This window comes from Planctomycetaceae bacterium, from assembly GCA_041398785.1.
In the GTDB taxonomy this organism is placed as follows: domain Bacteria; phylum Planctomycetota; class Planctomycetia; order Planctomycetales; family Planctomycetaceae; genus JAWKUA01.
Genome location: JAWKUA010000007.1, coordinates 1 through 115,343, shown reverse-complemented (window position 1 = coordinate 115,343; position 115,343 = coordinate 1). Strand labels below are relative to the sequence as shown.

Annotated in this window: 88 protein-coding genes and 1 tRNA gene (1 of these 89 running past the window's edge); 44 read left to right on the top strand and 45 right to left on the bottom strand. The window is 60.3% G+C overall.

The window, feature by feature from the left end:
* Positions 1–2,217, bottom strand: partial view of a serine/threonine-protein kinase gene (locus R3C19_10310; protein ID MEZ6060745.1) — the 5' portion only. The gene continues 570 nt to the left of window position 1, outside the view; only the first 2,217 of its 2,787 coding nucleotides appear in the window; it begins with the start codon at positions 2,215–2,217; its stop codon lies off the left edge, out of view.
* A gap of 236 nt (positions 2,218–2,453) precedes the next feature.
* Positions 2,454–3,161, bottom strand: a complete 708-nt coding sequence (locus R3C19_10305; protein ID MEZ6060744.1) for an ATP-binding protein — start codon at positions 3,159–3,161, stop codon at positions 2,454–2,456.
* 371 nt (positions 3,162–3,532) lie between these two features.
* Between R3C19_10305 and R3C19_10300 the strand changes: the two genes are divergently transcribed.
* The 6 genes from R3C19_10300 (at position 3,533) to R3C19_10275 (ending at position 10,829) form a co-directional block, all read left to right on the top strand.
* Positions 3,533–4,900 (top strand): NADH:flavin oxidoreductase, encoded by a 1,368-nt coding sequence (locus R3C19_10300; GenBank protein ID MEZ6060743.1) that lies wholly within the window; start codon positions 3,533–3,535, stop codon positions 4,898–4,900.
* Positions 4,901–5,159: 259 nt separating this feature from the next.
* The gene (locus tag R3C19_10295) at positions 5,160–5,654 is read left to right on the top strand and encodes a hypothetical protein (GenBank protein ID MEZ6060742.1); all 495 of its coding nucleotides are present in this window, start codon (positions 5,160–5,162) and stop codon (positions 5,652–5,654) included.
* A 354-nt stretch (positions 5,655–6,008) separates the two neighbouring features.
* Positions 6,009–7,760, top strand: a complete 1,752-nt coding sequence (locus R3C19_10290) for a histidine kinase (GenBank protein ID MEZ6060741.1) — start codon at positions 6,009–6,011, stop codon at positions 7,758–7,760.
* Between the two features lie 222 nt (positions 7,761–7,982).
* Positions 7,983–8,633, top strand: coding sequence for a response regulator transcription factor (locus tag R3C19_10285; protein ID MEZ6060740.1), 651 nt, complete (start codon positions 7,983–7,985; stop codon positions 8,631–8,633).
* A gap of 121 nt (positions 8,634–8,754) precedes the next feature.
* Positions 8,755–9,207, top strand: a complete 453-nt coding sequence (locus R3C19_10280; GenBank protein MEZ6060739.1) for a hypothetical protein — start codon at positions 8,755–8,757, stop codon at positions 9,205–9,207.
* On the top strand, positions 9,204–10,829 hold the full coding sequence (locus tag R3C19_10275) for a cytochrome B6 (protein MEZ6060738.1): 1,626 nt from the start codon (positions 9,204–9,206) through the stop codon (positions 10,827–10,829). Before R3C19_10280 ends, R3C19_10275 begins: the two co-directional genes overlap by 4 nt.
* A gap of 184 nt (positions 10,830–11,013) precedes the next feature.
* Here R3C19_10275 and R3C19_10270 read toward each other — a convergent pair whose 3' ends face one another.
* The 4 genes from R3C19_10270 to ruvA all read right to left on the bottom strand — a co-directional run bounded on the left by R3C19_10270 (position 11,014) and on the right by ruvA (position 14,922).
* Complete coding sequence (locus tag R3C19_10270; GenBank protein ID MEZ6060737.1) at positions 11,014–12,072, bottom strand: PfkB family carbohydrate kinase; 1,059 nt, start codon at positions 12,070–12,072, stop codon at positions 11,014–11,016.
* Entirely contained in the window at positions 12,069–13,181 is a 1,113-nt protein-coding gene (locus R3C19_10265; protein ID MEZ6060736.1) for a hypothetical protein, read from the bottom strand. Before R3C19_10265 ends, R3C19_10270 begins: the two co-directional genes overlap by 4 nt.
* A 4-nt stretch (positions 13,182–13,185) precedes the next feature.
* Positions 13,186–14,076, bottom strand: coding sequence for an HAD hydrolase-like protein (locus R3C19_10260; GenBank protein MEZ6060735.1), 891 nt, complete (start codon positions 14,074–14,076; stop codon positions 13,186–13,188).
* 228 nt (positions 14,077–14,304) lie between these two features.
* The gene (gene ruvA / locus R3C19_10255) at positions 14,305–14,922 is read right to left on the bottom strand and encodes a Holliday junction branch migration protein RuvA (GenBank protein ID MEZ6060734.1); all 618 of its coding nucleotides are present in this window, start codon (positions 14,920–14,922) and stop codon (positions 14,305–14,307) included.
* A gap of 151 nt (positions 14,923–15,073) precedes the next feature.
* Here ruvA and R3C19_10250 point away from each other — a divergent pair, with 151 nt between their 5' ends.
* Positions 15,074–17,716 carry a hypothetical protein gene (locus R3C19_10250; protein ID MEZ6060733.1) on the top strand — a complete coding sequence of 881 codons (2,643 nt, stop codon included), beginning with the start codon at positions 15,074–15,076 and terminating at the stop codon, positions 17,714–17,716.
* A 111-nt stretch (positions 17,717–17,827) separates the two neighbouring features.
* On the opposite strand, the gene R3C19_10245 is transcribed toward R3C19_10250, so the two are convergent.
* The 4 genes from R3C19_10245 to R3C19_10230 all read right to left on the bottom strand — a co-directional run bounded on the left by R3C19_10245 (position 17,828) and on the right by R3C19_10230 (position 23,608).
* Positions 17,828–19,279, bottom strand: coding sequence for a serine/threonine-protein kinase (locus tag R3C19_10245; protein ID MEZ6060732.1), 1,452 nt, complete (start codon positions 19,277–19,279; stop codon positions 17,828–17,830).
* A gap of 447 nt (positions 19,280–19,726) precedes the next feature.
* Positions 19,727–20,917 carry an amidohydrolase family protein gene (locus R3C19_10240; GenBank protein ID MEZ6060731.1) on the bottom strand — a complete coding sequence of 397 codons (1,191 nt, stop codon included), beginning with the start codon at positions 20,915–20,917 and terminating at the stop codon, positions 19,727–19,729.
* Positions 20,918–20,956: 39 nt separating this feature from the next.
* Entirely contained in the window at positions 20,957–22,231 is a 1,275-nt protein-coding gene (locus tag R3C19_10235; GenBank protein ID MEZ6060730.1) for a citrate synthase, read from the bottom strand.
* Between the two features lie 117 nt (positions 22,232–22,348).
* Positions 22,349–23,608 (bottom strand): aminotransferase class I/II-fold pyridoxal phosphate-dependent enzyme, encoded by a 1,260-nt coding sequence (locus R3C19_10230; protein ID MEZ6060729.1) that lies wholly within the window; start codon positions 23,606–23,608, stop codon positions 22,349–22,351.
* A 206-nt stretch (positions 23,609–23,814) separates the two neighbouring features.
* Here R3C19_10230 and R3C19_10225 point away from each other — a divergent pair, with 206 nt between their 5' ends.
* Both R3C19_10225 and R3C19_10220 read left to right on the top strand, forming a co-directional pair.
* Positions 23,815–24,558, top strand: coding sequence for a Uma2 family endonuclease (locus R3C19_10225; protein MEZ6060728.1), 744 nt, complete (start codon positions 23,815–23,817; stop codon positions 24,556–24,558).
* Between the two features lie 29 nt (positions 24,559–24,587).
* Entirely contained in the window at positions 24,588–25,085 is a 498-nt protein-coding gene (locus tag R3C19_10220) for a DUF4870 domain-containing protein (protein MEZ6060727.1), read from the top strand.
* A gap of 71 nt (positions 25,086–25,156) precedes the next feature.
* On the opposite strand, the gene ispH is transcribed toward R3C19_10220, so the two are convergent.
* Positions 25,157–26,092, bottom strand: a complete 936-nt coding sequence (gene ispH, locus R3C19_10215) for a 4-hydroxy-3-methylbut-2-enyl diphosphate reductase (protein ID MEZ6060726.1) — start codon at positions 26,090–26,092, stop codon at positions 25,157–25,159.
* A gap of 110 nt (positions 26,093–26,202) precedes the next feature.
* The gene (gene obgE / locus R3C19_10210) at positions 26,203–27,237 is read right to left on the bottom strand and encodes a GTPase ObgE (protein ID MEZ6060725.1); all 1,035 of its coding nucleotides are present in this window, start codon (positions 27,235–27,237) and stop codon (positions 26,203–26,205) included.
* Between the two features lie 252 nt (positions 27,238–27,489).
* Between obgE and R3C19_10205 the strand changes: the two genes are divergently transcribed.
* The 4 genes from R3C19_10205 to R3C19_10190 all read left to right on the top strand — a co-directional run bounded on the left by R3C19_10205 (position 27,490) and on the right by R3C19_10190 (position 30,246).
* Positions 27,490–27,891 (top strand): Rieske (2Fe-2S) protein, encoded by a 402-nt coding sequence (locus R3C19_10205; GenBank protein ID MEZ6060724.1) that lies wholly within the window; start codon positions 27,490–27,492, stop codon positions 27,889–27,891.
* Entirely contained in the window at positions 27,888–29,003 is a 1,116-nt protein-coding gene (locus tag R3C19_10200; GenBank protein ID MEZ6060723.1) for an aminotransferase class V-fold PLP-dependent enzyme, read from the top strand. Before R3C19_10205 ends, R3C19_10200 begins: the two co-directional genes overlap by 4 nt.
* 309 nt (positions 29,004–29,312) lie before the next feature.
* Positions 29,313–29,678 carry a hypothetical protein gene (locus R3C19_10195; protein ID MEZ6060722.1) on the top strand — a complete coding sequence of 122 codons (366 nt, stop codon included), beginning with the start codon at positions 29,313–29,315 and terminating at the stop codon, positions 29,676–29,678.
* Positions 29,679–29,919: 241 nt separating this feature from the next.
* Positions 29,920–30,246, top strand: a complete 327-nt coding sequence (locus R3C19_10190) for a hypothetical protein (GenBank protein MEZ6060721.1) — start codon at positions 29,920–29,922, stop codon at positions 30,244–30,246.
* Between the two features lie 25 nt (positions 30,247–30,271).
* Here R3C19_10190 and R3C19_10185 read toward each other — a convergent pair whose 3' ends face one another.
* From R3C19_10185 to R3C19_10170, 4 genes are all read right to left on the bottom strand, one after another.
* On the bottom strand, positions 30,272–31,897 hold the full coding sequence (locus R3C19_10185) for a prenyltransferase/squalene oxidase repeat-containing protein (GenBank protein ID MEZ6060720.1): 1,626 nt from the start codon (positions 31,895–31,897) through the stop codon (positions 30,272–30,274).
* Positions 31,898–32,354: 457 nt separating this feature from the next.
* Positions 32,355–32,477: a hypothetical protein gene (locus R3C19_10180; GenBank protein ID MEZ6060719.1), complete on the bottom strand. Its 123-nt coding sequence runs from the start codon at positions 32,475–32,477 to the stop codon at positions 32,355–32,357.
* Positions 32,467–33,525 carry an A/G-specific adenine glycosylase gene (gene mutY, locus R3C19_10175; GenBank protein ID MEZ6060718.1) on the bottom strand — a complete coding sequence of 353 codons (1,059 nt, stop codon included), beginning with the start codon at positions 33,523–33,525 and terminating at the stop codon, positions 32,467–32,469. Before mutY ends, R3C19_10180 begins: the two co-directional genes overlap by 11 nt.
* Positions 33,526–33,720: 195 nt before the next feature.
* The gene (locus tag R3C19_10170) at positions 33,721–34,767 is read right to left on the bottom strand and encodes a Gfo/Idh/MocA family oxidoreductase (protein MEZ6060717.1); all 1,047 of its coding nucleotides are present in this window, start codon (positions 34,765–34,767) and stop codon (positions 33,721–33,723) included.
* Positions 34,768–35,159: 392 nt separating this feature from the next.
* Here R3C19_10170 and R3C19_10165 point away from each other — a divergent pair, with 392 nt between their 5' ends.
* From R3C19_10165 to R3C19_10150, 4 genes are all read left to right on the top strand, one after another.
* Positions 35,160–35,363: a carbon storage regulator gene (locus R3C19_10165; protein MEZ6060716.1), complete on the top strand. Its 204-nt coding sequence runs from the start codon at positions 35,160–35,162 to the stop codon at positions 35,361–35,363.
* A 274-nt stretch (positions 35,364–35,637) separates the two neighbouring features.
* Positions 35,638–37,110: a lysine--tRNA ligase gene (gene lysS / locus R3C19_10160; GenBank protein ID MEZ6060715.1), complete on the top strand. Its 1,473-nt coding sequence runs from the start codon at positions 35,638–35,640 to the stop codon at positions 37,108–37,110.
* 374 nt (positions 37,111–37,484) lie between these two features.
* Entirely contained in the window at positions 37,485–39,131 is a 1,647-nt protein-coding gene (locus R3C19_10155) for an ABC transporter permease (GenBank protein MEZ6060714.1), read from the top strand.
* A gap of 86 nt (positions 39,132–39,217) precedes the next feature.
* On the top strand, positions 39,218–39,952 hold the full coding sequence (locus R3C19_10150) for an ABC transporter ATP-binding protein (protein MEZ6060713.1): 735 nt from the start codon (positions 39,218–39,220) through the stop codon (positions 39,950–39,952).
* A gap of 91 nt (positions 39,953–40,043) precedes the next feature.
* Here R3C19_10150 and R3C19_10145 read toward each other — a convergent pair whose 3' ends face one another.
* Positions 40,044–40,535 carry a hypothetical protein gene (locus R3C19_10145; GenBank protein ID MEZ6060712.1) on the bottom strand — a complete coding sequence of 164 codons (492 nt, stop codon included), beginning with the start codon at positions 40,533–40,535 and terminating at the stop codon, positions 40,044–40,046.
* 108 nt (positions 40,536–40,643) lie between these two features.
* Here R3C19_10145 and R3C19_10140 point away from each other — a divergent pair, with 108 nt between their 5' ends.
* Positions 40,644–40,892: a hypothetical protein gene (locus R3C19_10140; GenBank protein MEZ6060711.1), complete on the top strand. Its 249-nt coding sequence runs from the start codon at positions 40,644–40,646 to the stop codon at positions 40,890–40,892.
* Positions 40,885–42,072, top strand: coding sequence for a M24 family metallopeptidase (locus R3C19_10135; GenBank protein ID MEZ6060710.1), 1,188 nt, complete (start codon positions 40,885–40,887; stop codon positions 42,070–42,072). The genes R3C19_10140 and R3C19_10135 overlap by 8 nt, the downstream gene beginning before the upstream one ends.
* 102 nt (positions 42,073–42,174) lie before the next feature.
* Here the strand turns inward: R3C19_10135 and R3C19_10130 are convergent, their stop codons facing one another.
* From R3C19_10130 to R3C19_10095, 8 genes are all read right to left on the bottom strand, one after another.
* Positions 42,175–43,101: a DUF1571 domain-containing protein gene (locus R3C19_10130; GenBank protein MEZ6060709.1), complete on the bottom strand. Its 927-nt coding sequence runs from the start codon at positions 43,099–43,101 to the stop codon at positions 42,175–42,177.
* A 760-nt stretch (positions 43,102–43,861) separates the two neighbouring features.
* Positions 43,862–44,146: a hypothetical protein gene (locus R3C19_10125; GenBank protein ID MEZ6060708.1), complete on the bottom strand. Its 285-nt coding sequence runs from the start codon at positions 44,144–44,146 to the stop codon at positions 43,862–43,864.
* 2,612 nt (positions 44,147–46,758) lie between these two features.
* Positions 46,759–47,112 carry a hypothetical protein gene (locus R3C19_10120; GenBank protein ID MEZ6060707.1) on the bottom strand — a complete coding sequence of 118 codons (354 nt, stop codon included), beginning with the start codon at positions 47,110–47,112 and terminating at the stop codon, positions 46,759–46,761.
* A gap of 163 nt (positions 47,113–47,275) precedes the next feature.
* Positions 47,276–48,220, bottom strand: a complete 945-nt coding sequence (locus R3C19_10115; GenBank protein ID MEZ6060706.1) for a hypothetical protein — start codon at positions 48,218–48,220, stop codon at positions 47,276–47,278.
* 486 nt (positions 48,221–48,706) lie between these two features.
* A complete protein-coding gene (locus tag R3C19_10110) occupies positions 48,707–48,883 on the bottom strand; it encodes a hypothetical protein (protein MEZ6060705.1) in 177 nt (58 codons plus the stop codon).
* Positions 48,884–48,889: 6 nt separating this feature from the next.
* Positions 48,890–49,027, bottom strand: coding sequence for a hypothetical protein (locus R3C19_10105; protein ID MEZ6060704.1), 138 nt, complete (start codon positions 49,025–49,027; stop codon positions 48,890–48,892).
* A 184-nt stretch (positions 49,028–49,211) separates the two neighbouring features.
* Positions 49,212–49,544, bottom strand: a complete 333-nt coding sequence (locus tag R3C19_10100; GenBank protein ID MEZ6060703.1) for a hypothetical protein — start codon at positions 49,542–49,544, stop codon at positions 49,212–49,214.
* Between the two features lie 70 nt (positions 49,545–49,614).
* Positions 49,615–49,869: a hypothetical protein gene (locus R3C19_10095; protein ID MEZ6060702.1), complete on the bottom strand. Its 255-nt coding sequence runs from the start codon at positions 49,867–49,869 to the stop codon at positions 49,615–49,617.
* A gap of 1,129 nt (positions 49,870–50,998) precedes the next feature.
* On the opposite strand from R3C19_10095, the gene R3C19_10090 reads away from it, so the two are divergent.
* The 5 genes from R3C19_10090 to R3C19_10070 all read left to right on the top strand — a co-directional run bounded on the left by R3C19_10090 (position 50,999) and on the right by R3C19_10070 (position 54,355).
* The gene (locus R3C19_10090; protein MEZ6060701.1) at positions 50,999–51,379 is read left to right on the top strand and encodes a hypothetical protein; all 381 of its coding nucleotides are present in this window, start codon (positions 50,999–51,001) and stop codon (positions 51,377–51,379) included.
* Positions 51,380–51,894: 515 nt separating this feature from the next.
* Positions 51,895–52,227, top strand: a complete 333-nt coding sequence (locus R3C19_10085; GenBank protein ID MEZ6060700.1) for a four helix bundle protein — start codon at positions 51,895–51,897, stop codon at positions 52,225–52,227.
* 195 nt (positions 52,228–52,422) lie between these two features.
* Positions 52,423–53,559 carry a Fic family protein gene (locus R3C19_10080; GenBank protein MEZ6060699.1) on the top strand — a complete coding sequence of 379 codons (1,137 nt, stop codon included), beginning with the start codon at positions 52,423–52,425 and terminating at the stop codon, positions 53,557–53,559.
* Complete coding sequence (locus R3C19_10075) at positions 53,556–53,822, top strand: hypothetical protein (GenBank protein MEZ6060698.1); 267 nt, start codon at positions 53,556–53,558, stop codon at positions 53,820–53,822. The genes R3C19_10080 and R3C19_10075 overlap by 4 nt, the downstream gene beginning before the upstream one ends.
* Positions 53,819–54,355: a type I restriction-modification enzyme R subunit C-terminal domain-containing protein gene (locus R3C19_10070; GenBank protein MEZ6060697.1), complete on the top strand. Its 537-nt coding sequence runs from the start codon at positions 53,819–53,821 to the stop codon at positions 54,353–54,355. Before R3C19_10075 ends, R3C19_10070 begins: the two co-directional genes overlap by 4 nt.
* A gap of 230 nt (positions 54,356–54,585) precedes the next feature.
* Here R3C19_10070 and R3C19_10065 read toward each other — a convergent pair.
* A tRNA-Leu gene (locus R3C19_10065) sits at positions 54,586–54,670 on the bottom strand.
* 383 nt (positions 54,671–55,053) lie between these two features.
* On the opposite strand from R3C19_10065, the gene R3C19_10060 reads away from it, so the two are divergent.
* From R3C19_10060 to R3C19_10050, 3 genes are all read left to right on the top strand, one after another.
* Positions 55,054–56,796, top strand: coding sequence for a hypothetical protein (locus tag R3C19_10060; protein ID MEZ6060696.1), 1,743 nt, complete (start codon positions 55,054–55,056; stop codon positions 56,794–56,796).
* Between the two features lie 176 nt (positions 56,797–56,972).
* On the top strand, positions 56,973–58,727 hold the full coding sequence (locus tag R3C19_10055) for a hypothetical protein (GenBank protein MEZ6060695.1): 1,755 nt from the start codon (positions 56,973–56,975) through the stop codon (positions 58,725–58,727).
* A 361-nt stretch (positions 58,728–59,088) separates the two neighbouring features.
* Positions 59,089–60,600, top strand: coding sequence for a hypothetical protein (locus tag R3C19_10050; GenBank protein ID MEZ6060694.1), 1,512 nt, complete (start codon positions 59,089–59,091; stop codon positions 60,598–60,600).
* 32 nt (positions 60,601–60,632) lie between these two features.
* On the opposite strand, the gene R3C19_10045 is transcribed toward R3C19_10050, so the two are convergent.
* The 7 genes from R3C19_10045 to R3C19_10015 all read right to left on the bottom strand — a co-directional run bounded on the left by R3C19_10045 (position 60,633) and on the right by R3C19_10015 (position 70,555).
* Positions 60,633–62,930 (bottom strand): phosphotransferase, encoded by a 2,298-nt coding sequence (locus tag R3C19_10045; protein MEZ6060693.1) that lies wholly within the window; start codon positions 62,928–62,930, stop codon positions 60,633–60,635.
* A 50-nt stretch (positions 62,931–62,980) separates the two neighbouring features.
* Positions 62,981–64,804, bottom strand: coding sequence for an ABC transporter ATP-binding protein (locus R3C19_10040; protein MEZ6060692.1), 1,824 nt, complete (start codon positions 64,802–64,804; stop codon positions 62,981–62,983).
* Positions 64,801–66,027 carry a glycosyltransferase family 4 protein gene (locus tag R3C19_10035; protein ID MEZ6060691.1) on the bottom strand — a complete coding sequence of 409 codons (1,227 nt, stop codon included), beginning with the start codon at positions 66,025–66,027 and terminating at the stop codon, positions 64,801–64,803. Before R3C19_10035 ends, R3C19_10040 begins: the two co-directional genes overlap by 4 nt.
* Entirely contained in the window at positions 66,027–67,331 is a 1,305-nt protein-coding gene (locus tag R3C19_10030) for a glycosyltransferase (GenBank protein MEZ6060690.1), read from the bottom strand. The genes R3C19_10035 and R3C19_10030 overlap by 1 nt, the downstream gene beginning before the upstream one ends.
* 49 nt (positions 67,332–67,380) lie before the next feature.
* Entirely contained in the window at positions 67,381–68,769 is a 1,389-nt protein-coding gene (locus R3C19_10025; protein MEZ6060689.1) for a hypothetical protein, read from the bottom strand.
* A 139-nt stretch (positions 68,770–68,908) separates the two neighbouring features.
* Positions 68,909–69,481, bottom strand: a complete 573-nt coding sequence (locus R3C19_10020) for a HEAT repeat domain-containing protein (GenBank protein MEZ6060688.1) — start codon at positions 69,479–69,481, stop codon at positions 68,909–68,911.
* A gap of 177 nt (positions 69,482–69,658) precedes the next feature.
* On the bottom strand, positions 69,659–70,555 hold the full coding sequence (locus R3C19_10015; GenBank protein MEZ6060687.1) for a DUF1559 domain-containing protein: 897 nt from the start codon (positions 70,553–70,555) through the stop codon (positions 69,659–69,661).
* A 588-nt stretch (positions 70,556–71,143) separates the two neighbouring features.
* On the opposite strand from R3C19_10015, the gene leuC reads away from it, so the two are divergent.
* The 3 genes from leuC (at position 71,144) to R3C19_10000 (ending at position 76,930) form a co-directional block, all read left to right on the top strand.
* Complete coding sequence (gene leuC, locus R3C19_10010) at positions 71,144–72,562, top strand: 3-isopropylmalate dehydratase large subunit (GenBank protein ID MEZ6060686.1); 1,419 nt, start codon at positions 71,144–71,146, stop codon at positions 72,560–72,562.
* Positions 72,563–72,709: 147 nt separating this feature from the next.
* Positions 72,710–73,321, top strand: a complete 612-nt coding sequence (gene leuD / locus R3C19_10005; GenBank protein ID MEZ6060685.1) for a 3-isopropylmalate dehydratase small subunit — start codon at positions 72,710–72,712, stop codon at positions 73,319–73,321.
* Between the two features lie 225 nt (positions 73,322–73,546).
* Complete coding sequence (locus R3C19_10000; GenBank protein MEZ6060684.1) at positions 73,547–76,930, top strand: GEVED domain-containing protein; 3,384 nt, start codon at positions 73,547–73,549, stop codon at positions 76,928–76,930.
* 85 nt (positions 76,931–77,015) lie between these two features.
* On the opposite strand, the gene R3C19_09995 is transcribed toward R3C19_10000, so the two are convergent.
* Both R3C19_09995 and R3C19_09990 read right to left on the bottom strand, forming a co-directional pair.
* Complete coding sequence (locus tag R3C19_09995; GenBank protein MEZ6060683.1) at positions 77,016–78,056, bottom strand: sigma-54 dependent transcriptional regulator; 1,041 nt, start codon at positions 78,054–78,056, stop codon at positions 77,016–77,018.
* 225 nt (positions 78,057–78,281) lie between these two features.
* Positions 78,282–79,379, bottom strand: coding sequence for a hypothetical protein (locus R3C19_09990; GenBank protein MEZ6060682.1), 1,098 nt, complete (start codon positions 79,377–79,379; stop codon positions 78,282–78,284).
* A gap of 264 nt (positions 79,380–79,643) precedes the next feature.
* On the opposite strand from R3C19_09990, the gene R3C19_09985 reads away from it, so the two are divergent.
* Positions 79,644–80,843: a Gfo/Idh/MocA family oxidoreductase gene (locus R3C19_09985; protein ID MEZ6060681.1), complete on the top strand. Its 1,200-nt coding sequence runs from the start codon at positions 79,644–79,646 to the stop codon at positions 80,841–80,843.
* A 181-nt stretch (positions 80,844–81,024) separates the two neighbouring features.
* Here the strand turns inward: R3C19_09985 and R3C19_09980 are convergent, their stop codons facing one another.
* Together R3C19_09980 and R3C19_09975 are read right to left on the bottom strand one after the other, a co-directional pair.
* Positions 81,025–81,351: a zf-TFIIB domain-containing protein gene (locus R3C19_09980; protein ID MEZ6060680.1), complete on the bottom strand. Its 327-nt coding sequence runs from the start codon at positions 81,349–81,351 to the stop codon at positions 81,025–81,027.
* Positions 81,348–82,628, bottom strand: coding sequence for a PQQ-binding-like beta-propeller repeat protein (locus R3C19_09975; GenBank protein MEZ6060679.1), 1,281 nt, complete (start codon positions 82,626–82,628; stop codon positions 81,348–81,350). The genes R3C19_09980 and R3C19_09975 overlap by 4 nt, the downstream gene beginning before the upstream one ends.
* 291 nt (positions 82,629–82,919) lie before the next feature.
* On the opposite strand from R3C19_09975, the gene R3C19_09970 reads away from it, so the two are divergent.
* The 3 genes from R3C19_09970 (at position 82,920) to R3C19_09960 (ending at position 86,343) form a co-directional block, all read left to right on the top strand.
* Positions 82,920–84,194, top strand: a complete 1,275-nt coding sequence (locus R3C19_09970) for a PQQ-binding-like beta-propeller repeat protein (GenBank protein ID MEZ6060678.1) — start codon at positions 82,920–82,922, stop codon at positions 84,192–84,194.
* 109 nt (positions 84,195–84,303) lie between these two features.
* Entirely contained in the window at positions 84,304–85,623 is a 1,320-nt protein-coding gene (locus R3C19_09965; protein MEZ6060677.1) for a DUF1080 domain-containing protein, read from the top strand.
* Positions 85,624–85,725: 102 nt separating this feature from the next.
* Positions 85,726–86,343, top strand: coding sequence for a class I SAM-dependent methyltransferase (locus tag R3C19_09960; protein MEZ6060676.1), 618 nt, complete (start codon positions 85,726–85,728; stop codon positions 86,341–86,343).
* A 112-nt stretch (positions 86,344–86,455) separates the two neighbouring features.
* Here the strand turns inward: R3C19_09960 and metK are convergent, their stop codons facing one another.
* Both metK and R3C19_09950 read right to left on the bottom strand, forming a co-directional pair.
* Positions 86,456–87,595, bottom strand: a complete 1,140-nt coding sequence (metK, locus tag R3C19_09955; GenBank protein MEZ6060675.1) for a methionine adenosyltransferase — start codon at positions 87,593–87,595, stop codon at positions 86,456–86,458.
* Between the two features lie 307 nt (positions 87,596–87,902).
* Positions 87,903–89,555 carry a serine/threonine-protein kinase gene (locus tag R3C19_09950; GenBank protein MEZ6060674.1) on the bottom strand — a complete coding sequence of 551 codons (1,653 nt, stop codon included), beginning with the start codon at positions 89,553–89,555 and terminating at the stop codon, positions 87,903–87,905.
* Positions 89,556–90,034: 479 nt separating this feature from the next.
* Between R3C19_09950 and R3C19_09945 the strand changes: the two genes are divergently transcribed.
* The 4 genes from R3C19_09945 to R3C19_09930 all read left to right on the top strand — a co-directional run bounded on the left by R3C19_09945 (position 90,035) and on the right by R3C19_09930 (position 97,206).
* Positions 90,035–90,460: an FHA domain-containing protein gene (locus tag R3C19_09945; protein MEZ6060673.1), complete on the top strand. Its 426-nt coding sequence runs from the start codon at positions 90,035–90,037 to the stop codon at positions 90,458–90,460.
* Positions 90,461–90,710: 250 nt separating this feature from the next.
* Positions 90,711–91,148 carry a hypothetical protein gene (locus R3C19_09940; protein MEZ6060672.1) on the top strand — a complete coding sequence of 146 codons (438 nt, stop codon included), beginning with the start codon at positions 90,711–90,713 and terminating at the stop codon, positions 91,146–91,148.
* A complete protein-coding gene (locus tag R3C19_09935) occupies positions 91,094–91,579 on the top strand; it encodes a hypothetical protein (protein ID MEZ6060671.1) in 486 nt (161 codons plus the stop codon). Before R3C19_09940 ends, R3C19_09935 begins: the two co-directional genes overlap by 55 nt.
* Positions 91,580–92,136: 557 nt before the next feature.
* A complete protein-coding gene (locus R3C19_09930; protein MEZ6060670.1) occupies positions 92,137–97,206 on the top strand; it encodes a secretin N-terminal domain-containing protein in 5,070 nt (1,689 codons plus the stop codon).
* A 411-nt stretch (positions 97,207–97,617) separates the two neighbouring features.
* Here R3C19_09930 and R3C19_09925 read toward each other — a convergent pair whose 3' ends face one another.
* From R3C19_09925 to R3C19_09905, 5 genes are all read right to left on the bottom strand, one after another.
* Entirely contained in the window at positions 97,618–99,111 is a 1,494-nt protein-coding gene (locus R3C19_09925) for a hypothetical protein (GenBank protein ID MEZ6060669.1), read from the bottom strand.
* A gap of 147 nt (positions 99,112–99,258) precedes the next feature.
* A complete protein-coding gene (aspS, locus tag R3C19_09920) occupies positions 99,259–101,031 on the bottom strand; it encodes an aspartate--tRNA ligase (protein ID MEZ6060668.1) in 1,773 nt (590 codons plus the stop codon).
* 182 nt (positions 101,032–101,213) lie between these two features.
* On the bottom strand, positions 101,214–101,648 hold the full coding sequence (locus R3C19_09915; GenBank protein ID MEZ6060667.1) for an ATP-binding protein: 435 nt from the start codon (positions 101,646–101,648) through the stop codon (positions 101,214–101,216).
* Positions 101,649–101,765: 117 nt separating this feature from the next.
* The gene (locus R3C19_09910) at positions 101,766–102,122 is read right to left on the bottom strand and encodes an STAS domain-containing protein (protein ID MEZ6060666.1); all 357 of its coding nucleotides are present in this window, start codon (positions 102,120–102,122) and stop codon (positions 101,766–101,768) included.
* A gap of 677 nt (positions 102,123–102,799) precedes the next feature.
* Entirely contained in the window at positions 102,800–103,495 is a 696-nt protein-coding gene (locus tag R3C19_09905) for a hypothetical protein (GenBank protein ID MEZ6060665.1), read from the bottom strand.
* A gap of 373 nt (positions 103,496–103,868) precedes the next feature.
* Between R3C19_09905 and R3C19_09900 the strand changes: the two genes are divergently transcribed.
* The 6 genes from R3C19_09900 to R3C19_09875 all read left to right on the top strand — a co-directional run bounded on the left by R3C19_09900 (position 103,869) and on the right by R3C19_09875 (position 113,877).
* Positions 103,869–104,705, top strand: a complete 837-nt coding sequence (locus R3C19_09900; protein MEZ6060664.1) for a hypothetical protein — start codon at positions 103,869–103,871, stop codon at positions 104,703–104,705.
* A 164-nt stretch (positions 104,706–104,869) separates the two neighbouring features.
* Entirely contained in the window at positions 104,870–105,046 is a 177-nt protein-coding gene (locus R3C19_09895) for a hypothetical protein (protein ID MEZ6060663.1), read from the top strand.
* A gap of 139 nt (positions 105,047–105,185) precedes the next feature.
* On the top strand, positions 105,186–107,216 hold the full coding sequence (locus tag R3C19_09890) for a hypothetical protein (GenBank protein ID MEZ6060662.1): 2,031 nt from the start codon (positions 105,186–105,188) through the stop codon (positions 107,214–107,216).
* Between the two features lie 230 nt (positions 107,217–107,446).
* Positions 107,447–108,742: a serine/threonine-protein kinase gene (locus tag R3C19_09885; GenBank protein MEZ6060661.1), complete on the top strand. Its 1,296-nt coding sequence runs from the start codon at positions 107,447–107,449 to the stop codon at positions 108,740–108,742.
* A 20-nt stretch (positions 108,743–108,762) separates the two neighbouring features.
* Positions 108,763–113,049 (top strand): hypothetical protein, encoded by a 4,287-nt coding sequence (locus tag R3C19_09880; protein MEZ6060660.1) that lies wholly within the window; start codon positions 108,763–108,765, stop codon positions 113,047–113,049.
* An 84-nt stretch (positions 113,050–113,133) separates the two neighbouring features.
* A complete protein-coding gene (locus tag R3C19_09875; GenBank protein MEZ6060659.1) occupies positions 113,134–113,877 on the top strand; it encodes a DUF4058 family protein in 744 nt (247 codons plus the stop codon).
* 309 nt (positions 113,878–114,186) lie between these two features.
* On the opposite strand, the gene R3C19_09870 is transcribed toward R3C19_09875, so the two are convergent.
* Positions 114,187–115,182 carry an integron integrase gene (locus tag R3C19_09870; GenBank protein MEZ6060658.1) on the bottom strand — a complete coding sequence of 332 codons (996 nt, stop codon included), beginning with the start codon at positions 115,180–115,182 and terminating at the stop codon, positions 114,187–114,189.
* Positions 115,183–115,343 lie beyond the last annotated feature (161 nt).

Sequence of the window (115,343 nt, the reverse complement as noted above, 5' to 3'; positions counted from 1 at the left end):
CAGGGTAATGCCGATGTTGTGGTGGTCGGGCGGATTCTGTTGCTGTCGAACGTCCAGAACTTCCAGCAGCAATCGTTCCGCTTCGGCCAGGGTTTCTTGATTGAACTGGGGGCCATCCGTGCTTAGCGGCTGAAAGAAGAGCATCCACGCCAGATACGACTTTGCTTCCGCGACAGCGGGATCGGCAGTGCCGAACAGTGCTTCACGCGCGGAAATGATGCTGCGGTAGAGCCGTTCGGCTTCCGAATAGCGGCCTCGATCCCGCGACAAGTGAGCCAGACTGAGTAGGCCCGTGACTGTTGTGGCATCCGCCTCCCCGAGTTCCTGTCGGCGAATGTTGTAGCTATCGTTCAGCCAGCGATCGGCAACGTCCCAGTCGCCGAGGTTTCTGTACGAGTTGCCGATTGCGTCGAGCAAACGAGCCCGCATCAGTGGCTTGTCCTGCATGTACTCATTAACAATGTCGGCGCCGCCGTCCAGCATCCGTCTGGCAAGTCCCTCGTTCGATCTCGCGTCGGATCGCAGGAAGCCGGCATCTTCCAGACCAACGGGATTCGCGGATTCAAAAGTCCGCACCAGGTAATCGCTGAGTTGTCCGGACAGTTTCTCTTCCTTGTCAGCAACTCTGCGGTTGAGGTCGGCGTCAGCGCGAGCGCGTTCGGCACGCATCATTCCCCAGGCCGTTCCGATGATCCCTCCGGCGACGGCCAGCAGAATGATCGCAGACGCCGTAACCGGCAGCCGGTTCCTGCGCAGGAACTTCTGCATGCGGTAAGCAACGCTTGGCGGCCTGGCCTCCACGGCTTCATTGGCCAGAAATCGCTCAACGTCACGAGCCAGTCCGCTTGCGGTTTCGTACCGGCGGTCCCGCTGTTTTTCGAGACATTTCATGACGAGCCAGTCCAGATCACCGCGCAGCAGTCTGGTCAGCCGGCTGGGTTCAATCTTACGGACGGCCGCCAGCGAAGGCAGCGATTCGTCTGCCGAAAGCCTCGTTGACGGTCTTGACGGCTCTTCATCGCGAATCACCCGGATCATCTCGTCCAGCGCCGCGCGCCGTAGCCGACCGGCGGCGATCGGACGCAGACCCGTCAGCAGCTCGTAAAGGATCACACCCAGCGAATAGATATCTGTGCGGGTGTCGACGTCGGTTCCGGAAGAACTCGCCTGCTCCGGCGACATGTATTCCAATGTGCCGACAACGGCACCGAATTGCGAAGTCAGCGACAGATCCGACATCCCGCCGCCGATCGCCTTCGCCAGCCCGAAATCGATGACTTTCAACACGGGGCGACCGTCCTGAAGCGACACCAGGATATTCGAGGGCTTCAGGTCGCGATGTACAATTCCCTTTTGGTGGGCGTGCTGCACGGCATGGCAAATCGTGACGAACAACTCCAGCCGCTCCCGAATACCAAGTCGCTGTTTGTCGCAGAATGTGGTTAGAGGCTGTCCGTCGACAAGCTCCATCACGAAATACGGCCGGCGCTCGTCCGTCAGCCCGCCATCCAGGATTCGTGCGATGCCGGGATGATTCATGACCGCCAGAGCCTGGCGTTCCTGTTCAAAGCGCTGGATGACAGCACGGGAGTCCATTCCCGGTTTGATCAGCTTGACCGCAACGCGACGCCTGACCGGTTCCCGCTGACTTGCGGCCCAAACCTGACCCATCCCGCCCTCGCCCAGCAGTGTTTGCAGCGTGTAGCGGCCGGCTATGGTCTCACCGGCGTGCGCTGAAGGTGACAACGGACTGCCGAGCGCCGCTGGCAGCGTTCTGGTATCCAGCCGACTGCCGCCCCGGCGTTCTTCGTCAGCCGATGCATAGGCGACGTTGATATCGCTGACGGAAGGCAGCCGATCCGGCAGCTTCGTCTGAACTTCGGACGTCAGCGGGATGGAAGATTCGGGACCCGGCGGCTCGGCTGTGGACCACTCATCGTCCAGGACTGCGACGACGATGTCTTGGAAGTCAGCAAACCTCGGCAGATAGTCGGCAACTGTCGGAGTCCGACCGGACTGTCGTCGATGTTCAACTTCCAGACTCAGCAGCAGCCGAAAGACAGTCGCGTGGTCGGGTGATTCGAACCTCTGTAGGAAAGTCCCGATCTCCGGCGAGCCCCCGGCCCGAAGTTCTTCCAGAAAGCGGTCGCCGACAGCCTGAATTCCCCGAAGTGATTCCCCGGAATCATTCTGCTCTTCGCCGTCATGAGGTCCCAACGCCGCGATCCTCAGTCGAAAATCACTCGCTCCGCCCGCCCGGACGAAGAGAAACGCCGATTTTCTCTGAGAGTATCCCGCGCAATGGAACGACGCAATGGGCTGGCGACCACGATCGTCCGCTTCTGCCCGCGCCACCCGGCCGGCGATCCCGGCCTGGCAGAGTCAGTGATCGCTGCGTTGTGTCCGGCCTGCTTCTCCGCTGGTGGCCGGTCGCCGTGCGACGACAAGTGGCGTCAGTTGTGTGCTGCGGCGCACAGTGTGTTGCAGCGTGAGTCTGAGCGGGCGGTCACCGGCTGCGGACAGTATTGCGATTCCGCTCGGCTGGCGGCGTAGAAGGCCATGGTGACGCTGTTGCCGCGGCTGTTGAAGAACAGGTCGTTGGTGAATGCCTTCATCATCACCAGTCCGCGACCGCTGCTTAGCATTGCCAGAGGGTCAGGTGTTTTGTCAAGCAGCCGGCGGGTGTCGAAACCGGCGCCTTCGTCGGTGATGGTCATCCACACGCCGAGCGTGCTGACCAGTTTATGAATTCGGACGACGCGGTCCTTCCAGGGTCCGCGAGCCTGCCGTTCCTGTGCCAGGTCCCAGAACTGCGACGACCCGCCTTCCTTCAGCTTTGAGTCGATTTCCAGGTTGCCGTGAAAGATGGCGTTGGCGAGAGCTTCTTCAACGGCCATGCAGATCTGTGGCTGTGAAATCCGCAGGCTGACATTGATGTCCGGGTCGCATTCCACCAACTGGTCGCGGATCGTTCCAACGATGTGAGTCCTGGTGGGAATCGCGATCGAAACGGCTTTCATTCCCGGTTCGTCCAGCCAGCATTCGCGATACAGGACGGACGCGACCGACAAGTCAGAACCGCACGAATTGCAGGTTGAAACATCTGGCACGGGCACAAATCCCATCGAAAGATCTCCCGCCGAACCGGGAGTGGGCTGCATGGATTTCGAGCAACCTTACCCCGTGTTTTCCCTACTGAAGGATCTGCTTCAGGTACAGCCACCGAATTGCGGGAAACAGTCGGCGGCTGCAAAGGCGCGAAGGATTTTCGGATTCCGCGGGTCGTGCCGGACTGATTGGCACGCCTGCAGACTTTCCGGGATACTCCGGCGACGAACCGGGCCGTTTCGAATCAGCCGTGGAAGAGTCCGGGTGAACACCCGGCTGTACTGCCGCATCGCTGTTTCTTCCGGACGGCCGGGAAGCAGTCGGATTGCCGTGATATCGCTGAGCCTCACATCAAATGTCGTACCCTCGCGTAGCCAGCTTCAGGACAGTTGACGGTTTTCGCTCGCGACTGGCGGAATTGAATTTGACGCTGCCGGTTGACGAACAGTTAGCTGTCGGTGCCGACAGTCCGTTGGCGCAGCCGCTGATCAGCCGTGCCGGTCATGCCGGCAATCGCTTCTGCATCCTGCCCATGGAAGGCTGGGACGGCACCGTCGACGGAAAGCCCACCGAACTGACTCGCCGCCGGTGGAGACGTTTCGGGCTCAGCGGCGCGAAACTGATCTGGGGCGGGGAAGCCGTCGCGATCCGGCATGACGGGCGAGCCAACCCGAACCAACTGCTGATTAACGACGCCAACCTGCACGAAATCGAATCGCTGCGAACTCTGCTGGAAGCGACTCACGCGCAGCATTTCGGCAAGACGGACGATCTTTGTGTCGGACTGCAGCTCACGCATTCCGGCCGGTTTGCGCGGCCCAACGACAAGCGTCTCATGGAGCCGAGAATCGCCTACCGTCATCCGATTCTGGATCGTCGGTTCGGCATCGACAGTGACGACGGGCTGCTGTCGGACGACGACTTGAGGCAACTGATCGATGACTTCGTCGCGGCGTGCGTGCTGGCTCAAAAGGCCGGATTTCGCTGGGTCGACGTGAAGCACTGCCACGGTTATCTGGGACACGAACTGCTGTCGAGTTTCGACCGCGCCGGAAACTTCGGCGGCAGCTTTGAAAACCGGACTCGCTTTCTTCGAGACATCGTCGCGGGAATTCGCAGCGAAGCACCGGGGCTGGAAATCGGCGTGCGAGTCAGCGTGTTCGACTTTATTCCGTTTGAACCCGGAGGCGACGATTCACGAACAGGAATCCCCTCGTCGTCCGGTTCGTATCGACACGCTTTCGGAGGCGACGGGTCCGGGCTGGGAATTGACTTCGATGAACCGTCGAAGTTTCTGTCGCTGCTGGAATCGCTGGACATCGATCTGGTCTGCACAACGTGCGGAAGCCCGTACTACAACCCTCATATTCAGCGACCCGCGATGTTTCCTCCGTCCGACGGTTACCAGCCGCCCGAAGATCCGCTGGTCGGTGTCGATCGTCAGATTTCGGCGACGGCGGAATTGAAGCGGCGTCATCCCGGCCTGATTGTCGTCGGCAGCGGCTACTCGTACCTGCAGGAATGGCTGCCCAACGTCGCTCAGGCAGTGGTCAGGACTGGACTGGCAGATTCCGTCGGACTGGGCCGCATGGTGCTCAGCTATCCGGATCTTCCCGCCGACGTTCTGGCCGGACGAACTCTGACGCGAAAGAAGATCTGCCGCACGTTCAGCGACTGCACGACCGGGCCTCGCAACGGTTTGATATCCGGCTGCTTTCCGCTGGACCCGTTCTACAAGGCTCTTCCGGAACGTCAGCAACTTCAGCAGGCGAAGGGCGAAATGCCGGATTGAACGGTCGCGGTCCGGCGCCGGTAAGCGATGAACAGCCGCTCGGCAGCCGCGCGCAAAGACCGTCATTCTGGCGGACAACGACCGGGCCAACCGGAATCGCCCGATTCTCGTGAAAAATGACAACCGGCGTGAATTCGAAAGCTAAGGTTACAGCGGTTGCGGGTTCCGACCCGGCTCCTCGACTGACCACAGTTTCGACGCTGTCGTTTGGCACCATCCGGCAGGTTGCGCAGTTCCGATCCCGGGAGAAAGACAAGTCATGGGAACGAAGACAGGCTACGTGATCGCGGCCGGGATGATTCTTCTGGGCGTCGTGGGCACCTACAATGCGGTCACGAGTTTTGGCAAGCCGGTTGTCGTCAACAGAGATCTGACAACGACCGGGACGGTTACACACAAGAGTGCCACGGCTCTGGTCCATCGCGTCGGAATCACGCTCGATAAGAGCTTCAAGATGCAATATTCATTCGTTGCCGAAGACGGTAAGACGTACATCGATGATGAGACACTGAGTGAGTCGGAATTCCATTCGGTGGCGGAAGGGCAGGAGATTGAGGTTCGGTACAACTCCCGGCAACCGAGCATCAGTGCATCGCCGTTTGGCCATTACACATCGGTCAACGATTTACCCGATCCCACGCCGACTTCGCGTCTGATCTTTTGCCTCACCGTGCTGCTGTGCGGTATCGCTTTGGTCGTCTTCATGTCGCGTGGTGCTTCCGCGCCGGTTGCCCGACGAGCCATTCCCGCGTGACGTCGTCGGCGTTCTGATTTCGGAAGAACGACTAATCGACCGTCGCGATTGGGTGCCGGCAGATGGCTCAGCGCTGCATTGCACGCGGGGTTGCGGAGGATTTCTCCGGTCGTTCATCCGCCCTGACGTGGACGGGCGCGTCCCTGCCGATTCCGGTGGCGAAATTTGCCAGCCGACGCGAAGGTTTCCGCTCGTGCTACACTGCGGCCCTGGCGTGCGTGACCGGATCATCTTCGCGCGACGCCACTGAACGATCGTCCGAATCGTGCCGCGGTGATCGTCGGTGCTTTCCGGAGTTTTCCGGATCTCGTGCCGGCGAGCCTCATTCCGCACCGCTGGCGGTAGAAGCTGAGCATGAATGATGTGAATGCCAATCGTGTCAGTCGCATTTCGCCGGGGTTTGTTCGACGGCTGGCGACTGCGCTGCTGGCGGCGACGGTCGTGCTGCTGGGAACCGCATGGCTGCTGTATCGGCAGGATCTCGGCCTGCAGCGAATTATCACCGAACGCGAACGTGATGCGGTGCTGGCGATCGAACGGGAGTTCCTGTCGCGGGAATTCCAATCGGTCCGTTCCGATCTGCTGTATCTGGCTCAGCAGGAAGTGCTGCAGCGATTCGTCGCCGGCGACGAGACAGCGCGGGCCACCGTGGAACGCGAACACCTGCACTTCGCTCTGCGAAAGGGAATCTACGATCAGATTCGCTGTCTGGATCCAAACGGCCGAGAAATCACTCGGGTCAATTTCGAAGGCGACGCCGCTCGAATCGTGCCTGTCGCGGAACTGCAGAGCAAGTCGGACCGGTACTACTATCGAGAAGCGCTTTCGCTGAAGGACGGAGAGATCTTCGTTTCGCCGTTCGACCTGAACGTTGAACATGGACGCATTGAAGACCCCGTGAAACCCGTGATTCGCTTTGTCACTCCCGTGTTTGACGCCAGCGGCCGTCAGCGGGGACTGCTGGTGTTGAACTATCTTGGCGAACGACTGCTGGAACACCTTCGCGAAATCTCCGCCGGCTTTGAAGGGGAAGTCGTGCTGTTGAATTCGGACGGCGAGTACCTTCAGGCTCGTCGCCGGGAACATGAATGGGGCTGGCTGCTGGGTCATGACCACAGCTTTCGCACTGACTTTCCCGACGAATGGCAGCGAGTTCGCCAGCCCATACCGGGACACTGGCAGTCCGGCGACGCATTGCTGGCAGCCGCGCGCATCCGTCCGAACGGCCAGGGAACCGCCGCTGCGCCGCGAGACATCGCCGGCGAAGACAATTCGCTGCTGCTGGTGGCGTATGTTTCCCGAAACGTCGCGACCGCTCATTCGGAACTGCTGCTGCGGCAACTGCTGCTGATGTGTGCCGGAGCGATGCTGCTGGTGTTTCCGCTGTCCTGGATCTGGGCTCGATCCGCCGAGCTGCGAGATCGGCAGAAGCGCCTGATCGCCGATTCCGAATCTCGCCTGCGGCAGCTTTCCACGCGATTGCTGGCGGCTCAGGAAACGGAACGAAAACATCTTTCGCGAGACCTGCACGATGAGCTTGGCCAGCAGGTCACGGCAATCAGTCTGGATCTGAAGTCAGCGGCCCGGCAGCAGCTCAGTCCGCAGGTTCAGTCACGATTGCAGCGGGCCATCGAGGAAACCGACTCGCTTTTGAAAAGTCTGCATCGCATCGCGTCGCGCGTGCGGCCCAGCGTGCTGGATGATCTGGGACTGCGTGCCGCCGTCGAATCGCATCTGTCCGAATTTCAGGACCGCACCGGTGTGACGGTCGACGCTGATCTGCAGTTTCATCGCGAAGAAGTTCCGGCAGTCGTCGGAGAAAACACGTATCGAGTTCTGCAGGAAGCTTTGGCCAACATTGCAGAACACGCCCGGACGCATCATGCTGCCGTGAAACTGACCGTCAGCGAAGATTCGCTGCAACTGACAGTCAGCGACGACGGCGCGGGATTCGACGCTGATCAGGCGCGGAAGTCACGCCGACTCGGCCTGCTGGGAATGCAGGAACGAGCGGAACTGCTGGGCGGTCGGTTCCTGCTGAAAACCTCACCCGACAACGGGACAACGATCGACGTGACGATTCCGCTGGAAAACTTCGAAAGATAGGGGCTCACCGACGTGTCTTGATGTGTGGCACTGGCTGTGACAGTGCGCCTGCTCTTCGGAAACCACTGGCCCGGCCAGTGCCACACAAGGCATCATTTCCGTGCTGACAAAGCAGTCGTGGCTCGCTGAGAACTTCACAGCAACGCCGTTCGCGGGACGTGACTCGGCTCGTGTCTGTACGTTTCCGGGGAACCTCGTTGACTGACCGGATCACCTGACCCAATGCCTGCGGAATCCACAATTCGCGTTGTTCTGGCTGACGACCATGCCATGGTCCGGCAGGCTTTGGCGCGGATCCTGGAAGACAGCGGCCGGATCTGCGTCGTCGCTCAGGCCGGCGGCGGTCAGCAGGCCATCGAAGAAGCTCGCGCTTCGCATCCGCATGTGATGGTGCTGGATTATTCGCTGGGCGATCGCGACGCTCCGGGAGTCATTGAACAACTGCTGCGGGAACAGCCGGCCATCCGAATTCTGGTGCTGACCGTTCACGAAAATCTGCACTACGCGGTGAGGATTCTGGAATCGGGAGCCCACGGATATGTGATCAAATCTGCCGCCGTGGAGGAACTCCTGGACGCCATCCGCACGGTTTACAACGGCGGGATTTATGTCTCGCCCGCTGTGTCCTCCGCAGTGCTGGAGTCTTTGCGGCGCCCGAAACGCGAGCGGGTCGGACTGGCGGCGCTGTCACAGCGCGAATTTGATTTTCTGCGTCATCTGGGAGCCGGCAGGAGTCTGCAGGAATGCTCGGAGCAAATGAAAATCAGCACCAGTACGGCGTCGACGTATCGTGCTCGAATTCTGGAAAAACTGAACCTGAAATCGACGCAGGAACTCATCCGCTACGCTTTGGAACACCAGATCGACGGCTGACCCCGCCCGGCTGCACTGTAGGAAATCAGCGACAGGAACTCTGCGCTGCCGTCGACAGACAACGCCCTGGCGGTGCCGGAGAATGACCGGCTGACTCATCTTCCATCCGGATCCCGCAGCCATGAGCGATGCCCGCCAAGGTCGTCAGCAGTCTCTGGCGCCGCTGCGCCTGGCTCTTGGCGCGGTGTACTTTTACTTCGGGCTTCTGAAGTTCTATCCGGACCTGAGCCCCGCGGAACTGCTGGCGACTCAGACGATCATGCGGCTGTCGCTGCATTCCATCGGGCCGCGAACGGTGATGCTGTGGCTGGCTCTGCTTGAATGCACCATAGGCGCTGCGTTGTTGCTGAATGTTCTGGTCCGTCCGGCGCTGTGGCTGTTTCTGATTCACATCGCGGGAACATTCGTGCCGCTGTTTGTGCTGCCGGAATTCATGTTCAAGTTTGTTCCGTTTGCTCCCACGATTGAAGGGGAGTTCATTTTCAAGAACCTTGTCTTCGTCGCCGTCGGCTGGGTTTTGCTCCGACAGGCGCCGCCCCATTCCCAATCAGAAAAACAGGTCACGATTTCATGAAGCAGCATCTTGGCAGGGCCGTGATGGCCATCGTGTTGATCGTTGTCGGCATCGGAGTGCATAAGTCTTACGAGCTTTACCGAGGCAGCGATCTGAGCCGCGTTCCTCAGCGACGACAGACGATTTCGTTTTCTCCCACCGGCTTTGGTGCGCCGGCGGTTGCGGTGCCGATGGTGGCCGACGTCACTGGCGAGACAACAGAACCCGCGAATGCCACCGGCGGCAATTCGGCCGAAAGCGCCGCGGCCGAGCAGGGGGCCGGTCGCGGATTCGTCCCGGCGACAGATTTCACGGAGGACCTGCTGTTGTACCCGACCATCGACAAGGGACTGCGAACGCCGTTTGATTTGCATCGGTACTACGGTCGCGGAGCGACGTCGTTCGCGTCGCCGGTCCTTCCCATGAGATTCGAGCAATGGCTGTCGTTTCATCAGCGTCAAAAGCCCGGACTCATGCAGGATGTCCGGGCCTACATGAGCGGCCGGTACAACTTCAGCGGCGAGGCGATTCCCGGACAGTTCATGTCGGGAGGCAAGCCGGTGATGCAGGGACCGGTTGCGAAACTGCCGGACGGCGTGGCATCGTTTGAGGCTCTGGCGGAACTGCCGCCGGACGAGATTCGTCGTCGCGAACTGTTCCCGTATTCGCCGCTGTCGCATCCGCTGCAGTCGGTGGCTCACATGGTGTTTCCGGAAAACTGGATCAAGGCGCATCCCGAACACCGGCGCATCGACGTGGACATGGATTTTCCTGACACCTATCTGCCGGAATTTCCGCCACCGATGTTTCTGACGACGCACAAGGAACTGGGAGACGTGACCAACGGCCTCGAAGTCACGCTCGACAACTACTATGAAATCTTTGACGGCCTGCTGACTCCGGAACAGATGGAAGGACTGAAGGAACTGCTGCGTCCGTCGCCGACGACCTGGTTCAACCACACCGATCACCGAATCACGGAGACTCCGTCAAAGGGAGTCGCCTGCTTTGACTGCCACGTCAACGGGCACACCAACGGCGCGTTTGAACTCGGCCCGGATTCACGGCCGAATCTGGCTCGTCTGCGAACAGATACACCGACGATGCGCGGCAACTACAACCTGATGCAGCTTTCGTCGAAGCGTTCGATTCGCAGCATGGATCATTTTTCGGAAGTCGAAGAGTATTTCGACGGCGATCCCGGAATGCAGCAGGCGATTGGTCCGCGAGCCGTCAAACGCGAAGTGACCAACCGGATGGGTGACCTAAATGCAATACTGGACTATCCGCCCGCACCGAAACTTGATCCATTGATGAGACTCATTCCGGACAAGGCCACTCCCGCTGAACTGCGCGGAGAAGCGCTGTTTCACGGTAAGGCGCAGTGTTCGAAGTGTCACTACGGCCCGGCGTTTGTCGACGATTACATGCACGATCTGGCCGTCGAACGGTTTCTTGTCTGCCGACCCGAAGGTCCGATCAAGACGTTTCCCCTGCGAGGAATCCGGGATTCTCCGCCGTACCTTCACGACGGTCGCTGCCCGACTCTGCACGACACTGTGGAGTTCTTCAACCTGGTGCTGCAGTTGAACCTGTCCGCGCAGGAAAAGGACGATCTGGTTTCGTACATGCTGTGCCTGTGAGTCAACCGGTCACGCGTTCCCAGCCGTCGCCCGGTTTTTCCAAAACCGGGCCGGGAGCCCGCCAGCGTGCCAACCATCGCGGGGTCTGTCGCCGCAGGGTGCGTGGTACGTTCAGCAGTGCCGAAGCTGACGGCTGGCAGGTTTTGGAAAAACCTGCCGACGGTCGGCAGCCTTTTCGTTCGAATCAATCGGCGTCGTCGAACTGCGCGTGCCACTGTTTCAAACGCGGGATCAATTCGTCAGGGCGAGCGGTTCCTGTCGTCGCCAACTGCTGAATGGTGATGGACGCGACCAGGTTGCCGATCACAGCCGCTTCGACATAGGTTGCTCCGGCGCAGAGCGCCAGCACGCATCCGGCCGTGGCACTGTCACCGGCACCGGTGGTATCTGTTTCTCCGGAAACGCGGACACCCGGCACAGCCGTCCATTCCGGATCACTGACGAACATTCCGTCCGCGCCGCGAGTGATGAACAGCGGAGCTGCCGTTTGCTGACGAAGTTTGCCGACCGCAGCACGAAGTTCGGCGATGTCGACTTTCTGTCCGGGACGCGGGTCTTCGTTGCCCACCGCTTCGAATTCGTTGGGCTTGATGATGACGTTTCGAAACTCGTGGATACGCCGGCGGCTGTCCGCCCAGAAGTGGACTCGCGGGTTTCGGAGCGCCAGATCAGCCAGAGTGTCGCGAACGGTGCCGGTCACGGCTCCGCAGTCGCGGGCTTCCGCCTGATCCAGAATGATGACCGCATCAACCTGCGGCGCGAGTTCCGTCACGGAATCAATGATCGCACGTTCAATCGCTTCGGGAGTTCGCTTCCGGTTCTTGGTATCGATACGCGAATGTTCGCCGGCCAGTCCCGGAATCGTCATGTCACGAGGTTTCAAATACGTCGGCGTAAATCGTTCCGATGTCGCATGCAGATGCCGCGTGGAACAGCGAAGCCGGTCCAGTCCGCGGCGAAGCTCAAAGGCCTCGCCGTCATCGCCGGCAAACCCGATGGCATGCAGCGTGCCGGTTTCCAGCGCCGCAAGATTCGACACAACCGTTCCCGCCGCTCCGGGGTAACAGCGGACCGAAGCCACCTGGTGAGCCGGCTTGCCCGTTTCGACGCTGGGTTCTTCCAGAGCGGGGTCGATATCCAGGTACTTGTCCAGAAAGAAGTCGCCCAGCACCGCCACGCGGCTCGATCGAAACCGCGAAATGATTTCTTCCAGCCGTTCCGTTGTCAGCAGCTTCGAATTCACGGCGAGCGTTCTCCCAGAAGTTGAACGAAGTGCAGCAGCAGGTCGCGGTTATCGGACTGCAGGTATCGCATGGTTCCGCCCATCCGGCTGAACGTCTTGTTGTAGCGAAGATAGTAGGCCGGGTTTTCTTCGGGAGGTTCGCCGCAGCTCCAGTTCCACGTCGATTCCGCAAGATCGCTGACCAGAATGTAGTGGCCGTCGATATGCTCGCCCCGCTGGATCGCCAGGTTCTGAGCCAGCGACAGCGATTTTTCGAACACCATCGGACTCATCACCGCCGATCCAATCGACACGTACACGCCGCCGTCAATCCGGCTGATGCTTTCCGCGAACGCCAGAAAATCGCGTTGCGCCGCTCGGCCCAGTGCCGCGCAGTGATTCATCGGATGATTGTAGATGATGTCGTGGCCGATCATCGGGTGGCTGGTGAACGGAACTCCCATCCGGAATGCCGCCGCCTGAATGCTGTAGGCTTTCCACGGGTGAGCAATCCGCAGGCGTCCCGGCGGCAGCTCAAACTTCTCCACGACGTACAACAGATCCGCGGCCGCCGCGGACCTGAGCGGATCGGTCGCCAAACAGTCAACAACGATGCGCCGCAGTTCATCGGCGCTCGCGATGTTCAGACCTTCCGTTTCAATCATGGCACCAACGGCTTCGCCATAGCCTTTGCCTTCGAAAGCTCCCACATTCAGCGCCAGATTGATGTTGAACCCGGTGTCCTGCCAGTTGCCGAAGCGTCCTTCAGCAACCATCGCCTCGACGTTTTCGCAGCTCTGACCCTGATACGCGAATTCCCAGTCGTGAATGATGCCGGCCCCGTTCGTCGCCAAATGAGTAACCCAGCCGTGTTCGATGAGCCGCCGAAACACGGGAGCCAGGCCGTTCTTGATCGAATGGGCGCCGAACGCCACCACGACCGGCCGGTCATTTGCCCGCGCGGTGCGAATGCGTTCGACGGCTTCTTCGACGACTCGCCGACCGTCGCTTGATAACGGTCGCGGCGCGGCATCGGGAGACACGTGGTCGACGTCAATCGTCTTCTTGTTCTGACGCGCTCGAAGCGGTTCCATGCGAACGGCAAAACGATCCAGTTGCGGGTAAGGCATCGGGCTACTCCTGTTCCTTCCAGAGCCATCCGATCAGCCGTTCGGCATCGCCGTAGTCCGGCACGACCGCATGCGCGCCGGCTGCGATCAGACGTTCGCGTTTCCAGGGATCGGGTTGCCCGCTGCGATTCGCTTCGTCGCTGGCCACGGCGACGGCCGTTCCGCCGGCGTCACGGACATTCTGGATTTCCACATAACCGTCGCCGAAACCCAGCAGAGCCCCGCCGGAGACCCGGTTGTCGGCCAGAATTCGTTCGATGACCTGAGCCTTCGAAAACGCCTGATAGTCATCCTGCGCTCCGTAGACGTGCCGGCCAAAGTACTTGTCAAGCTGCAGCAGTTCGACTTCTTCCCGGACGTATTGTTCGTCCGTCCCGCTGGCCAGATACATCGTGACGCCGCGCTGCTGCAGCCGTTCCAGCAGAGAATCGCTGCCCGGTACCAGCATCTCCCCCGGCGTCGCGTCACCACAACGCAGCCGCTCGCGGCGCGATTCGATCCGGCGCATCAGCCGAGCATGGTACTCGTTCTTGTAGGTAATCGGTTCCAGAGCCGTGCCGCCGCGCTGAGTCACTTCTTCGGCAAGTCTCATCATCTGATAAATCGTCTGCTTGCCGGTCAGCTCCATGACGAACCGGGAACACACGCCGCTCAACACTTCCGGGCTTTCGTCGGTGCCTGTGTCGATCAGGTATTCGACCATCATCGGGACCATGATTTCCGGCCAGCCTTCGCGAATCAGGCTCAGCGTCCCGTCAAAATCGAACAGGACATGCGCGGGAGCATCTTTCGGCAGGAAGCCGCCGATGATTTCGATCGCGCTGTTCGGCAGAAAACAGGTGCTGACATTTGTGTCGTGAACTCGCCGAAAATCGGCTTCGATGTTTTGGGTCATGATTCAATCAGAAAGAAGAGCGATTCGTCAGTACAACGGCGGCAGCGCTCTGCGTGAATGATGCCGCGGATCATTCTGCCTCCCCCCAGCGCAGCGTCCGGGGGAGGTCGCAAGAGCGGAGCGATTTGCGGGAGGGGGCCGGAACCGCGATAAAAAACCCGTTCCTGTCATGCGTAGCAACATCCCATCTCTGTTTCTCAGCCTGCGGCATTCGATCCTGCAGAACACTCAGCCGCGCTGGCTTTGATAGATTTCGGACAGGACGTCTTCCACGGTCTTGAGCTTCTTGCCGCTGCCGCGAACCAGGTCGATCCGCTTGCGGGCATCCTGGGGCGAATGACCGACGCTAAGCAGCGCTTCGTAGGAATCGGCCAGGACGTCGCGATCAGAGCTGTCCGGCACGTCGACGGCAACCATCAGGGCGAACTTGGCCATCTTGCGGCGAAGTTTGGCGACGATGCGTTCGGCGACGGCGGGACCGATGCCCGGCAGTGTGCTGAGAGTTTTGATATCCCGCTCTTCGATCGCTTCCGCCACTTCCTGAACCGGCCGCACCATCGCTCGCAGAGCTTTCTTCGAACCCACTCCGTCGACCGAACAGATCATGTCGAAGAACTCTCGCTCGGCTTCGCTGGCGAATCCGATCATCCGCGGGACCAGCCGGCCCTGCTGCGGGTTGCCGTCCAGATACTCGATCGTCCGCAGGCTGACTTCTTCGTCAAGCCTGCCCTGCAACTGCCGGCGAACCAGATCGGGAACAAGCACTTCGTGTTCAAACCCGCCAATCTTCAGCGTGGCGGCGACGTCGGAAAGATGAACCAGAATTCCGGTAATGCGAGTTATCAATGCGGCAACCTGCTGAGCGTGGGTTGTGAAAAGTCGTGTGCGGCGCGCGGTAACGAAGTCACCGGTCTTGTCAAACTGTGGCCGACGGAACTGTATTTCGCAATTCCGAAACCGGAAGTCATCATTCGTTCCCGGACCGGAGTCCCGGAGCATGACGCACGAACGCGTCCGGCTGTTTCCGGCGCCAAAACACTTTTTCATCCGGCGGCTGACCGCGAAACTCGACTTGCAGTACAGTGATGCCATGAACTGGAGACTGACTTTTTCCGGCCTGCAGTCCGCGGCGTGGACGACGACAGCGGTGATCGCCGCGATCGCTGCCGCGGTGCTGTGCGTTTTTCTGATGAAGTATGAACGCCGGCTGGTGAGTCGCGGCACGGGAATGCTGCTGCTGGGCCTGCGGATGCTGGTGTTGCTGACTCTGCTGTTGACGCTGCTGCAGCCGGTGCTGACAAGAACGTGGGACACGGACTCACGGGGCCGGTTGCTGGTGGCCGTGGATGTGTCGGAAAGCATGGAAACCGCCGATCGGCAGGCCAGCAGGGCGGAAATGCTGCGGTGGGCTCAGGCGCTGGGAATGCTGGGCAACGACGCCACGGATGCCCTGATCGAAAGCTGGATCGCCGCGTTCGAAGAAGGACGGCAGCCGGACTGGGGCGCGTCAACCAACGGAAACGCGGCCGTGGACGGAACTCTCGCAGACGCCCGCCGCGAACACATCAACGGCATCTTTGAAGAACTGCGAAGGATGCCGCGAGTGGAATTTGTCCGGCGTCTGCTGCAGTCCAGGCCGAATGATCTGCTGGAAACGCTGCAGCACGAACAACCGGTGGACCTGCGGGCGTTTGCCGTCGAACAGCAAGCCGTCACAGGCGACCAGCTTCAGCCGCTGCTGGATTCCGACCGAAGCTCACTGGTTCCCGGAGGCACGGACATCGTCAGCGTCCTGACCAGCGCCGTCACCGAAGACAGCGGCGGTCGAGTCAACGGAATCGTAATGTTTACAGACGGACGGCAGACAAAGCTGAATGCTCCGGAAATGGAGGCCAGCCGCCTGGGAACTCTGGGCATTCCGCTGTACAGCGTGCCGGTCGGTTCGATGTATCCGCCGCACGACATTTCGATCGCTTCGATCGACGCGCCGCAGTCCGTGTTTCTGGACGACACCGCTCAGGTACGTTCCACGATCGCCGCGGCCGGGATGTCCGGCCGGCAGCTTACCGTTCGACTGGAACGCGATGGAGTCGCGATCGACCAGCGGCTGATGACTGTGACCGGCGACCAGGTCCACGTCGACTTCAGTATTCCGTCGCAGGAGGTCGGTCAGCACGAATTCGCGATTGCCACGGACGTGCAGGAAGGTGAGCTGCGGGAGGACAACAATTCCCGCAGCTTTGTTGTTTCTGTGGTCGACAACAGAACTCGCGTGTTGCTGGTGGAAGGGGACGCTCGCTGGGAATTTCGATACCTGAAGAATGCTCTGGAACGCGACAAGCGCGTTGAGCTTTCGACGGTGCTGTTTTCTCAACCGTACATTCAGATGCTGAACAGCACGTTTCTGCCCGGTCAGCTTCCACCACCACCCGAACTGGCCGAACAGCTTTCCAACACGGACATTCTGCTGATGGGTGACGTCAACCCGCAGCGAATTTCTGAAGCCGTCTGGCAGGAAATCGAATCGGCGGTTGCCGAAGACGGCATGACGCTGGTCGTCGTTCCCGGTCGCCGTGACATGCCGCATAATTTCAGTTCGGCGATTCTGAACCGTCTGCTGCCGGTGCGCAGTTTTCGTCAGCAGACGGCGGAAGAGATCCGACCGACGCTGCCTGATGCTCCGCAATCTGCCTTTTATCTGAGGACAACGCCGCTGGCGGACGAGCTGGCGATGTTTCAGATGACACCGGAAGGAGCCGGCATTGCTCCGGTGGCGTTTTCACAACTTCCCGGACCGCCGTGGGTCTACATGGCAACGCCGGCTGCCGCCGCGACCGTCTGGGCCGAAGCAATGATCGACGGAGGTCGCACGGCTCGCGAAGATTCCGCCGCAATCATCCACCAATACTATGGATTCGGCCAGGTTGTCTGGATGGGCATCGACAGCACATGGCGCTGGCGTCGCCGAGCGGGAGACACCTGGCATCACCGGTTCTGGGGTCAACTGGTCCGCTGGGCGGCGCGCAACAAATCGGCGGCCGGAAACGACCAGGTTCGCATGACGCTGTCCGAAGTGCTGATCGACGAAACGGAACACATCGACGTTTCGGTCCGCTGGAATCCAAACGTGGCCGATCAACTGCAGGACGCTCAACTGCAGGCGCTGATCGTTCCGCTGGACGCCGCGGGCAATGCCGTCACCGACGAAGCGAACGCCGCTGCCGTGCGGGAAGAGCGGCGCGTGACTCTGGCTCCGGTGGAAGGATCGCCCGAACGGTTTGCCGGTCGCATTTCGCGTCTGCCTGCGGGAGCCTACGAAGTCCGGCTGCAGGTCGAGAGCGACCGACTGAAGCTGACGGAGGACATTCGGACTCAGATCATGGTTCAGCGGCAGCTTTCGACGGAACTGGCGGACATCAGTTGCAATCGCGATCTGCTGCAGTCACTGGCGACGCTTAGCGGCGGCCGCATGCTGGAACCGTGGCAACTCAGCGAACTGCCCGACCTGCTGCGGCCGAACGACGTTACCGAAAGCGCCGTTCAGGAAAAGTCGCTGTGGGATCACTGGCTGCTGCTGGTGGTGTTCTTCGCACTGCTGATGACCGAATGGGTCGTGCGAAAACTGAGCGGACTTCCGTGACGATCCGGAACAGAGCCTGATACTCACAGCGCGACGAGAAACGGCCTGCCCGTCGAGTTCCCGGTTTCCCGACCGCCTGCGCCCTTGCGGACTTGTGCCGACGCGGACGATTCACGAAGGCTTCGTGATGGCGCCGATTTCGTCGAAATGACTGCGAATGTCTCGCAGGGTTACCGGCTGAAACAGCGTCGTTCCCCAGCGAGTGGAAATCAGGGTTCGCTGAACTTCGTCCTGATCTTCCGCGGCGAACACCGCCAGGCACGGCGTCTTCTTCGAACGTCCGTATGCCTGAGCCTGCGGAAAACAGCTCAGCACTGGTTCTTTGTCGAAGTCGGCCAGAAACAGAATTCCGTCCGGCGGATCATTCCCCTTCAGGCGTTCGACGGCGACTTCCGGACTTCGCACAAACGTCGTGTCGAAGTCATGCTTGGCGAAGTAGTCCTTCAGCGCCTTGCAGCGCTTTTTGACTTTGTCGACGACCAGCAGACGGAACGTGCGCGGTTCGCCGGGCGCGAGAGACATGATTTCCGCTGTGTCGCCCTTCCAGGCTCCCATCTGCTTCAGCGCGTGCTTCAGCGCGGCCTTTGCTTCGCCGGCAGTCTGATAGCGGTTGTTGGGATTCACGTCCATCATCTGTGCGATGATGGCCAGCAGGTCAGACGGCAGGTCGGAACGGTACGTGTCCAGCGGCCGGATCATCGTATACCGGCTGAGCTGTTTGCGTTCTTCCCGGTCACGTGTGCGGGGCCAGGGGGATTCGCCGGACAGGACTTCGTAAAAGATGGCACCGGCAAAGAAGATGTCGCTGCGGGGATCGTTGTTGGGAGCGTTCGTGCCGCGTTCCAGCGACGCGTATTCCAGCGCCCGGTGGACGTCATCGCTGGTACCGGCATTCGTCGGGCCATTTGCTCCCGCAAGCCCGAAGTCCACCAGCTTGGCGACACCTCTGCTGCTCATCAACACGTTGGTCAGCTTCAGATCGCGATGCGTGGCTCCCAGTTCCAGTGCGTATTCCAGCCCCGCACAGATTTCGTACATGCACTGAGTGGCTTCGGCCGGCGTCACGGACTGGCGAATCTTGAGAAAGTCGCGCAGGTTTCCGCCTTCAACGAATTCCATTGTGAAGTAGTGGAAGTCTCCCTCGTTTCCGACATCCAGAATGGGCACGATGTTGGGATGCCTGAACCGCTGGCAGATGCGGGCTTCGCGTTCGAAACCGGCAACGGCTTCGGGATCCTTCGCCCAGCGTTCCCGCAGCAGTTTCAGCGCGACGGTTTCGCGGCCATCCAGCGACGACGCGCGATACACGCGAGCGAAACTTCCCGACGCGTTGCGGTACAGCAGCTTGTACCGGCCAAGGACCAGCCCTTCCGTTTCGCCCTTCTGAATCCGCCGGGCCTGCAGGGACGTCAGCAGATGCTGAGTTTCAAGGCGCTCGATAATCTCGGGGACACCATCACCGTTTGTCGACTGCGATTCGACTCTGTTCCAGTCATCCAGCCTGACCAGTTGACTGGTAATCAGGTATCTCTTCAGGGCGTCTTTTGTCTTCAGTTGAGCCATCGAAGAGTGAAGCGTTGGTGATGTATCTTTGGAAAAACAGTGCGCTTATGGCCCGGCCTGAAACGGCACGCGAAAGAATGGCCGGAAGCGGCCCGAAACGATGCGTGACAGGGTAGCGGCGTCAACCGCTCGCCCCATCGTAACACCACTTGCAACTCATTCAACGCCATACTGCGGGTGATCGGGCTTCCCGGCTGATCCTGGCAGTGTTTTCGGCGTTTGACTGCTCGTCGGTTGACAGAAGCTCAGTAGTCCGTTGCACCGTTTGCGGTAGATAACGTTTGTACGGCGGACTTCCCGTCCATCGCCTGGTCATTTTTTTTTCCGTCGCCGGACTGTCATGCAACTCTTCCGGCCGCAGGCCAATTGGGAAAGGGTCGCACGAACGCAGCGAGTTCGAGGGAGTCCCTGGCGCGCTGGCGGGCTGCTGTTCTCCGACCAGTCGTCCTACGGCAGGTTTCCGAACAACAGGTCGCCTTTGACGATTGTGGTGATTGTGTCAAAGTGCGTAGCTGCGCGTCCGGGCACCGACGAACCGCCGACTGATGACTCGATCAGCCGGAACACCGTCAGAGTCGCTTCCGCGCCGGGCGTGATTTCGCCGACCGGTTCACCCATCAGTCGCGACGGGTTTGCGGTCGCCATGTCGATCGCGGTTCCCAGCGGGATGGAGCAGGCGGCCATCATGCCGACGATGCAGTCGCCCGTGGTTGCTCCGGAACCTGCCAGGTACTGACGCTGACCGGCGACGACCAGTCTTCCGTCGTCCAGCACTTCGACGGCGACGTCACCTTCGGCATACGTCCCCGGCGGACATCCGGCGAACCCGGAAACGTCGCACGTCAGAATTGTGTGCGCCGTTGTCTTGCACAATCGCACACAGTTCAGCACCGACGCCGGCACGTGGAACCCGTCAGCGATCACGCTGGCCCACAGTCGTTCGTCAGCGAGCTGTTCCCAAAGATAGTTGGGATGACGAGGCAGCACTCCGTGTGCTCCGTTACCGAAGTGAGTGCTCAGCTTTGCGCCGGCATCGACGGCGGCAGCGATCTGCACGGAAGTTGCCGCGGTATGTCCGAGTGCAACGACAACTCCGCTGTTGACCAGATGCCGGATGAACGGAACGGCGTTTCCGGTTTCCGCGGCCAGTGTCACCAGGCGAATTCGATTTCCGGACGCGGCCTGCAGAGCATCGAATTCGTCGATATCGGCGTCCCGCACATGCTGAAGCGGGTGGGCTCCGCGAGGACCGTCTTCCGCGGAAATGTAGGGTCCTTCCAGGTGGCAGCCCCTGACGCATGCTCGCACGACGTCACTGGTTTCGCAGGCCTGCCGAATCGTTTCGAATCCGTGCTTCAGCGCGTCGAAGGAATTGGTCACCAGCGTCGGGAAATACCCGGCGACGCCGTGCGCCAGCATCGACTGAGTGACCTGTTCGACGTCAGCGGTCGAAAGCTTCGGGCTGCTGAACCAGATTCCGCTATAGCCGTTGATCTGAATATCAAACAGCCCCGGAGCCACGTACGGAAGGTCGTCAGCGGACGAAGTGGCTTCGACCCCGGTGATGCGGCCATCTTCGAAGTGAACCTGTACCGGTTCGCCGGTCGAATAGTGGTTGGCGGAGAACGTGCGGTTCATGGTTCGTATCGGCCGGTCCGAAGTCAGCGATCGGCGGAATCACCTGCGCTGATCCATGGCCACGTAATCGCGGACCTTCGATCCCGTGTAGATCTGGCGCGGACGGTAGATGCGCGAGGACTCGTCCTCACGAAGTTCCTTCCAGTGAGCCAGCCAGCCCGGCAGGCGGCCGATGGCGAACATCACGGTAAACATGTTCGTCGGAATGCCCATCGCCCGGTACAGAATTCCGCTGTAGAAGTCGACGTTGGGATATAGCCGTCGATCGACAAAGTACGGATCTTCCAGAGCGATCTTTTCCAGGTTCTTCGCGATGCCCAGCAGCGGATCTTCGATGCCCAGTTCGTTCAGCACATCGTCGCTCATCTTCTTCAGGATGGTCGCCCGCGGATCGAAGTTCTTGTATACGCGGTGACCGAAGCCCATCAGACGAAAGCCGTCGTCTTTGTCCTTCGCCTTGTCGACGTATTTCTGGTAGTCGCCGCCATCGGCGTGAATCATTTCCAGCATTTCCAGCACGGCCTGATTGGCACCGCCGTGCAGCGGTCCCCACAAAGCACAGATGCCGGCGGAAATCGCGGCAAAGATGTTTGCACGACTGCTGCACACCATGCGGACGGTAGACGTGCTGCAGTTCTGTTCGTGGTCGGCGTGCAGAATCAGCAGCATGTTCATTGCCTTCACCAGCGTCGGATTGACGACGTACTGTTCGGCGGGAACGGCAAACATCATGTGCAGAAAATTCGCGCAGTAGCTCAGGTTGTTCTGCGGATAGATCGTGGGCTGACCGACGGACTTCTTATACGCGTAAGCGGCCAGAGTCCGAACCTTGGCAATCAGGCGGACGATGTTCGTGTCGTGGCTGGAATCTTCGGTTTCCGGGTAATACGTCGACAGTGAGGCCACCATCGCCGACAGAATGGCCATCGGGTGAGCTTTGGTGGGAAATCCTTCGAAGAACTTTTTCATGTCTTCGTGGATCATGCTGTGATACGTCAGTTGAGCGCGAAAGTTCTTCAGTTGCTCAGCACCGGGAAGCTCGCCGTACAGCAGCAGGTAGGACGTTTCGACGAAGTCAGATTTTTCGGCAAGCTGTTCGATGGGATAGCCGCGATACCGCAGGATGCCGTTTTCGCCGTCGATGTACGTGATCGCGCTTTCGCAGGCTCCGGTGCTGGTGAAGCCGGGATCGAGCGTGATGGCACCGGAATTCGCGCGCAGCTTGCTGATGTCCACGCCAACTTCGTCTTCGCTGCCGCGAATAACGGGCAGGTCGTAGGTCTTTCCATTCAGGCTCAGAGTCGCCGTCGTCATCGATTTCTCGCTTCTGTTCTGTCGCGTCTGCAGACCATTTTGCTGCCCTGCCTTTTGAGGGGTCTACGGTATCAAGCAGTCGCTAAAAGTAAACTCAGCCGCTGCTTCCGCCGGATTTCAGGAAAACGGCGTTTCGAGCCGAAACTCAGGGTGCCGTTCCAGCCACGATGCGATTCGATCCTCTCGGCCAAGTGCCAGCGGAATGAAGTCCAGAGCCTGCTGAAGCCGGTCGTCCGGTTCCGCGCAACTGAATCTCAAAAATCCGGCACCGGCGCGGCCGAAGCATTCTCCGCCCAGGCACGCGATTCCGAACTGATCGTCGGCGGCTTCCAGCAGAAACATCGCCAGCCCATGACTGGTGATTTCCAGCCGATTGCAGATTTCCATGACATTGGGAAATACGTAAAACGTGGCGGCGGGGTCGAGCGTCCGGAATCCGTCAATTCGGTTCAGCCCCTCCGTCAGCATTACGACCTTGCGTCGAAATTTCTGCATCGCCGCATCACGTTCCGCCCCGTCGTGTTCCAGAGCCGCTTTCCCGGCAAGCTGCACAAGCGGCGGAGTACACGAAAGCGAGGAATTGATCATCCGGCCAATCACGTCGATGACTCGCGGCGACGAAACGCAGAAGCCCAGTCGCCAGCCGCTCATGCTGTACGATTTGCTGAATGTGTAGGCCGCCACGCACTGGTCGAGCATTCCGGGAATCGCGGCCAGCGAATGATGCCGGCCCTGCCAGACCATGTGGCAATACGGTTCGTCGCTGAACACGGCCACGTCGCGGCCCCGAATCACGTCCGCGATGTCGTGCAGGTCCTGTTCGGTTGTCACACCGCCCGTCGGATTGTGCGGCGAATTCAGAAAGATGGCCTTCGGCGAAGGATCGCTGTTCAGAAAGTCCTCAATATCGGCCGCCTGGGGACGAAATTCTGTTTGCTGCCGAAGCGGCTTGAGCACCGTTCGAGCCGACCGGCGATCGATGTTCGGCTGGTACGTGGGAAAGTGCGGACTGAAAACCAGAACTCCGTCACCCGGATTCAGAAATGCTTCACAGAAGAATTGTTCGAAAATCTTCGCACCGGGCCCGACGGCAACGTTGGCGGCGGTTGCGGGAATCTGAAATTCGCGCTGAACGAACGCCGCGGCGGCTTCACGAAATTCCGGCAGCCCCGGCGACGCGCAGTAGTGCGACACGTGATCGTGAATCGCCTGCACTCCGGTGGCGCGGGCATGGTCGGGAGTCGGAAACGGGCTGTCGCCGATTTCCAGTTCGACAACATCCTTGCCGGCGGCCTTCAATTGCTTCGCCACGGCCAGCACGGAGAATGCCGATTCAACCGTCAGGGACTTTGCGAAATCGCTCAAGATTGCAGTCATCCGGAATCTTCCCCGCAGCGTTCAGACGAAGGCGACGCATTGCAGTCAACAGTGCGATGGGCGTCAATCGTCTGGAGTGTTCCGGAATTCGCGCGTATGATACACGGTTGTCAGCGCGGGATGAGACATCGCGTCGCTCGACCGTAGCCGACAGCAGTTCTGTCTGCAGTGAAAATCGCCTGGAGGCGTTTCACAATGGAAATCCGATGAGCATTGCTTCCACTGACACTGAGATTGAATATCCCGACAGCGACGGACAACCGATTGCGGAAAACACACTGCAGTTCGAGTGGATTACACGTCTGCACGGGAATCTGGAAGTGATCTTCGGCAACGATCCCGACGTATTCGTCGCCGCCGATCTGCTGTGGTATCCGGTCGAGGGCAACAACCAGCTTCGGATCGCTCCGGACGCGATGGTGGTTTTCGGACGGCCAAAGGGACACCGCGGTTCTTACCTGCAGTGGCGAGAAGACGGCATTGCTCCGCAGGTCGTGTTTGAAGTTCTGTCTCCCGGGAATCGTTTAAGCGAAATGATCCGCAAGTTCCAGCACTATGAAGAGCTTGGGGTTGAGGAATACTACGTGATTGATCCGGACCGGCTGAAACTGGAAGGCTGGATCCGCAGTGACGACGAACTCCGGGCGATCGACGAAATGAACGGCTGGACCAGTCCTCGACTTTCCATCCGCTTCGAACGCCGCAGCGACGACATTGTCATTTACCGGCCCGATGGATCACGCTTCCTGACCTTTTCGGAACTCAATGCGGCCACACAGCGAGAACGCGAAGTCGCCCGGCTGGAAGCAGAACGCGCCGATGCTGAGTCCGTGCGCGCTGATGCCGAAGCGGAACGCGCCGATGCTGAGTCCGTACGCGCCGATGCCGAAGCGGCTCGTGCTGAGCGACTGGCGGCACGGCTCCGCGAACTCGGTGAGAATCCCGATTAACCACCCGACACTGCCGGGGAGAAACACGCATGCCTCTTGCCGAAGAAATTGCCAGGCTCGATCATCTGCGCGAGACCGGCGCGTTGTCAGAACAGGAATTTCAGGAAGCGAAAGCTCGCGTTCTGCACGGCGACGTTTCGCCGGGCCACAGCGGCCTGATCAACGGCATGGCACCGAATACCTGGTGCATGCTGATGCACCTGTCCCAACTGCTGAACTTCGTGGCTCCCAGCGCCGGCCTGGTTGCTCCCATCGTGATGTGGGCAGTCAGCAAGGATAAGCTGCCGGAAGCGGACCGCCACGGCAAGGTGATCTTCAACTGGATGATCAGCAGTCTGATCTACGCACTGGTCAGCGGCCTGTTGTTATTTGTGCTGATTGGCTTTCCCATGCTGCTGGCTGTCGCCGCGCTGGCGATCATTTTCCCGATCATCGGGGCAATCAAGGCCAACGAAGGAATTGTCTGGCACTATCCGCTGACGATTCGATTCATGGACCCGGACAGCCAATTTCGCACCAGCCTGTGATACGCAACCCGGCAGCCTTTTGTCTGACGCGTGCGTGCGGACAGACGGCGCGTCACGCGGCGGAAGGTTCGTCAGTCCGAACCGAGTTGCAGCAGTTCCCTGGGCAGGTTGAAGTGAACATGCTCATCGCGCAGGGTTTCTTCGGACAGCGTTGCGGCAAAGTTCGTTTTCAGGAATTCAATGCATTCCTGAACGACAACTTCCGGTGCGCTGGCGCCGGCGGTGATGACGACGGTTTCCACTTCTTCAAACCAGTCGTGATGCAGTTCGGAGGCTCCGTCGATCAGGTATGACGGAACACCCTGGCTGGCTCCGATTTCCATCAGGCGACGGCTGTTGCTGCTGTTCTGGCTGCCCAGCACGATCAGCACATCGGCGCGGCCGACCAGAGTCCGGACGGCGTCCTGCCGGTTCGTCGTGGCGTAGCAGATGTCTTCCTTTTTCGGCGATTCAATGTGCGGGTAGCGAGCCTTCAGGGCCGCGATGACTTCGCCGGCTTCTGAGACACTAAGCGTCGTCTGTGTCAGGTAGGCCAGCCGGTCGGTGTCCGAAAACGGCAGCGCTGCGACATCGGCAGCCGTTTCCACCAGCGTGATACTTTCCGGAGCTTCCCCCATCGTGCCGATCACTTCGTCGTGTCCTTCATGGCCGATCAGGATGATGTTGTAGCCGCCGCGCGCGTATCGGATGGCTTCCAGATGAACCTTCGTCACCAGCGGGCATGTCGCGTCAACTGTCTGCAGCCGTCGCTCCTTCGCGATGCGCCGAATCTCCGGCGATACTCCGTGAGCGCTGAACAGCAGAATGGACCCGTGCGGTACTTCTTCCAGAGAATCCACAAACGTCACACCCTGCCTGGTAAACCGGTCCACGACGTACTTGTTGTGGACGATTTCGTGATAGACAAAGATGCCGGAACCGACGCGGCGGATCGCTTCATCCAGACATTCGATGGCCATATTGACGCCGGCACAAAAGCCGCGAGGACTGGCAAGCAGAATCTTCATGAGATGATGTCGCTGGAATCCTTCAGTATCGCGAGGTTCTTCCGCGCGGAACGTGCAACCGTCGCGAAAGGAACGCGCGGCACGGATCGACGGTGTCTGCCGGTAGTTCGCTAATCCGGAATGGCAGAGATTTCCGACGTCTCCGCGTCTTCCGGCTCCAGTTCCTCCAACCGCTGTACGATCAGTCGGTTTAACTCGGCCAGGCCTTTTCCCGTCACGGACGAAATCAGCAGCACTTCGCGACCGGACGTTTCGCGCAGAAGTTCGGCGCAGGTCTCTGCGTCGGGCAGTTCGGCTTTGGTGACGCACAGAATCTCCGGCCGATGTGCCAGTGACGGGTTGTACTTTTCCAGTTCTTCGCGAATTTGAGCGTAGTTGTCCAGCGGATCGGACTGGTCCATCGGAGCCGGTTCGACCATGTGGACCAGCAGCCGAGTGCGTTCGACGTGCTTCAGAAACTCGTGCCCCAGGCCGGCTCCCGCGTGAGCACCCTCAATCAGTCCCGGAATGTCGGCGAGCACATACTGCTGATCCATGTTGACCTGAACGACACCCAGATTCGGGTACTTCGTGGTAAACGGATAGTCGGCGATTTCCGGCGTCGCCCGCGAAACGCGGGACAGCAGCGTCGACTTGCCGGCGTTGGGTTTTCCAACCAGCCCGACGTCAGCGATCAGCTTCAGTTCCAGCACGATTTCGCGGTATTCACCGGTGTGACCGGGTTCGCATTCCCGCGGAGCCTGATTTGTGGCGGTGGCGAATCGCTTGTTTCCTAGACCGCCCTTGCCGCCTTTGGCAATCCTGACCTGCTGTCCGTGATGCTGCAGATCCTTTAGCACGTGACCGTGCTGAGCGTCGATCACAAGTGTGCCCGGCGGTACCAGGATGACCGTGTCCCGGCCGTTACGACCGGTCATCAGGCTGCCCATCCCGTGCTGGCCGCGTTCGGCGTTCCAGTGCCGGTGACCGGTCAGGTTGGTCAGCGACCCGAGATTTCGGTTGGCTTCGATAATCACGTCGCCGCCGTCGCCGCCGTCACCGCCGTCGGGACCGCCGCGAGGGACATATTTTTCGCGCCGAAAGCTGCAACAGCCATTTCCGCCGTCGCCGGCTCGACAATACAAGATCACACGATCGACAAACATGATTTCAGGCACTCAGCATGAGCTGAACAGGAAACGTCCTCCGGAGCGCCGCAACAACTGTTCGCGTTCTGAAGTTGCCGAATTGTAGCGGCTGCACCAGGCGGTGAGCAGCAATGTCTGAGTCGAATCAGCGAGTCCCACAGTACGGACGCAATCGACAGCCGGCGAGTTCACGCGATCCGGGATCCACTCCGTCGCCGTTTGACCCGGCCCGCAGCGGCCACAACAATCTCGACGCGCCGAAACGTTTGGATGCATGCTCCCGTCAGAATTCCCGCCTGCGAACTGCTGCCGATGTCCGATTTTCAGACCGTTGCCAAGACCGGAGACATCCCGGAAGGCCAGGGACGCTGCTTCAATGTCAGCGGAACGATGGTCGGCGTCTTTCTGCATCAGGGCAGATATCTTGCGATTAACGACTTCTGCCCGCACATGGGAGCGTCGCTGTCTGACGGCCACGTCACCGAAACGGGAGCCGTAATGTGTCCCTGGCACGCATGGTGCTTCAGTCTGCAGGACGGTACCTGGCTGGACAATTCGCGCAGCGGCATCAAGACGGAAACCTACGAAGTGCGAGTTCAGGACGGCGAAATTCAGGTCAGAGTACCGGATCCCGGTCAGCCGCGAATTCCGCCAACCAGCGTGGCAACATGACGCCGAATCGCCTGAACTTAACGCCGCCCGACTGGCCGATCACCGACGACGCGATCCGCGAAGTCTTCGATGCCATGCTGCGCGACGGAAGCTGGGGACGTTACCACGGCCCTCACTGCGATGCGCTGCGAACGGCGCTGGCGGATTATCACCGGGCCGAATTCGTCACTCTGTGCAGCAGCGGGACGTCCGCCATTGAACTTGCTCTGCGAGCCGTCGGCGTCTCGCCTGGTGACGAAGTGATTCTTGCGGCCTACGACTACAAGGCGAATTTCGCGAATGTTCTGATCACAGGAGCCGTGCCGGTACTGATCGACACGCTGCCCGGACTGCCGGTGATGGATCCGGATGAATTGCCGGCCGCGATTTCCGAACGAACGAAAGCCATCGTGTGCAGCCATCTGCACGGCAGCCTGGCCCGTCTTTCGGATGTCATGAACGTCGCATCCGAACACGGCATCCCGGTCATCGAAGATGCCTGTCAGGCGGCGGGAGCAACCCTGGACGGCCACCGCGCGGGGTCGGTCGGCGACATCGGCGTGCTGAGTTTCGGTGGCAGCAAACTTCTGACGTCCGGTCGCGGCGGAGCGATCGTGACCGGCAACGCAACGTACGCTCAGCGAATTCGGCTTTACACTCAGCGCGGCAACGACGCCTATCCGTTGTCCGAAATGCAGGCCGCCGTCCTGCTTCCTCAACTGCGGCAGCTCGACGAACGCAATGCCACGCGACTTCGTCATGTGCGCCGGCTGCTTTCGTTATTGGACGACGTGAATGAGCCTGCAGCTTTTTGCCGCGCGGCAATCGACCCTGATCCCGCGACCACGTCGAACATGCCGGCGTTCTACAAGCTCGCACTTCTGCACAATCACCCGGAGATCGATCGCGACGACATTTCGCGCCGATGCCGATCGCAGGGAATCGCCATCGACGCGGGATTCCCGGCACTGAATCTGACACACAGCAAAAGCCGATTCCGAGCCGTCGGCGACCTGAAGAATGCCGCCGCGCTGCATTCCGGCCTGCTGACACTGCACCACCCGGTCCTGCTGCAGGACGACGCTCCGGAACAGATCGTTTCCGCGCTGAAGATGGCCTACGCGGTTTCCTGACGACCACCGCGCACCGGTCACCGAATCGCACCGGTGACACGCCGGTTGCAGAAAGGCGGACCGATTCCCGGCGCGACCCTGAACGCACCCCTCCGTCGGCTGGAAGAATCGGAATAACCGAACCGGCGGTGCCTGGCGGCGGTGTCGGGCTGTTCCTGCGGGTACGGCCGGATTATTCCGTTGAATTCACACGGCCGGCGCCGGGACTGCCGGTGAGTCGGAGAATTCTGGTCATTCCCGGGAAAGCTCACCTGCGTGTTCTATCGTTGCGTGCATGTTTTCTCACACAGTGATTTCGGGAGTCGGAACATGGCCGATCAGAAACTGGTAACTGCTCAGCTGCTTGAGGAAGCAGAATACGAGGTTCGGCGTGAATACAACTCGATGAAGAACACTCAGCCGCCCCGGACGTCCGCCGAAAAGGTCAACTTCCTTGCGGCCATGACGCTGGGGCCGGCCGCGCTGGTGCTGGCGGTTGGCATGTGCTGGCAGACCGCCGACAACTACATCGCCGAAAAGAAGGCACAGATCAATGCCTACTCGGAAAACGTGCGAAGCCAGCAGGAACAGGCCATTGCCGACGCTCAGGCAGCCGTCGCGGAAGCTCAGTTGCGCAATCAGATGCTGGTCGACAAAATTCGCCAGTCGCACCAGGGCCTTCACGGCTCACGCTAACCCGGAGTAACGTAGCAGTTGCTCCGAAAATTCATCCCCTGCGGGGAGGAGTAACCAGAATTCGCAGGATTTGCCTGCGTGCTTTCCGGAAGGGGGCCATTCCTGTCTTAGGATTCTCCTGCGGAGCCGCACCGGAACGACTCGACCGAACTGCCTGATGTCGCAGAGGTCGGGCTTCCGTTACGCCGCGCTGAGTCCTCAACTTCGGGGCGACGCGCAGATCTCTCGCGGAGTCTGAAAGATGGCCGAACAGGAGCTGATGAGCGCTCGGTGGTATGAAGAAGCGATGAAGCAGCGCGAAAGCGAAACTCGCAGGAAACCGCCGATGACCTTCGGAGAAAAGCTGAACCTGGTAGTCGCGCTGACACTGCTGCCCGTGGCCTCCATGCTGGCCTATCAGTGGTACCAGGTGAACTCGGAATGGGTTCTGCGCGCAGCCTCGCAGCAGGATCGTCAAACCGCGCAGGAAAATGCTGCGGTGACGACGCTGCCTTCTGCAACCGACGCCGCTTCCGCCGAAACCACCGCTGCGGACATCGCGCCACCAAACACCGTCGACGCTCCTTAATCGTTTGGTCCGAGCCGGCGCCGTTCTATTCGTCCAGTTGCCGGTACAGCGGCAGGTGTCGATAGTAGACTTCCAGCGTCAGAATGCTGAGCGTCGTCTGATACAACTGTCCCGCCGAACCACCGTGAGGATCCGTGACGGGCCAGCTTCCGGCCGCCGGACCGTCCTGAATCTGAGTCTCCACAAGCTGGTCTCGCATGCGGTTGTTCCACTTCGTCCAGACGTCGCCGCCCCAGTGATGCACGACCTGAGTCGCGTAGTAGTTGTAGTAGATGTCGTTGCTGCTGGGCCCGATGGCCGACAGGTACTCAACACCTTCCTTCAGTGCTTCGGTGTCCTGACGCCAGCCCATGTACATTCGGCACAACAGTCCGACGGCGGTCATCGTCGGGATGCTGCCGTGATCACGCTCCGGCATGTAGGTGTAACGAGCTCCGCCGTGAGTCTGCACGGACACCAGAAAGTTGCGGGCGTCGCGAAGCACGCTGTTATCGACCCGCAGGCCTCCTGACTTCGCGCTGCGAAGAGCCATCACCTGCCAGCCGACGACGCTGGTGTCTCCCTTTTGTCGAGGCTGATAGCGCCAGCCGCCGCCGCGCGGATCCTGCGCGCGTTCGATGAAGGCAACCGCCATGCCCGCCATCTTTGTGATGTCGGTATCGTCAGGTTCCAGAGCATGCGCTTCCGTCAGACAGATCGTCGCCAGGCCCTGCACATACATGCCGGAATTCCCCTGAGCATTCCCGCGCATGTCGGCCAGTCCCTGCGACACGACGGCGTTGCGGCCAAGGTACTTCAGACCGTTCAGCACGACGTCTTTGTACGGCCCGTCAGTTGCGTGAGAATGTCCGGCTCCCAGAAAACACAGCAGCGCCATTGACGTGGCGCCCATTTGAGTTGTGTTCAAACTTCCCGGCTGAGCTTCTGCGCCGACATCGTCGTAACTCCACGAACCGTCCTGACGCTGAATTCCCGCCAGCCACTTCAGTCCCAGGTTCACGGCGCGTTCACTTTCGACGGTACCTCCGAAGCGCTTCACCGCCGCCTTTCTGCCAAGCCCCGTCCGGCCTCCAAAGTCGCCTTCCTTGAACAGCCGCTGGATGTCGGCATCGACCGGCTCAAGATCCAGCGCCAGGTCCTGTTCCTGAATTTCCTTCAGGACATCCGTGTTGCGACCGTCTTCGATTGCTGACACCAACTGCTGCAACTGGCTTTCAACTTCCAGATCCTTCAGCGAATCCGGCTGGACGACATCCTGCACGTCAACGACTTCCGGCGGGTCTTCCTCGACAACTCGCGTTGAAAGAATGCCCCAGCCGTCCAGAGCTTCCGGCGGCAGCATCCAGAATGCCAGGATCAGCGCCACAAACAGGTGAGCCACAAAGCTGACGCTGGTCGTCAGCACTTCCTCACGGTGATCGGCCGCGTAGCCGGGAACTGTCTGAGTCAGAAACGCTCGAAGCGTTCCGGCCTTCCGGGCCAGCCACTGAATCCACGCAGGAGCCTGACCGCGGCGGCGGTGTCGTGCCCGAGGCCGCCGGCGAACCTTGTGCAGCACCGAAGCACTGTCCGACCCTGCAACACTGGCGGCCGCTCCCGGCAACTTGCCGAAATCGGTGGCGGAGTGCGAGGTTGTGCGATTTCCCGGCATGGACACCACTTCCCGGCCGACCGATTTCCAATTCGCGAAGTTCCTGTTCCCCGACATTCCGGTCCGCGTCGCGCCCGTTCCGCCGGTGTGAGACTTGAATTCTGAGCCTCAAACGCAGAGCGAAGACTCGCTTTCGAACGTAAACGAATTCCGCTCCGAACGATCCGTGTGCGAGTCGCTGATTCCTCGAACGACCACCGTTGCGGCCCGCCAGCGCCGTCATCGTGGTCGACAACCACCGCAGCCAGTCACCAGCATACGCGGGAAAACTGCGTCCGCCAAACCATTCCATGACCGCAACAGGGAAACCACCCGGTGCACTTCCAAAGTGCGGCCGAATTCCGGCGCCGCACGGTTTTGAACGGGACAATTGTGGTTCGCGGAGTCTTCCGCCGTTCGCGGCGCGGTCCATTGACTTTCGGCACGCACCGATCTGATTGACGCGGCCGGTGTCGGTTCAAACCAGAGTGTCCGCGAACTTCCGGCCGCTGGTCGACAACGGCAGACTTGCCAGCTTCGACGCGGGAAACCAGCGGTATCCGGAAGTCCGCAACACGCGGCCCTGTGCGTCATCCGTCACCAGGCACAGCAGCCGAATCCGGTACCGCGTCACGGTATGCATAATCTGCACGACAGGCACAACGCCGGAAATTCGCAGCCCCGTGCGAGTTTCGAATTCCGCTGCGACGCTGCTCGAAAGCGGGTGCTGCGTCGCTTGTAGTTCGCGAAACAGAACAGCCTGCCGCTGCTGCCGAGTGCTGCGGGCGAGTCGGCACGTCCAGATTGCGAACGTCGTCGTCCGCAACTTCGAAACGCACGAAATCCCACAACCCGGCCCAGCGTTCGTCCGACGTCCGCTGACGCAGCAGGTATCGCCCGCCGCGGCGTACGGCGATTGACACTTCGGTGACGTCGGTGACGCCGGGCTTCTTTCCGGCCAGCGGGATCGATTCCTGCATGCCGCGCGAAAAGGCCGCACAGCAGGACTTCAGCGGACACGCCGAACATTCCGGGGCTGTCGGCCGGCACACCGTCGATCCGAGATCCATGACGGCCTGATTGAAATCGGCCGGTCGTCCGGGGGCGACGATCCAGTCGGCGAAACTCCACAGCGTTTTCTGACCAGCCGTGCCGCGGGGATCCTGTGTCATTGCGATCAAACGCGAATACAGCCGCAGAGTGTTGGCTTCGACAATCCCGGCCGGCTGACCGAACGCAAAGGACGCGATCGCTCCCGCCGTGTAGCGTCCAATGCCGGGAAGTTGAACGAGTTCCGCCGCAGAATCAGGAAACGTTCCGGCGAACCGATCCACGATTTCGATCGCGGCTTTGTGCAGATTGCGAGCCCGGCTGTAGTAGCCGAGTCCTTCCCACAATCGCAGCACCTCCGACTGATCCGCGGCTGCCAGCGCGTTGACGTCGGGAAAGCGCTGCGTGAAACGTTCGAAGTACGGAATCACCGCCGCGATCGTGGTCTGCTGCAGCATGATTTCGCTGACCCAGATGCGATACGGATCCGCCGACTCGCGCCACGGCAGCCGGCGGCCATTTCCGTCGTACCATTTCAGGACTGCCGAACGAAGACGTCGCCGCCAGTTGGTGTCACGTTCGTCGGGAAATGCGGTCATGGAAGCGGCGATCGGTCGTTCGCGGCGAGCGCTGTAACATGAAGCAACTTTGGACTGCGGTGACTCGTCGCCGCTTTCCTTTTCGCCTTGTCAGCGATTTTCGTTGAATCGAGCGACAACGCGGAATCCGACAAATTCTCGAAATCCAGGGCGACGCTGAACCATCGCACTCCAATCATCGCGTCTGGCCGACCATCAGCAGCCGACCGCTTTTCCGCTCGCGATGCTTTCCGCTTCGGCGTAGCACATCTTTAGCGCGTCCAGTGCCAGCGACGACGAAAGCGGCCCCGCGTCCTGGTTTCCCTGCAGCGCCGAAGCTGCGGTTTCCAGTTCCCGCGTGAACGCTGAACACCACTTGTCTCCGCCGGCCAATTCCGGAACCGTCACCGAACCGTCATTGCGAATCACCGTCAACGGGCGGTTGACCACCCACTCGCCTCCGTAGGTTCCGGCGTCGTACAGCACAGTGGCGTCGTCGAAGTAAAGTTCGAAGCCGTGGCCGAACTGAAATCCCTTCGCCGCGATGCCGCCGCTGACGCACGTCACCGCCGGACCGCCATCCGGGTAGATATAAGAGGTATGCACGTGGTTGACCAAACCGTCCTGCAGCAGGCCGGTGGAAAACACGGCGTCGGGCCGGCCGCAGGCGTGAGCGATGAAGTGGTTGTCGTGAATGTGCAGATCGATGCCCCAACCGCCGAGTTTCCGGAAATCCGACATGCCGCTGGACCATTCCGGCGGACAGATGACTCGCTTGAAGTGACCGGCTTTCAGTAAACCGAATTCTCCCGACCGGACCGCCTCCGTGACGAACCGAAACTCGGGGAAAAACGGCAGCACGTGAGCCACCAGCAACGGGACTCCGGCGGTTTCGGCGGCGGCCACCATCTGAGTGGCTTCGTCCAGATCAACGGCGATCGGCTTTTCCACCAGCGTTGGTTTGCCGGCCTTCAGAGCTTCGAGCACCACGTCGCTGTGCTTGTCCGTGGGCACGCAGACGTCAACCAGATCGATGTCCGGATCGGCCAGCAGGTCGTGATAGTCGGCGTAGCACTTCAGCCCGGAGACGTCGACGGAACCCGCGGGCGGCCCGAAGTTGCCCTGGATTCCATTCCAGTCGCCCGACCGTTTTTTTGCGTCGCGAGTCGCGATGGCGGTGACGCGGGCACCCTGCAGATCACGGGCTCCCTCGAAGTGCGTGTAGCCCATGAAGCCGATTCCAATGATTCCGATTCTGGTCACGAACTGATCCTCCACAGTGTCCGCCGTCGCCCGCGGAACCGATGTTTTCCCCGAAAAAACCAAGGGAAGCAGACCAAATCGCAAGTCCGGATTCAACCGAAGCCAGTGAGTGCCAGATTGGCAGGCGGCTCCGATTTCGGCGTTGCTCAAAAACTAAGCAGTTCGGCAGATTAAGATTTTGCGCAGAATTTAAGCAGCCTGTGAATTGTGCAGATTGGGGTTGGCAGTCTTTTTGCGGGCTGCTATCGTTCTGATGTCGCAGTCAATGTGATGTCGGCAGAATCGGCCGAAGCGGGATTGGTGGCGGCAAATTCTTTATCCTGTCGATGTCGTGTTGACAGGCCCGGTCGGAGCAGGGAAGTCCGAATCACGGAAGGACAGGGAGAAATCACATGCTGGTTTTGTCACGCAAGTCGGGCGAACGAATCCTGATCGGAGACGATGTCGCCATCACGGTCGTTCGCATTGGTCCGAATTCGGTTCGAATCGGAATTGAAGCTCCCAAGGCGATGAACATTGTTCGCGAAGAACTGTGCGACTTCGGAACTCGACAGTCCGAACTGACGCATGACAGAAACGAAGCGCTGCCGCTTTAAGCGGACGCCGCGAAACAATCCTCAGCCGGACTGAGCCAAAACTCAGTCCGGCTTTTTTTGTGCGCGTCCGCAACCGCGTTTAACGCTTGAACCGTGGCCGATGGCCAGGCAGTACAGGTTGCCCGCAACCTGGCTTTCTGCCGCGGGCCAAGCGATTCAAATGCGTCACAGCGTTGCCCGTCAGATCTTCGTCGTTTGACGTTTCTGTTTCGTTCCCGCAAGATTCCGCGCCGCTTGTCAGGTCACGATTTACCGGTGCAGGATCTCAGTCGAAATGTCAGAAACGAAGCCGGACCGCTTTGAAAAGGCGCGTCTGGAAAAGCTCGAAAAGATCGAAAGTCTCGGCCACGATCCGTGGGGACAGCGATTCGACGGACGCATGGCGATTCAAGCGGCCCGCCAATTGGTGCCGGCGGACTCCGGCGTGTCAGGGCCTGACCTGCGAGTCGCCGGACGAATCATGCTGCGGCGAAAAGCCGGCAAGCTGCGGTTCTACGACATCAAAGACCAGACCGGCCGCATTCAACTGCTGTTTTCCCGCGGCGACCTGACGGAAGAACAGTGGGAACTGATGGGAACCCTGGATCTGGGCGACCTGATCGGCATCGACGGCAAAGCCTGGCGGACCGATTCCGGAGAAGAATCGGTGAAGGTCGAGCGGCTCACCATTCTGTGCAAGTCGCTGGCTCAGCCGCCCGAAAAATTCCACGCCGTCAAGGACATCGAAACACTGCTTCGGCAGCGGTATCTGGATCTGATCTACAACGACGGTGTGCTGGACCGCATGTTGCGGCGGTCACGGATCCTGGATTCTGTCCGTCGGACGCTGCGTGAACAAAGCTACCACGAAGTCGAAACGCCGGTCCTGCACGCGGTCGCCGGCGGAGCCGCCGCGCGTCCGTTCGTGACGCATCACAATACACTCGATATGGAGCTCTATCTGCGAATCGCACTTGAGCTGCATCTGAAGCGGCTGATGGTGGGCGGTATCGAGCGGGTGTTTGAAATCGGACGTGTCTTCCGGAACGAAGGAGTCGACGCGACTCATAATCCGGAATTCACGATGATTGAGATCTATCAGGCGTACGGCAACTACGAAACGATGATGGAACTGACGGAACAGATCGTCGTCAACGCCGCAAGGTCCGTCAGTGATTCGCTGGTGCTGCCGTGGGGCGAAGATACCATCGATCTGACGCCTCCCTGGCCGCGCAGAACTTACAGCGATCTGTTTCGGGAACACGCCGGCTGCGACATGTCGGACGCCGCTTCCGTCGCCGCAGTCGCCGCGAAGCACGGAATCGAAACCGCCGGAGTTCATCCGGATGTCGTCGTCAACGAAGTCTTCGAAGCCACCGTTGAAGATCATCTGCAGGGGCCGGTCTTCGTAATCGACTATCCCGCGTCAATCTGTCCTCTGACGAAACGCAAGCGCGACAATCCGGAGATCGCCGAACGTTTCGAGTTGTTCATCCAGGGCATGGAGCTGGCGAACGCGTACACGGAACTCAACGATCCCCGGCTGCAGGAGCAGTTGTTTCGAACTCAACTGCAGGGCCTGTCCGAAGAAGACTCCATGGCCAAAATGGACCACGACTTCGTCAAAGCACTGAAAGTCGGAATGCCTCCGGCCGGAGGACTCGGGATCGGCATCGATCGGCTGGTGATGCTGCTGACCAACAGCCGCAGCATCCGCGATGTAATCTTCTTCCCGCTGCTGCGGCATGAAGGCGGATCCGACGACTGAATCCGCTCGTTCCACGAGTTTGCAAGCTCCGGTTGGGGAATGTCGGTTCCCGATGCTCAGGTTCGCCGTTCAACATTCGACCGCCGTCCGCTCACCGACTCCCTGCCGTCCATTCTGGCGGGCCAACCTGCATTCGAATGCATCACGGCCCGCGGCGAAGCAAAGCATCGAGGATATCGGTTCCCAGGCCGGAACCTGAGAACCAGTGCTGCACCCCTGCACGCACGTCCCGTCGCCTGACCTCCCATTGCCCGAATCGGCAGGATCTGCCAGAATCCGCGCCGCTTCATCCTCCGGGAGCCCGGTGGAGCCGCGTTGCAGCCGACTTCTCACCGGCTTGAAGCTGTCATCTCAAGGGCAAGGGAGTGCCGACGATGTACAAACTGCTGCTGTGCCTGCGGTATTTGCGGACACGTTATATTGCTTTGGCCAGCATCATCAGCGTCATGCTGGGCGTGGCGACGATGATTGTCGTCAACAGCGTGATGGCCGGCTTCAGCAATGAAATGCGGGACCGAATTCACGGGTTTCTGGCGGATATTGTCGTCGAAGCCCGCAGCATGGACGGCATCCGCGACGCCGACGCTCAGATGGCCCGCGTCCGGGACGCTGTCGGAGACTACGTCGCAGCGATGACGCCCACGGTCGAAGTTCCGGCGATGATTACGTTTAGCGATCCGCTGACTGGTGAGAACTACACCACCGACGTGATCGTCGTCGGCATTGACCCGGCAGGAAAAGCCAGCGTCGGCCCGTTGCGAAGTTACCTTGCCAGCTACAACCCGGTCATCGAGGACGGTCGCGTCGTGCAGCCGGCTGAGCGTTCCGAAGATGAACCTCTGGGCTGGAATCTGACTCCGCAAAGCGCCGAATACCGCAAACTGGTCAAGTCAGAGGAAGCTCTGTTCCTGCAGCCGGAACGCCGAACGCCGGCAACGTCAGATCAGGCGCACGACGCGCCGCCTGGCAACGTTCCCGAAGACATCGCCGCTCCGGAATTCGAATCCAGCGACGAAGCATTCCCCGCCGGCGATGGTCACCTCGCCGAATCGGCCGCGCCGGCGCCTCCTCCGGTCTTCGCGGACGATCCGTTTCCGGAACATGTGCCCGGCGGCCAGGCTCCGAATGGTGCGCCGCTTGCGGCTCGCATCTACATCGGTGACGGACTCGTCAGTTTTCTGGCCGAAGATCCCCGCACCGGCAAGTCGGAAAAGCACTACATGAAGAAACCCGGTGAGGACATCATCATTACAACAATGACGGCCGGTACGCCTCCCACACCGGTCAGTTTTCAGGCCACCGTTGTCGACCTGTTTCGCAGTGGCATGAGCGAATACGATGGCAATCTTGTGCTTATGAATCTGGATGAACTTCAGAAGGTCCGCGGCATGGTGCGGCGGGAAAACGGCCTGGTTGTGCCGGGTTCCGAAGCGATTACGTCCATTCAGATCAAGCTGAAGAACTATGACGACGCGGAAGAAGTCGTCAGGCGGCTGCAGGCGGCCTTTCTGCCCGGCGAAGTATCCGTCAGGACATGGGAAGCCAAGCAGGGACTGCTGCTGTCGGCCGTCGACGTCGAAACCGCCATCCTGAACGTGCTGCTTTTTCTGATCATCGCCGTCGCGGGCTTCGGCATCCTGGCGATTTTCTTCATGATCGTCGTGGAAAAGACCCGGGACATCGGCATTCTGAAATCGCTGGGTGCGAGTTCCGCGGGAGTGATGTCGATCTTCCTCAGCTACGGACTTGGCCTGGGCATCGTCGGCAGCGCGGCGGGAGTCACCATCGGCCTGCTGTTCGTGAAATACATCAACCAGATTGAGGACGCTCTGAGCTGGCTGACGGGCCGCAAAGTGTTCGACGAAAAGATCTACTACTTCTTCGAAATCCCCACTCAGGTCAGTCCGATGATGGTGTTCTGCGTGGCACTCGGTGCGGTGGGCATCGCCGTGCTGGCCAGCGTCCTTCCCGCTCGCCGAGCCTCCCGGCTGCATCCCGTTCGTGCTCTGAGGTACGAGTAGGGGCAGAGGAACATTCAGTTTCCCGTGTTCAGTTTGCCAACTGAACGCAAATCGCTGAATACGGACCATCGCAAACTGGAATCCCCATGACTGAAACTGTCCGCATGAATCAACCGCTGATTTCCGCTCTGGCGATCGAAAAAGCCTACACCAAGGGCGAACACAAAATCCCCGTCCTGCGCGGCGCCGGACTGGCCGCCAATCGCGGCGAATTTGTTTCCGTGGTCGGTCAGAGCGGTTCCGGAAAAAGCACGCTGCTGCACGTCATGGGCCTGCTGGATTCACCGGACGTTGGCGAAGTGCTGCTGGAAGGCCGCCGGATTGACAACCTGAACCAGAAGGCCCGCGATCAGCTTCGCAATCACGTGTTCGGCTTCATTTTTCAGTTCTATCATCTGCTGCCGGAACTCACGCTGCTGGAAAACGTGATGACGCCGCTGATGATTCGCCATTCGCTGTTCAGCTACTGGAAGCAGCGGAAACAGGTGCGAGAACAGGCGATGGACATTCTGCAGCAGGTCGGCCTGGAACATCGCATCAAACACCGCCCGTCCGAACTTTCCGGCGGCGAAATGCAGCGCGGCGCCATCGCCCGGGCACTGATCGGCAAACCGGAAATCCTGCTGGCCGATGAACCCACGGGGAATCTGGATTCGTCGACCGGCGGTGAAATCATGGAAACGCTGAACCGGCTGAATCAGGACAGCCAGCTAACGATCGTGATGGTCACTCACGACGAAGCCGTCGCCCGGCTGGCCCATCGCATCGTGCGGCTGTCCGAAGGCCAGATCGAAAAACTGCGCCGCGAAGACGCAGCGTAGAGCAGTGTCAGTCGCGAATTGATGAATGCAGATCTGCGACGGACGATCGGGAGGGCGAGGCTCCCGCCGAGCCGCGCGGCGCGACACCGCATCAGTCCGCGAACGTTACGTTCCCCGGTTTCACATCGGCCAGATGAATTCCCATGCGAGCGAAGTGGGCCATCAATGATCGAACGACGGACCAGCGTTCTTCGCCGAATTGCTCCAGCTTGTCCGCCTGCCACTCTTCCATCACGTCGTCGGGAAAATCGGGTCGCCGGTCAAGGTACGCGCCGGCAAAGTCCAGAACGTAGGGAGGCGTGACGACTTCCATTTCAATGACCCACAAATCGTCGTCGAACGCGAACATCACCGGCACGGAGAATCCCATGATCTCCTGCACCTGGTGTTCCCGAAGCCGCAGATAGACATCGCGTTCCTTCTGATACAGCGGCTCGAATGCCAGGGCTTTCAATGCCGTTTTCACGTTCGTTCTCACGACGACACCATCGAACCCCTGTCCCAGCCAATCGGTCAGTTGAATTCCGCGGGAATCGGCGTAACGCTTAACACGATCTTTCGCCTCTTCTTGCCAGCCATACACGGCACTTGGTATCCTCGCCAGATTGAAGATCAACCGGTCGCGTAAGTTCACGTTCCGCTCGTGAAGCGACCAGACTCGCAAATATTCCAAATCGGTACGGTGGCCGCCATGATTGACTCCGTAAACAAGCCATATTCTGCCGAAGTGCGACTGACATTGCACGCGAACGGGACGGCATTTGACCTCGCTAAGGTCGGTCCGGACAGCGTCTATCTGCGTCACCCTGCCGAACTGCCTCCCTGTGCCGGTGAAGTCATCGTTTCGGTTGACGGCAATGCCACCCGGCATCCGGTTCGACTTCCCGAAGGTGCGGTCATGAATTCGCGCATCGTTCGAACGGTGGATGAGCATGTTTGATCTGACGGCGATTCAGAACGCTCTGTCCGAATTTGGTTTCGATGGCTGGCTGCTGTATGACTTTCGGGGCAGCAACGTGCTCGCTCAGCGAGTCCTGCAGTTGCCCGGTGACTTCGTGGCGTCCCGGCGGTTCTTCTATTTTGTTCCCGCTGAAGGAACACCGTCGAAACTTGTGCATCGCATTGAAAGTGATGTGCTGGACCATCTGCCCGGTGACAAACACATCTACCTGACCTGGCAGGAACTGAACGCCGGTGTCGAGCAGATGGTTCGCGGCGCGAAAACTGTCGCGATGGAATATTCGCCGCGCAATGCGAATCCCTATATTTCGCGAGTCGATGCGGGAACCGTGGAGCTGGTGCGTTCGTTTGGCTGCGATGTGGTGTCGTCGGGAGATCTGATTTCGCTGTTTGAAGCGACACTGACCGACGAGCAACTGCGGCTGCACCTGAAAGCATCCGAACTTACCGATGCGGCGTTCGGAAAAGTCTGGGCTTTCATCGCCGATCAGGTGCGGTCCGGAGGCACTGTGCAGGAAGTCGCCGTCCGCGACCTCATCATGCAGCACTTTGCCGACAACAGGATGACGACCTATCACCCGCCGATTGTGGGAGTCGACGGAAACGGCGGAAACCCGCACTATGAAACCGGAACCGGAACCAATACCACGATTCGCGAAGGCAGCTTTGTGCTGGTTGACCTGTGGGCAAAGCTGGACCAGCCGGACGGCATCTACAGCGATCTGACGCGAACCGGCTACGTGGGCAAGACAGTTCCGGAAAAATATGCAAAGGTCTTTGATATCGTCGCAGCGGCCCGCGACGCGGGAATTGACTGCGTTCGCAAAGCATTTGCCACCGGCGAGTCACTGCAGGGATGGCAGGTCGACGATGCCGTGCGGAGTGTGATCGAAGCGGCCGGGTATGGCGGCGACTTCTGTCATCGGACCGGCCACAGCATGGCCAGAGAAACGCACGGCAACGGCACTCACATTGACAACCTGGAAACTCACGAAACCAGGCGAATTCTGCCCCGCACGCTGTTCACAATCGAACCGGGGATCTATCTGCCCGACTTCGGCATCCGCAGTGAAGTCGATGTTTATATCCACGCCGACGGAACTGTTCAGGTGACCGGAGGCGAACCGCAAACCGAAGTGGTGGCGATTCTGGCTGAGTAGCGGCATCCGCGAAAAAGTTGCCTGTCTGATCATCCATCGCTCTCGCAACCACAGGCTTTCGTTCCGCGGCTCTGTCGCTCAAGCGTCAGCGTCCGTCGCAACTCACATGCGGTACTTCGGGTTCTCGCGGCTGAAGTCTGTGGCCACAAGTTCCCGGTCAAAGTCGACTTCGGTGAAGGAATAGTTTTCGATGAGCGTCAGCTTGTCGAGTTCTTCGGTGGACAGTCCTTCGGATTCAACGGCCCAGGTATAGTTCCGGACCAGCATCGGAATATTCCGTCGTGTGTCAATCAGTACGACGCTTTTCCGGTATAGCTCGGAGAACTCCGGCGAATCGTACTCATAGAGAAAACAGTAGCAGTCGCGTTCGTCGAATTCCTGGTTCGGAAGCCGCGTGCATTTCATGCCGTGCCCGTGCTTCAGATCATTCTGGCGATGGACAATCATCTCCTTCAGCATTCCCAGGATTCCCGCCTGAGTAATCGGGTGACGTGATTCCGCCATTGCCTGTCCGCTGAGCGGATTCAGTTTCACGGCCGGGATGAAACGGCCCTTCAGTCCACCCAGCTTGACGACCATATTGCCGTCTTCGTATTCATCGCTGTAGAGAACCTGACGGCCCTTGTCAAAGTTTCGCCACTTCATATAGACGGCGAAGTGTGGTGAGTGCTGGATCTTCAGATCGATTGACTGAGCTTCCGTCATATCGCCGTTGATGCGTTCCTGCTTATGGAACGCTGCCGTATAGCGTTCGACGGATTCCAGCATCCGGGCGCCATCCTGCAGCAGCAGCAGACTGAACCTGATCGTTTCCTGATCATTCAGATAACTGCCGCGAACCGCTGGCGCAGCGGCGGTTGACGAATCATCAGCCGCGACCGTCGCAGCGTCCGTGTCACCCGGAAGCGGCATGTCCACAATGTCAACGGGCAGCGGGACTTCAAAATCCACTCCGGAAGAACTCAGGCTTGTTGTTGTCAGCGACGTGCCGTTTTCTCCGGCCGGTGCCGGATCGAAACTTGTGTACAACAGGCCAACACTGATCGCGGTGACACACAAAGCAAGAGCATTGGAACGACGGGATGAACGTCGGGGACGGCGGCACGGCATGAAGTCGTTACCTCACAGTTGAAACGGCCGGCCCTGACAGCGAATGCGGCGAAGAACTTCGCGCGTTGAACGGGTCGGACGTTTCCGGTTGGACAATGGCCAGAGTCCGCGTGAATCTCCATTTCAGGCGACTGGCGATAACCGGAATCCATCCCGGACAGATACTCGTCGAAACTGGTACCGCGGATCCGTAAGTTCCCCGGCGGAATATTGCATCGTCAATTTCTGCCGGTTCGTCCGATTCTGAATTTCGCCGTTCGCGTCACTTTGAGCGATCGCGATTCCGGCAACCGTCAGCAACCGCGAAACAACAAAGCGTCTGCCCACTCGTTCAGGTCGTCGCAGGTTGCCGTGACATCGCAATCGGAAAAGCCGATCTCGGGACATTCCGCAGTTTCACCCGTCAGCCTGCGCCGGCTCTGCTTTCGTCGGTCATTGACGCCGGTTCGGGAAGGCAGATCCCGAAACCTGTGCGTCACCGGCGCGATCGTCCACAGCCCGTCGGCAGATTTTTCCAGGACCTGCCAGGCATCAGGCTTCGCGCCGATTATCGTGACGCAGGCCGCGCATCCACCGGTCCTGCACGTCGAACGCGTCCCGGAGCAGCGGCCGGGGGCGGCAGGAGATGGTACGAACGATCCATTGTGGATCGGCGCTACGGCCGGCGCAACTCCTGAATTCACCTCAGGTGAGCGGGAATGTGAGGTCGCAGGGTCGGCTGACTCACCAGCAGTCTTTCGCGGCCGAAGTGCGCGTGGGAAGCCAGCAGCGCGTAGCTGTCAGCATTTGCCATACGCTGCTTGTGAGTCAGCTTGAATACTTTTTCGCGGTAACCGGGGTCGCGAATGCGCAGGTAGTTTTCATCATCCACGAAGTGAAACAGTTCGTGGACCAGAATATGGGCGAACTTGTCGTCCGGCGCCTGTTCCATTTTTCGACACAGGTACACATGACCGGTATGCACGTCCGGATGTTCGCGTTTCTCATGCGATTTCCAGGTGGGTACATAGGCGTAGTGGCTGTGGCCAAGCGGATCGATTGTAAATATGGAAACACCCAGCGGATTTCCTCGGTGACGGGACTGGGCGGGCTGTTCAGAGCTGTCCAGGCACGCCGGAACGTTGTGCGGATCGAAACCAGCGCAGCCTGAGTCTGTGACTGTGACAACCGTTTGAAGTCGAAATACAGATCCGCCATCTCGTAGTCGCGTTTGGAAGAAAATATGCCGTCTCCGAACCGGAGGTAGTCCATCGCCCGTTCAACTGTTCGCTGGCCTTTCGTGACGATCTGCGTCAGCGTGCCCATTGCAGCGGCGACGCGCGCCAGCAGAGCCGCATTGTTCACGCCCAGCCGCGGCTTCGACACCTCATTCATCCGCTTGAGTGTCGGACCGAACGGATCCACTCGTCCATCACTGCCCGTCTGCTGGACGCTTTGGAAGTGCGCAATGGCACTGTTTGTCTTTGGTCCGATCCAGCCGTCCTCGACCAGTGCCACGGAAGGACCGCCGTCTGTGGGCTCAATCAGATTCAGCAGCTTCTGGATCTTCAGCACGTCGTCGCGGTCGTTGCGACCTCCGCGGCCGACAGATCGTCTGATGCGCCACGCGGAGACACTGCCTTCATAGGGGTACGAGTAACAGTCGTCCCCGGAATTCGCCAGAATTCTCATCGTCACCTCACGCCGGATCATGATGCAGTCAGGAGCGGCGTGGCTGTCCCGCCGCTGGTACTTTCATGCCGGGACGCGAGGCAAATGAAACAGCAAACTCGAAAACGCTGCCAAAGCGCCGAAGTTTCCCTTCGGACAATATTGGGCTCAAATATCACGGCCGGTGGCACTGACGAACGGCCGGAGATTCCTGGACTGGTGACGTGTGCCACGGGCTGTGCCGGCCGCCTCAGTCAGACAACGGAAAACACGGGCAAAGCCAGATGTGGCACATGCTCCGGCAGGTTGGACGTGACGCCTGGCCGAGGACTCGGCACGCCGACCGGCAATCACCGTTTGAGTTGCTCACGACTTTGATCGTTTGTTTTCCGGACGATCAATTCGGTGTCATCTCGTACAGAGTGTCACGCAAAAGTCGTTCAGGCAATCGTAGTGACTCACACATCGCAATTCCGGACCCGCGAGACGAAGTCGTCTGAGTAGGTGCCAAAGTGGATCAGGAGCCCAAAACGGTCGATTCTCTGCAGCATCGCCCGGAAAATCGTTCGCCAGCCGCAGCTCTTTGCGTGACGGTTTACCGGATGCCAGGCTGGTCCAGCAGTCACAGTGGAGCCGCGTCATCAAAGCGAGTTCATCGTTGCAGGGCAGTTGTCGTTCGAGCGGCGAATTGCGGAACGGCGTGAATCCGAACCGGTCGGATGCGACGGTCTCATCCTGCAACGCCCCGCGAAGCAGTCGAAGCTTCAACTCAGCGGGAATTGCCGACTCAAGGGCAGCGCAGTCGGTATGGCGTGGCAGTGTGGCATTTACTGATATGCACAAGTGAATTGGTACCTTCGAGCTTTCGAACGGGATCTGCGACGGCCGGGTTCTTACTGTCCTGGTAGACAATGACCACAGGTTCTGCGTTCAATTAGGTCGCGGTCACCCTTCGGCGTGCAGGCGGACTCCCTGCACAGTGTAGCCGAGAGGAACGCTCAGCGCAGCAAACGGCGCGAAGACGAAGCGAGTTCATGGCGGCTGCTTGTGTCGGTGCAGGAGTCGACGATTCAGCCCCGCGAACTGCGTTGGAGAGGAGTCGAACCAGTGCAGAAAACGCGGGGGTTTTCGAGAAGACAGTAGCCAAAGTGGTGCGCCCAGGTGGTGCAGATGGCGGCGATCTGGCGTCGAGATTTGTCGATTCGCGATTATTCGAGTTGACGCGTGTCTGGCCGGAACTGGCCGAGGACGTTCGCCAGCGCATTCTTGCCGAAGCGGGACTTGTTTCGGAACCGGGGTCGAATCATTCTCATGCTTTCAGTCGCGGGATGTCTGCCGGTACATCGCGTATCGACGAAGGAACCTGTGAGAATGGTGTGGAAATAGTCAATCTGTCTGATTCCCCGGAAGCAGAACCAGTTTGACTATGACGGCCTCCTTTCCGTCCGCGCGTTGTCGGCAGACGGTTCTGTCTGTTACCCGCGACCGTAAAGTTCGAAGGCGGCGACCAGGTGGTCGCTGACGGTGCGCGGCATTTTCTTCGAGCGTCGTTCAATGCTCCGGGCTCGCAGGAAGCGGCGGTCCTGATCGGACGCGGATTCGTCGGCATCGTGTCAGGTAGGCGTCGGCCAGTGCGGTGGCAAAGTAGGCGGCTTCGGTGTCGGCGATCGGCCAGCGGGCGGCAATGACCGAACGGCCGCCTGAGGCTACGCCAGCCGGGCGTAGAGACCCTGAACGTCTCGATCGCCGGACTGCCGCAGTCGGCCGACAATGCATGCCACCAGTACCAACGAATCCACTCGTCCGAACAGCCGGGCACCGTGGCCGTTGAAGGCTCCGTCGGCCAGGTGGACGCCCCAGCCGTCAAGGCCGGGATTGTCCGGTCGCGAGGTTCCTGACCGTGGCCGCCGATCACGGCGAGCCGAATCATCTGCCCATCGCTGGCGAGGAAGAATGCACGTTTGGTTTCGAAGCCAGCGGCTGGCCTCCCAGTCCGTTCAGCCGGCATCCGTGCTTGTCACAGGCCACCATCAGACCATGATGCAAATGAGCCAGTCCGATCATGCGGCGGCGATCATTCGGTTCCAGCCATTGTGCCGACAGCACGTGCGGTCGGGCTTCCTGACCGAACCGGGCAGCCTGCTGTTCGATGACTCGGTTCAGGGTCAGCGAAACTACGGCACTGGTGGACGCAACCGCCTCGAACAGTCGCTGATCGTCGCTGACCGGAAACAGGGCTAGCGGCAGCGTCCGCAGCAGGCCTTCGAGCTGCAGCAGCACGTCTGTGTTTTGCCAGTCGATGCCCGAATCGGCGGCGAACAGCGGTCGCAGGTCAAACTCGCCGCACAGCGGCAGAAATCTGCATTTCGGTCGCGAACGCAGTTCGTCCTGGCGTTTCTGATTTCTTTCCTTCAGGTCGGGTGACCAGGGATGACGCGTGTGATCAAGAACGCGGTTCCACGCCGCCAGAATTTCCGGAGGAATATCCGCAGAGACGCTTTCTCTGAACCAGATGCTGAAGCAGGAATCGGCCGAACTCCGCAAACATTCCCAGACCGAAGTGACCGGGATGGTTGGGGTTGCAGTCTTCGGCAGGCTGCACAAGCTGACTAAGCCCTTCCACGGCATTTTCAATGAGGTCTCGCAGACGGCCTTCATCTTCGAGCATTGCCATGTCGGCGGGCTCGGCATCCGGCTTCAGCACCATGCGCCCCAGCCGTCGGAGATCTCTTGCCTGAGCGTTTGACAGCCGCTGAGTGCCGGACGCATCGCGCTGAAACGCCCACGCCGCCTCGACCAAAGCGTCGAAGGCAAAGTTCACCAGATGCAGCCGTCGTCCGGCACCGGAAGACCCGGTCTGCCGAACCACCTGGTTCAGTGTTCCATCGTTGTGCCATGCCATCCAGCGGACCGCATCGTTTTCGGCATCCAGAAACGCACGAATCAGAACGCTGCCCGTTGGCAGGGCGGCCTGCAGGTCTGCCGGTTCTTCAGCCAGCGATCGCAGCTCTTTCAGCAGCGCTTGTTCTTCGTCGGTCAGTTGTCGCGTCGAGACAGGTGGTGCAAATGATTCTGAAGCAGTCGACTGGCGGGATTCCAGCGGAAGAGCGTAGCCGCCGATCAGTCCGGTTGCTGACGTGGAATTCATCGCTGACAGGTTGCCATCCTGACGGAACCGGTCAATCCAGCCGTCTGAAGAGCTATCCTCTCGCCATGGTTCGCTATCGTCATCGGGCCACGGCCAGTCCTGCGATGCAATAAGCTCAGGTGACCCGTCATGGCCGACGAAACCAAACCGCTCCAGCATTTCTTCGAGGACATCGCGATTGCGAAATTCGTCAGCCCATTTCGTGAGCCCGACGGTCGATTTCTGCGGCCATGAAGTCACCAGAGGCGACGGCGCGATCTGCGTGGATCACACCGATACGCTTCATCACGCTGGCGATCCCTCCGACAACGTGCAAAAAATCGTGCCGCTGCTGCCAGGTCGGCAGGTGTTCGTCCCGTGTTGCTCGGACAAATTCGGCGATGGCATCGCACACGGCCAGCGCTCGCTCATCACTCTCGCCTGCTACATTCAGCCAGGTCTGCATCGCCAACAGCCCTTGCCCGTCGGCCGAGATTCCGTCGATCCAGAGGGGCGGCCGCAAACTGCACGGGATCACATTCCAGCAGACCTGCTATCAGCATCCCGGCTTGAGCCTGCTTGGCCGTCCACGAACCGCAGCGCATCGGCCAGCGCCGAATCGTGTTGCTGCAGGTCCTGCCCGGGTCGCCGATCTCCGACAGCGGACCGGCCTGCAGCGCTTGACCGAGCTGCTCACGGCACTCACAAAGTCCGATTTGCCAGTTTCCAGAAACGCCTCCATCAGCATCACGCACTGACGAGCCCCGCCCTTCCGTCCACGAACCGCAACGCATCGGCCAGCGACAGAATCGTGTTGCTGCAGGTCACCGGATCGCCGATCTCCGACGGACCGGCCTGCAGCGCCGACTGAAGCTGCTCGGCACTCACAAAGTCCGATTTGCTGATTTCCAGAAACGCCTCCATCCAGCATCACGCACTGACGAGCCCCGCGCTGCGTCCACGAACCGCAGCATCGGCCAGCGACAGAATCGTGTTGCTGCGGGTCACCGGACCGCCGATCTCCGACAGCGGACCGGCCTGCAGCGCCCGACTGAAGCTGCTCGGCACTCACAAAGTCCGATTCGCTGATTTCCAGAAACGCCTCCATCAGTTCGGCGACGCTTACGATCGTCCGAGTAGCCGAAGGCCCTGCATCGCCGAACACAGGGACATCACATAGAGATCGATGGCCGCCGTCCGCAGCGGAATCGGAGTGAGCCAAGGTTCACCGTGCAGTACAGGCACAGCGGAATCATGTTCGATTCCCTGCCCACTGAAGCCAGGTCGTTGGCTGGAACTGTTCCGGGATCGACAGGCCCGTGAGTTCCTGGAATTGCTCACCTGTTGTCGCAGCGGCAAGTTGCATACATACGGTGTGAAAATGATATTGACCACCCTTGTCGGGATCGGTCGCCAGCGGTTCGATGTAAGTCTGCACGAGCCGCATCTGGTCGCGCCAGTCGGCGAGGGCCTCGTCCGGAGCGATCTTGGCAAACTCGGCCAGTGGCTGCTGATGCAGCGAGGAAAGACACCGCAGGCGGTTGTCGCCGTTAATCAGGACGATCAATTCTTCACGAATCGTCATGGCTGAACTCCTTATTCCTCTGTGGACTGGTCGTTGTTCTCGATCGGGCTCGTTGCTCCGTCTGGCGTGTTCAATGCCTTTGCTTCCAACGCCAGTGATGGCTGAAAGGCAATTGTGGCGGTTGTGACGCATCCTTCGCCATCACTGGCAGTGCGTCGATTCCCGCAGCGGCCAGCTTTCGCCGTCCGTATTCCTGCAACCGGCTGCACCACACGTCCGGCAGGCGGTCGTCGATGTCATCGGCCAGCCCGCACAACGCTCCCGGATTGCTCAGCAGCCGAGCCAGATCGCTGCAGGCTTCCGGACCATCTGGCCCTTCCAGCACCACCGTTTCCCAAAGTTCGTCCTCCGGAACCTCATTGCCAGTGAACGGGTTTACGCCGAAGTGTTCCTGAAGCCGTCGAATCCATTCGGCTCGCGGGCGGCATTGTCGGCGGCCGTTTCCAGCATCCCCAAGCCGCCTCTTCAATTCTTCGGAAGCGATTCAATGGCGTTCAGATCGCTGTGGCCGCTGACCAGAGCCGCAAACAGCCGTTCGTCGATTTTGTCGTCTGTTGTCATTTTGCCAATACTGTTTGAAATGTTCTCTGGAAACTTTCACTCCGTGGCTTCTTGCCACATGCTGAAGTGAATGGAGTCGTGAATGTGAAACGTCCATGTGTGCGGGTCCATGCCGGCGTCACACAGCAGCGCCGAAACCATGGCCCCTCGCTTTACGTGTTCGCTTCGTCATCGCCGGATCGCGAATGCCGGCCTTTCGTGCCAGGTCACGGTTTGTTTCGTCACCCACATGTCGGGCTTTCAGCAGTCGCTGGTCGTCCAGACTCCAGCTGTTCGAAACACTTATGAAACACCGACTGCCACGCCGGGTTCAGGTTGCTCGCTATCTTCGGTTCGTTCGAGGAATCGACGGACCTGCGTACCCCGATCGCATTCGCAGTCCTCCTAGGGTGACTGGTGTCCTGATACACAGCTCGCCGAACGGCCCTGCGAACACACGCTTTGAAGTCCGCCTCCGATGCAATCTCGGCGGCTCGGGCGCGAACTTCGGCAATCGCCAGCCCGACGGCACTTTCGATCACATCGGAATCATCACCATGCAGACCGGCGTCGACGGCCGCAATCCACCAGAACAATTTCTTGTGCTGTTCGATTGCTTTGCCGACATCAAAGTCAGGCTGATCCGGCTCCGGAACGTGGAGTCATGAATCCGTCTCCTGATCAGGGCTGTCCGTTGAGTTTTGGTTTGCACTTCAATTCCATCGCGAAGCTCGTCAGCGATGTTTTCCCGGTTTTCTGATAGTTCTTCCAGAATGCTTCGAAATCGACGTTCCCAACAAGACCAGCCCGGAATCCCGGAAAACACGGGCGAGGTCTTTCGCGATATGCGGCGACCGTCGTTTCCGTGTCGCCCGGCCCCGGCCAGTCTGCGAAATTCACCGGAGACCCTCGCCATGTCCGATCTTCCGATTCCCAGCCAGCCCGTCAATCAAAATGACGCATTTCTGCAGTATGTCGACGAATGCCGCATGATGGACGATGGCTGCCCGAACTGCGACCCGCCGCCGGCTCGGCCGCATTCATACGGCGATTCCGCTGAACCAGATGACGACCCTTTTCCGCCGGGCCTGATCGTCTGCGTCACGACGGATTTTGCACCGCAGGCCGACCCTGAGACCGGTGATCGGCCGGGCCGTCGGTTCACCGTGAGTATCCGAGCATTCCTTCACCGGAACGCCGAATTGGTCCTGATCGATCTCCTGATCAGTCTGGCGACGGCAGCAGCCATGGTGAATTTGACAGGAAATCGACCGTTCTGGCGGGCGTTGAAATGACCGTTCGAACTGCCGTGTCTCGAACTCTTGAGCGCCCGTCCGTCGGCGGATTGTCGCCGAAATCGGCATCGGAGCCACGGTTGTTTCGGACTCCAGACTGTCGCGTGCCTGACTGTTGGCACTGATTCGAACACGGTACGATTCTTCCCCTCGCGTGTCCCGAACGGTCGCTCCGTTAAGGACTTTAGAACCCCTAACAAAACCTCCGAGGCCGCGTTGTGCCGACAGTAGTCGAATGCAAGGAAGAATGACGAGGCGACAAATATCGTCGAGGAGTGATGACGACGCAGATCGGCTGCTGTCGTCGCAACCCTTCGGGACGTTTGTGGTTGCGTCTCAGGCGGCGGCGCCGGCGTCGACGGGATGTCCGTCTCCTTCTCACTTCTTGCCTGAAACCCAACCACAAACGTCGCGGCTCTCGCAGGTTTTGTTAGGGGTTCTTAGTTCGAGTCAGGGGACGCTTGCGGCGGAATGCATCAGCACCTGCCTGCCGCGGCGCTCCCTGGCTCGTCCCGGTGTTTTGCAGGTGCATTCAAGCTCAGTTCTTCGCGGGCCACTCACGGGCGATTCGGATTGCCTCGCGGATTGTGAATCTGCACAAGTTCCTGTGCGCGGATAAGAAAGAGTATGTGTTGTCGAAACAGTTGCTTCGGTCGGGAACGGCAATCGGAGCCCTCGTGCGTGAGGCCGAACAGGCGGAGAGCAAACCGGACTTCGTTCACAAGCTGGCGATCGCTCTCAAGGAAGCGAACGAAACTGAGTACTGGATCCTCCTGCTGCACAAAGCGGAATACCTGACGGTCCGCGAATCCGAATCGATCCTCGAAGACAACAAAGCGCTGCTCTGACTGCCGACAAGCATCATCAAGTCAACGAAGCGAGGCCTGACTCAGTGACGCTGTCCATTGTCAACTGCCGACTATCCACTGCATCGTCGGAATATGTCGCTGGAATCGATACGTTGCGAGAACGTGTCGAAGGTGACGCGTTTCGTCGACATATCTCGTTGACGTGTCGAAGGACGGGACATAATCTCGCGGACCATGACAACGCCTCAGAACACGCCGCCTGCGAACAGGTTCTGGCACCCCGACCAGCCGTTTAACGAGCTGCCGACACTGCCTCCGGGCGTCGATCTGGAAACGAAGCCGATTCTGAAGCAGTGCATCGCCGCCCGAGCGGCGCTGGCCGAACTGAAGCAGGCGGCGGAGCTGATTCCGAACCAGAGCGTGCTGATCAACACGCTGCCGCTGCTGGAAGCCCAGGCCAGTTCGGAAATCGAGAACATCGTCACCACGACGGACCAGCTCTTTCAGTTCCGCGAAGACGACGACAGTGCCGACGCCGCGACGAAGGAAGCTCTGCGTTACAGCCGGTCGCTGCTGGAAGGTTTTCGGTCGCTGCTGCAGCGGCCTCTGACGACAAAAACGGCGGAAGAAATCTGCAGCCAGATCAAGGGGCAGCAGATGCACGTCCGCAGCGTCCCCGGAACGGCCCTGGCAAAAGGCCAGACCGGCGAAGTTGTCTACACCCCGCCAGTCGGAGTCGACCTGCTGCGTTCTTTGCTGTCGAACTGGGAGCGATTTCTGCACGAGTCGACGGAGCTGGACCCGCTGATCCGGATGGCAGTCGCTCACTACCAGTTCGAGGCCATCCACCCCTTCACCGACGGCAACGGTCGCACGGGCCGAGTGCTCAACAGCCTGTTCTTCATCAGTGAGGGCCTGCTGACGCTGCCGATCCTGTACCTCAGCCGGTTCATCATCCAGAACAAGGCAAACTACTACCGGCTGCTGCAGGATGTCACACGATCCGATGCGTGGGACGAGTGGGTGCTGTTCATTCTGCGGGGCGTGAAGGAAACGGCGGAATGGACGGTCGCGAAGATCGCCGCCATCCGTGAACTGCAGGCTCAGACGACCGAGCACGTCCGCCAGAAGGCTCCGAAGGTCTACAGCCACGAACTGGTCAACCTGATCTTCGAGCTGCCCTACTGCCGGATCTCGAACGTCACGGACCGCGCGATTGCCGCGCGGCAGACCGCGTCGACCTACTTGAAAAAGCTGGTCGAGATCGGCGTGCTGACGGAACGCCAGGTCGGGCGTGAGAAGTTGTTCATTCACCCGCGATTGATGACACTTCTGACTCGCGACTCAAATGACTGGCAGCCCTTTCTGTGAACGAAGCCGAAACTCGCGCCGATTCCATCGACCCGGCACTTGCTGCCGCCGACTGGGGCGTCGTCGACGGCAGCCGCATCCGCCACGAGTATCCGATCACGCTGGGACGACTCGAAGGATTCGGTCGCCGCGCGAGGCCGCTCACCGCCGATTACGTGCTGATCTATCGCAACACCACGACGGGCGTCGTCGAGGCCAGGGCTTGGGATGAACCCCTGACTGCGGGCGTGGCGCAGGCCAAGAACGGACGATCCAGCACATGATGGTCACCAGCTTCTGGCACCCCGACGGCACGCCTATGTCGGCGCAGGAGTTTATGACCATGCTGTTCGGCGAGTTGCCTTCGTTCTTTCACGACGAAGCCGAGTTGCGAGCGATCTGGAGCACACCCGGCACCCGCGCTAAGCTGCTGGCCGGACTGGCGGAGAAAGGTTTCGGCGCTGAGCAGATGGCCGAAATGCAGAGGATCATCGATGCCGAGAAGAGCGACCTGTTCGACGTGCTGGCCAACGTCGCCTACGCCCTTCCCACGCTGACCCGCGAAGAACGCGCCGGAATGGCCAGGCTGGAGATCACCGCCCACTTCGATGCCAGGCAACAAGCCTTCCTGGACTTCGTGCTGGCGCATTACGTGGATCAGGGTGTCCAGGAATTAGACCAAAAAAAACTGACGCCGTTGTTGAAGCTGAAGTACCACGACTCGATCGCCGACGCCATCGCCGACCTGGGACGGCCGGAAGAGATTGGCAAGTTGTTCGCTGGCTTTCAGCAGTACCTCTATCAGGGCTCAGTTTGAGAACGTCGGCCCGCCGCATCGGTTGTCCTGTCACGATCCAGGCGAGACAATCGCGGAACCCGCTCCGACCGGCGACCCCGGGTGAGAATTGTTTTCTGCCCTGCAAGGTGGTGCAGAACGGCTTGAATCCTTCGGTATCCTCAGGAACCCGAAAAGAACGAAGGCCGCGAAAAACGGCAGTGTTTTTCGCGGCCTTACGCTTCTTTTCGTGCGGGTGCCCAAGCAACCGATGCCCTGGAGAGGAGTCGAACCTCCACGTCCGTTACGGACACATGAACCTGAATCATGCGCGTCTGCCAATTCCGCCACCAGGGCTGATGGGGAAGCCGTTGGGCTTCGTGGCGTTCCGGGAAGGCTGACTTCCCGGGGCGGCGAATGCTAATCGTATCAGACAACCCTGACAACGCGCAGGTTCGAATTTCTGCGTGATCGGGGAAATGACGGTGTCGCGGGGCCATCTTCGGCCGTCGGTACCTGCCTGGACGTTGGCTCGCGGAATCGGCGGACGGTGTGGCGGTCTGCACAGACTGAACTTCATTCCGACGACGACGTGGCGTTTCCGGCGTGAACCGCATTTCTTCGGCTGGAATTTGTCGTCCGCCGGAAATTCGTCCAGGATCTGAGGGGTTGCCGCGAATGAGCATCGCGGGCCTGCGATGCCGAGACTGCGTCCACTTGATCAGAGAAGGTGGTGTGTGATGAACGTGTTTCGATCCGCTGTTGCGATGTGCCTGCTGGTTTCCGTGTCGATGGCCGAGGATCGGCAATCGGCGGCGCAGCTGTGTCCGAACTCCACGGTGATTTATGCCGAGGTGCCGAATCCGCCGGAGCTGATTTCCACGATCTTCGACCATCCGCTGCGGGAACGCATTGAGGCTCTGGAACCTTACCGGCAGGCGATTCAGTCGCAGCCGTACCGGAACTTTCTGACGGGACGAAAGTTTGTCGAGATTCAACTGGACATGGAATGGCGGCAGGCTCTGGAAACATTGACGGCGAAGGGCATCTACCTGGGAATCGACGCGAAGACTCAGGGCGTAGCACTGCTGGTTCGCGGCCGGGACGCGGATTCGATGGAACTGCTGCGGTCGAAGCTGCTGCAATTGCTGACGCTTGGCAGAGATTCGGACGCCGTTCGGCAGGGTGATTATCGCGGCATCAGCGCGTACGAATTGAATGAGACGAAACTTGCCGTTGCCGAAGACTGGCTGGTCGTCACGAACAAGTCGGATCTGGGCAAGTCCGTTCTGGACCGAATTCTTGACGGCGACGGGGAATCTCTGAACGACGACGAGCAGTTTCAGGCGGCGCGACTGGGGCGGGGCGAAAACCTGACCGCATGGGCGTTTGCCAATCTGGCGGCCGTCAGGAACGCGGGCGTTGCCGGCAAGCTGTTTGCCGGAGACGCGGAGAATCCCGGGGGAGAGCTGCTGGTGGGCGGGATCATGAGTGCTCTTCAGCAGACTCCGTTTGCCACGGCAGAACTGACCGCGAACCATGCCGGGCTGAATCTTTCCGCCGGCATGCCGTACCGGAACGACTGGATTCCCGAAGAGCGTGAGTATTACTTCGGTCCGAACGGCAGTGGTCGCGCGCCGAATCTGCCTGAAGCGAAGGACACACTGTTTACGCTCAGCACGTATCGCGACGTTTCGGAGATGTGGCTGCGCGCCGGAGACCTGTTCAACGAACAGATCATCGACGGGTTCGCGGAGGCCGATGCCAACCTGACGACTCTGTTCGCGGGCAAGGATTTCGGTGAGGACATTCTGGGGTCGCTGACTCCGGAAATCGGCTTCATCGCGACGAAGCAGGATTTCGGAAACACGCTTCCCCGGCCGGCGATTCGCCTGCCGTCGTTCGCTCTGGTGCTGGGTCTGAAGGAGCCGGAGTCGATGTCGCGCGAACTGCGCCGGACATTTCAGAGTATGGTGGGATTCTTCAACGTGATCGGCGCGATGGAAGGTCGTCCGCAACTGGAAATGGAGATGGACCGGCTGGACAACGGTGCCGAACTGATCACGTCGACGTATGTCCCGGAACCGGATGACGCGCAGTCGACTCAGGCCGCGATCATCTTCAACTTCTCGCCGTCCGTGGGGTTTGCGGGAGAGCGATTCGTCGTGTCCAGTTCGGCAAGTCTGGCGCGGGAACTGACTTCTGCGCCGGCGCCGCGGGTGCCTCTGAGGGCCGAGAACACAGCCGTCGGGTTGCAGGCCGACATCCTGAAATCCGTGCTGAACGAGAACCGCGAGCAATTGATTTCTCAGAACATGCTGGAAGAGGGCCATAGCCGTGACGAAGCGGAGGCCGCGATTAACCTGCTGCTGGAGTTTGTGGGCGTTTTTGAAGACGCGTCGTTGAAGCTGTCCACGACCAGCGATCGGCTGGCCGTGGATCTTGGCGTGCGTTTGAAGGACTCGACCGGTGCCGCGCGCTGAGGTGTCCGCGGCGCGACGGGCGAGACGCGACGTGCCAGCGACGTGACCCGAGCGAAAACTGTCGGTCGCGGGCGGCGCGATGGCGAAAGCTGAGCTAAGTTTGATCGACGTTGCCGTTTTGCGGCGCGTCGCTGAAAGGCTCACAATCGTCACAACCCCTGCAGACGTTCGCTGCCATGACCGCGTTGTCTATGACCGAGCCGCAGCCTGTTCCGGCGGCGGCACCACGTTCGCGTATCGCACGATGGACCAGCATCGCCTGGCTGTGTGCGTTCTTGCTGTTCGGACTGCTGGTGATGTCCGTCAGCAACGCCGACCCGGATCTGTGGGGGCACGTGACGTACGGCAACGAAGTGATTCGCGACGGCCATCTTCACGGCACCACGACGTGGTCCTATGCGGTCGACGATTATCGGTGGGTCAATCACGAAAACATCGCCGAACTGGTGATGGCGGCGTCCGACAACTTCGCGGGTCAGACCGGACTGTTGCTGCTGAAGTCGCTGCTGACGCTGCTGCTGCTGGGACTGCCGGTCTGGGCGGCTCGCCGTCAGGGAGCGGGGTTGCTGACGTGCCTTGTGATTGTGACTCTGGTGTCGTTCAACGTGTCGTTTCACTGGCTGGTGCGGCCTCACATGTTCAGCTACGCCTGCGCGGCCGCGCTGCTGGCGATTCTGACGACCGGGCTTCCGGGAGCCGTCACTGAACGCGGCGACGATCGTCCGAAGTGGTGGCTGTGGCTGCTGCCCGTGTTGATGTGTTTCTGGACGAACGCTCACGGCGGCTACCTGGCGGGAATGGCCATTCTGACCGCGTGGCTGGGACTGGACGGAATCGAACTGCTGCTGCGAAGGGACGCTCGGCTGTGGCCGACGATTCGTCATCACGCGCTGCTGATTGCGGTGACTGCCGGCGCGTGTCTGATCAATCCCTATGGACTGGAACTGCATACGTGGATGCTGTCGTCGCTGGGAAGGCCGCGTCCGGAAATCTGCGAATGGGCTCCGCTGCCGCTGTTTTCCGTCGACGGGCTGCCGTTTCTGGGACTGGCGGCGGGAACATTTCTGTGTCTGAAAAAGACGGATCAAACTCGCCGCTGGCCGGGGCTGATTGTGATGGGTCTGCTCACGTGGCAGGCGATGAAGCATCATCGTCACCTTCCGTTTGTCGCGCTGATCGCCGCATACCTGCTGGCGCCGCATATTGAATCGCTTGTGAAGCAGGCGTTTGCGTGGTTTGCCGAACGAACGGCCGCGCGGTCGCCGAGTTCGCGTCCTGCGCGAAAGCAGCCCGGACTGGCGGGGCTTGTGGTTGCGGTGATTGCCATCGCCGGACTCAGCGCTGCTCAGTTCCCGCGGCAGGCGACGCTGAACGTTGATCGCGGCTACTATCCCGTCGCGGCGATGCAGTACATGCATCAGCATCGGCTGGGCGGCAAAGTGCTGGTGACGTTCAACTGGGCTCAGTACGTGCTGGCCGTGTTTTCCGAAACCAGCCCCGATTCGCGAATCGCGTTCGACGGACGGTTTCGCACGTGTTATCCGCAATCGATCATCGACATGTACTTTGACTTTCTGCTGGGGGACGTGCCGTCCGACAAGCGATTCCGCAGCGCGGATTCAGGACCCTTCGACGCCACGAAGGCTCTGGAATACAAGTCGCCGGATCTGGTGCTGATCGAACGCGGACGCCGAGCCGCCGCGGACGTGATGCGGACCGTCACCGACGACTGGTGCCTGTTGTACCAGGACAGTCTGGCGGAACTGTGGGGCCGCCGTTCGGTCTTCGATGACGCCACTTCGCCGAAGTATCTGGCTCCCGCTTTCCGCCACACGGGCGATGAGCCGCAGGTCGGCAGTGTCCCGTGGCCGGCGATTCCGAAGGCGCCCCGCACCCGGCTGGCTTTTCGAACTGCCGTCACTGTCAGGTAAGCAGCATACGTCACGCCGGAGTCGCGGGCTGCTGCGTGCTTCGCAGGCGAATGTCGCAGCAATGCATGATCGACGTGACGCCTGCCTTGACCTCCGAGCGGTTGACCTGACCTTTGAACGGAAGTGAACGACCGAGGTGCCACATCTTCGAAGATGTTGCGCGGCGGAGCCGTGAGAAACTACTAAGCTGCTTGTGTCGGAGTGGCGGAACGGACGGAAACAAACTTCTGCTGCGCATCAACATTCCGTCGCGCGAGCGTTCGGCGCAACGCCTTGTCGCGAGGTGAGAAGAAATTCGAATCTTCAGCGGGTAGGATGGAATGAGGTTTCCTTTCCGGTATCCGCAACAGGAGAACGAATCATGGCATCCTTCCGAACACGACGCTCGTTTTTGTCGACTTCAGCCGGATTGCTCACGGGTGCCACACTGCTGCCGACGCTGACGCCGATCGGGCGAGCGGCGACGGTGCTGGAACCGGACGTCGTGCGGCTGCGCCCGGAAATTGAACCTCTGGTCCGGCTGATTGAAGACACGCCGCGTCAAAAGCTGCTGGAAGAAATCGGTCAGCGTGTCGGCAGCGGTCTGCGGTATCCGGAACTTCTGGCGGCGCTGCTGCTGGCGGGAGTTCGCAACGTTGAACCGCGGCCGTCGGTGGGTTTTAAGTTCCATGCGGTTCTGGTGGTCAATTCCGCTCACCTGGCCAGCCTGTCGTCGCCCGACGAAGACCGCTGGCTGCCGATTTTCTGGGCTCTGGACGAATTCAAAAGCTCGCAGGCTCGCGACGTTCAGGAAGGCAACTGGACGATGTCTGCCGTCGACGAATCAGCCGTGCCGAATCCTGAGCATGCTTTGGGTTTCTTCGATGAAGCGATGCAGACGTGGGACGAAGGCAAAGCCGATGCCGCCGCCGCGGGACTGTGCCGGTTTGTGGGTGCTCACGAAGTTCTTGAATCGTTCGCAAAATATGCCGCGCGAGATTTTCGCAGCATTGGTCACAAGGCCATCTTTCTGGCCAATGCCTGGCGCACGCTGCAGACGATCGGATGGCATCACGCGGAACCGGTGCTGCGGTCGCTGGCGTATGCGATGCTGAACCACAACGGCGAACCGAATCCGGCTCACAGCGATCTGGACGCGGACCGGCCGTGGCGAGTCAACCTGGAACAGGCGTCACAGATTCGCGGCGGCTGGCAGAAGGGGCGCATCGACGACGACGCAGCGCGATCTCTGCTGCAGACACTTCGGTCCGCGACGTCTGCCGATGCCGCGAAGGAAGTCGTCGCACTGTTGAACGCCGAAGTTTCTCCGCAGTCGATTTTCGACGCGCTGCATGTTGCGGCCGGCGAACTGCTGATGAAGCAGCCGGGAATTGTGGCTCTGCACGCGGTGACAACGACCAACGCCATTCGGTATCTGTTCGACACCAGCGGCATCGAGCAGACTCGCCGCATGCTGTTGCTGCAGAACGCGGCGTTCCTGACGCTGTTCCGAGACGCGCTGCCCGGCCGGGGTGAAGTCAGCGACGTGACGATTGATGCTCTGCGGTCCGGCTCGGCTGCTGAATCAGATGGTGCTGTGGAAGAGATTTTTTCCAATGTCGGCAGTGATCGCTTCCGGGCGGCCAGCGGCGTGATGACGTATCTCAGCGGCGGCCAGGATGTTCAGCCGCTGATGAACGCGGCGCGGCGGCTGATCTATCTGAAGGGCAACGATTCTCACGACTACAAATTCAGTTCGGCCGCGCTGGAGGACTTCTACAAAGTGTCGCCCGCGTTTCGAAATGAATTCCTGGCGTCCAGCGCATACATGCTGAAGGGCAGCGGCGACAACGATAACGGACTGAACGAACGAATTCGCGCGGCGCTTGGCTGACGAATGCCGCGCTGGCGAACTCACGCTCGGCGTTACCGGTGGCTGGTCTGTAGTGAACGAAGCCCGGACCGTCTGGATTCGACGGCGCGCAGGATCTGTACCGTAAAATCGCGGCGATCCGGGAATTGCGTGCTGATCTGAATGTGCCGCGCCAGAGAAATCGTCGTCAGGATTTTCAGAGCCCCCGGGTCGCCTCCCGTGGCGGTCCATGCTGACTCCATCGCACCGGCAAATCGGCTCAGCACCCGGCGATGCTGCGGCTGTCGCAGCGACTGTTCCAACACGTGAGCGATGAAGTTGGCCGCATCGAGCGCCGGCGGACCACTGCAGCAGAGGTCGAAATCCAGCAGCCACAAACGGTCTCCGTCGACAAGCACCTGATCCGGAAAAAAGTCGCGATGGCAGGTCACCGCCGGCTGATCGGGCAACTGCTCGGCGAGAACCCGGCAATCGTCGGCCACCAGATGGATGCGTTCCGCGAATTCCGGATGCCGCTCGGCTGCGTCGTTCAAACGGGTCGTCAGAATCGAAAGTTCGTCAGCCATCGTGTGGCTGCGATGGGTGATGACGTCGGCGTTCTGAAGTTTTCGAATGGCCCGGACGATTCGTTCGGCAAGTGGCAGCGCGTCCGGCCGCGTCATCACTTCGGTGAACGAATCGCCGGGCACGAATTCCTGAAACCACATATCAAGTTTCGGCATCAAGCCGATCGGACGAGCCACGCTGATGCGGTCCTGGCAGTCGTCAGAAAAACCGCTTCGCCACAGGCGCTGCTGAATTTCGTGACTGTGAAAATCCAGTCCTTTTGCCCGGATCTTGCCAAGAATTGTGCGTCGTGGTCCGCCGTGCGGCGCTGTCAGATCGTAGGCGATCAGGCAGCGGCGTCCCGGTTTGTGTTTGATCATCCGCGCGGCGGCAACGGTTTCGTCAGCGGACAGAATGCCGGTTGACGAAAGTTCCGCCGTCATTGCCATCGGATCGAGTGCTCCTTCCAGCATCGGCATACGGTCGTCGACGATACGCGTGGCGGAGCTTTTCGATCGATTCGCGACGCAGGGTGGCGAGCCGCGCTGTTCGTCTTCGGCTCGCGTGATGAGCGTTTCCATCATCTGCGCCCAGTTCGGAAAGCCGCGGCGGAACGGATGCGGTACGCAGCGCAGCAGTCCGATCGCCGTATAGGTTCGAACTGCCGCGTCGCCGCCGCAGCCGGCCCTGCGAACATAGCCGTTCAGAAAACTCTGCCGGCAGTCTGCGACGTAAGATCGCGGCAGCTCATCACGAATTTCGGACCACACCAGCTTGGCGATGAAATTTCCGACGTCGGTCCAGCGAGAACCGTGGTGGGTTTCATCGAAATCAATAAACGACGCGACACCGTCGTTCAGCAGTACCTGCTTCGCGTAGAAGTCACCGTGGATGGTGGTCGGTGTTCCGTGTTCGGATTCAACGCCGACGATCAGCGATTCCGTCAGCCGGGTGACTCGCGACCCTATGGCCGGACAAAGATGGGTGATGTCGTCGCAAAGCTGCCGAAGGTTCTGCGGCGTGGTTTCCGTTCGCGGAATCGACCGCTGTGAGGTTTCGTGTGCATGGAACCGCGCCAGTGCGGCTCCGACGTTTTGCAGTTCCGCGCTGAGTGCTTCCGTGTGAACGATCGCATCGGCCAGCAGTTGTCCGGGCAGCCACTCGAACGCCAGCAGCCGGTGGCGACGAAAGCAACCGACACAATCGGGCACGCGAACTCCATCCGGCGCGACGGTGGCTTCGGTCGCCGCCAGTGCTCGTTCAAACGTGGTGCGGCAGTATCCCTTGAGAGCAAACGCGGGTCGGCCGCCAACATCACCTCGCAACACGAACCGCCGCGACGGCCGCCAGGCAATCGGCACGAGTTCCGCGTTCCACCATTCCGGCCGGCCGGAAAAGAGTCGCTTCAAAACCTTCCCGCGCCGCTCGGCGTCCAGCAGCAATGCCAGGCACCGCAACCGTCGGTCAACGGGAAACGCAGACAGCGCCACCTGCGACGACGGAATGCCGGTCGGCAATGGCAGTGAACCGACGGCCGTGTCGCCGGTCTGCAGATGTTTGGCCCAGCCGTCGTCACTGAGTGCCGATGCGACGACATCAAACCGATCACCGCCGGTCCCGATTTCATACTGCACCAGGCAGCGGCGTGCGGGTTTGTAGCGCACGTATTGAATTCGGGCGAAGTCGAATCCGCGGCCGGTTGTTTCGCTGAGCGACCGTCGAAACGCAGCTTCGTCCAGAACGGTGGCCAGTCCGGGAAGACGGGGGTCGCGACGGACCAGATCGATTTCATCCGCTGAGAGCATGGAAGTGTGTCCGCAGAAGTGTGTCTGCAAAAGTCTCGACGGCAGGCGGTCTACGTCGCGACGACGGGATCTGACGAATGGACGGCCACCTGTCGTCGGAACATGCGAGCGTATTGACCGTTGCTGTGCAGCAGTTCCGCGTGTGTGCCGCATTCGGAGATTTGTCCGTCGGACAGAAACACGACCAGATCCGCCTTTGACGCGAATCGCAGGTTGTGAGTCACCGTGAACGTGGTGCGCCCGGCGCGGACTCGCAGCAGCGATTCGATGACGGCCTGTTCGTTGTGTTCGTCCAGTCCGGTCGTGGGTTCGTCCAGCAGCAGAATCGGCGACCGACGAATGGCCGCGCGGGCGATGGCGATTCTCTGACGCTGGCCGTGCGACAGGTTGACGCCGCGTTCACCCAGTTGAGTGTCGTAGCCGTCAGGAAGCTGCTGAATAAAGTCGTGAGCTGACGCGATGCGGGCGGCGGCTTCGACATCATCGTCGGTAGCGGCGGGATTGGCGTAGCGGATGTTGTCGCGAATCGAGGCGGCGAACAGCATGTTGTCCTGCAGCACGATACTGATTTGCGACCGCAGCGACTGCAGTGTCCATGACCGAATGTCCGCCCCGTCGATCAGGACTCGCCCGGCCTTCGGATCGTACAGCCGCATCAGCAGACTCAGCACGGTGGACTTGCCGATCCCCGATGGCCCGACCAGAGCCACGTGATGTCCGGGCGGGATATCCAGATTCAAACGACGCAGCACAACGGATTCCGTGTCGTAGCCGAAGCTGACGTTTTCAAGTTGCACGTGCCCCTGAACGGCGGGAGCCTGAACGGCGTCCGGATAGTCACAGACGCTCGGTTCCGTATCCAGCAGTTCGATCACGCGTTCGCCGGCGGCGGTGGCTTTTGACAAGCGTCCGGTGTATTTCGCAAAGTCCTGCAGCGGTTTGAATCCGCGTTTCAGGTACGTCAGAAACACGACCAGTTCTCCGGGGCTCAGTTCGCCGGAAAGAGCGTAGCGGCCGCCCTGCCAAAGTACGGCGGCGGATGCGGTGGCGATCATGACGTCCACCGTTCGTTCCAGTCCGGCGGTCAGTCGGCTGGTGCGGACACCTTCCTTCTGGCTCTTGTTATTCTGACTGGCGAAGGCCGTGTGAAAGACGTTCTGCAGCGACAGCGACTGCACGGCCTGCTGAGCGGACATGGATTCCGACGCCGTCGCCGCCAGCGCGCCTTCTCGCCGGCGCTGGCGGCGTGAGGCGTCGTGGATTTTTCGTCCCGACCTGGCCGCAAACAGCCAGAACACCGGAAACGTGCCGATGGCGATCAGGGCCAGCTTCCAGTGCATCCACAACATCACAGACGCCATGCCCAGCAGAATCAGCAGGCTGGAAGCCAGCGGCAACAGTGCCGAAATCACAACTTCCTTCAGCATGTTGACGTCGCTGATCACGCGAATCGTCAGGTCTCCCTTGCGAGACGAATTGTGAAAATCGAGCGACAGATTCTGCATGTGTCCGAACAGGTCGGACCGAAGCTGAGTGATGATTCGGTTGCCGACCAGCGCGAATCCAATGGTCTGGCGATATTCGAAAAAGGCGCGAGCGGCGGTGATCAGGACGATCGCGAACGCGGCAATCGTCAGCAGTGTCAGCGTGTCGCCGGATTCCGGCGCGAGCTGTCCCGGAAGCTGCTGAGCGACGATGCGGTCCAGCACATACTTCAGCGGCCAGGGTTCGAAGATACGAAACGCGACGCCGGTAAACAGTGCCGCCAGGCCCGCCGCGATCGCCTTCCATTCGCCGCGCATTCGCGGAGCGAGGTAACGGAAAATCCGCCAGGAACGCGGCAGACTGTCGAAAACAGATTTCGGCCGGCTCATCGCAGGACCTCCGCGAGCATCGGTTCGCCTGCCGCATCGACGGTCGCCAGAATTGCCTGCAACACATGATCCCACGTGTGCTGACGAAGAATCATGGACCGGGCAGCGTCACCCAGTTCGCGACACAAATCCGGATTGCTGTACAGCGTCCGCAGCTTGTCGGCCAGGTCGGCACAGTCTTCCGGAACGCACAGCAGACCGTTCTTTCCGCTGGTGATGATCCGCGCGGGAGCACCGACTCGGCTGGCGACCACCGCGCATCCGGCGGCCATGTATTCGTAGATTTTCAGTGGCGAAAAATAGAAGCCGTCCAGGTCCGGATACGGTGCGACGGCAACATCCACGTGAGCAAGAATTCCAGGCACGCGATCGTGATCAACGGCTCCGCAGAATTCGACCATATCCACGCGGGACGGCATTGTTCGGTGAACACGGTTTTGCAGAGACTGCCGTTCCGGTCCGTCACCCACGATTCGCAGGCGAACGTCGGGATACGTCCGGCTGACCCGGGCGAACGCATCGATCAGAGTCTCCACACCATGCCACGGCTTCAGCGAACCGACGAATGCGATCGTGAACGGATGGTCGGCGCGGAAATGACACGTCGACCCGAAGTCGGAACGGCGCGTCACGCGGTCTTCGGTTCTGCAGAAGCGTTCCGCGCTGACGCCGTTGGAAACCACATGCACGCGGCGTGACGTCTCCGGGCGTTTTCGCAGGTAGTCGGCAACTTCCTCCGACACCGCCACCAGCGAACGCGACGACGCGAACGCGCGCGTCGTGAGTTCTTCCGCCAACTGCGGTTCCGTCAGCGTTCGATAGCGAGACTGTTCTTCGATCAGAGGTGCGTTGACTTCCAAAACGGACGGGATTTCGTTGTCGGCCGCGTATTCCTGTGCGGCGAAGCTCCACAGCGAATAACGTTCGTAAATCAGATCGTACGGACCGTTTTCCTGCAGCGTCGCATGCAGGCAGCGATTCGCGTCGAACACCAGATCTCTGGCCGCATCGCCCTGCGATTCGCCGGGCACGAACTGAGGAAGCCGGTGAACGCTGGCATCGCGCAGATCATCAGCCGGTTCGCCTCCCGGACGTGACGCGTACAGATCCACGGTCCAGCCGCGTTTCAGCATGGCTCGCAGGACCTCCTGCACGTGGATGGAACAGCCTTTTTTTCCGAACACGGGCACACCGCGATCGGCACAGACGTAAGCGATCCGCATCAGAGGGCCTCCTGCAAAACGCCGGCGTTGGCTGTTTTCTCAGCGAGCCGGTCGCTGGCGACGGCCGAACAAAACAGTTCGCGAATCGCCGCCGAGTTGCGGTGGACGTCGAAGTTGTCTTCGATCTGCTGGCGGGCATTCCTTGCCAGACGCACGCGAAGATCGGCCGATTCGATCAGTTTCTGCAGCGCGTCCGCGAGCGATGTCGGATCGTGCTGAGGAACCATCAGCCCCGTTTCACCGTGTTGAATCACTTCCGGTATGCCGGTGACATCGGTCGAAACGCAGGGTGTTCCGAGCGCCATCGCTTCCAGCAGAACGGTTGGCAGACCGTCCCGGTTTCCGTCCTGGCCGATGATGCACGGCGCGGCGAACACAGCCGATTCGCGCAGAGCCCGAATGACGTCCTGCTGCGGCCGCGGACCGGCGAGTTCCACGCTGGCGAATAGACCGAGTGCCCGGATCTGCGACTGCAGTTCGTCGTGCAGGTCGCCGTCGCCGATGATGCGGCAGTGAAACGGCACGCGTCGCTGCGTCAGGATTTCGCATGCCGAGACCAGGTCACAAAACCCCTTCTTTTCCACCAGACGCCCGACCGCCAGGATCAGCGGCGAACGCGTTTCGGGAGCGTCGTATTCGAAGTCTCGCAAATCCAGGCCGTTGTAGATCCGGCACACGGCCTGCGATTCGTCGGGAAACCGGTCGCGCAGATAGGCTTCGTTGAAATCGCTGACGGTGATGACCGAACTGGCGTCGCTCAACTTGCGGCACAGGTCATCGGCACCGACGTCTTCGTGAAAAATGTCCTTGGCATGCGCGGTGAATGAAAATGTGATGCCGGCGAACTTCGCAGCCAGCCGGGCCACTGTCGCGGCCGCCGTCGCAAAGTGAGCGTGCAGGTGATCGATGTTTCGCTCGCGAACCAGAAGCGCCAGTCGAACGGCCTGCCAGGTGTCTCCCGCCGATTCCTGCCGCGCTTCAGCAAGGTTCGTCCAGAAATTCGGAAGCTGTCTGCCCGCTTTCTGCAGCGACTGCCACAACAACTGAGCTTTCAGATTTCCCAGCGCCGGCGACGAATCCGGCGACACGCGGTCCAGGTACGTGACGGGAGCTTTCACGCGGGCGATCCGGTCCTGAAAGTGCGTATCAACGGGTGCTCGCAGAGAAAAGATTTCGATGTCGAGTCCGTCGGCTTCGTGAGCGAGGATTTCGTTGACAATGAATGTCTCGGAGAACCGCGGATAGCGCTTCACGACATAGCCGATTTTTGGCCCCGCCGGTTGCAGCAGATTACGATCGGGCATGGCTGGTGAATCCTCTTTCTCAAGAACTGCGAAACGTGAAACGGGAAGTTCATTCCGTGGCGCTCATCGCTCGCGGCGACGTCACGGGATGCACAAGTTCATTGACCAGATCGGTGATCCGGTGCAGGCCGTCCAGATCCAGCACGGACCGCGAAGAAAGCCGGTCGACGGGCGGGTTGCGCAGCCAGTCGGAAATCGCGGCGGGACTTAAGTTCGACGGATGCAGCACCTGGACCAGCCCCAGATCGCGCAGCCGCTCGGCTCGCATCAGTTGCTCTTCCCGCGGCGTGACGCGAGGAACAATCAGCGCGGGTTTGTTGAACGACAGAATGGAACTGACCGTGTTGTAGCCACCCATCGCGACGACGCGATCCGCGCGGTTCATCAGCAGATCGGCTTCGATCATGGAATCAATGAACTGCAGCCGCGGACGGGATTCCGCCAGTTGGCGAAGAGTCCGGCGGTCAGCGTCCGGCATACATGGCCCGGCCAGAATGACGCCCGAAACGCCTTCCGGAAAATGCGACTGGCAAAACGCGGCCGCCACGGAAAAACCGTCCTGACCCCCGCCGACAAAGCACGCCACAAGTTCGTCCCGCGTGTCGCGAACATTCGGCGAGTCGACTTCGGGATGACCCGGCATCTGCTGCGATTCGTCGAACAAATGAGTTCCGGAAGTTCCGTGACTGCGATTCGATGCCGGACCATGCAGCGCTGATTCTTCATTCGTGCCGGATTGCTTCCATTCCAGCAATCGAGCCTTCTGGTCCAGGTACCCCGTGAAGCGGATGCGATCGGAGATGTCGTGCAGGTCATATTCGCGAATCGGATCAAACACGTTTCGGTCACCGTAGATCCAGACGTGGTCGTAGTGTTTGGTGATCGCCCGACGATAGCCGCCGGATTCGAATTCCTGATGCACGATCGATGGCGTATCCAGGATGTCCCGCAGTCCCAGAACGCAGCGCGTGCGGCCGGTTCGGTTCAGATCGGTGAGTGTGTCATCCAGTTCGTTCAACACACCGCGCGGCACCTTGTCGACGATCAGGATGTCCGGCTGGAACGCGCTCACGGCGGCACGAATCGTCTGACGCCGAAGCCGGATGATTTCCGCCAGAGAAAAGCACAGGTTTCGCGCGGAATAGCTGCCGGCCGGATTCTTGTGCAGAGCCGGCAGAGTGACGCAGTCGATTCCTGCGTGAGACGCGAAGACTCCGGCTTCGCTGGCTCCGGCAAGCATCAGCACATGACCGTCGACGGGTGCCTGAGTCAGCGTCTGAGCCACCAGCAGGTTTCGGCGCATGTGGCCGATTCCCATCGTATCGTGAGAGTACAACACAATTCGCGGCCGCTGCCTGGGCGCGCGAGTTCTACCGTTGGTATCGCCCATCCTGCTGATCCGCCTGCGAGTCTTTGTTTTGCGAGCTGAAGCGATCATGTCCTGTTCTGTCCTGTGTTGGAGTCACCGCGTCACCATCTCAGGCTGCGGAAGGAGTGGGACCGGCACCGGCACGATCAAAACAAGCGATGTCATCTCCGGCGCTTTTGCCGGCGCCGGTCCCGCTATCCGCAGTTGCCTATTGAATTTCATCCAGCGCTCGAGCGACCGCGTTTCGCACGCCTTCATCGGGATCATTTAATGCCAGTTTCAGCGCGGGAACGGCGGGAGCCGCGTCCTTGTCAATGTTCTTCAGCGCTTTGGCGGCGTAATAGCGGACCTTTGGGTTATCGTCCTGCAGCGCTTCCGCAAGCTGGGGAACCGCATCGCGCGCCTCCGGTCCGAACTGACTCAGCGATTTGACCGCGTAGTAGCGAATTTCCTCGTCGGTGTCCGACAGGGCATTCGCCAGAGCCGTCGTGACTCCACTGGCGCTGATACCGACCTTCGAAATGGCCTTCGCCGCGCGATAGCGGACTCGCGATTCCGGATCGCTGACCAGAACTTCCGACAAAGCGTCCGCGGCGGGTGCCGCCTGAGGCCCCAGTTCGGACAACCGCTTGGCGGCCTTGTATCGAGTTTCAGAATCGGTGCTGGAAAGGTCGTCGATCAGCACATCCACTTCCGTCTTTTCCGAAGTCAGCCACAGGCCGAAGACCAGCAGCAGCACAAGTGACGAACTGCCGGCGATGATGCGGTGTTTGGTGTTCATGGTGGTCGAGCCTGAAGATCCGCGAACAAGCGGTAATGAGTTGATCGTGCCCGCAGTTGCGATGCGGCATTGAATCGCCGGTCACACGGGCCGGAAATCATCGGTGAAGGCCGTTGCCGTCAGGAACGAACGCTGACGGTGCGAAAGCACCGTGCGTCGGCGAGGGGAAGGAAATCGTCAGTACTCGCCGACAACTTCGCCGTCGTTGATGTCGCCCAGAGCCTCGAAGGTGTCTTCGTCGATGAAGTACGAGATCAACCGCACGGAACCATCGGCCAGCAGGAACTGGACTCCGCCCGGGTGCGACGAACCGAACAAGCGCTCGCCGTCGCCGAATTCCGCAGAGTAGTCCGGGGCGGGATGGCGGTCGGTGCGGCGGATCGTGTCTTCATTCCAGCCGACGGTGTAGCCTTCGTTGTCGTCGTCCTGCCGCTGACCGAGATACCTTCGGTTCAGGCGCTTTTCACCGATCGCCAGAGTCTGCGACGTGCCGTCGATCAGGTCTCGAAATCGGTTCGGCTGAAATCGTTTTACGAAACCGGTCCCGTCCGAATTTGCAGCGGCGTAGTCGCACTGAGCATTCCGGATCGTCGTCCCGCTGATCGGCGGTTCATAGAAATCATCCGTCGTAAACACCTGCGGACCGCGACGCGAAGGACAGAAGAAAACGGAGTTCGGCGTTGCAACCGCAGTGACCGGATCGCTTTGCCAGACATTGGCCGCTTCCAGATACGGAAGCACCTGAAATCCCCAGCCGGCATGTTGCGGCTCACCGATTTCCGGCCGGCCGCCGGTAAACGTGGGAGCGTGATTCCACGTCCAGCCACCGGTCGGAAAATATCCGTGCGTGTCGTGATGATTGTGAAGCGCCAGCCCAAGCTGCTTCAGATTGTTCCGGCACTGAGTCCGGCGTGCCGCCTCGCGAGCCTGCTGGACGGCGGGCAGCAACAGCGATATCAGGATCGCGATGATGGCGATCACGACCAGCAGTTCAATCAGCGTGAAACCACTGCGGCAGGATTCCTGCTGCGACTTCAGAATCTGCGACGACTGAAATTTCCGGTGCGACAACATCACCAGGCTCCCCGGGGCCAAAACGAAACGAATCGAACATCCCCCCCGAAATTGTGAAGATTTCTTCACATTCGGGGCTGACAACGGGAGCGAAACGAAGTGATGGCGTCCGCCAGGAAAACCCTCGCAAATCGGGAATCCGGCAAAACGTACGGGGATTCTCCTACAACGCCGCGTTCGCACCGGTGCGGCAATCAGAACTGAAAAACCGTGGGGAGACCGAGGCCCGCAGTTCGGCGATCATCGCCCGGCGGCTGGCAGACGACGAGCACGTCCACATTCACCGAATTCTCGTCTTATACCGCGAGCGGGGCAGAATGAGACATTCGGGCTCGCGGGAGTAAGAAGAGCGAAAAGTATCGGCGTCCGACGCGGCCAGTATAAAGCCGTCTGGATCACGAATTCTTTCGCTGGCGAACGCCCGTAAGGATCCGCCGGAATGGTGCTCAATGGGATTTGAAGAGGCGGCTCAGCGTCGTTCCAATTGCCTGAGCAACGTCCTATACTGCCGAACTTTTCCGCGGGTTTCGTGTCATCCTGCATGACCCCGCCCTTCCGTGATCTCACCAAATTCACCCGACGAGTCCGATGCCCGACCAACGCAATCTGTTCAACAAAGTCTGGGATCTTCACACGGTTCGCGATCTGCCGAACGGGCAGACGCAGTTGTTCATCGGACTGCACCTGATTCACGAAGTCACCAGCCCGCAGGCCTTCGAAATTCTGCGTGACCGCGGCCTGAAGGTGGCGTATCCGAAGCGGACGATTGCCACGGTCGATCACATCGTTCCGACCGCCGATCAGTCGCGGCCGTTTCAGGACAGGCTGGCCGAACAGATGATGTCGGCCATCGAGAAGAACTGTTCCGAATTCGGCGTGACTCTGCTGGACCTGAAGGACAACCGGCAGGGAATCGTGCATGTGGTCGGCCCGGAACAGGGGCTGACTCAGCCCGGCATGACCATCGTCTGCGGCGACAGTCACACCAGCACTCACGGCGCGTTCGGCAGCATCGCGATCGGTATCGGTACCAGCAACGTGGCTCAGGTCCTGGCGACTCAGACAATGTTTCTCGATCGGCCGAAAGTCCGCCGCGTCGTCGTTGAAGGCGAACTGGCTCCGGGTGTCTTCGCGAAGGACGTGATCCTGCACATCATCCAGCAACTCGGCGTGCAGGGCGGAGTCGGCTATGCCTACGAATACGCGGGCAGTACCTTCGACGCGATGTCGATGGAAGAACGCATGACGGTGTGCAACATGAGCATCGAAGGCGGTGCCCGCTGCGGCTACGTCAATCCGGACCAAAAGACCGTCGACTATCTGCAAGGCCGCCCGTTTGCTCCGCAGGGCGAAGATTTTGACCGCGCCGCGAAGTGGTGGCTAAGCCTGGCATCCGGAGAAGACGCTCAATTTGACGACGAAGTTTTTTTCAATGCGTCGGAGATCGAACCGACGGTCACGTGGGGAATCACGCCGGCTCAGTCGGTCGGAGTTTCGCAGCCGCTGCCACGCCTCGCCGACGTCGCAGCCGGCGAACGCACGCTGATCAAAGAAGCTCTGGAATTCATGGGGCTGGAAGAAGGCCAGCCGGTCCGCGGCACAAAGATCGACGTGGCGTTCATTGGTTCTTGCACCAACGGTCGCATCAGCGACCTGCGCGAGGCAGCTAGCGTGGCGGAAGGCCACAAGGTCGCTCCGAATGTGAAAGCCATCGTTGTCCCCGGTTCGCAACTTGTTCGCGAACAGGCCATGAAGGAAGGTCTGGACAAAATCTTCGAAGCGGCCGGCTTCGAATGGCGCGGAGCCGGCTGTTCGATGTGCCTGGCGATGAATCCCGACAAACTTCAGGGCCGCGAAGTGTGTGCTTCCAGCAGCAACCGCAACTTCAAAGGCCGCCAGGGCAGCCCGACCGGAAGAACTCTGCTGATGAGCCCCGCCATGGTCGCCGCCGCCGCGATCAACGGTGAAGTCACCGACATTCGCGAAATGGCGGGAGCACTGGCGTGACGAGCCCTTGACGACAGGACTGAACCACGGAGGCACGGAGATCACGGAGTTGGACAATCACTGCCTCTGTGACCACCGTGCCTCCGTGGTTCAAGAATCCCGACCCGCAGATCGAGTACCCCAATCCGCAAAGAAGTCAGAAACCCAATGCCATCCAACGAAATCAAATCCGTCACCGGAACCGGTATTCCCCTGCTGCTGGACGATATTGATACCGACCGCATCATTCCCGCTCGGTTTTTGCGATGTGTGACGTTCGAAGGTCTTGGCGAACACGCGTTTGAGGATGATCGTCAGCAGGATGCGAATCATCCGTTCGACAAGCCGCAGTACCAGGGGGCGTCGGTATTGATTGCCGGGCGGAACTTCGGCTGCGGGTCATCGCGAGAACATGCGCCTCAGTCGCTGATGCGGTGGGGGATTAAGGCGATCGTGGCGGAGTCCTTCGCGGAAATTTTCTTCGGCAACTGCTGTTCGCTGGGAGTCCTGGCGGTTACGGCGGATCGCGGCGACCTGCAGAAGCTTTCCGCCGCCGTGGAAGCAGCACCGGGAACCGAAATCGTTGTGAACCTGGAAGCTCAGACCATTGCAGCCGGCGATTTGAAGATCCGACTCGGCATGCCCGCCAGCGCCCGCGAAGCACTCGTGACCGGTCAATGGGATTATCTGGGACAGTTGCTCGCCGCTCAGGACCAGGTCAAACAGCATGCCGCGAAAGTTCCGTACCTGAATGAATTTCGCTCGGTCGCGTCTGCGTAAAGCGATCCCTGCACTGACCGCGCACGACGAACGCTTTGATCACGGGAACCGCGCTGATTCGGCGATTGTCCGGATGGCAGCGTTTCTGGAAGTCGGCGTTGGGAATCCCCGGCTTTTTCGTCCGTCTCTCGGACGATTCCCCGCTCGCTGAATGCCGGCCTTGGCCTGCGCGGCGGGTGCTGATTACGTATTGCCGAAAAACGCGGATTTCCGGAAAATCCCGCGATGAACACGCTCATCCGCACACTGATTCGCCTGCTGAATGATCGCAAACCGGTTCGTCACAATTCTCGGCGAATGAGGTGTCCGTCATCGCTTACCTCAGCCGGGCATGTCGAAGCCCTTGAAGCCCGCACACTGCTGACGCTGAATATCGCGTTCGACTATTCGCTGGACACGAGCGGTTTCTTCAACGACCAGGTTCGCAAGGACGCGCTGGAACGCGCGGCGAGTACACTGGAAGCCCGCATCGCGGACACGTTCACGGCGATTACTCCCGGCGCCGGCAATTCCTGGACGGCCGTTTTGAATCATCCCACGACGGGCGTGACGCATCAGATTTCGAATCCCACGATTCCCGCGGACACAATCGTGGTTTACGTGGGAGCACGTTCGCAAACGGGACTGGCGGAAGGCGGACCGGGAGGCTTCAGCGGCTCCGGCAGCCAGGCATTTCTGGATAACCTGACAACTCGCGGCGAGAGCGGAATCAATCCCAATCCCGGCAACACCGCCAACAACACAGACTTCGCGTTGTGGGGCGGGCAGATTTCGTTTCGGCCGACGGCGGCATGGCACTTCGGCACGTCGAATCCGCCTGGCGGAACCAACGATTTCTATTCCGTGGCGCTGCATGAACTCGGTCACGTGCTGGGAATCGGCACTGCACCGCCGTGGGAAAATCAGACGGATGGTTCCAATCGATTCACAGGAACCGCGGCGGTCGCAAGTTTCGGCGGACCGGTACCATTGAATCCGGACGGTGACCATTTCGCTTACGATACAACCAGCGTTCTGCCGGGGACGTCGATTTCTCAGGAAGCGTCGCTGGACCCTGATATCACCACCGGTACTCGCAAGGAATACACCGAACTGGACTGGGCGGTTCTGGATGATATCGGCTGGGATCTGGTGGAGCCGGTGCTTATTGACTACGGCGACGCTCCCGACACGGCGGCCGGAACGGGAACCGGCAACTATCAAACCACGGCTGCCGACAACGGTCCCAGCCATTTCATCGATGATCGCATCATGCTGGGAAGTCTTGTCGACAGCGACAGCGGGTTGCTGCAGGGACCGAACGGCGTCGATGACGACCAGAACGGATTTTCCGGTGACGACGAAGACGGCCTGGTTGATTCCGCCACCGATCTGACTCTCTATGCCGGGATGATTCCGACCGTTCGCGTAAACGTGACGAACACGACGGGCAGTCTCGGCACGCTTTACGGCTGGATCGATTTCAACGCCGACGGAATTTTCAGCAACGCAACCGAACGCGTGTCACTTGCGGTCGCCGGTGGTGTCACGAACGAAACAGTGACGCTGACGTTTCCCGCCGTTCCGGGAGGATTCACGGGCGCCACCTTCGCTCGTTTTCGGCTCAGCACCGACGCCGCGGCGGCCGATTCCACCGGACACGCCGCTGACGGTGAAGTCGAAGACTACCTGGTCACGATACTTCCCGTCGACTACGGCGACGCACCGGATGCAACCTCCGGAACCGGGGCTGGCAATTACCGCACTCGTTTTGCGGACAACGGTCCGGTTCACCGGATCAGTTCGCAGTTGCGACTGGGAAGCACCGTTGATTCCGACAGCGGCGTGCAGCAGAATTCCGGCGCCACCGCTGATGATGATGCGGGAAGCGACGAAGACGGCGTGATCGATCCGCAGACCCGGCTGAATCTCATCGCCGGCCAGTCCGCCGTGATCTCATTGAAAGTCACCAACGGAACCGGACGAAACGCCACGCTGACCGGCTGGATCGATTTCAACGGCAACGGTGTCTTCGGAGAACTCAACGAAGTCGCTTCGCTGGTTGTCCCGTCCGGAGCATCCGACGCGACCGTGGCTCTGGTATTCACGGCTCCGCCGAATGTGTCCGCCAACAACACATTCGCCCGATTCCGCATCAGCACAGATGTCGCCGGAGCAGCGCCCGTCGGTTTCGCGTCGGACGGTGAAGTTGAAGATTACGCCGTCACGATCACACATCCGGATTCCACCGTCACGCTGCCTCGCCTGCAGTGGCCCGCTGTTTCGGGAGCGGACAACTATGAACTGTGGGTGAACGATGTGACTCGCAACCGGTCGCGAGTGATCCACGAACTGCGACTGCCCGAAACGGAGTTCCTGCCCTATGACGGTCTGCTGCCCGGTTCCTACCGCATGTGGGTGCGAGCGTACTCCGGCAACAGCGTCGCTGGCGGCTGGATGCCCGCGTCCGACCTGACAATCGTCGCCGGTGGAAGTGTGCCGGTCGTCACAATTCCGGAAGACAATCTCAACAATCCCGTGCCGCTGATTTCGTGGTCGGCTGTGCAAGGCGCCGTCCGCTACTCCGTGACAATTGACGACGTGACGAACGGGGTCTCCGGCGTCATGGTCAGCGAGTACGTGTCGGTGCCGTGGTTTCGTCCGACGTCCGCGCTGCCGCCGGGAACTTACCGGGCTACTGTTCGAGCCGCCGCCGACAATCAGCCGTTCGGCGGCCCCTCCGAGCCGGCGCAGTTTCAGGTCTTCGACACGGCCAGCACGAAACCGACCGCGGTCGCACCGTATTCCGGCACAGCCAATACGCTGCCGACGTTCGCATGGACTCCGGTTATGGGAGCGACGCATTACGATCTGTGGGTCGACGGTGTGACCAGCAACACTTCGCAGGTGGTTCGCCAGCGTCGCGCGGAAGCCGCTTCGTTTACGCCCGACGCCGCTCTTCCCGCGGGCACATACCGGTTCTGGGTGCGAGCCTACGACGAAGGCACACCGCTGGGAACCTGGAGTGCCCCGCTGGAATTCACCGTCAGAGCGGACCCCGGCGGTGCGCGGATGCTGGCTCCCAACGACAACAACACCGACACGCTGCCGGTGTTCGCATGGACGATCGCGGCGAACTCTTCGAAGTACGAACTCTGGGTCAGCGATCTGACGCGAAACGTGTCGCCGCTGATCCGGGAATCATCCATCGCCGGAACATCGTTCATTCCGGAAAATGCGCTGCCCGTCGGCCATTACCGGGCCTGGGTGCGCAGCTACGATCAAGGTGACAATCCGCGAGCCTGGAGCAGCGGGCTGGACTTTGAAATCGAATTCGCCGACTCCGCGTCACTGATCAGCCCGACTGCCTTCGTCACGACAGCGGCCGCAGATGTGATCTTCGCCTGGACGCAGCCGATCGAAGCGGCCGGCAACTTCCGGTACGAACTGTGGGTCAACGACGTCACTCGAAACATCGCCCGAGTCATCCACGAAACGCAACTGACCTCGCAGTCCTTCGTCCCGACCGCGCCATTGGCTTCCGGCCTGTTCCGAGCGTGGATTCGTCTGTTCGACACCAACGGCAACGCTCTCGCCTGGAGCCCCGCCGTCACCTTCACCGTCGGATAGGGAGGAGTCGGCAGTCGGCAGTCGGCAGTCAGGATGCCACAAGGCCACTGACTCCTGACTCCTGACTCCTGCCCCCGCCCTTCCGTCACCGTGCTTCCGACTGCAGGCCGTGTTCTTCAATTTTCTTGTGCAGTGTGTTGCGGTTGATGCCGAGGCGAGTCGCTGTTCGAGTCTGAACTCCCTGGCACTGTTTCAGCACCTGCAGCAGCAATTCGCGTTCAATGCGGCCGATGACGGCGCTGTAGACTTCGTTGGAGTCCGGTCCGACTTCCGCGATGCCGCGGCTGACCACGTCCGCCTGCAGAGATTCCAGGTCTTCATCATTGCGGCGACCGATGCGAACGGGAGCCAGGCCGCGGACGTGTTGAGGCAGTTCGCCCACGTCAATCACGTCGGCGCAGGCCAGCACCAGAGCCCGCTCAATGTAGTTCTGCAATTCCCGCACGTTCCCCGGCCAGTCGTAGGTGGAAAGAAAATGCAGAGCCGCCGGCGTCACCTTGGCGGCGCTCAATCCGTTTTGCCGGGAATATCGCTTGACGAAAAAATCGATCAGCGCGGGAATGTCCTCCTGGCGTTCTCGCAATGCCGGCAGGTAGATTGGAATGACGTTCAGCCGGTAATAAAGGTCCTCACGAAATCGACCGGCCTGAATCTGGTCCATCAGGTCGACGTTGGTCGCTGCGATCACGCGGCAGTCGACTCGAATCGTGCGAGTGTCCCCGACACGCTCAAATTCATGTTCCTGCAGGACTCGAAGCAACTTCACCTGTAGCTGATAGCTGACGGAATTGATTTCATCCAGAAACAGCGTGCCGCCGTGTGCGGCTTCGAACCGCCCCGTGCGAGTCTCAATGGCACTCGTAAACGCGCCCTTCATGTGCCCGAAAAGCTCGCTTTCCAGCAGGCTTTCCGACAACGCGCCGCAGTTGACACGAATGAAGGGACCAGTGGCACGCGGCGAAAGTTCGTGCAGCGCGCGAGCGATCAGTTCCTTCCCGGTCCCCGTTTCACCGGTCAGCAGCACCGTGGCCGACGTCGGGGCGACCTTTCGAGTCATCCGGTAAACTTCCTGCATCGGCGGACTGGTGCCAATCAGTCCTTCAATCAGTTCTCCGCTGGCGGGCATCCGTTAAGTTCTGCCTGGTAATTGAGCAATTGTGTTGGGATTCTGTCTGCACATGCAGTGCGAACCGGATTCTATTCAGCCAGGCAGCCGTGCCAAGCAGAAAACGCCCCGTCCGAGAAATGTCGCTGCTTATTCTCTAAACGGAAACAGAGAATCTCGCTCACAATGTCGGCAGTGCTGTTGGCGGAACGTAGGGTCGTCGGATCTCTGAATTCCCGAGTCCGACTACATCGCAGCGGGCTCGGAAATCCGAAATCCGCGATCCCCCCATTCGCCGCCCCGTATGCCGGATCGTCGCCTTAGCGTGAGACCCCGTCCAACGCAGCCGTAGCGGTCAGGCAAAACCACGCAGACACGGAGGACACGGAGCCAGGTCGGCGACGCGGCTGCGGGATTCGCTGGCCTGGGGCCTACATTCTGATGTCCGGGTCGTCGCGGAATTGTGGAGGGCCGTTTTCCGGTCGCTGATAGAATCGCGACAGATCGATGCCGCCTTTCTGTTCCATTTCCAGCAGTTTCAGGCGGCTGTTCAATTTTCTGCAGCCTGGCTTCGAGAAATCCGGGAAGCTTTTCGGGTTCGGATTCCTGATCCGGCCGGGGAACCGCCGGATAGTTGAGCTGCCGCTGCAGTGCGGCGAACAGGTACAGCGGGTCTCTGCCGATGTTGGCTCGCGCGATCCGTCCCTCCTGTTCACCGAACAGCACGGGCATCGCGGTGGTTTCGGCGGATGCATCGCGCGAAGTGTCCTCGGGTTCGACACCGCCGTGCTGCGACCGTCGTCGGTCCTGGAAATGCTGTGACGCGCGGTAGACGATCTCGGACAATTCGCGGGTTCCCAGCCGCAGCCGCAGTTTCTGAATCCAGCGCCGCCAGGTTTCGTCGTAGACCACGTCTTTCGACATCGCGGTCAGTCCGTCGCCGTAACCCAGGCGGTTGCGGGCGATGCATTCGAACTGATAGACGAATAGTCCCGCCTGAGTCGCCGGCAGCGCGCGGTACTGGGCTTCGCGTTCGAGGATCTCCAGGCCGGTGACCTGGTCAAAACGCGATACGTCGTCTTCGGCACGGTTGATGACGAAGGCCTGAAACGGCGTGAAGTAATGGGACAGGCGAGCCATCGCGTCACCGATCCGTCCCATGTGCAGAATTTCTGCTCGCATGAAATCGATGGCCTTCGGAAGATTCGTCGTGCTAAGAATCTCTTCCTGGATCGTCTTCAGAATTTCCTGCGACGGCACGTTGTTCTGCAGTCGTTCGCGGTAGACGCGAAAGAAGTAGGCCTGTTCGATGTACTCTTCGCGAGGAAGCGGTTGAGCCGTCATGGGAGTTCCGTGAAGTCGGTGGAACGAGGTTCCGTTGTCTGCCAAGCCCGCAAGTCTAACGGTTACAGGCGGAAGACGGGACCGCCCGGAGAAAGCTCGCAACGCGTGCGGTCGTCGCCGGAATCCGTCGGTTTGCGGCGGTCAGATTCGCACCGGTTAGCGGTCTAAGCACCTGCGGGCCGTTAGTTGTCACGAACTTTCCGGCCGATTATCCTCCCCGCCGATCTTAACGCCAGCCGTGACTTTTTAAGGTGAAATGGCCACATGGACACGACCAACGGAAAACTGAACCGCAAGCTTCGCATGGGACTGGTCGGCGGCGGCCAGGGAGCCTTCATCGGTCGCGTTCATGCAACCGCGGCGGTGCTTGACAATCGCGCGGCGCTGGTGGCCGGTGCTCTGTCGTCGAACGCTGAACGCGCCAAAGCGTCCGCTCCGTCGTACGACATCTGCGAGTCGCGGGCATACGGGTCGTATGCGGAAATGATCGACAAGGAACTCGCCCTGCCCGAAGACAAACGGATCGACTTTGTCAGCGTGGCGACTCCGAACCATACTCACTTCGAAATCGCCAAAGCCGCCGTGGAAGCCGGGTTCAACGTCATCTGCGACAAGCCGATGACGTTTGATTTCGGTCAGGCGGAAGCACTGGTCAAAGCCGTCGAAGGCAGCGGCGTTGTCTTTGCGGTGTCGCACAACTACACCGGGTATCCTCTGGTCCGGCAGGCTCGGCAGATGATTCTTGCCGGCGAACTGGGCGAAATTCAGGCCATTCGATCCAACTACATTCAGGGCTGGCTGCGCAGCCGGCTGGAATCGGAAGATCAGAAACAGGCGGCCTGGCGTACGGATCCCGCCAAGTCGGGAGCCGCCGGAGCCTTCGGCGATATTGGCACGCACGCTTACAATCTGGGCCGCTACATGACGGGACTGCTGCCGGAGGAGATTTCCTGCCATCTGAAGATTTTCGCTCCCGGCCGCCGGCTGGATGACTACGGACACGCGGTGATTCGTTACCAGAACGGTGCGCTGGGGACGGTGACCGCCAGCCAGATTTCGCACGGTCGCGAAAATGACCTGTTCATCGAAGTCGACGGGACAAAGGGAGCCCTGGCATGGCGGCAGGAAGAGCCCAACGTCATGATCGTGCGCCGCAATGGTTCTCCGCACCAGATGTACACGCGCGACCCGAACGCTCCGTTCATGAATGATCTGGGCAAGTCCGCGTGCCGGCTGCCGTCGGGGCATCCGGAAGCTTTTCTGGAAGCGTTTGCCAACGTGTATCGGTTCGCCTACGACTCGATGGCTGCCCGCGCGACGGGCGGTTCGTTCGAACAGAAGGACACGATTTATCCCAACGTGTACGACGGCGCGGAAGGCATGCTGTTCATCCAGCAATGCGTCGCCAGCAGCGCGGACAACGGAGCGTGGGTGAAGTTCAACTACGCCGGGGCTCGACGGTAACCGAGCAGCGGGCCACGAGCATGGCAACCTGAACGCTTTGTAGCACGCCATCTTTGACGATGTGGTCTCCGTGTTATCGGGCGGGCGAGGCTCCTGCCGAGCCGCGTGTGCCAGAGGACGTCCGATGCGGCAGCGGATCGGCGGGAGCTTCGCCCTCCCGGTGGTTGCGTCGCGGGGGCGTTTATTCGGACACCAGCTTCTGCAGTTCGCCGCCGTCCAGCCAGATTCCGTGGCATGTCGGGCAGACGTCGACGACGACATCGGGGTTCAGCGAACTGCACATGCGGGTCAGTCGCGTGGAATCCCGCGGGCAGTCGCCGTGCTTGTGGTCCAGGCGTTCATTCTGTCGGCCGCTGAGCACCTTTAGTTCGCGTTTTTCGCAGCCCAGCAGCACGGACAGTTCCGGTTCATCGAACCACACCCCGCGACACGCGGAACACTGATCGACTTCGACGGAATTTACGCGGACCGGTTTCAGAACTCCGGTTTCGCACTTCGGGCACTTCATGGCGACTTGCCGCCGACGCAGATCAGGTGAGATTCCGTGCGCAGAAACAGCCGGCCGTTGGCAACGGCGGGAGTCGATCGGCTGGGTTCTCCCAGCGGGTTTCTCGCCAGCAGCCTGTATTCGTCGGAAGCCGCAAAGACCCAGACGGTGCCGTCTTCGGCGATCGCGTAGATGTGGTCGTTGACTCGAATCGGCGATCCCGAAAACTCGCCGCTGATGCGTTCCATCCAGCGCACTTCACCCGTTGTGGCATCGATACAACTGGCGTAGCCGCGATCGTAGATGCAGAAGACCAGATCATCCTTCGAAACCAGGCACGGAACATACGGCGCCTTGAAGTCACTGCTGTTTTCCAGTGAGTAGGCAACCTTTGCGTCAGGTCCGGGCTGTATCGCGACGATGTAGTTGGCCGAATACTGGCCGGAACCGTTGCTGCCGAAAATCAGCCCCGCCACTTCGATCGGCGACGACACGGTTCTCATCTTGAACAGTCCGTCGTTGACGTGCCAGTTTTCGCGGCCGGTCCTGGGATCCAGGCTGAACATGCCGTTGCCGGTGCTGGTGCAGATCAGTTCGTCGGAACGGCCGTCTTCGGACTTGCGCAGGAACGGGACGGAGTAACACACATTCATCGACTTCAGCGGAGTCCGCCAGCGCTCGTCGCCCGTCATGCGGTCAAACGCCATCATGTAGCTGTCACCGGGTTTCTCGCCGGGGTCAAGTTGGTTGGCCTGCTGAGAATCGTGCAGGATGACCATGTCTTCGTAGACGATCGGTGACGTTCCGAATCCGTGCTGACTCTGCCAGGTTCCCAGGTCTTTGCTCCACACTTCATCGCCGTCGTGAGTCAGCGCCTTCAGCAGTGTTTCCTTCGGTGTGGACCATGCCACATACACGTGCTGTTCGTCGACGGCGGGAGTCGAAGAAGCGAAGCTGCTGCGGTCGTGCAGATGATGAACGGTCGACGGGTATTCCTTTCGCCACAATTCCTGACCGGTTTCGGAATTTAACGCCAGAACGTAGCGAGTTGCGGTTTTCGGATCAGCACTCAGCAGGAACACTCGGTTTCCCCAGATCACGGGAGACGCATGTCCCTTTCCCGGAAGTGCGGCCTTCCAGTTGATGTCGGAGTCCGTCCATTCGACGGGAATCGTGGTGGCATCGCTGACGCCGGTGCCGTTGGGACCACGGAAACGAGTCCATTCCTGTCCCTGAAGTCCGGGAGTCACAAACATCGCGGGCACGACGAAGAACAGAACGGCGGTTCGAACAGACATTGCAAAACCTCACGAAAAGCGGTCAGCGGAGACGAACAGGATGATCTCACGAATTGACAACCATTGTCCAGTGACCGGCCCCGCAACGATGTCAGCGCATCGTCTGAAACAGCGTCAATGCCGGGGCGCGCGTCGGATGCAGGACGGATGCGGGACCGACGATTCGCTGGCGCCGCGGTTGCGAATCACGGATCAGCCACGACGGCTGAAATCCCCGCGCAGGAATTTCGATCGGCAGGACACTATCATCTCGCCACGAAAGGCATCACGCTACGAAAGGAGCCTTATCCCATGCTGCGTTCTGCGGTGACCATCACCACATCACTGATTTTGCTGAACTTAGCACCTGCCTGCCGCGCCGCGGATGTTGTCTGGCCGGGCTGGCTGGGGCCGGAACGAAACGGCTGGGTGAGCGTTTTTGAGCCGCCCGAAGAATGGCCGGAAATGCTGACGAAAGTCTGGCAGGCGGATGTCGGGACCGGGTACGGTTCGCCGCTGGTGTCCGACGGTCGAGTCTACCAGCACGCTCGGCAGGTCGAGGACGAAGTGGTCTGGTGCTTTGACCTGGCGACGGGCAAGGTCCTGTGGCGGAAGAGCTATCCCGCGCCGTTCACGATCGGTGGCGGCGGTGAGTTTCACGGGAAGGGACCGAAGTCGTCCCCCGCGCTGTCCGACGGCCGGCTGTTCACGATGAGCATCACGGGAGTACTAACGGCCTGGGACGCGGATTCCGGAGCGCGCCTGTGGCAAAGCAACTACGGTTCACGATTCAAGAGCAGTCAGCCGTATTGGGGAGTCTCCACGTCGCCGATCGTGGACGGCGATCACATCATCGCTCACTTCGGAACCGACGACGAAGGCGCGCTGACCGCTTTGGACGTGCAGACCGGGCAGGAAGCGTGGAGTCTGGCGGGAGACGGCGCGTCATATTCGTCACCGCTGCTGGCGGAGATCGACGGCGTGAAGCAGGTTGTCGAGTGGAATCACCGGGCACTGGTCGGCGTCGACCGCAGTACCGGCCGCAGGTTGTGGGAGTATCCGTTTCCGCACGAAGGCAGCAATCAGAACATGCCGACTCCCGCTCTGGACGACGGCCGCGTGCTGCTCAGCGGTGAAAATCGCGGGTTCCACAGTCTTCAGCCGCAGCTGCGCGACGGTTCATGGACCGTGACAAAGAACTGGAACAACAACGACGTGGCGCTCGACATGAGTTCCGCGGTCATGAATGGCGGCCTGCTGTACGGCTTTTCTCACTATGGATCCGGGCGACTGTTTTGTCTCGATCCAAAGTCCGGCGAAGTGCTGTGGCAGAGTCCCGGGCGAGTCGGCAGCAACGTGATGTTTCTGTCGATTCCCGGCCACGTCGTCGCACTCGTCGACAACGGTGAACTGCAGGTGATTCGCGCCACCGGCGAGCGTTTTCAGAATGTCGCGACGTACCGCGTTTCGGAAACGCCCACCTGGGCTCCTCCTGTTCTGCTTCCGACTCAAGTGTTGGTAAAGGACCTGCAGACGCTGACGCTGTGGTCGCTGACACCCGACGGCGCGGCGGCAAATGCACCGTGAGACTCGGTTTTCCACCGTGCTCAATTTCGCTAACGTGATGATCCACTTGAGCGACGCGTGCCTGGCGTCCTCGATTTCCCCGCCTTCCGATTCGTTCCGGAGACCTTCGATGAAGTTCCTGCTGTCTTTGTCTGTGGCGATGTTCACATTCGCTTCTGCCCTTCATGCCGCTGATGCTCCGCCGGATGGATTTCGGTCGCTGTTCAACGGAAACAACCTGGATGGCTGGCAGGGACGTTCCGGTGGAGTCGGCCCGATCGAACTGGGAAAAATGTCGGACGCCGACCGCGCGGCGAAGATTGCTGAATGGACAGCGGATGCAAAGAAGCACTGGTCGGTCGAAAACGGCGAACTCGTCAACGACGGTGAAGGCGCCTACCTGGTCACCAATGACGAATTCGGCGACTACGAACTTCTGATCGACTACCGGACAGTGCCGCGAGCCGACAGCGGCATTTACCTGAAGGGCAATCCTCAGGTGCAGATCTGGGATTTTACCGACCCGACCAAGTACGGCATTGACGCCAATCTGGGCAGCGGCGGACTGTGGAACAACAGCGCGGGGGCTCCCGGAAAGAATCCCTTCGTGCTGGCCGACAATCGTCTGGGAGAATGGAACTCGTTTCGCATTCGTCAGATCGGAGCACGCACGACCGTGTGGCTGAACGGCTATCTGATCGTCGATCACGCGACGATGGAAAACTACTGGGACCGCGAATCTCCGCTGTTTGCCAAAGGACCGATTGAACTGCAGACTCATGGAGGCGAAATCCGCTGGCGAAATCTGGCGATTCGGGAATTCACCTCGGAAGAAGCCAACGCCGTTCTTCGCGAACACGAAGCTCAGGCGTTCTCGTCTTTGTTCAACGGTACGGACCTGACCGGCTGGAAGGGCGCGGTTGACAACTATGAAGTCGTCGACGGAGCCATTCGCTGCAAGGCCGGACACGGCGGACTGCTGCTGGCCGAACCGGAATTCGGCAACTTCATCGCCCGCGTGGAGTTTCGTCTGCCGCCCGGCGGCAACAACGGGCTGGCGATTCGATCACCCGGTGACGGCGACGCGGCCTACTCGGCCATGACCGAACTGCAGGTTCTGGATACCGAACATCCCAAGTACGCCAACCTTGATCCGCGGCAGGCTCACGGTTCCGCCTACGGCATGGCACCCGCCAAACGAGGCTACCTGCGACCCACGGGTGAATGGAATTTCGAGGAAGTCACGATCAACGGCAGCACCATCAAGGTGGAACTGAACGGCAGCGTGATTCTGAACACTGACCTGTCGAAAATCACCGAATACATGGCCAACAGTCCTCATCCCGGCAAAGACCGAACTCACGGATACTTCGGATTCGCCGGCCACAACGATCCGGTTGAGTTCCGGAACATCAGTGTCAGGGAACTGCCGGAAACAGCAAAACGCTGACGTCGCGCGGAGGATTCCTGACAGTGAAACATTGGGGCCGGCTGCGAACTGATGCTCGCTGCCCGGCCCCCTTTTCGCGCGCACTACCCCAGGAAATTTCTGATGGACCGGAACGTTCACGGCAGGGACCGTTTTGAACAGGCCTACCATGGAAAGCCTCCGTGGGATATCGGCAGGCCGCAGCAGATATTCGTTGCCGCCGCCGCTCAGGTCGAAGGAGCGGTTCTGGATGCCGGCTGCGGCACTGGAGAAAACGCTCTGTTTTTTGCACAGCGCGGCCATTCCGTCACCGGGATCGACTTTCTGGAACACCCGATTGCCGAAGCCAGACGCAAAGCGCAGGAACGCGGATTGTCGGCGACGTTTCTGGTGCAGGATGCCCTTCGGCTGCACGACATCGATAGGTCGTTTGATTCCGTGATTGACTGCGGGCTGTTCCACGTCTTTTCTGACGACGACCGAGCACGCTATGTCAGCAGTCTCGCAGGCGTCGTCAGACCCGAAGGCAGATTCTTCATGGCCTGCTTCAGCGATCTTGAACCTGCCGGTGACGGACCACGGCGCGTGTCACAGATCGAAATCCGTGAAGCTTTTGCCCAGGGCTGGCATGTCGAGTCGATTCAGCAGACGCGCTTCGAAACTCGAACCGACGCGGAGGACGTTCAGTTCAGCGAAGGCGGTCCCATCGCGTGGTTCTGCGTGATCCGACGATCACCGTAACCAACCACCTCACGCCGGCCTACCCCGGCACAGCGGCAGGCAGAAGTCGCACGAGCGGACCGATGTGAAGGAGTGGGCCGATCGCGGGTTGGCAGACTTCGCGGCGGTTTGATCAGCCGACGGCTTTTTTCAGTTCAGCGGCCTTGTCGGTGGCTTCCCAGGAGAAGTCCTTTTCGCAGCGGCCGAAGTGTCCGCCGTGAGCCGTGTTGCGGAAGATTGGGCGGCGCAGGCCGAGGTGAGCGATGATGCCCTTCGGATTCAGCGGGAAGATCTCCCGCACGGCCGCCACGATTTTTTCTTCCGGCACCGACGAGGTTCCGAACGTGTCAACACGCACGCTGACAGGGTCGGCAACGCCAATTGCGTAGGCCAACTGCACTTCGCATTCAGAAGCCAGTCCGGCGGCCACAATGTTCTTGGCAACATAGCGGCCCATATACGCGGCGGAACGGTCCACCTTGGTCGAATCCTTACCGGAAAACGCTCCGCCACCGTGACGGCCCCAGCCGCCGTACGTGTCCACGATGATCTTGCGACCGGTCAGCCCGGTGTCGCCGTGAGGTCCGCCGATAACGAAGCGTCCGGTGGGATTGATGTGGTACTTTGTATTGGCGTCCAGCAGTTCGGCGGGAACCGCTTCCTTAACGACTTTGTTGATGACGTAGTCGCTGATGTCCTGCTGAGACACGTCTTCGGAATGCTGCGTCGAGACGACCACGGCGTCGATGCGGACGGCGTTCGATCCGTCGTACTCAACCGTCACCTGAGACTTGCTGTCGGGGCGCAGCCAGTTGACGTCACCCTTCTGGCGTTTTTCCGCCAGCAGGTTGATGATGCGATGCGACAGAGCGATCGGCAGAGGCATCAATTCCTTTGTCTGATTGCACGCATAGCCAAACATCAGGCCCTGGTCTCCGGCTCCGTCGCGATCGACTCCCTGAGCAATATCGCCGCTCTGACTGTGCAGCGCCTGGAAAACGCGGCAACTATCGGCGTCGAAACCGATGTCGTCGCTGGTGTATCCGATTTCGCGAATCACGCGGCGAGTCACGTCGACGTAATCAATCTTCGCCGTCGTCGTAATTTCTCCGGAAAGGACTACCAGGTCGGTCGTACACAGAGTCTCACAGGCCACTCGAGACAGCGGATCCTGCTCCAGTAACGCATCCAGGATGCCGTCGGAAACCTGGTCCGAGACCTTGTCCGGGTGGCCCATGCTGACGGATTCGCTGGTAAAGAAATAGTTCGCCATAATTTCGTCGTGACCTGTTGGAAATCGGAGTGCCTGGTGAATGCCTGGAATTGGAGCCGGGGAGTCTAAGGCAGCAAACAGGCCGTCACAACGAAATTGAGGCGATCGGTTTAATTCGCGACGGAATCCACAGCCATCACCCCAAAAACGGGAAGTCCGCGTCGGCTGCGCAATCCCGCATTTTGTGCTGCGAAGCGGGCGGCACACCCAGACCGATTTTTCGTAGGGCGGGTGGTTCGCTCCCGATCGCTCTGCGGACGGATCATCCCAGTTCGGTCGCCCGATACCTGCGCCCCGCGTTCAGTGACTATTCGCCGAATTCGCTGGCGCGGGGCATTGGGACATCGACGCGCTGCAGCCGCCGGTCCGCATAGTCACGGAATGCCTGCACTGTTTCGTCCTGTTCATCGCGGAAGAAGTCCTTGACGAACGACCAGATCCTGTCGGCGTCAGCACCCTTTCCTTCTGCCAGCAGGTCTTCGGCGGCCTGCATCTGCGTGCGAAAGACTTCCATGCGGCGGGGATTACTCATCAGCTTCTCGCGAGCGGCATCGATACGGCGATCGAACAGCAGGACGAACCTGCGCAGGTCATCGGGCATCGGCTGACCGGAGTTCGGTTTGTGCTCTTTGACAAAGTCGCGGTACTGTTGAAGCGCGGACAGAGGATTGACGGTCGCGCTGTCTTCGCTGTTGCGGGCAGCGATGTAGCGGCGTTCGTAGTCGTTTTCCACTTCGCCGAATCCTTTGGCTTTTTTCTCCATCTGAGCTTCCAGCTTGTCGACGTGAATTTCGTCGGCCCAGACTTTCATTTCACCGGCATATTTTCCGTCGGGAAACCGGTCGAGATATTTCGTGATGGGTCCTTCCAGAGCGGCTCGCTGAGCGATTTCGTCGCCCTGCATCGCGGTGCGAGCCTGTTCGTAAAGTTTATCTTCGCCGGGCGGCCACATCAGCCAGACGGTGACCGACAGCAGCGCGACCAGACAGCTTGCCAGAAACCACGTTTGTTCGTGAATCGGACCGCCGGCGGGCTTCTTCTTTTTCTTCCTTTGCAGAGTCTTGCGAAGATCCTTTTCGCCGGATTTTGTTTTTCCGGAACCTCCCACAGTGGTTTGTGCAACGACGCTGTCGCCTCTGGCGATCTTGTCCCGGATTTCTCCCAGACGCGTGTGAACCGCCAGCGCGTCGTACGGCCGGTCATCGGGATTTTTCTGCAGCATTTCGTCGATCAACTGATCCAGCCAGATCGGGCAGTCGATGGCTTTTTCCGAAACGTTCGGCGGCTCATCGTTCAGGTGCTGCAGCAGCATTTCCGCAGCGTTGCTGCCCTGAAACGGTGTCTCACCGGTCAGCACTTCAAACAACAGACATCCCAGAGCATAGATGTCGGTCTTGCGGGAAATCGGATGGCCGCCCTGGATTTGTTCCGGCGCCATATAGGCATACGTGCCGACCGTTTTACCCGCTGCGGTCAGAGCGGTGGCTTCGGTGTCGCGAGCGATCCCGAAATCGCCCAGCATCAATCGTCCCTTGCTGGTCAGAAACAGGTTGCCGGGTTTCAGATCGCGGTGAATGATTCCGGCGTTGTGGGCATGTTCCAAAGCCGTGCAGACCTGGCGTCCGACGTGAATGGCCTGTTCCCACGAAAGCTTGCCGCGTTTCTTCAGCACGTCCTGCAGCGACCCGCCGTCGATATACTGCATCGCGTAATAGCGCTGCTGGTTTTCCGTCCCGCCTCCGTAGTATTTGACGATGTTGGGACAGTCGAGCCGCTTCAGAATGTCGATTTCGCGCTCAAATCGGCTCAGCAGTTTCTGATCGGCCGTCAGAGCCGGCGACAGAATCTTGACCGCCACCTTTTTTCCCGTTTTGGGATACGTCGCCAGATAGACGACTCCCATACCACCGACGCCGATCTGACGTTCAAGAATGAACGGGCCTATCTGACGTTTGGGCATCTGAAAACCGACCGGAAATCGGCACTTGCCGAAAGGAAATCGGGGTGTCGCGTATGAACGGAGGCTGCAGCAGGACACACTTCAGCCAGGGCGGAAACCACATTTTGGCACAGCCCGTTCCGAGAAACAATCACTCAGCCCTGACCGAAGGCGCGGCCGTCTGCGGTCGTAACGGTTGCAGCGGCTCGCCCGATGGCACCGAATCGCTGCCGCACCGTCGCCCGTACAGAAGCGTCATCCGGCGGCAATCTCAATTCCGCCGTATCCGCACCTTGACATTCTGAACATTTCGTCCCAAGACTGGTGAATAATACGCTACCGAACGGTGGAATTTCGGAACATCGTGCTTCCGCTCCGCGATCACTGTCGGTGGTTTTGCCGCGTCGGGACAATCTTCAAACCTGCTGCCGGGAATCAGGTGGTCCCGGATCCTGCCGCCGCAGTCTGTCGCGTGCGGCCTGCCTGTCTGAGTCGAAGCCATGTTGGCGCAGTTGATACCCGTGAAAGGCGGCCCGCCGATCACGCTGACCCGGCCCATCACGGTCGTCGGTCGCAGTGTGCGGCTGTGCGACCTTGCGCTGGAACACACCAGTGTCTCCAAACTGCACTGCATTCTGGTGAAGACCGACGGTCTGATTTACATGCGCGACCTCGGCAGCACCAACGGCACACGCGTCAACGGGCAGCGAGTCCTTCGGGGAGCACTGCTGCCGGGCGATCAGATTTCGTTTTCCGGCGCTGCCTACCGAATTCATCTGGGCCCCGATCCGAAGTTATCCGCCGGATCGATCAACGAAGGAGCGACGGAGATGATCCCGATCATCACCGACAGCGCCGTCGGCGGTCCGCCAAGCCGCAGCGACGTCCGGTCGCTCAGCGATTCCGACCTGCTGCCCGCCGATTGACGCGAACTGTGCAGTCATCGCCCGCTGACTCGACTGCCGAAGTGCAGCACCGCGTCCGGTCCCGTGACGATGTGATCCCGGATCAGCAGCCCGGTCGAGCGTATCGTGCGGCAAAACGCGATTCCTCTTGCGATCTCCGGCCTGTCCCGAAATCATTGCACTGGATAACCACGTCTCTCCGGGAGTTCGCACGACCATGCCGCTTCGACTGCTGTTGGTTTCCTGCCTGCTGCTCAGTGGACGTATCGCCGTGGCAAGCAACACCGCCGAACTGCGGACTCGCCTGGTAACGCTGAAGGTTCTGGACGCCGCCCTGGACCTGCCGTGTCCGGAAGTTGATTTTCCCGGTGACGTGCCGCTGCCGGATATTCTGGATCTGTTGCAGCGGCACATGTCCGACGAAACAGGTGCGGCGATCATTTTTCACGCCGACCTGGTGGAGCTGGAACTGGAAGGCATCAACTCGCTGGACCAAGTGACCGTAAAAGACGTCCGCAGTCCGGCGGGAACCCAGTCGGTCCGTCAGGTATTGAAGTTAATGTTTGAACAAACGGAAGAGCCTGCCCTTACATTCGTGCCGTATCAGGGCCGGCTTGTGGTGACAACTCTTGCAAGGCTGAAGATCCGACCAGTATGGGCGAAACCCGGATCTACTTTCTCGGCGACTACTTCACCGGACGTCGTTTGAACGAAATCCTGAATGCGAGTTCCCCTGAAGCGCAGTCGCGGATGGGAGGATCGACCATCACCTCCGCTTCAGAAATGGCGGCCTGGCGAATTGCTCAGATCATCATGGCTCAATCAGGAAACGGCGATCCGCAACAGTGGATCGATGAAAACGGTAATCGCCGGATTGCCGTTCTGGGTTTCAGTCTGGTGGTGACGCAAACCTACGAAAACCATCGCCAGATCGATCAGTTGCTGAAACTGCTCGCCGGCACAACCAACGCCACCGCTGAGGCAACCATGACGACAACATCCGCGGCTCGCGACACAGCGGACGGCTCCGTCGACGATACCCAGCGTGCAACGTGGTTCGTGACGACGGCCTCAGGCTGGATCGTTTCGATCCTGCTCTCCGTCGCACTGTGGATGACGAATCGCGCCCCCTCGAGCTGATCCTTGCAGGTCGGCATCCTCGGCAAGGGCACGGCGCGTGTGCCAAGGTCCGTTGCGGCAGCGGCTCGGCAGGTCTTCAAAATCTGTGAAATCTGCGGACGGCTATTTCGACCGCGACGCTGGATCGCAGCACCTCCCACAACGTTTTCCGACCCGTCGCGATGTGGTACCCGCGCATGTCCGGGAGGGCGAGGCTCCCGCCGAGCCGCGTGTGCCAGAGGACGCCCGTTGCAGAAGCAGCGGCTCGGAGGATGTCCGTTGAAGCCTCGCCCTCGCCTCGATGGATGCGCAAAACGACTGACGTTGGTCGCAGCACGTCCCAAAACGCATTCCGACGGCTGCCATAACGCTTTCCACGGCTGCGCGCACAACTTCTTCGAAGATGTGGTACCCAAGGTGATGAACGCCCGGGAGGGCGTGTCTGGGGAGAAAAGCTGGAGACGCCGGCGCCGAATGGCTAGGCTATGGCCAGGGTGAGGACGTTGATTTCTCACCGTTTTTCCCGCCTTGCCGTCCGCCGTACGCGGCCCCGCCGACGGCAGTTCGAAAAATTTCCGATGAAAATACCGCATTGTTCTTCCGTGATTGCGTTGCTGGTAACGGCGACTCTGGCCGCGACGATTCCGTCCACAACCTTCGGGCAGCCGGCAGAATCTCCGGACATCTATGCACGGCTGAACGAAGCGGCTGCGGCGCAGGCGCTTGCACTGACTTCCGAACAGCAGGCCGAAGTGAAGCGGCTGATCACTCAGCGCGACGCCGAACTGGCGGCCGCCGAAAACGACGCCGCCAGGGACGCAGTCCGCCGAAACGCGGAACAGCAACTGAAGGCAGTGCTGACAGCCGACCAGCAGTCGAAGTTTACCGAACTGTTTCAGGAACCGCGGCTGCGGTTCAATTTCCGGTTTCAGAAGTGGGCGGATGTCCTGAACTGGATGGCAACCGAGGCGGAGTTGTCGCTGGTCATGGATGAACCGCCGGCCGGAACATTCAATTATTCGGACAACAAGGAATACACGCCGACCGAAGCGATTGACCTGCTGAACGGCTGGCTGCTGACCAAGGGGTACACTCTTGTCCGCCGCGAACGGCTGCTGATGTGTCTGAATCTGAAGGATGGCCTGCCGGACGATGCCATCCCGCGAGTGACAACGGAAGAATTGCCGTTGCGGGGACGCTTTGAATTTGTCAGCACACTGATTCCGCTGGAAGGCCGGCCGGCGGAAACGGTGCTGACCGAAATCACTCCCCTGTTGGGAAAATACGGAGACGCCAGAATGCTGGCGGCCACTCAGCAGTTGCTGGTCGCCGACGCGGCGTCCACCGTTCGCACGATCGCGGCCGTTGTGCAGCAGGTGCCCGTTCCGAAAAAGCCGGAACCGCCGGCTGCGAAACCACCGGCGCCGAAACCGGAACTGAAGATCTACCCGATTCAGCACGCGAATCCGAAACAGGCCGGAGAAGTCCTGAAGTCAATGATCAACGGTACGCTGCTGGTCGATGAAGCCGCCAACCAGATTTCGATCAACGCCACGCCCGACGAACACGCCAAGGCTCAGTTGATTATCCGGCAACTGGAAACGAACCAGGGACCGGACCGCCAGCCGACTCTGAAGCTGTATTCCGCACGAGTCCGGGACGCCGACGAAATGCTGTCGACTTTGAAGCTGATCGTTCCCGACGCTTCGTTCCGTTACGACGCCGCCAGCCGCAAACTGGTCGCCTTTGCAACGGCCGACGATCATCTGCGCGTCGCCGATTCTCTGGAACGGCTGCAGACAGAACAGCTCAGCGACGGCCCTGAACAACTGGAGGTCTATGCACTCGGCGAAGTTGATCCGACGGCGGCTCAAACGCTGATCACGTCGCTGCTGCCGGACGCGCGGGTGACTCTGGACAGCCGCACGGGAAGTCTGATCGCCGTGGCGACGCAGGCCGATCATGATGCGATTCTTCGACTGCTGGAACAGCTCGAACCGCGGGCCGCCGGAGCTGAACAGCCGGTCCTGAAGTCGTATCCGCTGAAGCCGAACGTCACCGCCGACATCGTGACGTCGCTGCTGCGTTCGATTGTTCCAAAGGCTTCCGTTACACAGGATTCGCCCAACCGCCGGCTGCTGATCACGGCCGCGGAGGAAGATCACGCGCGGATCGCCGCCGCGATTGCTCAGGTGGAAGCCGATGCCGGAGGCGAACGGCCGGAACTGCAGTATTATCCGCTGCGAAAGGCGTCCGGCACGAATGCGGCAACCGTTCTGCAGGCGATGCTGCCGTCCGCGACCGTGACATTCGAAAACGACGGGCGGCGTCTTTCGGTTGTCGCCACAGAGACGGATCATGCTGTCGTCCGGGCGACGCTGGAGAAACTGGAACAGACCGCGCCGGCCGACGAACAGAGGATTCTGAAGATCTATGACGTCAGCAGCGAACAGCGCCGTCGCTTCACCGCGGTGCTGGAAAGTCTGACGACGGAATTTTCCGGAATGCAGGTGCTGACCGACTCACAGCCGGGAGAGATTACGGTCTGGGCGAAACCATCGCAGCACGAAGTTGTCAGCAGAGTCCTGGGACAACTGCAGCACGATGTGCCCGCCGATGAAAAACCGAAACTGGTCGTGTATCCGATCACGAAGGTCGATCCGTCCGGTGTTTCCAGTGTGCTGACGGAACTGTTCCCCGACGCGAAAATCACGACCGACACGACCGCGCGGCGACTGATGATTCATGCCACGCCGGCACTGCAGCAGTCGATCAAACAGGCGATTGAGCAACTGGACAGCGACCTGTCGGGCGAAACGGAAATCAAGCTGATGGTCTATCCGGTACACGGCATCGATCCGGCAAACGCCCGCCAGTTGCTGTCGACGGAAGTTCCGCGAGCCACCGTGATTCATGACGCCACAGCGCACACGTTCATCGTGCGAGCCCGCGCGGAACAGCAGCGGCAGGTCGCGAAGCTGCTGGACGAACTGCGGTCGGCGGGCAGCGATCCGGCGTCGCAGCAACAGCTTCAGGTGTACGACCTGCGCGGTTCTGATCCCGCGGCGGTGCGCAGCATTCTTCAGCCGCTGGTGGATGAGGATGTGCAGTTAACGGTCGATGCCTCCGGTCGTCAGCTTTTTGTAAGAGCGTTCAGTGACCGGCACGAAGCCATTCGCCGGCTGATCGAACAGGTGACGTCCGGATTGAAGCCGGATCAGGCGCTGGATACCCGCACGTATCTGGTCGGCGCATCGAATGCCGACGAAGCTCAGGAAGTCCTGCTGGCTCTGTATCCGGACGCGACCATCGTGACGGACGACGACCGCAAACTGATCGTGGCCACCGCGACGCCCGAACAACACGTGATGATTGAAAAGATCGCGAAACAGATCGCGGGAAGCGGGACCATGGAAAACGCTCCGTATCCCGTCGTTTACGAAACCAGGAACGTCGACGCCAGCCGAGCGGAAGATCTGCTGGACGATCTGTTCCGGCCGGCCGACGGAGTCCGGCTGTCCGTCAATCAGCAGTCGCAGCGGCTGGTCGCGATCGCTCGCGAAGACCAGCACGCGCTGATTCGCAGCCTGCTGGAACAATTCGACGGGGAACCGATCCCGGAGAAAGAAAAGCAGCTCGCCGCGTACCGAGTCGCGCCGCTGGATGCGCTGACGGTGAAGGAAATTCTGGAACCGCTGGTTTCGCCGGACACGAAGATTTCCGCCGGACGCCGGGCCACGGATATCCTTGTCAGTGCTCCCGCCGACGAACAGGCCAGGATCGCCGCACTGCTTCAGGAAATGACAATGCCTCGCGCCGGCGGCAGTGACTCGGAAACGCGGACGTACCGGCTTTCGCGAGGTGACGCTGACGAAGCTCAGGAGGCTCTGACTGCGCTGTTTCCGGATGCTGTGCTGGTGACCGATACCGGTCGCGAAGTTCTGATCGCCACTGCCTCGCCCGAACAGCACCAGACCATCGAACAGGTCGTAAAGCAGATGACCGGCGAACTTCGGACCGACGGCGGACCTCAGCCGAAAGCCTACCGGCTGAACCAGGCCGATGGTGATACGGTCAAGGACGTCATCCAGGAACTCTTCGACAACGATCGCAGCGTCAGCGTATCGCTCGACCGTCGCAGTCGGACGGTCGTTGTCATCGCCCGTTCAGAACAACATGCACTGATCGAAGGACTGCTGCGGGAACTCGACCCGCAAGACGCGGACAGTGCCTACACACTTCAGGTGTATTCCACCGAAGGTCTGGACGTCAGCCAGGTGCGGCAGGTGATCGAAGATCTGCTGGCGGACCAGTTTCGCAACTCGAAGGTCCGCATGGAATCCGTTACCGGCAACCTGTTCGTCACAACGACTCGCGAAGGACACGATCTGACGCAACAGGCGCTGGATCAGTTCGGCAAACCGAAAGCCCGCCGGACGGAGGTGTTCCGGCTTTCGTTTCTGGAACCTCAGGCCGCGCAATCGGCTGTCGAGACAATGATCGCGGACCCGTCCGGCAACAAGCTCAACGAACCGCTCGTCCAAGCCGACGACGACCTGCAGCAATTGTGGGTCCAGGCGTCCGAAGAACAGATCACCGAAATCCGGTCACTGCTGGTGAAGATGGGAGAAGCCGGACTGGACACGGACACCGGCGCGTCCGGCAGACGAACTCTGCGCGTTGTGCCGTTTGGCGACGATGCCGAGGAAGCCGTGGATCGCATTCAGGATCTGTGGCCGCGAATCCGCCGAAACCCGATTCGAATCCTGAAGCCGGGGAATGCGTCGCAGCTTCGCGGATCTCACTTTTCGGTTCCCGTGGAGCAAATCACCGACGCGGAAAGCGCTGCTCCGAACGAAGAAGCGGACACAACTCTCGTCGCGGAAGAGCAATCGTCCGACGAACAGCCACCCGCGATTGTCATCGTCCCCGGCGACGGAAAAATCACGATCGCGTCCGACGACATCGACGCGCTGGACCAGATGGAGGCTCTGTTGCGAGCGGTCAATTCGCAGTCCGCCGGAATTCGCAATCGTGACTTCAGCGTGTATCAGTTTCGCAATGCGGGAGCGTCCGACGTGGCGGCGACGCTGCAGCAGATCTTCGACGATCCGCGAAGTCTGGTGACGTTCGGCGAAGTTGTTCTGGTCCCGGACGAACGCCTGAACGCTCTGATCGTCCATGCCAGCCGAACCGACCGTTCCCGGATTGCACAACTGCTGGAGATCCTGGATTCGGATAAGCTGGAAGACACTCAGCGCGCGTTTCGGACGGACGTTGTGCCGTTGCTGTATGCCGATGCGGAGCGAATAAAGCGGGTTCTGGAAGGCGTCTACAAGGCTCAAATGACGGCCGGCGGTGCGCGCAGCGCGATTTCGATTCCCAAGGGAGTCCCGTCCGACGTGGCGTCCGTGTTGCGCCAGATCAACGCCGCCGCATCGTCACCGCTGCTGACTGTGGAAGTCCAGGCAGAAACGAACTCGCTGGTCGTGAAGGCTCCCGAAGCACTGATGGCGGAAGTCAGTGAATTGATCGATCGTCTGGATGAGGCCGCACGAACAAACCGGTCCCGCGGACTGAAGCTGGTTCCCCTGAAACGGACGAATTCAGCACGCGTGATGAAGATCCTTGGTAACGTGCTGGATTAGACCGGATCTTTTCGGTTCAACGCGGCGACCGGTCGTGGCAGAGACTCGGGTCGGTGGACCGCGCTGATGATCGTGACGGGCGCTGTCGATGTTGCCAGGGGTTCTCAGGCTCTTTCGGGGAATCGGCGTGTCGCCGAACGTCCGGTCGCCGGAGCCGTGCCTATGGCTGCCGCGATTAACGCTGATGTTTCGAAACGATCTTCCGCAGCGAACAGACGTCAGCGATGTGTCGCCCCGTTCGGGGCTCGGCCGATGAACGGGCCGACTGACCGGTGGCTCACGCCACCGGCTAATGGTATGTCGGCCCGCCGGGCCTGAAACGTATTTGGATAAGCTGCCGCGCGTATCCGGATCAGTCCGGATTTATGACACATTCACGGGCATCGGCCGAAGCACCGAACAGCCGAAGCCTCAGCGGCGCGCGGACGGGTTGTTCTGCTGTGCCTGAGCCCAGGTGATGAAGTGCTCCAGATTTGGCTCGTCCGTGTGACCGCCGTCGTGCTGTCGCCACGCGAGAACTCCGTCCAGCAGACCGACATTGACGTCGGGCATGACTTCCGTCAGGTAGTCATCACTGCGTCCCAAATCGCGCGCTCCCAGCAATCGAAAGACGGGTTGAGCGGCGATGGCCGCCATGTAGCTGCCATGATGATCCAGCCATTGCGCATCACCTTTTTCCGGAATACCGTGACTGATGAACGTCAGCCGCGGCGCGCACAAAGCTAGCGTCATGTGAGAATCCACCGGCAGATCGTCCGCCGTTCGAGAGCCGAAGGATGATTCTTCCGCCGAATACTTCAGGTAGTTGCCGGCCATCCAGTGATACGCGCCGGAGCCCGCCAGATTTTCGAGACTCTCACCAAAGTTCCGGCGGAACAATTTCGTGCCGCCGGCGCCCGACGATGCGATCAGGCCCGTCGCGAACCGCTGATCGAACGCCATCGCAACCAGCGCCGCCTTGCCGTAGCGGGAGACTCCCGCGATTCCGACTTGCCCGGCATCCACGGACTGAAGCGTTTCCAGATAATCGAGTGCTCGGGAAGCGCCCCAGCCCCACGCTCGCAGTGCTCCCCATTGTTCCGGGGACCGCGGCTGGCCAAGATTCGTCAGTCCGATGATGCCGCGTGTCAGACCGGCACCCGTGGGTTCCGCATCGGGGTCCTGCGGCGGACCGAATCGCCGCGGCTGCCAGCCTCCGGAATCCTGCTGCACGGATCCCGGATTCAGCATCATGCATCCCCAGCCGGCAGCGATCAGTTTGTCCTGGCGAGACGGCGGGCGCGGACCGTCGCCACCGGGACCTCGTCCGGGTCGGCGAAACCGGTCCATTTCGAACGGCGTGAAACCAAAGCTGATCAAGACCGGCACGGGTTCCGCTGCGTCCTTCGGCAGAGTCAGCGATGCCGCGATGTTGACTTCGATTTCCGGACACGCCGAATTGTCGACAACGCCGACAAGTTCCTGTTGAACAGCCGCAACGCCGCCGGAGTCAACATCCCGCGTCTGCCGCACTTCCCACGTCACACCGGGCACATTGTCCGGAACGCGGCCATAAACTTCCCGCTCCAGCAATTCGACGATTTCCGGTCGTCGAATCGTTTGCCACTTTTCCGCCGTGTCAACGACTTCGCCGCTGTTCGTCCGAAGCAGTTCGGGCAGATCGGGGTACGGATTCGCCTTCGATTCGTCATAGTTCGCAGCGTTGGGAGCGTCCGCATTCGGACTGCGACCGGAACGCAGCTTCGCAATCCCCAACTGCTGCAGCATCTCCTGATGGTCCTGCTGCGTCGTGAACACCACGGGCGTTTTCACGGCCGACGTTTCGTCATCCGGCTGCCCGCCGGCCGTCAATGGCAGAACCAGGAAAACCGAAAATGCCGCGACGGACCTGCTGTTTCGACACATCGTTCAGGCTCTCCGAAAAAGTCCGCACCCGCTGACCAGCCGCGTTGAACCGTTCTCGCCGGAGTCCTGTTCAGCGTATCGCGTTACGTTGTGTGGCACGAGCCGGAAGTTCGTCGACCGCGCGCGGCATGACGGAATCCGGGACCTCTATTCTACTTCGACGACGGCGATTCGCAGGTCCTGAAGCTGGTGCGTATCGACGGGCGACGGAGCTCCCGACAGCAGATCGGATGCTCGCTGAGTCTTCGGGAACGCGATCACGTCGCGGATGTTTTCCTCACCGGCCAGCAGCATCACCCAGCGGTCCAGGCCCAGTGCAATCCCGGCATGCGGCGGCGCTCCGTAGCGTAGAGCCTCCAGCAGAAACCCGAACCGTCGTTCGGCTTCTTCAGACTTGATGTTCATCAGATCGAACACCTTCTGCTGCACTTCGGAGTTATGAATACGGACGCTTCCGCTTGCGGCTTCGTATCCGTTGACGACCAGGTCGTACGAGTCCGCTCGCACTTTGCCAGGATCGCTGTCCAGATATTCCAGGTCGGCCCTGTTGGGTTCACAGAATGGATGGTGTTCGGCGTCAAACCGCTGTTCGTCTTCGTTCCAGGTGAACATCGGAAAGTCGACAACCCACAGCGCGCTGAAGGAATTCGGATCGTACAACTGCAGTTCGCGTCCCAGCCGATTTCGCAGAGCAGCCAGCGCCGCCGATGTGACTTTGGGAGAATCCGCGACAAACAACAGCAGGTCGCCGTCTTCGCCGTTCATGCGACGGATGATTTCCTGCTGCTGATCGTCGCTGAAGAATTTGGCGATGGTGGATTCCAGCTTTCCGCTGGCCACTTTCATATAGGCCAGGCCCTTCGCTCCGTATTCTCCGACAAAGTCCTTCAGGTCCTTGTCCAGCAGCCGCCGGCTATACTTTTCGCCGGCGCCTTTGGCATTCAGTCCGCGAACACGTCCGCCGGAACCGACGACGGACTTGAACACGCTGAATTCGCTGGCCGCCGCGACGTCGGCGATGTCGATCAGCTCCATCCCGAACCTCAGGTCCGGTTTGTCGCTTCCGTACCGTTCCATGACATCGGCGTAGGTGTACCGAGGCAGCGGGGTCGGCAGATCGATGTTGCGGACCTGCTTGACGACCGTGGCAACCAGGCCGTCGATCGTTTCCAGAATGTCATCCCGTTCGACGAATGACATTTCGACGTCGATCTGAGTGAACTCCGGCTGCCGGTCGGCTCGCAGGTCTTCGTCGCGAAAGCAGCGGGCAATCTGGTAGTAACGATCAAAGCCGGACACCATCAGGATCTGCTTGTAGATCTGAGGCGACTGAGGCAGCGCATAAAAGCTGCCCGGATGAACTCGGCTGGGCACCAGATAGTCGCGGGCACCTTCGGGAGTGCTGCGGCCCAGCATCGGTGTTTCGACTTCCAGAAACCGACGTTCGTTGAAGTACGATCGGACGGCCTGAGTCAGATCGTGCCGCAGGATCAGGTTCTGCTGCAGTGACGCTCGACGAAGATCGACAAACCGGTACTTCAGCCGCAGCTCTTCGTTGGGCAGATCGGCCCCGTCGACTTCAAACGGAGGCGTGCGGCTGGTGCTGAGAATCGTCAACTGGTGAGCACGGACTTCGATGTCGCCGGTCTGCAGCTTCGGATTTACCAGGTCGTCGCCCCGATAGCGGACTTCTCCGCTGACCTGAATCACGTCTTCCCGCCGCAGCTTGCGCGCGCGAGTATCGATCTCACTGCTTTCGTCCGTGCGAAAAACCACCTGCGTTTTTCCATAGCGGTCACGGAGATCGACGAACACCAGGTCCTTGCCCTGTTCGCGATAGCTGTTGACCCAGCCGGATAATGTGACGGATTGGTCAACGTGTTCGCGGCGCAGTTCGCCGCAGGTGTGAGATCTAAGCACAATGGGATCCTGAGAATGCTGCGGCTGACGCCGGCGTGGTCGACTGATGGGCGGGGATTATAGGCAGCGCCGATTCACTCGCAAATCACCGGCGATGGGCGGGAGCAGGCGGACTTTCGACCACCGGCACGTTTCGGAAGTCTCTGCCGACGGCCCGCTGGCAAACGTCGGCAGACGCCGGATCAGTCGTCGACGATCGGACGTTCGGAATCTCGAAACCGCTCCATCGTGATCTGATTGCCGCGATCGTTGTACCGGCACAAATCCATGTAGGCCCGCATCAGAATCAGGCCGCGTCCCGCCGCGCGTCCGATGAATTCGGGAAGCGTCGGGTCCGGCACGTCGTCCGGATTGAAACCAGTGCCTTCGTCCGCCACCACCACCCGCACGCGTTCGTCGCTGATGTCGCATTCAATCCGAACATTCAGGGTGTGATTGCCGCGGTTGCCGTGTTTGATCGCGTTGGTCAGAGCTTCCTCCATGGCCAGCCGCATCGCAAACACGTCCTTCGAACTGAATGCCCGCTGTTCCATCAGCGCGATGACGCGGTCCTGAACCTTCAGCGCTTCCCTGGTATCGCTGGGAATCTGAAGTTCGAACTGCATTCCGGAGGGCATGAACGTGCCGATCCGCTGTCACGAAGGAAACCGGGGCGCTGCCCGATGAAACCGTGACCGCTGACTCGATCGCAAAATGCGGCTCTGCAGCGGCATCCCGCCAGGGCCGCCAGCACGTCAGAATCGAGACAGCGCGTCATCCAGATCGTCGCACAGAGCCAGCACCTTGTGAAGCTGCGTGATCTTGAAGACATCCAGAATGTCCTTCTGAATGTTGCACAAAGCCAGCTTGCCTCCAGCGGTCGCCACCTTTTTGTGCATCGTGATCAGCTTGCCGAGAGCCGCGCTGGAAAGGTATTCCACCAGATCGAAATCCAGCACGATTTTGGTGCGGCCGTCCTGATCGACCAGACCGAACAATTCCTGGCCAATCAGATCGATGTTGGCTTCGTCCAGGATCTTCTTTTCCAGAAATCTGGCAACTGTGACGCCGTCGATTTCTTCAATGTCAATGCGGCGATCAGACTTGGTCATTCCTCAGCCTCAATGCAGGGACGTGGGAGTTTCGGACTCTGGTATCACCGGGGCTGACGGCTGGCGTCACCGTCAAACAACCGGCGATTTTGCCCGGACGCGACAGGCCGCTCCCCCGACTCCGGCCCACGGGCAGATGACGCCGCGCAACGATACTGCAACGCAGTTCAATGTCAAGCAAGCTGCAGGGCGATGCGTGAATCCCCGCGTGCGTGACGGCCCCGGGTACCACATCTTCGAAGAAGTTGTGCGGCGAAGCCGTCGGAAAGCGTGTTGGGACGTGCTTCCGCCGGCGGACGTCCTCCGGCGCAACCACCGGGAGGGCGAGGCTCCCCGAGCCGCTGCCGCATCGGGCGTCCTCTGGCACACGCGGCTCGGCAGGAGCCTCGCCCTCCCGGAGATGCGCCCTCCGCGGGTACCACATCTTCGAAGAAGCTGTGCGGCGCAAAAGCGTTTTTGGGACGAAGACCATCGTCAACGTTTTGCGCAACCCTCGGGAGGGCGAGGCTCCCGCCGAGCCACTGCCCAATCGGACGTCCTCTGGCATACGCGGCTCGGCAGGAGCCTCGCCCTCCCGGAGATGCGCCCTCCGCGGGTACCACATCTTTGCAGAAGCAGAAGAGGTGCTACGCGCCGTGTTGCCCGGTTCGAATGGCGAGCTGCCCTGGGTCATCGATTTACGGCAGCAGGAAGATCAGGCCCACGACGGCGGCCGCTTCGACACCGGTGGCTTTGGCGTCCAGAGGCGGCAGATAGGCGTCGGAGCCGAATTCGTGGCAGGTTGGACAATCGGGAAGTGCCCGCACGCATTTGTGCGGGCAGTTTGCCGTCATCAGGTACGGCAGTACCGGTACGCGGCCGAAGAAATGCACAGCCGATGTCAGTTCGGTCAGGCAGCCGTGGCTTTGTCCGCAGCGTTCCAGGTTCGGGTCTTCGAAGTACAGCGGCCGGTAGCAGATCGGAAATGCATTGCGATTCGGACGGTAGGCGACCCAGTCACCGCTGGTCCACGTGACGGCCTGGCCGTAGGAACCGAACAGTTCATCGACGTCGGATTCCGGCGGCGTGAGCGGTGTGCCGTCGGCGGCCGCGGGCGAAGCGGCTTTTCCCAGAGTCACCGTTGACAGCGGACGCATCAGGTCCTGAGTCACGATGCTCAGCGTCTCGTCGTCAGCGCTGGACGGCACCGGCTGTGGTTCGGAAGGAACCGGCTGGACGGGCAGCAGTTGACTCGGCACGGTCTGCTCGGTTTCCACGCCAACAGAAGTCGACGGCGCTGCCGCTGAGTCTGCGTCGTCGGATTGAGCTCGAACGGCGGGGCCGGCGGTCATTCCAATCGCCACAACGGTCGCAATCGTCAGAATTCGTTTCATCGCACTTTTCTTCCGGTCTGTTTGCACTGACGCGCTGACGTTCGGTGCCGCCTGCGGGATGGCGGCGGTTGACCACGCGTTCTTTTGACCATATCGGAGGCGAAGAACCGGCACTGTGAGAACCGGGCGAAAGACCCGTTCAGGTTGCCTGACAGCGCGAATCGGTGCAGGAAGCAGACTTCGCGGAAACCGCACGGGGTTCCGGTGGCCGCGTTCCGGCGACCGACCACGTTCATTCCGGTTCGAATCGTGTCGTTCGGGTGGCAGTTGTTGCGTTCCTCCGTGCGGCTGAGCCACAATACTCAGCGGCACTCAACTCGGCGGCGCTCAGCGGCTTGCATCGTCGCACATTTCCGGCTTCGGACAGTTTCGCATGTTTCTTCGCCTACAACTTTCCAGGCAACTGAGCAGGCTGCGGTCCAGCCTTTTCCGGCGTCCAAAACGCGCGGGTCGGCGGCGGCTGAGCGTTCTGAAGCTGGAAGACCGCCGGCTGCCGGACGCCAGTTTCGCGGTTGTCGGCGGAGCACTCGTGCTGAACGGATTCGATGCCGGAGACACGCTGACCATTGAAACAACGGCGCCGGATCAGAATCAGTTTACGCTGACGAACGGAATCTGGGACGCCTCGGACGACGATTCGGGTGATCTGTTCACGCTGTCGGCCGGCGGTCAGGTGCTGACGGTGAATGCATCGCCGGACGTCGTCAATCGCGTTGCCGTGCATTCCGGCGCGGGTGATCTGGCGGGAGTCAATGACGGTGACGCCGGTGTTCAAATGCGGCTGCTGGGAATTCGCGGCGGCGGCGATGTTGTGCTTGATAATCCGGCCAACAACTTTCAGATCATCAGCGCCGAAGCCGAGTCGCTGGTGCTGACGGACTCCGACGATATCGCATTGAACGGCATCACGGTTTCTGATTCGCTCAGCATCAGCGCCGGCGGAAGCATTAACGATGTTGCCGGCACGGTGCTTGACGTCGGGGGCAACGCTTCGTTTCGCGGAACAGACATCGTTCTTGGAAACAACGCGGCGGACACAACGAATTTCGGATCGCTGAGTTTCAGTGCATCCGGCGACGTCGTGATTTCGGAAGACAGCGGTACTCAGATTTCCACGTCAGACGACATCACGATGGTCCGGCGCGGAAAGTCTGACGCTGACGTCTACCGGCGAGCTGGATGTGACCAGTGCCGTGACCATCGACGGTGATGCCGCATTGACCGCGGCAGGAAATGTCGTGCAGTCTGAACTGGCACCGATCGCTGCCGATTCGCTGAGCGTGAACTCCGGCGGATCGACCACCTTCCAGGATGATGTGACACTGGATGGCGCGCTGGACGTCACGGCCTCCGGCGGCATCAGTCAATCGGACAATGACGTCGATAACGGCGGATTCGCTGTTACTGGATTCCGGAGCCAACATTCAGCCTAATGGTTCCGTCGCGGTGGTGAGTGACGCGAACGTGATTGCGGCGGCGGCATATCGGGCCGGTTCGGGAATGTTCACGGCGGATTCGCGACGTCTGAATTCAGGCGACGATTCAGCTTGACGGTCTGGTCACGGTGGTCGCGAACGTGATTGCGGGGCGGCATATCGCGGTCGATTCGGGAATGTTCACGGCGGATTCGCTGACACTGAATTCCGGTGCGGATTCATTTCGTCGACGTGGCCGGTGTGATTGCGGCAGAATGTTCACGGCGGATTCGCTGACGCTGAATTCCGGTGAATTCCGGTGCGCGAGTGACGCGGATCTTCAGCGGCATATCGCAGGCCGTAGTGGTTCCGTCGGCGTCGGGCGTGACGCGACGTTTCTTGCGGTCAGCGGCATATCGCAGGCCGCAACCGGAATGATTCGGGCGGATTCGCTGGAAGCCGTGAATTCCGGAACATCGGGCGACGTGAATCTTCCCGGACAAAACGACGTCAGCGTCCTGGCGATCAGCAACCTGGCGGAACACTGCAAAATCGCGTTTTTCGATGTCAACGAACTGGTGATCGGCGCCGTGGGATCGACGAGCGGCCTGGATACGAACGCCGGCAACATCAGCATTACTGCCGTCGGTGATCTGCGAGTCAGCGAATCCATCAACGCGGCTCACAACAGCCTGACGAACGGTTTTTCGGAACAGATCACGCTCATCAGCCGGTCCGGAAACTTTATCCTGGACAACGGGCTGGTGATTTCCAGCGACGAAGATCCGGCTCCGGGAGCACCCAACCCCGACACCGACGACAGGATCACAATCGTTGCCGGATCGGACGGCGGTGCCGGAGTCGTTGATCTGGGAAGCGACATTCAGATTCGCACCGACGGCGGCGTCGCTCGACAGATTGCACCGAGGCCGCAGGTGTTTGTTCCCGCGGAGACTGCATTCTTCGAAGCCGAATCGCCCGCCAACATGCGCAGCGGTCTGCTGTATGTGAATGGTGAGTTCCTGGGAATCATGGACCTGGTCTTCGGTGTCGCCGGTGAAGAGAACCTGCAGGTGGTGATCGACTGGGGCTCAGTGTCGCAGTCCGCGCTGAACGGAATCCCCGCGAGCAACGTCGTACCGTCGGTGATGCATCCCGGGGCACTGGAGTTCACGCTGAGCGATGCCGAAAAGAGCAGGTTTATCATCAGCGAAGGCGGCGAGAGATACTTCATTCCGCATTTCTATTCTGTCACGGATCTGGTGAAGGGGCCGTTTGAGAACGGACGTGCCGTGAACCTGAGCATCTTCGGAGTTCGCTTTTCGGTTGCTCAGCACGAATCGATCAACATCTGGGGAACCTCCGCCGCAGACCCTTCCGGTTCCGGCACCCTGACAACACCGGCGAAGTTTCAGTTCGACGGCACTCCGTCAACGCTGATGGATGCTGCCATGATGTCCGTCAACCTGGCGACACCGGGTCTGGCTTTGTTGACTTCCACGGACACGAATCCGCTGAACGCGATTCCGCAGCAGGGTTCGCCAATGCCCTTTGAGCTGAGCGAACCCACGTTCTCCGGTACACCGGTGCGCGACGCCGAATGGGAATTCGTCTCCGGCCCGCCGCCGGGGCTGGTGCTTGTGGAACCGCCGCCGAGACCGGTGGCCGACGTCAAGCCGCTGAGTCCTCCGCCGGAACCCGGACTGGTCGCGGAACCGATCGTCGCCGTCGATTTTGGGAAAGCCGCGATCAACGACGCGGCCCTGGGAACTCAGGTGTTTCTGCAGATTCGCCGGCAGTTCGAAGTCGACGCCGATTCCGAAATCATTCTCGACAAACTGCCCGACCGCAGCATCCTGTCCAGCCGCGAAGCGTTCGAGCACTTCGTTAGTGAACATCCCGAACTGCAGGACGGTTCCGGCTACGAAGTCTGGCTCAGCACCGATACGTCCGGCCAGGCGATCCGGCAGCCGATCCTGAAATTCGACATCACCGGCGGCCGCCCTGAACCCGCTACCGAACAATTGCCGCCGACGTTCGAACCGCCGCAACTTCGCGAACTGAATTTCGACCAGCCCGACGTCGATGCGCAGCCGAATAGCGACACACAGAATGGCAGCGGTACACAGGCCGGCAGCGGCACGCAATCCGGCGGCGATGACGCTTCCGCGGCGGATCGCCAGGACGCGACGATCGAAGCACAGCCGTCCGACGAATCCGGTCCGATGTCCGCGGTTCCGGATCCGGTCAGCGATGATCGACTGACCGATGATCGGCCAACCGATGATCGGCCAACCGATGATTGACTGACGGACGCGCGGGCCGAAGTGGTTTCGGAAATCGCCGGCGTTGCCACGTTTGCGATCATCGCCAGCCAGGCCGAAAGCGTTCGTCAGCCGCAACCGAATCGTTCCGCTGGCGCCGCATCGGGCGCTCTGTTCGGTCGAACCGCCCGCTGGAAGGCGCGGTCGGCCCGCAAGGCGCAGCGTCTGTCGCCGCTGAATCGTCGGTTGCGCGGAATCAGGAGCCTGCAGCAATGACGGCTTCCTCCGATCCCCGCGACACGAAGCACGGCCCGCGAACGGACGTCGACAGCGGCGCGCGTGATCCTCACCGCCCGGACACGGAATACGACGAATCCACCGCCGAAGGCCGCAGAACGGTTGCGGATTCCGTTGTTGAACCGTCGGGAGCGATGACGATTTCCAATCCCGGCGACGTGTCGCGACTTCGCAGCAACATTTATCGGCAGTCGATCGGCACACGTCGATTTCCGGCTGCCGGTGAAGAAGACGTCGTCGGCGAGCAACACGTCGCCCAGGCTGAAGACATCGCCAGCCAGGATGATTCGTCTGCCGAAGATCGTGTGGCCTCCGAGGGACGCCTGGAACCGGACGAACGCGAAGGTCAGCGAACCGTCCTGGACACTCAGGACAAGCGCGCCGGAACAGACGGCGACGACACCGGCGGAAGCGGCGCTGCCGAGTGCCGGCTTGATAAGTCGCTGAACATCCGCAGCCGGCCGGTCAGCGGAAACCCGTTGTTTGGCGGCGGTCATCCTTCCGATTACCGGATTGTTCGCAAGCTGGCCGAAGGCGGCATGGGCGTCGTCTATGTGGCTCGGCAGACGTCGCTCGATCGTGAACTGGCGATCAAGACACTGCGGCCGATGAAGCCGCGGCCGCCGTCGGAGTCCGCGACTCGCGGCCGAGTCTCCGAAGCGCAGCGTCAGCGGCGGGAGATGTTTCTGTCCGAAGCGCTGGTCACCGCCAATCTGGTGCATCCGCACATCGTGCCGATCCACGATTTGTGCCAGACCGACGACGGGCTGCCGTTTTATGCGATGGAACACGTCCACGGCAAACCGTGGGACGAACGCATGGCTGTGATGCCGCTGCCGGCGAATCTGGATGTGCTGCTGAAGGTTGCCGACGCCGTCGCGTACGCTCATCACCACGGAGTCGTCAATCGCGACCTGAAACCCGAAAACGTCATGCTGGGTGACTTCGGCGAAGTCGTGGTGCTGGACTGGGGGCTGGCGATGCCCGCGGCGGATGTGCAGCAGCGGCAGTTTCAGTCGCCGGCGGCGGCCATCGGCGCCGGAACTCCCGCCTATATGGCTCCCGAACTGTGGACCGGTCCGGCGGAAGCCATCGGCACGTGGAGCGACATCTATCTGCTGGGAGCCATCCTGTTCGAAATCATCACCGGTGAACCTCCGCACGAATTCCCGGACCCTCCCGAAAACGCAAATCGCAGCGTGATGCGGAAACTGATCGATGATGTCGTTCGCCCCAACACCATTCGGCCGACTTCCGAAAAAGCGAACTGATCGACATCGCGCTGCGAGCAATGCACACCGAACCGAAGCGCCGGTTCGCGTCGGTTCAGGAATTCCAGCAGGCCGTTCGACAGTCACTGCAGCACGAAGAAAGCCGCCGGCTGACGATGCGCGCCGATGAACTGATCGCCGGCACGTCCAACCCCAACCGGCCGGTGACGTACGAAGTGTTCCAGGAAGCGTCCGCTTTGTATGTCGAAGCGAACCGTGAATGGCCGGAAAACGCGGCCGCCGTCGAAGGCCTCCGCGCCGCTCGATTGCAATACGCCGAACTCGCTCAATCCAACGGTGACTACGATCTGGGCCTGCAGATCGCTGCAAAGCACGACAGCGAAGAATTTCAGGACCTGCGCCGCTCCATGAAGACCGCTCGACGCGTCCGGTCCGGCATCAAGTGGACCGCTCTGCTCGCGTCCATCGCCGTCGTGATTGCGGTCGGGTTCTCGTCGTATCAGGCCAGGAAGATCGTCGGCCTGAATGAAAACGTCGACACCCTGACAGCGAAAAAGAAGGAACTGGAGTCCAACAACGAGCAACTGTCCGGCGCGAATTCGGAACTGAAGACCAGCAACCAGCAACTAACGAAGGCCAATGAATCACTGGTCGCGACAAAGACACAGTTGCAGGCAGACGTTTCAGCGCTGCATGCCGACAACGCAACATTGCAGTCGGACAACTCACGCCTGATCGCTGATAAGTCAACGCTGGAACGTCAGAACGCAGATTTGACGCAGGACAACACGCAGCTTGCAAAGGACAACACGCAGCTCGGTCAGGACAACGCCAGCCTGGAGCTGCAGAAACTGAATGCTCTGTTCGAACTGCGAAACAGCGGCATTCATTCCGCCGTCCGAAATGGCGACTATCCGCAGGCTCTGACCGAAACGGAACAACTGCTGCACGAACTGCGCGACGGTGATCTTCGGGAACTGCCGGACAACGAAAACGAACGCATTCGGGAACTGGAAACCCTGCGGCAGGATCTGCGGCAGCGGGCCGTCGAAAACAACGCGCCGCTGCTGAGTCTTGCGGTCAGTCCCGGTGGCGACCGAATTGCCTGGTCTGATGCCGCCGGGCAGGTTTCTCTCCGCAACGTCACGCCCGAGCGAACGGCTGGTGCGGAAGCGCCTGACGTCGAGCTTCGTCTGCCCGCGGATTCCGCTTCAATGCAGTTCAGCGACAACGGAAGCCGGCTCTTCGTTCTTGCGGGACGAACGCTGCTGATTCGTGAAATCGATCGAGGCGCTGCGTATCCGATCGAAAGTCCGGACGAGCAATTCACAGACCTCGAAGTCTCAAACGGCATTGTGATCGCGTCGACGAGCGCCGGCACGATGACGGCGTGGGCCGCGGATTCACGCGAACCGGTGTGGACCATTCGGGGACGATCGCCGGTGGACGACCTGACGCTGGTGCCGGATTCCGGCCTGCTGATCGCCGCGGGTTCACGCGGAGCTCAGTCGGCGGACGTGCTGGCGTTCCGGCTTCCCGACCGGGCCGATCCCAGCGCACGCCCGGTGCGTCTGGGCCAGCTTCGCATCCCGAGAGAATCCGGGTTTGCTGTTTACCGAGTCGCCGCGTCGCCGGATGGCCGGTTGCTGTTTCTCAGCAATCGCAACGACGGACGTCTGCTGGTCCTTCCTCGACGCCGAACAAGTGACACCGATTCACCGAACGACGTGCGCGGAACGTTTCCGTTTCAACACGTGACCGAACTGGCCGGTTCGTCATCTTTCACGTGGCAACACGACCACCACACGCGTCCGATCAGCGACATCGCTTTTTCCGCCGACGGTCGCGTTGTTGCGACGGCCTCCGATGACCGCACGATCGGAATCTGGACACTCGCCGGCGACGTCTCCACCGATTCTCCGCGTCTGGAATTCGTGAAGCGGCTGGAAGGTCACGGCGCCGCGGTGACCGCGGTCAGGTTCCTGGATTCCGGCGGGCAATATCTGTGTTCCGCCAGCGCTGATCGATATTGCCGATTCTGGAACCTGGCGACGTACGACGCTGACCGGAAACGCGTGGAATCGCATTTCGACGTTTCGCTGACGCGGCCCGCAGGTGTGAACCGGCCGCACTACCGTCTGACATCGGCGAATGACGAAGCGGCCGACGCATTGGCCGACGACGCCGTTGTTTTCAATTCCGGTCATCGAATTCAACAGGGAGCGATCGCGTCGGCGTGTCTGAGCCGCGATGGTCGGTACGTCGTGACCGGAGCCTCCGACGGGACCGCTGTCATCTGGCACAAGAACACCGGCAGTCGAGACAACGCGGGACGTGCCGTCGCAGCGACCATCCGAACTCAGCGGGAACTGATCGACGAAGGACACGACTACTACATTCGTCGAGCGATGTTTGTGCCTCCCGACGGGCAGATTCTTGTCACGACCGGCTACGACGGAACACTGTGTCTGTGGAACACCGACGACCGGCAAACAATGGCGGGAACTCAGCGCCTGCGAATGACGGGGCTCGATCTGGTCAACGCGGTTGGTTCGTCACCCGACGGACGTCTGCTGCTGACGTCGTCGGCAAAAGATCCCCGCGGCGATCCTGATGACCGCGACACCAGCGACAACGATGCCGGAACGTGCGACGTCTGGAAGCTGGACGACCTGTTGAACTGCCCGTTACCGAAACCGCTGCTTCGGCTGACCGGCACGCACAAGCGCGACGTGACCGCGATTGCCGTGGCTCCGTCCGGAAGACTCGCCGCCACGGGAGCCGCCGATGGGCTGGTAGCCGTCTGGCAGCTCGACACGGGCGAACTCAGAGCGTCCGCGCAACTGCACGGCAAAGACACCTTCGTGACACATCTGCAGTGGCTGACCGACGATCGACTGTTCACGGCGGGGCTCGACGGGAAACTTCAAATCTGCGACGTCACTCCGGCAGCACAGCCATCATCGACCTCAGCCGCAACGAAACTCCGCGATCCCGCAACAGCCCCGCCGCCCGCAGAACTGACGACCGTGCTGACATTCGATCACGGGAAGTTCCCGGTTAATCGAGTCGCGTTCGCTCCTGACCTGACGCGGTTTCTGACGCTGACCGTTGAGACAAATCAGAAGACGGGAACCACGCAATCGGATGTTCGGTTGTGGAGCGTCCGTTCCACGAAGCCGCTGCGGTCGATCCGTGCGGCCACCGTGACGGAAGGCGGTCGCACGAACGTCACTTCCATCGACTGGTCGGCGGACGGTTCAAAAACGGTGCTGGTCGCGGGCGGCAGGCTGCAGATCCTGGACACGGCTGCCTGGCAAATTGAATCGGTGTTTGACGCACCGCGGCACGAGATTTCCGACGCCGTGTTTGCTCCGTCGTCGCCGTCGGAAACGGCGGCACGCATTGTGACGCTGGATGGAGTGGCGGCTCATCTGTGGAATCTGCGGGACCGGTCACACATCGCCGACTTTCGTCCGATGTTCGCGGTTTCCGCCGTGGCCCTGATGGACGACGGTGACGAGTGTCTGCTGCTGACCGGTGATCAGTCGGTGCGAGCTTTCTCGACGAAGGATGCCGGCAGCACGCGGGAACGCACCCGGTTCAAGATCAGCTCGCCTCACCACGGCATCATCACCAGCATCGCCGTCAATCCGGTTTCCGGTTCGCGGCAGTTCGCTTCATCGGCCGCTGACGGTTCGGTTTCCGTCTGGGAAATCTCACCCGACAGCGATCGCGCAAAACATCTGCGAAACATCGACACCGGCGGTTCGCCCGTTTCGCAGGTGGCATGGTCGCCCGACGGTCGCTGGCTGCTGGCAGTGTCCGAACATGCCGCCGCATATCTGTATTCGACGAAGCGGCCGGACGACGACGCCGTGAAGATTCCTCTGCCACAGCCGCAGGATCGTGAATCGTGCGTGCTGCTGTGCGGCTGCTTCAGCCCCGACGGTCGCCGGATTGCCATCGGCGGGCGAACCACCGACACCAGCGAAGGCATCGGCTGGGTCTGGAATTGGTCGCCGGACGACGACGATCCACTGCACTTGCACGGCACGCTGCGACGACAGACATCCGGCGGCCTTCGAAAACTGGCGTTTGTGCCGGAATCGCCGTATCTGGTCACCGGCGAACACGACGGAGCCGCGGTGATCTGGAACTGGCAGCCGGACCGCAAGGAAGGTTCCGTACCCGCGTATCCCGTGTTCGAACTGATCGCACCCGACCGCCGAACAGCACACGCCGCGCCGGTGACGGCTGTCGATGTCGCCGACGGCCGAACCATCCTGACCGCCGGAGAAGACGGTACAGCAATCCTGTGGAAGAACCCGTTCGCAGATTTCTGACCGGCGATTGCCGCCGTGTAAATCCGCTCCCTTCTTTCAACCGCATCACGGTCCGCATAGAATCGCAGCGGGAGTCTCGTCGCTATGCCGCTGCTTGATCATTTTCGTCCGCCACTTTCACAACGAGGATCGTGGGAGGGGTTCCACGGGATGTGGCCAGCGCTGATCGTTCAGCAACTGAACGATCTGCTTCCACACCGGTATCACGCCGAGCCGCGTGTGCATCTCGGAACCGCTTTCGAAATCGATGTCTGTACCTTTGAGCCGAATCGTCGCGGCGGTGAAGTCGCCGAGGCGGGTGAATTCGGAACAGTCTCGACGTCGGCAGCCGCCTGGGCGCCACCTGAACCGACGCTGGCCGTGGAAGTGGATCCCACGGAACTGTACGAATACGAAGTTCTGATCCTTGACGACGATCGAGACCGCGATCTGGTGGCAGCCGTCGAAATCGCCAGCCCGGGAAATCAGGATCGGCCGGAAACTCGCAGGGCGTTCGTGGCCAAGTGCGCCGCGCTTCTGCAAAAAAAAGTCTGCGTCAGCATCGTCGATCTGGTGACGACGATGCACTTCAATCTGTACTGCGAACTTCTGGACATCTTCGGACAGGAGGATCCGGCGTTCAATGCAAAGTCGCCGGCCACTTATGCCGTGACGTGCCGCAGCAGAAATCTGGGTGAACGATCACGCTTCGAAACGTGGGCGTATCCCATGATCGTCGGACAACCGCTTCCAGTTCTGCCGCTGTGGCTCAGCGACCAGCTTGCCGTGTCACTGGATCTGGAATCCGCCTATCAGGAAACCTGCCGAGCACTGCGGCTCATCGCGTGACGGCGGAAAATACCTCCGTTCGTCGCATGCAACGCAGTGCCGTGAAGCACTCCGTTCATCCGGTTACGCCGCATTTCTTCGGCTGGGTGGCACTGGCGCCGCGTTCCATTCTGTGCCACAGGCTGGCCAGAGATCTCCGTCAATCGCCTCACGGCATTGGCGATGCCGGTGACTCACCGTCACCGCACGTCCCGTTTCCACCGCACTCGCCCCCGTTTCCACCGGGCTTGCCCCGGTGGGACGCCAACTGGCCAGCTACAGCCCTCCAGACCGCCGACCAAAAAGCTCTCCACCGGGCTCGCCCCGGCGTCACCCGATGACGTCCAGAGGGCTGCGCACGCCGGTGGCTCCGAGTGTGCAGACGTGAGTGTAAATCATCGTGGTACTGACATCCGCATGGCCCAGCAGTTCCTGGATCGTCCGGATATCACTCCCGGATTCCAGCAGGTGAGTTGCAAAGGAATGCCGGAACGAATGGCAACTGGCGTGCTTTGTGACCTGAGCCCTGTCCATCGCTCTCTTGACGCACTTCTGCACCGTGCTTTCGTGAATATGGTGCCGTCCCAGGCCCTTTTGCATCCCGACGGAGGCATCATCCTTTCTGGGGTCGCGGCGCAGGTTCCTTCCCGAAAAGATATACTGCCATCCAAATTCCCGTCCGGCGTTGGGGTACTTTTCGCTCAGAGCATGCGGCATCCAAACCCAGCCGGCTCCGATATTCAAATCGTCCTGGTGCTGAACGCGGGCACTTTCGATCTGCCGCCTCAGACCGTTTTCTGCCTTCCGGGGCAGCGGCACCATACGATCTTTCTCTCCCTTGCCGTCACGCACGACAATCTGCCGCCGATCGAAATCAATATCCTTGACCCGCAGCCGACATGATTCCAGCAGTCGCAGCCCCGCACCATATTGCAGACCCGCGATCAGCCGATTGGGACCGAATGGAATCTCCCGCATCACTCGCCACACTTCCGACACGCTCAGCACCACCGGAATGTGGTCCGGATGTTTTGCACGAATCGCGTCAATGCTTAACTGTTCATTCTTCAGGATGTCCCGAAACAGCAGCAGCAGAGCACTCAGCGCCTGCGTCTGAGTACTGGCCGCCACCTTCTGCTCGACGGCCAGATGCGTCAGAAACCTGTTGACTTCGTCCGATCCCATTTCGCCGGGATGTCGCCAGCGGCCTGCCCGATCACGTTCATACCGCAGAAACCGCTCAATCCAGCTCAGATAAGCCTTTTCAGTCCGGATCGCCATGTGAGTGGCGCGCATATGTTCACGCACCTGATCCAGAAGCTTCATCGCAAGCCGTCCTTATGCAGTAGTCAGGGAAATCGGGGGCCATCCGGAATTATGCGGACGCCCGGCAGGCGGCCACTGGCGCGAGTGATATCAGGCCCCGCACGGGGATTCGATTGACTTGGCGGCACTTTCTGCGAGAATCCGGAAATCCGAAGTCCCGC

What these genes read in the sequence shown, in the direction of transcription:
- ispH (MEZ6060726.1), bottom strand. Translation starts at nt 26,092, where the DNA reads ATGAAGATTCTGCTTGCCAGTCCTCGCGGCTTTTGTGCCGGCGTCAAT.
- R3C19_10250 (MEZ6060733.1), top strand. Translation starts at nt 15,074, where the DNA reads ATGACGCACGAACGCGTCCGGCTGTTTCCGGCGCCAAAACACTTTTTC.
- R3C19_10040 (MEZ6060692.1), bottom strand. Translation starts at nt 64,804, where the DNA reads ATGAGCCGGCCGAAATCTGTTTTCGACAGTCTGCCGCGTTCCTGGCGG.
- R3C19_09995 (MEZ6060683.1), bottom strand. Translation starts at nt 78,056, where the DNA reads ATGCCCGCCAGCGGAGAACTGATTGAAGGACTGATTGGCACCAGTCCG.
- metK (MEZ6060675.1), bottom strand. Translation starts at nt 87,595, where the DNA reads ATGGCGAACTATTTCTTTACCAGCGAATCCGTCAGCATGGGCCACCCG.
- R3C19_10230 (MEZ6060729.1), bottom strand. Translation starts at nt 23,608, where the DNA reads ATGACTGCAATCTTGAGCGATTTCGCAAAGTCCCTGACGGTTGAATCG.
- R3C19_09895 (MEZ6060663.1), top strand. Translation starts at nt 104,870, where the DNA reads ATGACGTCGATAACGGCGGATTCGCTGTTACTGGATTCCGGAGCCAAC.
- R3C19_10295 (MEZ6060742.1), top strand. Translation starts at nt 5,160, where the DNA reads ATGGGAACGAAGACAGGCTACGTGATCGCGGCCGGGATGATTCTTCTG.
- R3C19_10195 (MEZ6060722.1), top strand. Translation starts at nt 29,313, where the DNA reads ATGGCCGATCAGAAACTGGTAACTGCTCAGCTGCTTGAGGAAGCAGAA.
- leuD (MEZ6060685.1), top strand. Translation starts at nt 72,710, where the DNA reads ATGCCATCCAACGAAATCAAATCCGTCACCGGAACCGGTATTCCCCTG.
- R3C19_10000 (MEZ6060684.1), top strand. Translation starts at nt 73,547, where the DNA reads ATGAACACGCTCATCCGCACACTGATTCGCCTGCTGAATGATCGCAAA.
- R3C19_10225 (MEZ6060728.1), top strand. Translation starts at nt 23,815, where the DNA reads ATGAGCATTGCTTCCACTGACACTGAGATTGAATATCCCGACAGCGAC.
- R3C19_10070 (MEZ6060697.1), top strand. Translation starts at nt 53,819, where the DNA reads ATGATGGTCACCAGCTTCTGGCACCCCGACGGCACGCCTATGTCGGCG.
- R3C19_09885 (MEZ6060661.1), top strand. Translation starts at nt 107,447, where the DNA reads ATGACGGCTTCCTCCGATCCCCGCGACACGAAGCACGGCCCGCGAACG.
- R3C19_10235 (MEZ6060730.1), bottom strand. Translation starts at nt 22,231, where the DNA reads ATGACGACGGCGACTCTGAGCCTGAATGGAAAGACCTACGACCTGCCC.
- R3C19_09900 (MEZ6060664.1), top strand. Translation starts at nt 103,869, where the DNA reads ATGTTTCTTCGCCTACAACTTTCCAGGCAACTGAGCAGGCTGCGGTCC.
- R3C19_10245 (MEZ6060732.1), bottom strand. Translation starts at nt 19,279, where the DNA reads ATGGCTCAACTGAAGACAAAAGACGCCCTGAAGAGATACCTGATTACC.
- R3C19_10030 (MEZ6060690.1), bottom strand. Translation starts at nt 67,331, where the DNA reads ATGCCCGATCGTAATCTGCTGCAACCGGCGGGGCCAAAAATCGGCTAT.
- R3C19_10140 (MEZ6060711.1), top strand. Translation starts at nt 40,644, where the DNA reads ATGATTGACTCCGTAAACAAGCCATATTCTGCCGAAGTGCGACTGACA.
- R3C19_09950 (MEZ6060674.1), bottom strand. Translation starts at nt 89,555, where the DNA reads ATGCCCAAACGTCAGATAGGCCCGTTCATTCTTGAACGTCAGATCGGC.
- R3C19_09975 (MEZ6060679.1), bottom strand. Translation starts at nt 82,628, where the DNA reads ATGTCTGTTCGAACCGCCGTTCTGTTCTTCGTCGTGCCCGCGATGTTT.
- R3C19_10200 (MEZ6060723.1), top strand. Translation starts at nt 27,888, where the DNA reads ATGACGCCGAATCGCCTGAACTTAACGCCGCCCGACTGGCCGATCACC.
- R3C19_09890 (MEZ6060662.1), top strand. Translation starts at nt 105,186, where the DNA reads ATGTTCACGGCGGATTCGCTGACGCTGAATTCCGGTGAATTCCGGTGC.
- R3C19_10035 (MEZ6060691.1), bottom strand. Translation starts at nt 66,027, where the DNA reads ATGCGGATCGCTTACGTCTGTGCCGATCGCGGTGTGCCCGTGTTCGGA.
- R3C19_09915 (MEZ6060667.1), bottom strand. Translation starts at nt 101,648, where the DNA reads ATGCCCTCCGGAATGCAGTTCGAACTTCAGATTCCCAGCGATACCAGG.
- R3C19_09970 (MEZ6060678.1), top strand. Translation starts at nt 82,920, where the DNA reads ATGCTGCGTTCTGCGGTGACCATCACCACATCACTGATTTTGCTGAAC.
- obgE (MEZ6060725.1), bottom strand. Translation starts at nt 27,237, where the DNA reads ATGTTTGTCGATCGTGTGATCTTGTATTGTCGAGCCGGCGACGGCGGA.
- R3C19_10110 (MEZ6060705.1), bottom strand. Translation starts at nt 48,883, where the DNA reads ATGGAGGCGTTTCTGGAAATCAGCAAATCGGACTTTGTGAGTGCCGAG.
- R3C19_10025 (MEZ6060689.1), bottom strand. Translation starts at nt 68,769, where the DNA reads ATGATCGCTTCAGCTCGCAAAACAAAGACTCGCAGGCGGATCAGCAGG.
- R3C19_09960 (MEZ6060676.1), top strand. Translation starts at nt 85,726, where the DNA reads ATGGACCGGAACGTTCACGGCAGGGACCGTTTTGAACAGGCCTACCAT.
- R3C19_09965 (MEZ6060677.1), top strand. Translation starts at nt 84,304, where the DNA reads ATGAAGTTCCTGCTGTCTTTGTCTGTGGCGATGTTCACATTCGCTTCT.
- R3C19_09870 (MEZ6060658.1), bottom strand. Translation starts at nt 115,182, where the DNA reads ATGAAGCTTCTGGATCAGGTGCGTGAACATATGCGCGCCACTCACATG.
- R3C19_09985 (MEZ6060681.1), top strand. Translation starts at nt 79,644, where the DNA reads ATGGACACGACCAACGGAAAACTGAACCGCAAGCTTCGCATGGGACTG.
- R3C19_09990 (MEZ6060682.1), bottom strand. Translation starts at nt 79,379, where the DNA reads ATGACGGCTCAACCGCTTCCTCGCGAAGAGTACATCGAACAGGCCTAC.
- R3C19_10265 (MEZ6060736.1), bottom strand. Translation starts at nt 13,181, where the DNA reads ATGCCTTACCCGCAACTGGATCGTTTTGCCGTTCGCATGGAACCGCTT.
- leuC (MEZ6060686.1), top strand. Translation starts at nt 71,144, where the DNA reads ATGCCCGACCAACGCAATCTGTTCAACAAAGTCTGGGATCTTCACACG.
- R3C19_09875 (MEZ6060659.1), top strand. Translation starts at nt 113,134, where the DNA reads ATGCCGCTGCTTGATCATTTTCGTCCGCCACTTTCACAACGAGGATCG.
- R3C19_09930 (MEZ6060670.1), top strand. Translation starts at nt 92,137, where the DNA reads ATGAAAATACCGCATTGTTCTTCCGTGATTGCGTTGCTGGTAACGGCG.
- R3C19_10240 (MEZ6060731.1), bottom strand. Translation starts at nt 20,917, where the DNA reads ATGAACCGCACGTTCTCCGCCAACCACTATTCGACCGGCGAACCGGTA.
- R3C19_09945 (MEZ6060673.1), top strand. Translation starts at nt 90,035, where the DNA reads ATGTTGGCGCAGTTGATACCCGTGAAAGGCGGCCCGCCGATCACGCTG.
- R3C19_10150 (MEZ6060713.1), top strand. Translation starts at nt 39,218, where the DNA reads ATGACTGAAACTGTCCGCATGAATCAACCGCTGATTTCCGCTCTGGCG.
- R3C19_10165 (MEZ6060716.1), top strand. Translation starts at nt 35,160, where the DNA reads ATGCTGGTTTTGTCACGCAAGTCGGGCGAACGAATCCTGATCGGAGAC.
- R3C19_10290 (MEZ6060741.1), top strand. Translation starts at nt 6,009, where the DNA reads ATGAATGATGTGAATGCCAATCGTGTCAGTCGCATTTCGCCGGGGTTT.
- R3C19_09880 (MEZ6060660.1), top strand. Translation starts at nt 108,763, where the DNA reads ATGCACACCGAACCGAAGCGCCGGTTCGCGTCGGTTCAGGAATTCCAG.
- R3C19_09980 (MEZ6060680.1), bottom strand. Translation starts at nt 81,351, where the DNA reads ATGAAGTGCCCGAAGTGCGAAACCGGAGTTCTGAAACCGGTCCGCGTA.
- mutY (MEZ6060718.1), bottom strand. Translation starts at nt 33,525, where the DNA reads ATGACCGCATTTCCCGACGAACGTGACACCAACTGGCGGCGACGTCTT.
- R3C19_10080 (MEZ6060699.1), top strand. Translation starts at nt 52,423, where the DNA reads ATGACAACGCCTCAGAACACGCCGCCTGCGAACAGGTTCTGGCACCCC.
- R3C19_09935 (MEZ6060671.1), top strand. Translation starts at nt 91,094, where the DNA reads ATGGGCGAAACCCGGATCTACTTTCTCGGCGACTACTTCACCGGACGT.
- R3C19_10015 (MEZ6060687.1), bottom strand. Translation starts at nt 70,555, where the DNA reads ATGTTGTCGCACCGGAAATTTCAGTCGTCGCAGATTCTGAAGTCGCAG.
- R3C19_10260 (MEZ6060735.1), bottom strand. Translation starts at nt 14,076, where the DNA reads ATGACCCAAAACATCGAAGCCGATTTTCGGCGAGTTCACGACACAAAT.
- R3C19_10285 (MEZ6060740.1), top strand. Translation starts at nt 7,983, where the DNA reads ATGCCTGCGGAATCCACAATTCGCGTTGTTCTGGCTGACGACCATGCC.
- R3C19_10185 (MEZ6060720.1), bottom strand. Translation starts at nt 31,897, where the DNA reads ATGCCGGGAAATCGCACAACCTCGCACTCCGCCACCGATTTCGGCAAG.
- R3C19_10100 (MEZ6060703.1), bottom strand. Translation starts at nt 49,544, where the DNA reads ATGACGATTCGTGAAGAATTGATCGTCCTGATTAACGGCGACAACCGC.
- R3C19_09925 (MEZ6060669.1), bottom strand. Translation starts at nt 99,111, where the DNA reads ATGTGTCGAAACAGCAGGTCCGTCGCGGCATTTTCGGTTTTCCTGGTT.
- R3C19_10205 (MEZ6060724.1), top strand. Translation starts at nt 27,490, where the DNA reads ATGCATGCTCCCGTCAGAATTCCCGCCTGCGAACTGCTGCCGATGTCC.
- R3C19_10190 (MEZ6060721.1), top strand. Translation starts at nt 29,920, where the DNA reads ATGGCCGAACAGGAGCTGATGAGCGCTCGGTGGTATGAAGAAGCGATG.
- lysS (MEZ6060715.1), top strand. Translation starts at nt 35,638, where the DNA reads ATGTCAGAAACGAAGCCGGACCGCTTTGAAAAGGCGCGTCTGGAAAAG.
- R3C19_10020 (MEZ6060688.1), bottom strand. Translation starts at nt 69,481, where the DNA reads ATGAACACCAAACACCGCATCATCGCCGGCAGTTCGTCACTTGTGCTG.
- R3C19_10045 (MEZ6060693.1), bottom strand. Translation starts at nt 62,930, where the DNA reads ATGCTCTCAGCGGATGAAATCGATCTGGTCCGTCGCGACCCCCGTCTT.
- R3C19_10275 (MEZ6060738.1), top strand. Translation starts at nt 9,204, where the DNA reads ATGAAGCAGCATCTTGGCAGGGCCGTGATGGCCATCGTGTTGATCGTT.
- R3C19_09905 (MEZ6060665.1), bottom strand. Translation starts at nt 103,495, where the DNA reads ATGAAACGAATTCTGACGATTGCGACCGTTGTGGCGATTGGAATGACC.
- R3C19_10280 (MEZ6060739.1), top strand. Translation starts at nt 8,755, where the DNA reads ATGAGCGATGCCCGCCAAGGTCGTCAGCAGTCTCTGGCGCCGCTGCGC.
- R3C19_10135 (MEZ6060710.1), top strand. Translation starts at nt 40,885, where the DNA reads ATGTTTGATCTGACGGCGATTCAGAACGCTCTGTCCGAATTTGGTTTC.
- R3C19_10055 (MEZ6060695.1), top strand. Translation starts at nt 56,973, where the DNA reads ATGACCGCGTTGTCTATGACCGAGCCGCAGCCTGTTCCGGCGGCGGCA.
- R3C19_10090 (MEZ6060701.1), top strand. Translation starts at nt 50,999, where the DNA reads ATGTCCGATCTTCCGATTCCCAGCCAGCCCGTCAATCAAAATGACGCA.
- R3C19_10060 (MEZ6060696.1), top strand. Translation starts at nt 55,054, where the DNA reads ATGAACGTGTTTCGATCCGCTGTTGCGATGTGCCTGCTGGTTTCCGTG.
- R3C19_10155 (MEZ6060714.1), top strand. Translation starts at nt 37,485, where the DNA reads ATGTACAAACTGCTGCTGTGCCTGCGGTATTTGCGGACACGTTATATT.
- R3C19_09910 (MEZ6060666.1), bottom strand. Translation starts at nt 102,122, where the DNA reads ATGACCAAGTCTGATCGCCGCATTGACATTGAAGAAATCGACGGCGTC.
- R3C19_10220 (MEZ6060727.1), top strand. Translation starts at nt 24,588, where the DNA reads ATGCCTCTTGCCGAAGAAATTGCCAGGCTCGATCATCTGCGCGAGACC.
- R3C19_10050 (MEZ6060694.1), top strand. Translation starts at nt 59,089, where the DNA reads ATGGCATCCTTCCGAACACGACGCTCGTTTTTGTCGACTTCAGCCGGA.
- R3C19_10305 (MEZ6060744.1), bottom strand. Translation starts at nt 3,161, where the DNA reads ATGCAGCCCACTCCCGGTTCGGCGGGAGATCTTTCGATGGGATTTGTG.